The organism is Erythrobacter sp. MTPC3, from assembly GCF_042854385.1.
GTDB lineage: Bacteria > Pseudomonadota > Alphaproteobacteria > Sphingomonadales > Sphingomonadaceae > Erythrobacter.
In genome coordinates, this window is the sequence record NZ_BTGP01000005.1 from 1 (window position 1) to 113419 (window position 113419).

General features: G+C 60.0%; 116 protein-coding genes and 2 tRNA genes (1 of these 118 cut by a window edge). 66 read left to right on the forward strand and 52 right to left on the reverse strand.

Annotated elements, in window-relative coordinates:
- On the forward strand, positions 1–1033 hold a 1033-nt coding region (locus ACGHU1_RS08130; RefSeq protein ID WP_390585581.1), incomplete at its 5' end, for an alpha/beta hydrolase family protein.
- 257 nt (positions 1034–1290) lie between these two features.
- Here the strand turns inward: ACGHU1_RS08130 and ACGHU1_RS08135 are convergent.
- Positions 1291–2181 carry a hypothetical protein gene (locus ACGHU1_RS08135; RefSeq protein WP_390585583.1) on the reverse strand — a complete coding sequence of 297 codons (891 nt, stop codon included), beginning with the start codon at positions 2179–2181 and terminating at the stop codon, positions 1291–1293.
- A gap of 69 nt (positions 2182–2250) precedes the next feature.
- Positions 2251–2460 carry a hypothetical protein gene (locus ACGHU1_RS08140; RefSeq protein ID WP_390585585.1) on the reverse strand — a complete coding sequence of 70 codons (210 nt, stop codon included), beginning with the start codon at positions 2458–2460 and terminating at the stop codon, positions 2251–2253.
- A gap of 70 nt (positions 2461–2530) precedes the next feature.
- Between ACGHU1_RS08140 and ACGHU1_RS08145 the strand changes: the two genes are divergently transcribed.
- From ACGHU1_RS08145 to ACGHU1_RS08175, 7 genes are all read left to right on the forward strand, one after another.
- A complete protein-coding gene (locus ACGHU1_RS08145) occupies positions 2531–3571 on the forward strand; it encodes an AraC family transcriptional regulator (protein WP_390585588.1) in 1041 nt (346 codons plus the stop codon).
- Between the two features lie 156 nt (positions 3572–3727).
- Positions 3728–5359 carry an arylsulfatase gene (locus tag ACGHU1_RS08150; RefSeq protein WP_390585590.1) on the forward strand — a complete coding sequence of 544 codons (1632 nt, stop codon included), beginning with the start codon at positions 3728–3730 and terminating at the stop codon, positions 5357–5359.
- A gap of 12 nt (positions 5360–5371) precedes the next feature.
- The gene (locus ACGHU1_RS08155; RefSeq protein ID WP_390585591.1) at positions 5372–5515 is read left to right on the forward strand and encodes a hypothetical protein; all 144 of its coding nucleotides are present in this window, start codon (positions 5372–5374) and stop codon (positions 5513–5515) included.
- 44 nt (positions 5516–5559) lie between these two features.
- Positions 5560–5685: a hypothetical protein gene (locus ACGHU1_RS08160; RefSeq protein ID WP_390585593.1), complete on the forward strand. Its 126-nt coding sequence runs from the start codon at positions 5560–5562 to the stop codon at positions 5683–5685.
- 20 nt (positions 5686–5705) lie between these two features.
- Positions 5706–6392 carry a type 1 glutamine amidotransferase domain-containing protein gene (locus ACGHU1_RS08165; protein ID WP_390585596.1) on the forward strand — a complete coding sequence of 229 codons (687 nt, stop codon included), beginning with the start codon at positions 5706–5708 and terminating at the stop codon, positions 6390–6392.
- 29 nt (positions 6393–6421) lie between these two features.
- A complete protein-coding gene (locus tag ACGHU1_RS08170; protein ID WP_390585598.1) occupies positions 6422–6931 on the forward strand; it encodes a hypothetical protein in 510 nt (169 codons plus the stop codon).
- 13 nt (positions 6932–6944) lie between these two features.
- Positions 6945–7850 (forward strand): formylglycine-generating enzyme family protein, encoded by a 906-nt coding sequence (locus ACGHU1_RS08175; RefSeq protein ID WP_390585601.1) that lies wholly within the window; start codon positions 6945–6947, stop codon positions 7848–7850.
- Positions 7851–9182: 1332 nt separating this feature from the next.
- Here the strand turns inward: ACGHU1_RS08175 and ACGHU1_RS08180 are convergent.
- A tRNA-Ser gene (locus ACGHU1_RS08180) sits at positions 9183–9272 on the reverse strand.
- A 221-nt stretch (positions 9273–9493) separates the two neighbouring features.
- Here ACGHU1_RS08180 and hspQ point away from each other — a divergent pair.
- Positions 9494–9874, forward strand: coding sequence for a heat shock protein HspQ (gene hspQ, locus ACGHU1_RS08185; protein ID WP_390585604.1), 381 nt, complete (start codon positions 9494–9496; stop codon positions 9872–9874).
- Between the two features lie 25 nt (positions 9875–9899).
- Here the strand turns inward: hspQ and ACGHU1_RS08190 are convergent, their stop codons facing one another.
- Positions 9900–10799, reverse strand: a complete 900-nt coding sequence (locus tag ACGHU1_RS08190; protein WP_390585606.1) for an ABC transporter permease — start codon at positions 10797–10799, stop codon at positions 9900–9902.
- A 76-nt stretch (positions 10800–10875) separates the two neighbouring features.
- Here ACGHU1_RS08190 and ACGHU1_RS08195 point away from each other — a divergent pair, with 76 nt between their 5' ends.
- From ACGHU1_RS08195 to ACGHU1_RS08205, 3 genes are all read left to right on the forward strand, one after another.
- Positions 10876–11571 (forward strand): GcrA family cell cycle regulator, encoded by a 696-nt coding sequence (locus tag ACGHU1_RS08195; RefSeq protein ID WP_390585607.1) that lies wholly within the window; start codon positions 10876–10878, stop codon positions 11569–11571.
- A gap of 99 nt (positions 11572–11670) precedes the next feature.
- The gene (locus tag ACGHU1_RS08200) at positions 11671–12195 is read left to right on the forward strand and encodes a DUF1993 family protein (RefSeq protein ID WP_390585609.1); all 525 of its coding nucleotides are present in this window, start codon (positions 11671–11673) and stop codon (positions 12193–12195) included.
- A gap of 16 nt (positions 12196–12211) precedes the next feature.
- On the forward strand, positions 12212–13165 hold the full coding sequence (locus ACGHU1_RS08205) for a YdiY family protein (RefSeq protein WP_390585612.1): 954 nt from the start codon (positions 12212–12214) through the stop codon (positions 13163–13165).
- A 3-nt stretch (positions 13166–13168) separates the two neighbouring features.
- Here the strand turns inward: ACGHU1_RS08205 and ACGHU1_RS08210 are convergent, their stop codons facing one another.
- The 5 genes from ACGHU1_RS08210 to ACGHU1_RS08230 all read right to left on the reverse strand — a co-directional run bounded on the left by ACGHU1_RS08210 (position 13169) and on the right by ACGHU1_RS08230 (position 19249).
- Positions 13169–13852 carry a spermidine synthase gene (locus ACGHU1_RS08210; RefSeq protein ID WP_390585614.1) on the reverse strand — a complete coding sequence of 228 codons (684 nt, stop codon included), beginning with the start codon at positions 13850–13852 and terminating at the stop codon, positions 13169–13171.
- A 178-nt stretch (positions 13853–14030) separates the two neighbouring features.
- Positions 14031–16325 (reverse strand): polyribonucleotide nucleotidyltransferase, encoded by a 2295-nt coding sequence (pnp, locus tag ACGHU1_RS08215; RefSeq protein WP_390585616.1) that lies wholly within the window; start codon positions 16323–16325, stop codon positions 14031–14033.
- A 187-nt stretch (positions 16326–16512) separates the two neighbouring features.
- A complete protein-coding gene (rpsO, locus tag ACGHU1_RS08220) occupies positions 16513–16782 on the reverse strand; it encodes a 30S ribosomal protein S15 (protein ID WP_390585619.1) in 270 nt (89 codons plus the stop codon).
- An 11-nt stretch (positions 16783–16793) separates the two neighbouring features.
- Positions 16794–17795: a tRNA pseudouridine(55) synthase TruB gene (gene truB, locus ACGHU1_RS08225; protein WP_390585621.1), complete on the reverse strand. Its 1002-nt coding sequence runs from the start codon at positions 17793–17795 to the stop codon at positions 16794–16796.
- Positions 17792–19249, reverse strand: a complete 1458-nt coding sequence (locus ACGHU1_RS08230; protein WP_390585623.1) for an SLC5 family protein — start codon at positions 19247–19249, stop codon at positions 17792–17794. The genes truB and ACGHU1_RS08230 overlap by 4 nt, the downstream gene beginning before the upstream one ends.
- 76 nt (positions 19250–19325) lie before the next feature.
- Between ACGHU1_RS08230 and ACGHU1_RS08235 the strand changes: the two genes are divergently transcribed.
- From ACGHU1_RS08235 to galK, 4 genes are read left to right on the forward strand one after another with little or no spacing between them, the layout of a single operon-like run.
- Positions 19326–21482 (forward strand): alpha-galactosidase, encoded by a 2157-nt coding sequence (locus tag ACGHU1_RS08235; RefSeq protein WP_390585625.1) that lies wholly within the window; start codon positions 19326–19328, stop codon positions 21480–21482.
- Positions 21479–22975, forward strand: coding sequence for a glycerol-3-phosphate dehydrogenase (gene glpD, locus ACGHU1_RS08240; RefSeq protein ID WP_390585626.1), 1497 nt, complete (start codon positions 21479–21481; stop codon positions 22973–22975). Before ACGHU1_RS08235 ends, glpD begins: the two co-directional genes overlap by 4 nt.
- Positions 22972–24057 (forward strand): galactose-1-phosphate uridylyltransferase, encoded by a 1086-nt coding sequence (locus ACGHU1_RS08245; protein WP_390585628.1) that lies wholly within the window; start codon positions 22972–22974, stop codon positions 24055–24057. The genes glpD and ACGHU1_RS08245 overlap by 4 nt, the downstream gene beginning before the upstream one ends.
- Positions 24054–25097, forward strand: a complete 1044-nt coding sequence (galK, locus tag ACGHU1_RS08250) for a galactokinase (protein ID WP_390585631.1) — start codon at positions 24054–24056, stop codon at positions 25095–25097. Before ACGHU1_RS08245 ends, galK begins: the two co-directional genes overlap by 4 nt.
- Here the strand turns inward: galK and ACGHU1_RS08255 are convergent.
- A complete protein-coding gene (locus ACGHU1_RS08255) occupies positions 25094–25720 on the reverse strand; it encodes a site-2 protease family protein (protein ID WP_390585633.1) in 627 nt (208 codons plus the stop codon). The genes galK and ACGHU1_RS08255 overlap by 4 nt on opposite strands.
- Before the next feature lie 215 nt (positions 25721–25935).
- Entirely contained in the window at positions 25936–26517 is a 582-nt protein-coding gene (locus tag ACGHU1_RS08260; RefSeq protein ID WP_390585636.1) for a thymidine kinase, read from the reverse strand.
- A gap of 154 nt (positions 26518–26671) precedes the next feature.
- Between ACGHU1_RS08260 and ACGHU1_RS08265 the strand changes: the two genes are divergently transcribed.
- On the forward strand, positions 26672–28297 hold the full coding sequence (locus tag ACGHU1_RS08265; protein ID WP_390585640.1) for an AbgT family transporter: 1626 nt from the start codon (positions 26672–26674) through the stop codon (positions 28295–28297).
- A 61-nt stretch (positions 28298–28358) separates the two neighbouring features.
- Positions 28359–28943, forward strand: coding sequence for a YceI family protein (locus ACGHU1_RS08270; RefSeq protein WP_390585643.1), 585 nt, complete (start codon positions 28359–28361; stop codon positions 28941–28943).
- 29 nt (positions 28944–28972) lie between these two features.
- Here ACGHU1_RS08270 and rbfA read toward each other — a convergent pair whose 3' ends face one another.
- The 9 genes from rbfA to pspF form a co-directional block, all read right to left on the reverse strand.
- Positions 28973–29383, reverse strand: a complete 411-nt coding sequence (rbfA, locus tag ACGHU1_RS08275; protein ID WP_390585646.1) for a 30S ribosome-binding factor RbfA — start codon at positions 29381–29383, stop codon at positions 28973–28975.
- Between the two features lie 17 nt (positions 29384–29400).
- Positions 29401–29940 (reverse strand): DUF1697 domain-containing protein, encoded by a 540-nt coding sequence (locus tag ACGHU1_RS08280; RefSeq protein WP_390585649.1) that lies wholly within the window; start codon positions 29938–29940, stop codon positions 29401–29403.
- Positions 29940–30371 (reverse strand): PaaI family thioesterase, encoded by a 432-nt coding sequence (locus ACGHU1_RS08285; protein ID WP_390585651.1) that lies wholly within the window; start codon positions 30369–30371, stop codon positions 29940–29942. The genes ACGHU1_RS08280 and ACGHU1_RS08285 overlap by 1 nt, the downstream gene beginning before the upstream one ends.
- 123 nt (positions 30372–30494) lie before the next feature.
- A complete protein-coding gene (gene infB, locus ACGHU1_RS08290; protein ID WP_390585653.1) occupies positions 30495–33047 on the reverse strand; it encodes a translation initiation factor IF-2 in 2553 nt (850 codons plus the stop codon).
- 17 nt (positions 33048–33064) lie between these two features.
- The gene (locus ACGHU1_RS08295; RefSeq protein WP_390585656.1) at positions 33065–33886 is read right to left on the reverse strand and encodes a DUF448 domain-containing protein; all 822 of its coding nucleotides are present in this window, start codon (positions 33884–33886) and stop codon (positions 33065–33067) included.
- Complete coding sequence (gene nusA / locus ACGHU1_RS08300; RefSeq protein WP_390585658.1) at positions 33867–35522, reverse strand: transcription termination factor NusA; 1656 nt, start codon at positions 35520–35522, stop codon at positions 33867–33869. The genes ACGHU1_RS08295 and nusA overlap by 20 nt, the downstream gene beginning before the upstream one ends.
- Positions 35522–36103 (reverse strand): ribosome maturation protein RimP, encoded by a 582-nt coding sequence (gene rimP / locus ACGHU1_RS08305; protein WP_390585659.1) that lies wholly within the window; start codon positions 36101–36103, stop codon positions 35522–35524. The genes nusA and rimP overlap by 1 nt, the downstream gene beginning before the upstream one ends.
- Positions 36104–36306: 203 nt before the next feature.
- Positions 36307–37467, reverse strand: coding sequence for a S8 family serine peptidase (locus ACGHU1_RS08310; RefSeq protein ID WP_390585661.1), 1161 nt, complete (start codon positions 37465–37467; stop codon positions 36307–36309).
- Positions 37468–37633: 166 nt separating this feature from the next.
- A complete protein-coding gene (gene pspF, locus ACGHU1_RS08315; protein WP_390585664.1) occupies positions 37634–38683 on the reverse strand; it encodes a phage shock protein operon transcriptional activator in 1050 nt (349 codons plus the stop codon).
- Positions 38684–38869: 186 nt separating this feature from the next.
- Here pspF and ACGHU1_RS08320 point away from each other — a divergent pair, with 186 nt between their 5' ends.
- From ACGHU1_RS08320 to ACGHU1_RS08370, 11 genes are all read left to right on the forward strand, one after another.
- Entirely contained in the window at positions 38870–39052 is a 183-nt protein-coding gene (locus ACGHU1_RS08320; protein WP_390585665.1) for a hypothetical protein, read from the forward strand.
- Positions 39053–39231: 179 nt separating this feature from the next.
- A complete protein-coding gene (pspA, locus tag ACGHU1_RS08325) occupies positions 39232–40032 on the forward strand; it encodes a phage shock protein PspA (protein WP_390586135.1) in 801 nt (266 codons plus the stop codon).
- 3 nt (positions 40033–40035) lie between these two features.
- On the forward strand, positions 40036–40338 hold the full coding sequence (gene pspB / locus ACGHU1_RS08330) for an envelope stress response membrane protein PspB (RefSeq protein WP_390585666.1): 303 nt from the start codon (positions 40036–40038) through the stop codon (positions 40336–40338).
- Positions 40335–40715, forward strand: coding sequence for an envelope stress response membrane protein PspC (pspC, locus tag ACGHU1_RS08335; RefSeq protein WP_390585668.1), 381 nt, complete (start codon positions 40335–40337; stop codon positions 40713–40715). The genes pspB and pspC overlap by 4 nt, the downstream gene beginning before the upstream one ends.
- Positions 40716–40744: 29 nt before the next feature.
- Positions 40745–41059, forward strand: coding sequence for a hypothetical protein (locus ACGHU1_RS08340; protein WP_390585670.1), 315 nt, complete (start codon positions 40745–40747; stop codon positions 41057–41059).
- The gene (locus tag ACGHU1_RS08345) at positions 41059–41394 is read left to right on the forward strand and encodes a hypothetical protein (RefSeq protein ID WP_390585672.1); all 336 of its coding nucleotides are present in this window, start codon (positions 41059–41061) and stop codon (positions 41392–41394) included. Before ACGHU1_RS08340 ends, ACGHU1_RS08345 begins: the two co-directional genes overlap by 1 nt.
- On the forward strand, positions 41391–41756 hold the full coding sequence (locus ACGHU1_RS08350) for a hypothetical protein (RefSeq protein WP_390585675.1): 366 nt from the start codon (positions 41391–41393) through the stop codon (positions 41754–41756). Before ACGHU1_RS08345 ends, ACGHU1_RS08350 begins: the two co-directional genes overlap by 4 nt.
- The gene (locus ACGHU1_RS08355) at positions 41756–42013 is read left to right on the forward strand and encodes a hypothetical protein (protein ID WP_390585677.1); all 258 of its coding nucleotides are present in this window, start codon (positions 41756–41758) and stop codon (positions 42011–42013) included. Before ACGHU1_RS08350 ends, ACGHU1_RS08355 begins: the two co-directional genes overlap by 1 nt.
- Positions 42013–42354, forward strand: coding sequence for a hypothetical protein (locus ACGHU1_RS08360; RefSeq protein ID WP_390585679.1), 342 nt, complete (start codon positions 42013–42015; stop codon positions 42352–42354). Before ACGHU1_RS08355 ends, ACGHU1_RS08360 begins: the two co-directional genes overlap by 1 nt.
- Positions 42351–42608, forward strand: a complete 258-nt coding sequence (locus ACGHU1_RS08365; RefSeq protein ID WP_390585681.1) for a hypothetical protein — start codon at positions 42351–42353, stop codon at positions 42606–42608. The genes ACGHU1_RS08360 and ACGHU1_RS08365 overlap by 4 nt, the downstream gene beginning before the upstream one ends.
- 57 nt (positions 42609–42665) lie before the next feature.
- Positions 42666–43073: a SufE family protein gene (locus ACGHU1_RS08370; RefSeq protein WP_390585683.1), complete on the forward strand. Its 408-nt coding sequence runs from the start codon at positions 42666–42668 to the stop codon at positions 43071–43073.
- A 21-nt stretch (positions 43074–43094) separates the two neighbouring features.
- Here the strand turns inward: ACGHU1_RS08370 and ACGHU1_RS08375 are convergent, their stop codons facing one another.
- The 3 genes from ACGHU1_RS08375 to ACGHU1_RS08385 form a co-directional block, all read right to left on the reverse strand.
- Positions 43095–43592 (reverse strand): sterol desaturase family protein, encoded by a 498-nt coding sequence (locus ACGHU1_RS08375; protein WP_390585685.1) that lies wholly within the window; start codon positions 43590–43592, stop codon positions 43095–43097.
- On the reverse strand, positions 43589–44374 hold the full coding sequence (locus ACGHU1_RS08380; RefSeq protein WP_390585688.1) for a fatty acid desaturase: 786 nt from the start codon (positions 44372–44374) through the stop codon (positions 43589–43591). The genes ACGHU1_RS08375 and ACGHU1_RS08380 overlap by 4 nt, the downstream gene beginning before the upstream one ends.
- Before the next feature lie 86 nt (positions 44375–44460).
- A complete protein-coding gene (locus ACGHU1_RS08385; RefSeq protein WP_390585690.1) occupies positions 44461–44880 on the reverse strand; it encodes an acyl-CoA thioesterase in 420 nt (139 codons plus the stop codon).
- Positions 44881–45162: 282 nt separating this feature from the next.
- Between ACGHU1_RS08385 and leuC the strand changes: the two genes are divergently transcribed.
- From leuC to ACGHU1_RS08425, 8 genes are all read left to right on the forward strand, one after another.
- On the forward strand, positions 45163–46593 hold the full coding sequence (gene leuC / locus ACGHU1_RS08390) for a 3-isopropylmalate dehydratase large subunit (RefSeq protein ID WP_390585692.1): 1431 nt from the start codon (positions 45163–45165) through the stop codon (positions 46591–46593).
- A gap of 69 nt (positions 46594–46662) precedes the next feature.
- Positions 46663–46869, forward strand: coding sequence for an isopropylmalate isomerase (locus ACGHU1_RS08395; RefSeq protein ID WP_390585695.1), 207 nt, complete (start codon positions 46663–46665; stop codon positions 46867–46869).
- Positions 46870–46881: 12 nt separating this feature from the next.
- A complete protein-coding gene (gene leuD / locus ACGHU1_RS08400; RefSeq protein WP_390585697.1) occupies positions 46882–47481 on the forward strand; it encodes a 3-isopropylmalate dehydratase small subunit in 600 nt (199 codons plus the stop codon).
- 13 nt (positions 47482–47494) lie between these two features.
- Positions 47495–48490, forward strand: a complete 996-nt coding sequence (locus ACGHU1_RS08405) for an NADPH:quinone oxidoreductase family protein (RefSeq protein ID WP_390585699.1) — start codon at positions 47495–47497, stop codon at positions 48488–48490.
- 78 nt (positions 48491–48568) lie between these two features.
- Positions 48569–48892 carry a DUF1476 domain-containing protein gene (locus ACGHU1_RS08410; RefSeq protein ID WP_390585701.1) on the forward strand — a complete coding sequence of 108 codons (324 nt, stop codon included), beginning with the start codon at positions 48569–48571 and terminating at the stop codon, positions 48890–48892.
- 4 nt (positions 48893–48896) lie between these two features.
- The gene (locus tag ACGHU1_RS08415; protein ID WP_390585703.1) at positions 48897–49130 is read left to right on the forward strand and encodes a BolA/IbaG family iron-sulfur metabolism protein; all 234 of its coding nucleotides are present in this window, start codon (positions 48897–48899) and stop codon (positions 49128–49130) included.
- Between the two features lie 48 nt (positions 49131–49178).
- Positions 49179–49511: a Grx4 family monothiol glutaredoxin gene (gene grxD, locus ACGHU1_RS08420; protein WP_390585705.1), complete on the forward strand. Its 333-nt coding sequence runs from the start codon at positions 49179–49181 to the stop codon at positions 49509–49511.
- A 329-nt stretch (positions 49512–49840) separates the two neighbouring features.
- Positions 49841–50623 (forward strand): NUDIX domain-containing protein, encoded by a 783-nt coding sequence (locus ACGHU1_RS08425; RefSeq protein WP_390585707.1) that lies wholly within the window; start codon positions 49841–49843, stop codon positions 50621–50623.
- A gap of 59 nt (positions 50624–50682) precedes the next feature.
- Here ACGHU1_RS08425 and ACGHU1_RS08430 read toward each other — a convergent pair.
- A tRNA-Arg gene (locus ACGHU1_RS08430) sits at positions 50683–50759 on the reverse strand.
- A gap of 59 nt (positions 50760–50818) precedes the next feature.
- On the opposite strand from ACGHU1_RS08430, the gene ACGHU1_RS08435 reads away from it, so the two are divergent.
- Positions 50819–51691: a queuosine precursor transporter gene (locus ACGHU1_RS08435; protein ID WP_390585710.1), complete on the forward strand. Its 873-nt coding sequence runs from the start codon at positions 50819–50821 to the stop codon at positions 51689–51691.
- Between the two features lie 2 nt (positions 51692–51693).
- Here ACGHU1_RS08435 and ACGHU1_RS08440 read toward each other — a convergent pair whose 3' ends face one another.
- The 11 genes from ACGHU1_RS08440 to ACGHU1_RS08490 all read right to left on the reverse strand — a co-directional run bounded on the left by ACGHU1_RS08440 (position 51694) and on the right by ACGHU1_RS08490 (position 64128).
- Positions 51694–53265, reverse strand: a complete 1572-nt coding sequence (locus tag ACGHU1_RS08440; protein WP_390585712.1) for a Ppx/GppA family phosphatase — start codon at positions 53263–53265, stop codon at positions 51694–51696.
- Entirely contained in the window at positions 53262–55469 is a 2208-nt protein-coding gene (locus ACGHU1_RS08445) for an RNA degradosome polyphosphate kinase (protein ID WP_390585715.1), read from the reverse strand. Before ACGHU1_RS08445 ends, ACGHU1_RS08440 begins: the two co-directional genes overlap by 4 nt.
- 109 nt (positions 55470–55578) lie before the next feature.
- Positions 55579–56619 carry a P-type DNA transfer ATPase VirB11 gene (gene virB11, locus ACGHU1_RS08450; protein ID WP_390585718.1) on the reverse strand — a complete coding sequence of 347 codons (1041 nt, stop codon included), beginning with the start codon at positions 56617–56619 and terminating at the stop codon, positions 55579–55581.
- A 13-nt stretch (positions 56620–56632) separates the two neighbouring features.
- Positions 56633–57763: a TrbI/VirB10 family protein gene (locus tag ACGHU1_RS08455; protein ID WP_390585719.1), complete on the reverse strand. Its 1131-nt coding sequence runs from the start codon at positions 57761–57763 to the stop codon at positions 56633–56635.
- A 34-nt stretch (positions 57764–57797) separates the two neighbouring features.
- The gene (locus tag ACGHU1_RS08460; protein ID WP_390585722.1) at positions 57798–58610 is read right to left on the reverse strand and encodes a TrbG/VirB9 family P-type conjugative transfer protein; all 813 of its coding nucleotides are present in this window, start codon (positions 58608–58610) and stop codon (positions 57798–57800) included.
- Positions 58607–59803 (reverse strand): type IV secretion system protein, encoded by a 1197-nt coding sequence (locus ACGHU1_RS08465; RefSeq protein ID WP_390585724.1) that lies wholly within the window; start codon positions 59801–59803, stop codon positions 58607–58609. The genes ACGHU1_RS08460 and ACGHU1_RS08465 overlap by 4 nt, the downstream gene beginning before the upstream one ends.
- On the reverse strand, positions 59800–62241 hold the full coding sequence (locus ACGHU1_RS08470) for a VirB4 family type IV secretion/conjugal transfer ATPase (protein ID WP_390585727.1): 2442 nt from the start codon (positions 62239–62241) through the stop codon (positions 59800–59802). The genes ACGHU1_RS08465 and ACGHU1_RS08470 overlap by 4 nt, the downstream gene beginning before the upstream one ends.
- 38 nt (positions 62242–62279) lie before the next feature.
- Complete coding sequence (locus ACGHU1_RS08475; protein WP_390585730.1) at positions 62280–62564, reverse strand: type IV secretion system protein VirB3; 285 nt, start codon at positions 62562–62564, stop codon at positions 62280–62282.
- An 8-nt stretch (positions 62565–62572) separates the two neighbouring features.
- Positions 62573–62896 (reverse strand): TrbC/VirB2 family protein, encoded by a 324-nt coding sequence (locus ACGHU1_RS08480; RefSeq protein WP_390585732.1) that lies wholly within the window; start codon positions 62894–62896, stop codon positions 62573–62575.
- 37 nt (positions 62897–62933) lie between these two features.
- On the reverse strand, positions 62934–63551 hold the full coding sequence (locus tag ACGHU1_RS08485) for a lytic transglycosylase domain-containing protein (RefSeq protein WP_390585733.1): 618 nt from the start codon (positions 63549–63551) through the stop codon (positions 62934–62936).
- Positions 63552–63729: 178 nt separating this feature from the next.
- Complete coding sequence (locus tag ACGHU1_RS08490) at positions 63730–64128, reverse strand: tetratricopeptide repeat protein (RefSeq protein WP_390585734.1); 399 nt, start codon at positions 64126–64128, stop codon at positions 63730–63732.
- A 325-nt stretch (positions 64129–64453) separates the two neighbouring features.
- Here ACGHU1_RS08490 and ACGHU1_RS08495 point away from each other — a divergent pair, with 325 nt between their 5' ends.
- Both ACGHU1_RS08495 and ACGHU1_RS08500 read left to right on the forward strand, forming a co-directional pair.
- Positions 64454–65995, forward strand: a complete 1542-nt coding sequence (locus tag ACGHU1_RS08495; RefSeq protein WP_390585736.1) for a hypothetical protein — start codon at positions 64454–64456, stop codon at positions 65993–65995.
- Between the two features lie 122 nt (positions 65996–66117).
- On the forward strand, positions 66118–68814 hold the full coding sequence (locus ACGHU1_RS08500) for a TonB-dependent receptor domain-containing protein (protein WP_390585739.1): 2697 nt from the start codon (positions 66118–66120) through the stop codon (positions 68812–68814).
- Positions 68815–68881: 67 nt separating this feature from the next.
- Here the strand turns inward: ACGHU1_RS08500 and ACGHU1_RS08505 are convergent, their stop codons facing one another.
- The 8 genes from ACGHU1_RS08505 to ACGHU1_RS08540 all read right to left on the reverse strand — a co-directional run bounded on the left by ACGHU1_RS08505 (position 68882) and on the right by ACGHU1_RS08540 (position 76405).
- Positions 68882–69901 carry an aldo/keto reductase gene (locus ACGHU1_RS08505; RefSeq protein ID WP_390585741.1) on the reverse strand — a complete coding sequence of 340 codons (1020 nt, stop codon included), beginning with the start codon at positions 69899–69901 and terminating at the stop codon, positions 68882–68884.
- 242 nt (positions 69902–70143) lie between these two features.
- Entirely contained in the window at positions 70144–70884 is a 741-nt protein-coding gene (locus tag ACGHU1_RS08510; protein WP_390585744.1) for an SDR family NAD(P)-dependent oxidoreductase, read from the reverse strand.
- A 12-nt stretch (positions 70885–70896) separates the two neighbouring features.
- Positions 70897–72039, reverse strand: coding sequence for an acyl-CoA dehydrogenase family protein (locus ACGHU1_RS08515; protein WP_390585747.1), 1143 nt, complete (start codon positions 72037–72039; stop codon positions 70897–70899).
- Between the two features lie 95 nt (positions 72040–72134).
- A complete protein-coding gene (locus ACGHU1_RS08520; protein WP_390585750.1) occupies positions 72135–72500 on the reverse strand; it encodes a hypothetical protein in 366 nt (121 codons plus the stop codon).
- Positions 72501–72589: 89 nt separating this feature from the next.
- Positions 72590–73405, reverse strand: coding sequence for a ferredoxin--NADP reductase (locus ACGHU1_RS08525; RefSeq protein WP_390585753.1), 816 nt, complete (start codon positions 73403–73405; stop codon positions 72590–72592).
- Positions 73406–73535: 130 nt separating this feature from the next.
- Positions 73536–74252, reverse strand: coding sequence for a hypothetical protein (locus tag ACGHU1_RS08530; RefSeq protein ID WP_390585756.1), 717 nt, complete (start codon positions 74250–74252; stop codon positions 73536–73538).
- The gene (locus ACGHU1_RS08535) at positions 74252–75292 is read right to left on the reverse strand and encodes a Fe(3+) ABC transporter substrate-binding protein (protein ID WP_390585759.1); all 1041 of its coding nucleotides are present in this window, start codon (positions 75290–75292) and stop codon (positions 74252–74254) included. The genes ACGHU1_RS08530 and ACGHU1_RS08535 overlap by 1 nt, the downstream gene beginning before the upstream one ends.
- A 57-nt stretch (positions 75293–75349) precedes the next feature.
- Positions 75350–76405 (reverse strand): ABC transporter ATP-binding protein, encoded by a 1056-nt coding sequence (locus tag ACGHU1_RS08540; RefSeq protein ID WP_390585761.1) that lies wholly within the window; start codon positions 76403–76405, stop codon positions 75350–75352.
- 32 nt (positions 76406–76437) lie between these two features.
- Between ACGHU1_RS08540 and ACGHU1_RS08545 the strand changes: the two genes are divergently transcribed.
- The 5 genes from ACGHU1_RS08545 (at position 76438) to ACGHU1_RS08565 (ending at position 82039) form a co-directional block, all read left to right on the forward strand.
- Entirely contained in the window at positions 76438–78120 is a 1683-nt protein-coding gene (locus ACGHU1_RS08545) for an ABC transporter permease (protein ID WP_390585764.1), read from the forward strand.
- An 81-nt stretch (positions 78121–78201) separates the two neighbouring features.
- Positions 78202–79203: a magnesium chelatase ATPase subunit I gene (gene bchI / locus ACGHU1_RS08550; protein WP_390585767.1), complete on the forward strand. Its 1002-nt coding sequence runs from the start codon at positions 78202–78204 to the stop codon at positions 79201–79203.
- Positions 79200–80891, forward strand: coding sequence for a magnesium chelatase subunit D (locus ACGHU1_RS08555; protein WP_390585770.1), 1692 nt, complete (start codon positions 79200–79202; stop codon positions 80889–80891). The genes bchI and ACGHU1_RS08555 overlap by 4 nt, the downstream gene beginning before the upstream one ends.
- 8 nt (positions 80892–80899) lie before the next feature.
- Entirely contained in the window at positions 80900–81784 is an 885-nt protein-coding gene (bchO, locus tag ACGHU1_RS08560; protein ID WP_390585773.1) for an alpha/beta fold hydrolase BchO, read from the forward strand.
- Between the two features lie 27 nt (positions 81785–81811).
- The gene (locus ACGHU1_RS08565; RefSeq protein ID WP_390585775.1) at positions 81812–82039 is read left to right on the forward strand and encodes a hypothetical protein; all 228 of its coding nucleotides are present in this window, start codon (positions 81812–81814) and stop codon (positions 82037–82039) included.
- Between the two features lie 6 nt (positions 82040–82045).
- Here ACGHU1_RS08565 and ACGHU1_RS08570 read toward each other — a convergent pair whose 3' ends face one another.
- Complete coding sequence (locus tag ACGHU1_RS08570; protein ID WP_390585778.1) at positions 82046–82870, reverse strand: hydroxyneurosporene dehydrogenase; 825 nt, start codon at positions 82868–82870, stop codon at positions 82046–82048.
- Between the two features lie 14 nt (positions 82871–82884).
- Positions 82885–84456 carry a 1-hydroxycarotenoid 3,4-desaturase CrtD gene (gene crtD, locus ACGHU1_RS08575; RefSeq protein ID WP_390585780.1) on the reverse strand — a complete coding sequence of 524 codons (1572 nt, stop codon included), beginning with the start codon at positions 84454–84456 and terminating at the stop codon, positions 82885–82887.
- A gap of 103 nt (positions 84457–84559) precedes the next feature.
- Here crtD and ACGHU1_RS08580 point away from each other — a divergent pair, with 103 nt between their 5' ends.
- The 9 genes from ACGHU1_RS08580 to pufM all read left to right on the forward strand — a co-directional run bounded on the left by ACGHU1_RS08580 (position 84560) and on the right by pufM (position 93232).
- A complete protein-coding gene (locus ACGHU1_RS08580) occupies positions 84560–85702 on the forward strand; it encodes a methyltransferase (protein ID WP_390585783.1) in 1143 nt (380 codons plus the stop codon).
- 137 nt (positions 85703–85839) lie between these two features.
- A complete protein-coding gene (bchC, locus tag ACGHU1_RS08585) occupies positions 85840–86775 on the forward strand; it encodes a chlorophyll synthesis pathway protein BchC (protein ID WP_390585786.1) in 936 nt (311 codons plus the stop codon).
- Entirely contained in the window at positions 86772–87761 is a 990-nt protein-coding gene (locus ACGHU1_RS08590; RefSeq protein ID WP_390585789.1) for a chlorophyllide a reductase iron protein subunit X, read from the forward strand. The genes bchC and ACGHU1_RS08590 overlap by 4 nt, the downstream gene beginning before the upstream one ends.
- Entirely contained in the window at positions 87761–89311 is a 1551-nt protein-coding gene (gene bchY / locus ACGHU1_RS08595; RefSeq protein ID WP_390585791.1) for a chlorophyllide a reductase subunit Y, read from the forward strand. The genes ACGHU1_RS08590 and bchY overlap by 1 nt, the downstream gene beginning before the upstream one ends.
- Positions 89308–90780, forward strand: a complete 1473-nt coding sequence (bchZ, locus tag ACGHU1_RS08600) for a chlorophyllide a reductase subunit Z (protein WP_390585793.1) — start codon at positions 89308–89310, stop codon at positions 90778–90780. The genes bchY and bchZ overlap by 4 nt, the downstream gene beginning before the upstream one ends.
- Positions 90781–90925: 145 nt before the next feature.
- Positions 90926–91087 carry a light-harvesting antenna LH1, beta subunit gene (gene pufB, locus ACGHU1_RS08605; RefSeq protein ID WP_390585795.1) on the forward strand — a complete coding sequence of 54 codons (162 nt, stop codon included), beginning with the start codon at positions 90926–90928 and terminating at the stop codon, positions 91085–91087.
- A gap of 89 nt (positions 91088–91176) precedes the next feature.
- The gene (gene pufA / locus ACGHU1_RS08610; RefSeq protein ID WP_390585798.1) at positions 91177–91371 is read left to right on the forward strand and encodes a light-harvesting antenna LH1, alpha subunit; all 195 of its coding nucleotides are present in this window, start codon (positions 91177–91179) and stop codon (positions 91369–91371) included.
- Positions 91372–91471: 100 nt separating this feature from the next.
- Positions 91472–92308, forward strand: coding sequence for a photosynthetic reaction center subunit L (pufL, locus tag ACGHU1_RS08615; RefSeq protein ID WP_390585801.1), 837 nt, complete (start codon positions 91472–91474; stop codon positions 92306–92308).
- The gene (gene pufM / locus ACGHU1_RS08620) at positions 92309–93232 is read left to right on the forward strand and encodes a photosynthetic reaction center subunit M (protein ID WP_390585803.1); all 924 of its coding nucleotides are present in this window, start codon (positions 92309–92311) and stop codon (positions 93230–93232) included.
- A 133-nt stretch (positions 93233–93365) separates the two neighbouring features.
- On the opposite strand, the gene ACGHU1_RS08625 is transcribed toward pufM, so the two are convergent.
- From ACGHU1_RS08625 to ACGHU1_RS08655, 7 genes are all read right to left on the reverse strand, one after another.
- On the reverse strand, positions 93366–93629 hold the full coding sequence (locus tag ACGHU1_RS08625) for a hypothetical protein (protein ID WP_390585806.1): 264 nt from the start codon (positions 93627–93629) through the stop codon (positions 93366–93368).
- 73 nt (positions 93630–93702) lie between these two features.
- Positions 93703–94185: a TspO/MBR family protein gene (locus ACGHU1_RS08630; RefSeq protein ID WP_390585808.1), complete on the reverse strand. Its 483-nt coding sequence runs from the start codon at positions 94183–94185 to the stop codon at positions 93703–93705.
- 10 nt (positions 94186–94195) lie between these two features.
- A complete protein-coding gene (locus tag ACGHU1_RS08635) occupies positions 94196–95392 on the reverse strand; it encodes a geranylgeranyl diphosphate reductase (RefSeq protein ID WP_390585810.1) in 1197 nt (398 codons plus the stop codon).
- Entirely contained in the window at positions 95389–96777 is a 1389-nt protein-coding gene (locus tag ACGHU1_RS08640; protein WP_390585812.1) for a BCD family MFS transporter, read from the reverse strand. The genes ACGHU1_RS08635 and ACGHU1_RS08640 overlap by 4 nt, the downstream gene beginning before the upstream one ends.
- A complete protein-coding gene (gene chlG, locus ACGHU1_RS08645) occupies positions 96774–97676 on the reverse strand; it encodes a chlorophyll synthase ChlG (protein WP_390585814.1) in 903 nt (300 codons plus the stop codon). Before chlG ends, ACGHU1_RS08640 begins: the two co-directional genes overlap by 4 nt.
- Positions 97677–97888: 212 nt before the next feature.
- Positions 97889–99316, reverse strand: a complete 1428-nt coding sequence (gene ppsR, locus ACGHU1_RS08650) for a transcriptional regulator PpsR (protein WP_390585816.1) — start codon at positions 99314–99316, stop codon at positions 97889–97891.
- Positions 99317–99329: 13 nt separating this feature from the next.
- The gene (locus ACGHU1_RS08655; RefSeq protein WP_390585819.1) at positions 99330–100253 is read right to left on the reverse strand and encodes a B12-binding domain-containing protein; all 924 of its coding nucleotides are present in this window, start codon (positions 100251–100253) and stop codon (positions 99330–99332) included.
- 249 nt (positions 100254–100502) lie between these two features.
- Between ACGHU1_RS08655 and bchF the strand changes: the two genes are divergently transcribed.
- The 12 genes in view from bchF to acsF are tightly spaced (at most 47 nt apart) and all read left to right on the forward strand, a layout consistent with a single transcriptional unit that may run on beyond the window.
- Entirely contained in the window at positions 100503–101060 is a 558-nt protein-coding gene (gene bchF / locus ACGHU1_RS08660) for a 2-vinyl bacteriochlorophyllide hydratase (RefSeq protein ID WP_390585822.1), read from the forward strand.
- Complete coding sequence (locus ACGHU1_RS08665) at positions 101057–102349, forward strand: ferredoxin:protochlorophyllide reductase (ATP-dependent) subunit N (protein WP_390585824.1); 1293 nt, start codon at positions 101057–101059, stop codon at positions 102347–102349. The genes bchF and ACGHU1_RS08665 overlap by 4 nt, the downstream gene beginning before the upstream one ends.
- A gap of 3 nt (positions 102350–102352) precedes the next feature.
- Positions 102353–103915 (forward strand): ferredoxin:protochlorophyllide reductase (ATP-dependent) subunit B, encoded by a 1563-nt coding sequence (gene bchB / locus ACGHU1_RS08670; RefSeq protein WP_390585827.1) that lies wholly within the window; start codon positions 102353–102355, stop codon positions 103913–103915.
- Entirely contained in the window at positions 103905–107543 is a 3639-nt protein-coding gene (locus ACGHU1_RS08675) for a magnesium chelatase subunit H (RefSeq protein ID WP_390585830.1), read from the forward strand. Before bchB ends, ACGHU1_RS08675 begins: the two co-directional genes overlap by 11 nt.
- A gap of 24 nt (positions 107544–107567) precedes the next feature.
- Entirely contained in the window at positions 107568–108464 is an 897-nt protein-coding gene (gene bchL / locus ACGHU1_RS08680) for a ferredoxin:protochlorophyllide reductase (ATP-dependent) iron-sulfur ATP-binding protein (protein WP_390585833.1), read from the forward strand.
- On the forward strand, positions 108464–109183 hold the full coding sequence (gene bchM / locus ACGHU1_RS08685) for a magnesium protoporphyrin IX methyltransferase (RefSeq protein WP_390586138.1): 720 nt from the start codon (positions 108464–108466) through the stop codon (positions 109181–109183). The genes bchL and bchM overlap by 1 nt, the downstream gene beginning before the upstream one ends.
- Positions 109180–110628 (forward strand): BCD family MFS transporter, encoded by a 1449-nt coding sequence (locus ACGHU1_RS08690; protein WP_390585835.1) that lies wholly within the window; start codon positions 109180–109182, stop codon positions 110626–110628. Before bchM ends, ACGHU1_RS08690 begins: the two co-directional genes overlap by 4 nt.
- 47 nt (positions 110629–110675) lie before the next feature.
- Entirely contained in the window at positions 110676–111509 is an 834-nt protein-coding gene (puhA, locus tag ACGHU1_RS08695; protein ID WP_390585837.1) for a photosynthetic reaction center subunit H, read from the forward strand.
- Positions 111500–112207 (forward strand): photosynthetic complex putative assembly protein PuhB, encoded by a 708-nt coding sequence (gene puhB / locus ACGHU1_RS08700; RefSeq protein ID WP_390585838.1) that lies wholly within the window; start codon positions 111500–111502, stop codon positions 112205–112207. The genes puhA and puhB overlap by 10 nt, the downstream gene beginning before the upstream one ends.
- Positions 112204–112686 (forward strand): photosynthetic complex assembly protein PuhC, encoded by a 483-nt coding sequence (gene puhC / locus ACGHU1_RS08705; protein ID WP_390585841.1) that lies wholly within the window; start codon positions 112204–112206, stop codon positions 112684–112686. Before puhB ends, puhC begins: the two co-directional genes overlap by 4 nt.
- Complete coding sequence (locus ACGHU1_RS08710) at positions 112686–113000, forward strand: hypothetical protein (protein ID WP_390586141.1); 315 nt, start codon at positions 112686–112688, stop codon at positions 112998–113000. The genes puhC and ACGHU1_RS08710 overlap by 1 nt, the downstream gene beginning before the upstream one ends.
- Positions 112997–113419 carry the 5' portion of a magnesium-protoporphyrin IX monomethyl ester (oxidative) cyclase gene (gene acsF, locus ACGHU1_RS08715; protein ID WP_390585843.1) on the forward strand. It continues 639 nt past the right edge of the window, so 423 of the gene's 1062 nt are visible here — the first part of the coding sequence; its start codon is at positions 112997–112999; its stop codon lies beyond the right edge, outside the window. Before ACGHU1_RS08710 ends, acsF begins: the two co-directional genes overlap by 4 nt.

Sequence of the window (113419 nt, forward strand, 5' to 3'; positions counted from 1 at the left end):
TGTCGGCGATAACGGTCGGCGAATCCATCTCAAGCGATCTCCTGCCCCACCTAGACCGCTCACTCAGTCGACCTCGACGAGTTTCCGATCAAGTGATGGGACTCTGATTTCTGGTACTATCACTTTGCCGCAGTTCGGCGGACAAACAGCTGGAATTGTCATGGTTCGCGGGCGCGGTTGTGCGGTAGGGCTCAATGGAAAAGCGCGCTTCTTTGCGCAATACGGCATCGCAGTTCTCACTTATGACAAACGCGGCGCGGGCAACTCTGAAGGCAATTGCGAGACTTTCACTTTTGGACAACTTACTGACGATGCGATCGCGGCTCATGCCCATCTCGCATCACAGTCCAAAGTGGACAATCAGCGGGTCGGGTTCATGGGCGAATCCGCTGGGGCTTGGACGATTCAGGCGGCCACCGAAAAACTAAAGTTAGATCCTAATGCCTCGCAAGCTGCCTTTCTTGTTACGTGGATCGGGCCTTCGACCTCGATTATTCAGCAACAAATCAGTTCTGCTGCGACGTATGGCGAGTCTATTGGATTTCCTAAAGAACGACAGAGAATCCTTGCTGAAGTATCGGAGATTATTACCGACTCCTCACTCTCGGACGATGAGGCATTTGCGAAACTCGATGCCATCAGAAGACTTGCCGAGGCCGAGGGATGGCTAGATGAAGGGTTTGGCCCGGACGATATTCCTCGCGCGAGGGAAGAATTGTCGACCCTATGGCTGCGGCGTTTCGAGTATGATCCAGCAGACTTTCTGAGGAACCTCGGTTCCCTGCCGTACCTCATGGTGTTCGGTGCAAAAGACCCCATAGTCCCACTGGCGGAAAACATTGAAGCGCTTCGAGACACAGGCACAGACGTAGAAATCGTCGTGCTCGAAGAAAGCGGTCACGGATATGATTTTGACGAGAGTGAGCTGGAGCTACCAAGCGGCCGGGCTTTCTGGTTGTTCGAGGGACCAGATACCGGATTCGCAACAAGCACGCTCGAGTTCTTGAGAGCGAGGGGTTTCGTTTCGCAGTAGCATCATCCGAAGACAGAGGACCTAGGGTGCTAGAAAACTGAGAGCCGCGGCAAGATCGTGTGACGCTGAACGCTACCACACCCGTTCGCTCCCACTCCCAATAACCGACGCTCATCTAGCCTATCGCTAAGCATATTTGCCGAACGTCAGCTATTGTGCCGTTGCGGCGATGAAGCGGCCTTTCGGCTTGCGAAGCGATTGGTGCTATTCTCGCTTTGTCCTCTCGGAGCTAACAGCGATCGAATTGCACGGCTTTGCTAATGTCGAACCAAGATTGAGGTGTCGGGATTGAGGTCATTATTGGGATCGGTCAGAATTCCTGCAGGAAACGTAACCGATATCGGCTTATCCTGTGTGTCCAGACACAGCACGTGATTATTGTCCCCGTCGCCCAGATCGGCAAGGGCTACCGGCACAACCTCGCGACGCTCTCCTTCTGCATTCTGTACAGTCAATTTGTAAAGTTTGCGTTCCTTGTCGCCGGGTTCATCACCGTTCTCCAGAGTTACGCCCCCCGCCCAGACAACCCGCACTTTTTGGCCGATTCCTTGTGCGGGGCATACGCTTCCCTTGGTGCGTGGCAGGCCCAGCCCCATGTCTTCTTCATCATCCGAAACGATTTGAGCCAGGACAAGCGTTGGACCCGGCTCAAGAGGCGTTACTTCGATGCTTGCCCCCTTTAAGTCGAGTTTACCGTTAATCGACTCCAGATGACCAATAATCTCGACGCTTGCGGGAGGATCATCATTCGCGTTCCCGAACTCACCCACAAGGAGCACGGTGCGCAGTTCTCCTGCATGGGTTGCGGGAAGCAACGAGACGCAGTGAACCACACCTGTTTTGCCTGAACGGGTCGTAACCTTGAAATCTCCCGCCTGCATCGTTGTGTGGTCGATCTCGGTCGAAAAGATGACCGGCATGCCGTCTTTGCCAGGAGCGCCTGTGCATATGAGATTGGCAAGCGGAGGGAGAGTGTTATCGAGCCCGAAAAACGCTGAAAGAAGTTCAGCGCGCTGGCCTTCGGCCTCGCGCGGGAGTTTCCTGTCTGCGGTAGTGTCGGTCTGCTCGTCATTGGTGACCCCGGACGCGCATCCGGTGAGCGCGGCGAATGCGGCAACAATTCCAAAGAGCCTTTCGCGAGAAATCATCCAGTTGGTCCTTGTAGTCGCAATGCAGAGCGAATTATGATCTGCGAGCCCCAGAGCGGCCCAATCAATTCAAAATGCAGCCGGTCCGTCGGACAGTTTTTCCAATACAGTTTCGCTGGCGCCGCTGAAACTCTGAAGTGCCGTTTCGGCCAAAATCCATTCAATTTTGACCTGATTGCGGCTATAAGCATGATGAAGGCACATCGTTGATCCTATGCCGGGTCTAACTGTCTTTGATGGTGGTGGGCCTGCCCGGTTTTTCGGGTGCGGGATGGTCATGCACATGGTCTTTGCCCGCGCTTGGCGTTCGGACGAGGCGGCGCAATCCGAGAAAGGGCGAAGGCGCGCTATGAAACACAGGACGTTCACGCCCGAAAACCGAGCCCTCCCGATGCATTATCCCGGCTTCATCTTTCGCACATTGTGTGAAGATGGGTATTCTGCCAGCGCACTGCTTGCCGGAACCGGTCTTACGAAGGCTAGTCTTACCGATCCGGATTTCCGGTGCGGCTTGGCCAGTTTGCAGAAGTTTTATAGAAACGTGATCAGTCTGAGCGGTGATCCTCATATCGGATTAAGGCTCGCTTTGCGGTTCGAGCCGACAACTGCAGGTTTACCGCTCTTGGCGGCTATGAATGCGGCATCTCTAGGCGAAGCATTGCGTGTCTTTAGCCGTTACGCCTTTCTCACTTACCCTGTGGTCGAGTTCACCCTGCTTGATCGTCTGCACAGCAAGGATCCGACGGAATCCGCGCTGTGTATCCGTATGCGGATACCGCTTGGGGACATATCCTATTTCTCGGCAGGCAGTGCGCTTTTGGCCAGCGACGTGTTAATGCGGGCGATCGTGCGCCGAGAGCAGGTGTCCCATCGAGCAAAGATTGCGGTCGAGGCTCCCCCGGATTGGCACAGGATCGCTGAAGAAATACCTTTTCCGATGCAGTTCGGCGCGGGTGAGAATCGGCTGATCTTCCCCGCAAAACTGCTCGATGCGCCGCTGCCCGGCAGCGATCCGCTCAACCATCGCCACCTTGTATCGCTCTGCGAAAGCATGGCGCAGCAAGCGAGCTACAACAACACGCTGGCGCATATCGTTTCGCAATTCCTCGAGGGCGAGGGCAATCTTGGCGCCACGCTTGCCGAAACAGCGAACGCACTTGGTGTATCGCAACGAAGCCTCCGCCGCCAGCTTGAACAGACCGGGACATCCTTTCGCAAGCTGGTGAGAGACAGGCGTGAGCGCCATGCGCGCAAGCAACTCGCGCAAGGCAAGAAGCCAATCCAGACGATCGCATTCGAACTCGGCTTTGACACAGCATCCAATTTTTCGCGCAGCTTCAAGCAATGGACTGGTGTTTCGCCCAGCGCGTTCAGGGCACGTCAGACCTAACGCAACCCGGCCGGTCAAAATTGAATACTTTTTGGCCAGAACTGAACTTCAACTTCTTCGCAGTTGCAGCATTTTGTACGCGATCAGGCGAAAAGTCGCGCCCCTCACGAATCGCTTCCGGCGCGGCCAAACCGTCACTTACACAGGGACGCTGCGTTGAAGACCCTCTCATATTTTGCCGTAAGCTTGGCTGCAGTCGCGCTTTGGACGGGATCGGCAGACGCCCAAGAGGCTACTGAAACCAGGAACGCGCGGCCCAACATCTTGCTGATCCTGTTCGATGATGTCGGCTTCATGGATTTCGGCGTCTATGGCAGTAATTCGCGTACACCCAACATCGACCGGGTCGCTGCCAACGGCACCATGCTCTCGCGCTATTACACCTCGCCTTTCTGCGGGCCGAGCCGTGCCATGCTCATGACCGGGATGGACAATCACCAGGTCGGCATGGGGACGCTGGTCGAGACCCTGAGCCCGGAAATGGAGGGCCTGCCGGGCTACTCGATGTCCTGGAGTGCGAACCAGCAGACGATGGGCACGCTGTTTTCGGCCGCAGGCTATCAGACATATGTGACCGGCAAGTGGGGCATTGGCGAGGTCGGAGCCAATCTGCCCCATGCCTTCGGCTTTGATCGTTCGTTCGTCATGGATGCCACCGGTGGCAGCAATTACGACAAGTCATCCTACCTGCCAGCGCACGAAAAGAGCGCATGGTTCGAAGATGGGAAACCTACCGAACTGCCTGACGATTACTATTCGTCGCGCTCGCTCGTCGACAAGATGATCGAGTATATTGACGCTGGTGACAGCGAGAAGCCGTTCCTTGGCTTTCTTTCGCTGCAGGCGGTTCACATCCCAGTTCAGGCTCCGGTGTCTTACATCGACGGTTATAACGGGACTTTCGACGCCGGATGGGACGTGATGCGCGAGCAAGGTTACCGGCGCGCTCTTGAACTGGGGATCGTTCCGCCAAGCACCAAACTTCAGGCAGCCCCTGACGGGCACCGCGCTTGGGACGTTCTTACTGCCGAAGAAAAGGCAATCGCCTCGCGCGAGATGCAGGTCAATGCGGGCATGATGGAAGCGGCGGACTTCCACATCGGCCGCCTGATGAAACACCTTGATGATGCAGGCAAACTTGAGAACACCATCGTCGTCATAACGTCAGACAATGGTCCGGAATCCGGAGTGACCCGGTTCGAGGGTCTGACCGGCTATGCAGTCGACCTCGTCAACTGGATGGAGGGGCGCAACACCGCGCCTGAGAACATGGGGCAGCCGGGCAGCCTGACGGCAATCGGTCCTGAATGGGCTTCTGTCTCAGCAGCCCCGTTCAACCTGTACAAGTTCTACGCCAGCGAAGGCGGCCTGCGCGTTCCGCTGGTGGTTGCCGGGCCGGGAATCGGCGAGCAGGGAATTGTGGACGCGCCGGTCCACGTCGCTGATCTAGTGCCGACGCTACTGGAGGCTGCTGATGTCGAATATGATCCGACCAGCTTCTACGGAAAGAGCGCGTTCCCAATGCTCTCGGGCGAAACCGACGAGACTTACGGAGATGATGAGAGTTTCGGCATCGAAGTCAGTGGCAATGCAGCCCTTTATCGCGGGAACTGGAAAATCACCCGCAATTTCCCACCGCGCGGCGATGGCGAGTGGCGGCTGTTCGATATCTCGGTCGATCCGGGCGAAACGACGGACCTCTCCGCGGAAAATGCCGACCTGTTTGAAAGCATGAAGGCCGAATATGCCGCCTATTCGCAAGAGGTTGGCGTGGTCGAACTCGATTAGAGCGACTCAGCCATGAAGCAACTTACGAACAAGCTGGTTTCCGGCGTTATTGAGAAATACTGGCCCCTCTTGCTCGGCCTTGTTTTGGGCTTTGCTGGGCTTCTCTACCTCGCGTTCCGCGTCCTTCGAAAAGCCTTCTCGAGGCAGACCGCCTAACACCCGACAATCCCAGCCGAATCCATTTTTCTACGGAGTGAATCATGACCGGGCTCATCATCGCTTTAACCATTGTTTTCCTTTTGGTCGCGATTGCGATTGTCAATCTCCCTGCGATTCTCAGGGTCATGGGCTACACCGCCACTACCAAATTCCCGAATTCGATCTGAACGGGAAGCGGGCTCTGGTCGTGTGCACAAGTCACGACAAACTCGATCCGACCGGCAAAGACACCGGCGCCTTCGGTTCGGAATTCACCGTGCCCTATTATGCCTTCATCAATGCCGGACTGGATGTCGACATGGCCTCGATCAAGGGCGGCGAGATCCCGATCCAGCCCCGCTCTTGGTCATGGCCGGTCGCGTCTCACGACGACAAACGCTTCATGTCCGACCCGGACGCGATGGGTAAGCTGAAGAACTCGATCCCCATCGCCGACATCAATCCTGACGACTATGACGTGATCTTCATGGCGGGCGGCTGGGGCGCGGCCTATGACCTGATGCAAAGCGATGTGCTGGCCGATATCGTCACCCGCGCCAACGCTCAGGGCAAGATCCTTGGCTCGGTGTGTCACGGCGCGCTCGGCCTGTGCAGCGCGAAAGGGATCGACGGCGAATTGCTGGTGAAGGGGCGGCGCGTCACTGGCGTTACGAATGGCCAGATCAACACGTTTGGCATCGCCGTGACCCCCAAGCACCCGGAAGAGGAGCTGCGTAAGGCGGGCGCGATCTATGAATGCCAGCACGCTTTTCGTGATCCCTTCGCCACGCACACGACGATCGACGGCAATTTGATCACGGGGCAGAACCAGAACAGCGGATACGAAACCTCGCACCGCATTCTGGAGAAACTTGCGACCGCACATAACCGGTAATCCTGTAGCAAGGGCCCTTTTTGAACCCCATGCTGGCAAAGTTCCACCATCCGCACCTAGAATGGCGACCGCTGGAAAGGGTTGCATTCGGGCTGATCTATGGCGCTATCCTGGTGCTCAGCTTGCTGATGGCGGCTGGCGAGAGCACGGACATGACGTTCAAGACGGCGTTGGTCCTGTTCGGTTCCGTACTGGCGGTCGCGCTGGCGAAGGGGTTTGCCGAGCTGGTGGCGCACGCGATTGAAACGGGCGAACGAATGCTGACGAAGCGCGCACTGTGCTCCGCGTGGAACGGCAGCCACCCAACGCTGGCCGTCGTCGTGCTGCCAACTGCGCTGTTCCTTGCTGCCGGTCTTGGGCTCTGCTCCTCAGGGATCGCGACTGTGCTCTCGCAAGCATACTGCCTCGCCATTCTTGTGCTGTTCGGGGCCCGCGTGGGCTGGGTCATCGGCCATGGCCCTTGGCTCAGCATCTCAGGCGCCCTGTTCGCAGGCGGCATTGGCAGCGCGCTTGCCGCCATGAAATACGTTCTTCATTAGTGGATCGGTGGCGATGAATTATCCTCTAGGTATTGCGGTGTTTGCTGTCGCGTGCGGCGGTGCCATCATACTGGCCGATTCCTTCGTAAAGACGCAGCCTGAAAGCGTTTCTTGCGCATTGGAGAAGGACGATCTGGGTGCGTTTGTCGATATCCCGGGCGGTGGTTTCGTACAGGGAGACAGCGCGCGTTACCCCGAAGAAGGGCCGGCAAGAAAGGTATTCGTCTCTCCGTTCCGCATAGTGGCGCACGAGATCACGAACAGCCAATTCGCTGCGTTCGTCGCCGAAACCGGATATGTCACCGATGCCGAACGCGGCGAAGGCTCGGCCCGTTTCGAAGCAAGCGACACGCCCGAGGTGCCTATGTCATGGTGGTCGCTCGACCCCGGTTCGACCTGGCGCACTCCCAACGGCAAAGGCTCCGATCTCATTGGACGGGAATTGCATCCTGTAATCCATGTCACGCTTAACGATGCCCGCGCCTATGCCCGATGGGCGGGCGGACGCATTCCTACCGAAGTGGAATGGGAATACGCGGCAAGTTTGGGGCTGTTCGATTCCAACAATCCCGAATCCGGAATGCGCAGCCCCGATGGCGAAGCTCGCGCAAATGTCTGGAACGGCCCGTTCCCCGCGCTTGACCTCGGTAAAGACGGGTTCAGCGGTTTGGCACCCGTCGGCTGTTACGAGCCGGGGCTGACGGGCGCCTACGACATGATCGGAAATGTCTGGGAATGGACTGAAAGTCCGTTCGGCTCGTCCGAGCCTCGCTTCACGATCAAGGGCGGCTCTTTCCTTTGCAGCGACAGCTATTGCCGCAGATACCGCGCCGCCGCGCGGCAGGGCATGGAAGGCGATTTTAGTTCGTCTCATGTCGGTTTTCGAATTGTCAAAAGCGCTGACACCCCCGCCGAGTGAATAGCGGGCGATTTCAAATATCCCATGAGGCTTGCGGGGCTGGGATGTTAGTCGCCCCAGACCATTCTCTTTGGCCCCAATGTCCGTTTTCGGGACCTAAGATCTCGGATGGCTATCTCTGGGACTGGGGCGCTTTTCAGACATTCACCCTCTTACTGTCCACCATTTGGGCCAAGCCACTTTTTGAGGCGTGCGGGTGCAGTTCCGAACCTCACGTTGCTCATCCCCGGTGAGTTGGCGATTTCCTAGCCTCGCGAGCGCAGCTTGAACTACCCATGGATTGATTTCCCATCGAACCCTCTGTTCATCCATCCGGTATTTCTTGATGGCCATGCCGAGCCTTCGAAGCACGCACTCAATCTGCATCGGAACCAGCACGATGCTTGAAGCAACGCTATCCTGCGCATCCGAGGTCTTTGCCCGTGCAGCTTCGATGGCTGTAAGCGAAGAACGCGCGGCCGCGCTGTCACCGGCAAGCCCTTTCTGTGTGAGTTGAAGAAGAAACGCTTCGGCCGCAGTCAGGCGAACTGGCAGACGACCTCGTCCAGCATCTTGATGAAGGTGAACGGATCATCCATTCATCAGGCAATATCTGCCAGATTAAACTGTCCGTCAGATTGCCTCTCCGAGGCGGACAGCGTCTAATCATCGCCAGCGGCAAGCCTGATATTCGGCCAGATCTCACATTGATCAGCGAGCTTCGCCGCACGCATTCGATGCTGGAGCGCGATCGCAATGGAATGCCTCTGATCCAGACCGCGCCATCTTCGCCTTATATCCGGAAATTGCTGAGGCTCGCTTTTCTTGCGCCGGACATCCAGCGTGATATTCTCGAAGGCTGCCAGCCTGGCACACTCAACCTCCAGCAGCTCATCAAAATGCACATCCCGCTCTGCTGGAATGAGCAACGCGAAGTGCTATTTTGGCCCGTCGCAAACTAGCCTGTTTCGGCAAAGAACAGAGCCTGTACTGGCGATAAAGGCCCCTGTTATGCGTGAAAAAATACCCTGTTATGTCGAATAACAGGAAAACCCCCTTTTCGAGCGCGTAACCCGCGGTAATCACGATATATTATTTGGACCGGACTTAGCATCTTGTGCCGGAACCACCTGTTTTGAGGCCAAAACGAACATTTTTCCCTGTTTTCTCCCTGTTAAACAAGGAGACCGAACCGATTGCGATCGGCGCAGAGACTGACCGCGCAAATCCCGCCTGAAACGAACAGAGACCGCGCTCATGGATTGGGCAAAGGACGGTTTGACCTGTTGAAGCCCGCTCAACCCGCGGCTTTGCGCGTGCGCCCTGCAAGCAGAGACTGGTGCTGGGGGTGAATGGCGGAGAGACAGGGATTCGAACCCTGGGTACCCGTAAGGGCACAGTAGTTTTCGAGACTACCCCGTTCGACCACTCCGGCATCTCTCCGCATTCAAGGCCGCCGGTCCGCGTGGACTTGGCGAGGCTTTGGTCCCTTGACCACCAGAAAGCCGGTCGATGGCTGATGTCACTGGCTCGGGAAGAGCGCCCGTTAGCGCAGCGCACCACGCTTGCCAAGACCCGATGCGGCACAAAAGTGGGGCATATCTGCAGGGTCCACCACATGCAGCGCTTGTTTTGCGAGTGCGAAGGTCCATATTCTTCGGACTATGGAACGATCAGAGTTCTTTTCAACACAGGCAGGGCGGCTGATAAACGCCCCTCGGCAGACCCGCACCCGCTTTGGCATCGGTGATGTGGTCCGGCACCGGCTGTTCGATTTCCGCGGCGTTGTTTTCGATATCGACCCGGTCTTCGCCAATAGCGAGGAGTGGTATCAGTCCATTCCAGAAGACATCCGCCCTATGCGCGACCAGCCGTTCTATCATCTCCTCGCGGAGAATGAGGATGAAAGCTATGTCGCCTATGTCAGTCAGGGCAATTTGCTGTCCGATGCGGAAAGCGGCCCCGTCGATCATCCGACCGTTTCGCAGCTGTTCGGCCAGTTTAAAGATGGCCGCTACCGGATGCGCCGTTCGCTGACGCATTGATTGCGGAGCGCCGCTTTCGGTCGCGCTAGCTTTTGAGCTTCCATCCCGATTTCAGCACGAAATACACGGCCAGCGCGATAGCAATGTTGAATACGCCCAGCCCTATAGCGGCATAGGCCACATCATTTGCCCCGCCGATATCGCTCTCACCCAGAAAGCCATAGCGGAAGCCCGAAATTACATAGAAAAACGGGTTTGCCCGGCTGATCGTCTGGAATGCAGGCGCCAGATTGTCGATAACGTAAAACGTTCCCGACAACAGTGATAGCGGCGCGATAATGAAATTGGTAATCGCAGCGTTGTGATCGAATTTTTCTGACCAGATGGACGTCGCAAGCCCCAAGAGCGCCAGCATCACCGCCCCCATCAGCCCAAACCAGACGACTGCCCATACGTGCTCGACACGCAGCGATACGTCGGGCCACAGCGCCATTGCCAGCGCGACCGCACAGCCGACGGCAATCGCCCGCGTTACGGCAGCCATCACAATTCCGCTCATGAGCTCGCCCGGCGACAGTGGCGGCATCAGCAGATCGATAATGGTGCCCTGGATTTTGCCGGAGAGCAGCGAGAATGAGGAATTGGCAAACGCATTCTGCATCATGCCCATCACGATCAGCCCCGGAGCGACGAAGCTGGCAAAAGGCACGCCCAGCACTTCGCGCCCTCCCCGGCCCAATGCGACCGTGAAAATCACGAGAAACAGCAGGGTCGTGACCGCAGGAGCCCAAATCGTTTGCGTCTGCACCTTGAGAAACCGCCGCACCTCCTTCATATAGAGGGCGAACAGGCCGATACGGTTGATCCCGGTAATAACCGGTTCACCGCGCGGCGGAAACCGGTGCCTCCCGCCGGTTGCAGTTTCATCGGGAGCGGTGTCCGAAACGGAGCCTGCCACAGGATCGGGAGAAACTTGCTTTTGCATGGTTTCGCCGACTAGGGCTTGCTTTGGAAACTGACAAGCCGGACATGCGCAGAGAATTTAGAACGGAAAGACATCTATGAGTTGGACTGACGAGCGTATCGGAACGCTCAAGAAGATGTGGGAGGGCGGATCGACCGCCAGCCAGATCGCCGAAGAACTGGGCGGTGTGAGCCGCAATGCCGTGATTGGCAAGGCGCACCGGCTTGGCCTGAAATCACGCCCCTCTCCGGTGAAAGCCAACGAGAAAAAGAAAGCGGCGAAAAAAGCCTCGGCCAAACCGGCAGCATCTGCGAAAAAGCCGGCAGCATCCGCGCCGAAACCGGCGGCGAAGGCTGCTGCGCCCGCGAAAGCTGCTCCGGCTGCACCAACGGCAGACGCTCCGGCAAAGGCCGATGGGTCGCCGTCTCAGCCAGTTCCCAATCCGACACCAAACCTGCCAAAAATTGTCTCGGTCGGGCCGGGCGGATTCCTGCGTCAGGGTCCGGGCGATCAACAGCCTCCGATTCCGCCTGCGCCGCCTCGCCGGCTTGTCCCTGCCAAGCCAAGCCCGGAAATTGCCGATAAAACCAGTCTGCTTGATCTGTCGGACAAGGTTTGCCGTTGGCCGATGGGCCATCCGGGCGAGCCGGACTTTCATTTCTGCGGAGAAACGGTGAACCCCGGTTTCCCTTATTGCGTTGAACATTGCGGCCGCGCCTATCAGGCACAGCTTCCGCGCGGCGCCCGCCGACCCCCTCCCCCGCTTCCGTTTGGCGGCCCGCGGGTCCGCTGAACCAAATTCGGTTTACATCGCAAGGCCTGCCGGTTTTCATCGGCAGGCCTTTTGCGTAGTGCATATATGAAACTAACCACATCCTGAAAGACCCAGCCCATGCCGCTATCGCTTCACGCCGCTTACATCCCGAGTGCCCTGCAGATGCTCGGCACGGCCGATCACCTGATGAACAAGGCGGAGCAGTGGTGCACCGATCATGAGAAAAACCCGTCCGAGATCATCGGCGCGCGCCTGATCGAAGACATGCTGCCCTTCACATACCAGATCAAAAGCGTGGCGGAACACACCGCCGGATCACTGGAAGCGGTAAGAGAAGGCATCTACAGCCCCGATCTTAACCCGCCGCCCGCCACGTTTGCAGAACTGCGCACGAAAATTGCCGATGCCCGCACCTTGCTGAAAACCATCGGTGAAGACGAGATGGAAAGCTGGATCGGGCGTGACATGCGTTTTGAATTTAAAGAGCGCGGGATGGATTTCACGGTTGAGGATTTCCTCCTAAGTTTCAGCCAGCCGAATCTCTATTTTCACGCCAGCGCCGCCTACTCCATCCTTAGGATGCTGGGTGTGCCGATTGGCAAGATGGATTTCATGGGCGCAGTCCGGATTAAGGGGCGCTGATATAATGGGAGGGACCATGCAAATACGCACCGCCCTCGCCGCGGTCGCCGCCTTGCTTGCGATCGCGCCAACAGCCGCCATGGCCGATATACCCGGGCCTGTGCGCGCCATGATCGATGCCGCGCTTGAGACAGGCGACGAAGCAAAGGTTCGCACCGTGCTGGACCTGGCGCGCCAAACCAATCCCGATGATGCGCAAGAGATCGATGCGATCCTTGAGCAGTTCGAGACCGACCTCGCGGTGAAGGCCGAAGCTGCAGCAGAGGCCAGACAGCTTGAGATCAAAAACGCCGGAATATTTGAAAACTGGGGCGGCAAAGGCGAGCTGGGCGCGTTCCGCGCAACCGGCAATTCATCGAATACCGGCGCCACGGCCAGCATCTCTCTCAACCGTGAAGGCATCAATTGGACGCACAAGATCCGCGGACGAGCCGATTACCAGCGCAACAACGGCGTGACCTCGCGCGAGCAATATTCGCTCTCATACGAGCCAAATATCAGCGTCTCCGATCGCCTGTTCCTTTACGGGCTTGCTCAATACGAACGCGACCGTTTTCAGGGGTTTTCCGGCAGGTATTCGTTTTCGGGCGGGGTTGGCTACCAGATTGTCGACCGACCCGACCTGAAACTGTCAGCGAAAATCGGCCCCGCCTATCGCATCACGGAATTCGTAGCAGGCGGCAGCGAAGCGCGCATCGCGGGGCTGCTCGGCGTCGATTTCGACTGGGATATAACCGACCGGCTGACGCTTACGCAGGACACCAATGCGGTCGCGGAAACAGGGGGTTCTGCCACGCTGATCGTGGATGCGAACAACACCAGCCTCAACCTTGTCACAGGCCTGAACGCCAAGATTAGCGATAGCCTGACGACCCGCTTTTCCTATGCGGTCGAGTATGACAGCAATCCGCCTGACGGAGCGGTTGGCACGGATACGCTCAGCCGGGTGACGCTGATTTACGGTTTTTGATTTTCAGGACTTGCGCGCAAACCAGATCGTATGGCGCGGGCCTTTATTATTGGGCCGGGCGCGGACCTCTCGCACCTCCACATCGAACCCTGCATCCATCAGCCTGCGCGTAAATCTGTGATCGGGCGCTGCGGACCAAATCGATAATAGCCCGCGATCGTTCAGCGCCTCACGCGCCTTTGCCAAACCTGTGCGAGTATAAAGCCGGTCATTGGGATCGCGCACGACGCCATCTGGACCGTTATCGACATCAAGTAGAATCGCATCGTATTTCGCGCAGGTCCCGTCATTGGCATCGTCGATCAGGGCACCGACATCGCATAAAACGATATCGCCGCGCGGGTCGGTCATGCTTTCGCCGGTCAAATGCGCAAGCGGCCCCTGCGCCCATTCCAGAATTTCCGGCACAATTTCGGCGACGCGCACCTCTGCCCTAGCAGGCAGTGCGGCAAGAGCGGCTCGATAGGTGAAGCCCATGCCATAGCCGCCAATGAGGATACGGGGCGTTTTCGCGTCGAGCTCTGCGATGGTTAGATCGGCAAGCTGCTCTTCCGAAAACTGCATCCGCGTGCCCATCAATTCGTCCCGGCCCAGCATGATGACGAAATCCCTGCCGTGGCTGACGAGGGTGAGTTCTTTTTCGCCGCCGGGGATCGAGGCACTGGCGATTTGAATACGCTGCAACATGCAGCCCCTTTGCCGGAACATGCGGGATTTGCCCAGCATCATGTCCGCACCATCAGCCCATTAATGGCCGGCTGAACGATTTAGTGGTTCGACAACCGCAAGGTTCGAAATGGGGAGCTCCAAAAGAAAGGGCCGCCCGGATTGCTCCGAGCGGCCCTGATCTTTTGGGTTTGAAAGATTAATCCTTCAGGAAGTCCGGCATGGATGCTGGGCCGTCATTGCCGCCCCCATCATTGCCGCCTTTATCGCCGCCGCCGCGCGGACCGCGACCACGGCCGCCGCCGCCGCCGCGACGATCACCGCCCCGGCCACCGCGATCACCGCGAGGTTTGTTTTCACGAGGTGGACGTGTGTCTTCCAGCTCTTCGCCGGTTTCCTGATCAACCACCCGCATCGACAGACGGACTTTGCCGCGCTGGTCGATTTCGAGAACCTTGACCTTCACTTCCTGACCTTCAGAAACGACGTCCGTCGGCTTTTCTACGCGCTCGTTCTTCATTTCGGACACGTGGACGAGGCCGTCCTTGCCGCCCATGAAGTTCACGAATGCACCGAAATCGACGATGTTGACGACCTTGCCTTCGTAGATCTTGCCGACTTCGGCTTCTTCGACGATGCCTTCGATCCATGCCTTCGCCGCTGCAATTTCATCAGCGTTGGAGGACGAAATCTTGATGGTGCCTTCGTCGTCGATATCGACCTTGGCGCCGGTTTCAGCGACGATTTCACGAATGACCTTGCCGCCAGTGCCGATGATGTCACGGATCTTCGACTTGTCGATCTGCATCGTTTCGATACGCGGAGCGTGCTTGGAAACTTCACCGCGTGAGCTGCTGAGAGCTTCAGTCATTTTGCCGAGGATATGCGCGCGGCCGGCTTTCGCTTGCTCAAGCGCCTTGGTCATGATTTCCTGCGTGATGCCGGCAACCTTAATATCCATCTGGAGCGACGTGATGCCGTTTTCCGAACCAGCCACCTTGAAGTCCATGTCGCCAAGGTGATCTTCATCACCAAGGATGTCAGACAGGACGGTGAAATCGTCACCTTCAAGGATGAGGCCCATGGCAATACCCGAAACCGGACGCTTCAGCGGAACGCCTGCATCCATCATCGAGAGGCTGCCGCCGCAAACCGTCGCCATCGATGACGAGCCGTTGGACTCGGTGATGTCGGACAGAACGCGGATCGTATACGGGAATTCTTCCGTATCAGGCAGAACCGGACGCAGCGCACGGAATGCGAGCTTGCCGTGGCCGGTTTCGCGGCGGCTGGTAAAGCCGAACCGGCCCACTTCGCCAACCGAATACGGCGGGAAGTTATAGTGCAGCATGAAATTGCTGTACGAAAGGCCTTCCAGACCGTCGATCATCTGCTCTGCATCTTTCGTGCCGAGCGTGGTGGTGCAGATCGCCTGTGTTTCACCGCGGGTGAACAGCGCCGAACCGTGCGTACGCGGAAGCAGGCCAACCATCGCCTCAATCGGGCGAACTTCGTCGGTCTTGCGACCATCGATGCGCTGCCCATCCTTGAGGATCGCCTTGCGAACGATGTCGCTTTCCAGCTTCTTCACAAGCTTGAGGCGGCCCATATACTCCGCCGGATCGCTCTCTGCGAGGCCGGCGTAGTGATCGCGTGCCTTTTCACGGGCAGCGTTCACAGCGTCCTGACGGGCCGATTTATCTGTGATCTTGTAGGCTGCAGCCAGATCGTCGCCGATAACGCCGCGCAGCTCTTCGAGAGTGGCGGATTTGTCTTCGACCGGTGCCAGTTCCCACGGATCTTTCGCAGCCTGTTCAGCCAGATCGATGATCGCGCCGATAACCTTGCGGCTTTCTTCGTGAGCGAACATCACTGCACCGAGCATCTGCTCTTCGGTGAGTTCTTTCGCTTCGGATTCGACCATCATCACAGCGTCTTGCGTCGCAGCGACCACCAGATCGAGGTTGCCGTCTTCACCCAGTGCGTCGGAGACTGTCGGGTTGAGGATATATTCGCCGTCATTATCGAAACCGACACGCGCTGCGCCAATCGGGCCCATGAACGGGAGACCGGAAATAGTCAGCGCCGCAGAAGCTGCGATCATCGCAACAATATCAGGCTCGCTCTCGCCATCGTAGGAGAGAACCTGACAGATGACGTTGATTTCGTTGTAGAAGCCTTCTGGGAACAGCGGGCGGCACGGACGGTCGATGAGACGCGATGTCAGCGTCTCTTTTTCGGTCGCGCGGCCTTCACGCTTGAAGAAGCCACCCGGAATGCGGCCAGCTGCGGAGAATTTTTCCTGATAGTGAACGGTGAGCGGGAAGAAATCCTGCCCTTCCTTCACGGATTTGGCGGCGGTGACTGCGCACAGCACCACGGTTTCGCCATAGGTGGCCAGAACGGCGCCGTCTGCCTGACGGGCGATCTGACCGGTTTCGAGGGTGAGGGTCTTTCCGCCCCACTCCAGCGATACGGTTTTCTTGTCGAACATGTATTTTCCTTTTGAACCCGCCCGGCCTTATTGCGCGCGCGGGGCCTACTTGTTCCGGGTGTGCCGGCCCGGTCCGGTGCGGGGCATCTGTCGGCCCCCAGAACACGCAGACCGGATGTCTGCGCGCCTAATGCGAAAAAGGCGGCCCGCCCATTTCAAGAGGGGGGAGCCGCCTTTCACGAAACTCTTATTTACGCAGACCCAGTTTCTGGATCAGTGCGTTGTAACGCTCGACATCTTTCTTTTTTAGATAGGCGAGCAGGTTACGGCGCTTGTTGACCATCATCAGAAGGCCGCGGCGTGAATGGTTGTCTTTATGATTGCCTTTGAAATGGCCGGTCAGGTTTTTGATACGCTCTGTAAGGATCGCAACCTGGACTTCGGGGCTGCCCGTATCGCCATCGGCCTGGGCATTGTCTTTGATAATTTCTTGCTTACGCTCGGGTGAAACCGACATACATTTCTCTCTTACTCAGCGACATCGGGAAGGTTGAAACCTCGCACGACTTTCGAAGTGCCATCCGTAACTTGAACCAGCGCCACCGGCACATTGTCCAGCATCGCACAGTATAGCCCGGATGGTTGGGGCAGTTCAGACAGGACCCGGCCCTGACGGACCGCCTGCGCGCTTGTCTGATTGAGGTGAAGGGCCGGGATGTCGTCCAGCCCCGCCTCTAACGGCAGGAGGAGATCTTCAAGGCTCGCGCCCTTACCGATTCCGTTGAGATTGTCCAGCGAAATCGCCTGTTCCTGGTGGAATGGGCCAGCCTTTATCCGTCTTAAATAGGTAACGTGGCCGCATGTTCCAAGTGCGCGGGCGATGTCCCGTGCAAGAGAGCGGATGTAAGTGCCCTTTGACACATGGGCTACCAGCGTCACGCTTTGCGCCATAACGAGCGGTGCGCTGGGATCATATGGATCAGGCCGGCCAGCGGTTTCTGAGAAGGCCGAGCGCAGTTCATCATCACTTTCATAACCGGAGGCGAGGGTCAGCGAATGGATCGTGACGCTGCGCGTTTCGAGTTCGACGTCCTCACCCGCCCTGGCAAGGTCATAGGCGCGCTTGCCATCCACTTTCAGCGCGGAATAGGCGGGCGGCACCTGATCGATCGGTCCAGTGAAGTGGCTGAGGATCGCTGCCACCGCGGCAAGCGGCGGCGTATGGCTGGATCGTTCAATCACCGCGCCTTCTGTATCCAGCGTGTCGGTTTCCTCGCCTAACGCAATCGTGAACTCGTAGATTTTACTGGCATCCAGCATGCGTCCGGCCAGCTTGGTCGCCTCGCCCAGCGCAATCGGCAGCACACCTTCGGCGAGTGGATCGAGAGTGCCGCCATGCCCAACCTTTGTCTTGGCATAGCCGCCCTCGCGCAGGTTGCGTTTTACCGCTGCAACCGCCTGCGTAGAGCCCAGCCCACGCGGTTTATCGAGGATGATCCAACCATGCGGGGGCGGTTTGCGTTCAGTCATGCCGCTGAAGATTGGGGAGCGCGGGTTCCGATCGCAAGCTCTGCCCGCTTTCCGTATACGATCAGGTTCGCGAGCAGAGATGTAGCGACCGCTAGCACCAGCGTGACCGCCATGCCGTGAATGTAATGCGCAGGCTCCCACCACATGCTCCAGAACGCATAGAACGCCACCCCGGCAACCACTCCGATCATCGCCGCACCTGCCTCCACATTGCGGAAGGCGAGGCCGACCACGAACGCAGAAAGAATTGGCATGGATAGTAGGCCGTAAAGCTGCTGGACGGTGTCGATGAGGCTTTCCTGCGTCGCGAAGAACGGAACCAGCGCCAGTGCAAGGACGCTCATGACAACCGACACGATAGCGCCGAGGCGTCCGATCCGTTTCTCGCCTTTCACATAAGCTTCATGAATGTCGCAGACATACAGCGCCGCGGAGGCGTTCAGGATCGAATTGAAGCTGGTGAGGATCGCAGCGACGATTGCCGCAGCAAAAGCGCCCGAAAGCCATACGGGCATCACCTCGGCGACGATCATTCCGTACGCGCCGTCGGATGGGACATCGCCGAACAGCTTGTACGACACGATGCCCGGCACGACTACGATCAGCGGCACGATTAGCAGACGGATACCAGCCGCAGCGAGCACCCCCTTCTGCGCCTCGCGGATCGTGGGCGATGCCATGGCGCGCTGTGTAATTGTCTGGTTGGTCGACCAGTAAAATGTCTGGATGAAAATCATGCCCGTTAGCAGCGTGTGCCACGGGATGCTGGAATCATCATCGCCTATCAGCGTCAGCCGCTCTGCCGGGATGCCTGACAGATCGAAATCAATCGCAGCAAGCGCCAGATAAACCACCAGGGTAGCCAGACCCAGCACCAGCACGCCCGAATATGTGTCGGACACCGCCACCGCCCTTAGGCCGCCGAAAATCGCGTAAGCCGCACCGATGCTCGCCAAAATAACCGACGAGATCATGAGGTTTTCTATGCCGCCATCATAGCCGAGCATCGACAGGAAGAAACGCGATCCGCCATACAGGATTGCAGGCAGAAAAATGAACAAATTGCCCGCAAGAAACAGCACGGAAATCAGCGCGCGGATGTTCTTGTCGCCGAACTTTTTCTGAAGCAGCTCGGTCGTGGTCGTGCAATTGTTGCGGTAGTAAACCGGCAAGAACACGAACGCCAAGATGAACAAACCGGCGACGGCGGCGAATTCCCACCACGCGACGAGCAGCATCTGGTTGCCATTCATGCTGACAAGCTGATCGGTCGACAGATTGGTCAGCGTAATCGACCCTGCGACAAAATACCAATTGAGCGATCCTCCGGCGAGGAAGTATTCGCGCTCATCCTGCGGCCCCGTTCCGCGCGTCCCGCGAACATGCATGTAAGTGGCAAAGGCGATCAGCGCCGTAATGATTGCAAACACGGCGACCTGAATTGTGCTCAACATCTCACTCCCCTCACGCCCGCCTCTTACGGCGATTTTTCGTTGTCCTAGGGCAAGGAGTGCCGCATGGCGACAGGCGATGGACACGCCCGCAACCGCCCTCCCCCGCTATTTCGCCCTGCGAGGAGGCGGGACGCTGATCGCGGTGGAAGCCGCGCAGGGCGGGCGGCCTGCGATCATCTATGCCGGATGCGATATTCCGGGCGTAGAGGTCAGTGAACTCGCCCTACTCGCGGTCCGTCAGCACGCAGCAGGTGGACCGGCAGCGCCGCTGCGCGCTTCGCTGCTCAATGAAATTGGCACTGGCCTTGGCAGCGCGGCCGGCCTGTTGGCGCATAGGCGCGGCGCCGACTGGGCAATCGATCTTAGAACTGTCGATGCAGGTTTTGACGGGACGTCCAAACTTACCCTGACGCTCAAAGATGAAGCCGCCGGTATTGCCGCGCAGCATCATCTGGCGGTCCATCAAACTACGGGAATGCTGACCGCCAGCACCGTGATCGAGAACACGGGAGAGGCTGGCTTAAGCGTTGATTGGTGCGCTGCGCTGTGCCTGCCCTTTGATCCGCGACTTACGACATTCATGAACTTTACCGGCAAATGGGCGCATGAATTCGCGATTGAAGAAGTCGATTGCTTTCATGGCGGCATCCTGCGCGAAAACGCCTCTGGCAGGACCAGCCACAGCAGCTTCCCCGGCGGTATATTGAAAGCGCCCGAAACCACCGAAACGGCGGGGCCAGCGGCAGGCTTTCACCTTGCCTGGAGCGGCAATCATCGCCTGCGCATCGACCGCGCTGGCGAGGGGCAGCTGCAGCTACTCGCCGGAGAGTTGCTTTTGTCCGGAGAGATCCTCCTGGCGGCAGGGGAACAATACGCCACCCCCGATCTGATCGCCTGCTTTACCGAAAGCGGTCTAAATGCGGTTTCAAATACGTTTCACCGTCATTTGACGGAAGAAGTGATGCAACAGCGCAGCTTCGCAAAACCTCGCCCGATCCATTACAACACCTGGGAGGCGGTGTATTTCGCCCATGACGAGGCGGTGCTGACCGATCTGGCCCAGCGCGCGGCGGATGTCGGGGCTGAACGGTTTGTGCTGGACGATGGCTGGTTCGGCGCGCGCCGTAATGACCGCGCCGGGCTTGGCGATTGGTTTGTTTCAAGCGCCGCCTATCCCAACGGTCTTGGCCCGCTGGTCCAGAAGGTGAAAAGTCTGGGCATGGAATTCGGGCTTTGGTTTGAACCTGAAATGGTCAATCCCGACAGCGAACTATACCGCAGCCACCCTGACTGGGCGCTGGAAACCGGGGGCGCGGAACCTGTTGCATCCCGCAATCAATTGACGCTCAACCTCACGAAACCTGAAGTTTGCGAATATCTGTTCGACCGGATGACGGCGCTGATTTGCGAGCTCGAAATCGATTACATCAAATTGGATATGAACCGCGACACGCATTTCCCTGAAAGCGGGGGCAGAGCTGTGATGAGCGCGCAGACCCGCGCGGTCTATGCGCTCATCGATAGGCTGCGCGATGCACATCCCGCGCTGGAAATCGAAAGCTGTTCGTCCGGCGGTGCGCGGGCCGATTTCGGCGTTATGCGCCGTGCTGACAGGATCTGGACTTCGGATAACAATGATGCGCGCCAGCGGCACCGGATCATGCGCGGGGCGAGCCATTTCTTTCCGCTGCGGGTGCTCGGCAATCATGTCGGGCCAGAACGGTGTCATATTACGGGGCGCCGTTTCGACATGGCGTTCCGCGTGGGCAGCGCAATGCTTGGCCATATGGGCATGGAACTGGACCTGCGGGCGGAGACACAAACCGACCTGAAAACGCTCAAAGCCGGTCTAGACCTGCACAAACGCCACCGAAGCCTGATCCACGGGGGAGAATTCCTGCGCCTCACATCATCCGGCCCCACCAACCTTGTCGGCTGTGTCGATGCGTCCAGATCGGAGGCGCTGTTTTCCTACGCCATGCTCGACACGCAGCTGGACACCTTGCCTTCCCGCATCGTTTTTGGCGGGCTGGACCCGTCATCGCATTACCGGGTCAAACTTGTCTGGCCGCAGCACAATCCCTCGCTCAGCTTCCCCTCAATCATTGATGCCGCCCAGCTTATCGGGGATGGCCAAGTATTTTCAGGTGCGGCCCTGATGCGCCATGGTATGCAGCCGCCGCTGACCTATCCTGACACCTGCCTGATCTATCATTTGAAAGCCGAGACATGACCCCGACTTACGATCTGCTGGTAATCGGCGGCGGCATCAACGGCGCGGGCATTGCGCGCGATGCGGCGGGCCGGGGGCTGAGCGTGTTGCTGGTCGAGAAAGACGATCTGGCCAGCCACACCTCCAGCGCATCGACAAAACTTGTGCATGGCGGCCTGCGTTATCTAGAGCACATGGAATTTCGGCTTGTGCGCGAAAGTCTGATCGAGCGGGAAAGGCTGCTCAATATCGCTCCCCATATCATCTGGCCGCTGCGGTTTGTCCTGCCGCACGACAAGGGACTGCGCCCCAAATGGATGCTTAGGCTAGGATTGTTTCTGTATGACAATCTGGGCGGGCGAAAACTGCTTCCCCCCACCCGCACTGTCGATCTGCGCGCGCCGCCTCATGCAAACGTGCTGGAGGATCGTCTGACATCGGGGTTTGAATATTCGGATTGCTGGGTGGAGGATTCGCGGCTGGTCGTGCTGAACTGTCTGGACGCAAAGGAGCGCGGCGCCGACATTCGCACCCGCACCGAATGCGTGGCTCTGGATCGGCGCAAGGATGAATGGATCGCCGATCTGCGCACGTCCGATGGCAAGGTTGAACGTGTCAGCGCCCGGCGCGTGGTCAATGCCGCGGGTCCGTGGGTCGATGCGGTTCTAGGCCGAGCGATCCCCGGCGAAGGGCACGCCAACTTACGGCTTGTAAAGGGGAGCCACCTGATCTTCCCGCGCCTGTTCCAGGGCGATCATTGCTACATCTTCCAGAACAAGGATGACCGGATCATCTTCGCCATCCCCTACGAGCACGATTTTACGCTGGTTGGAACAACCGATCAGGGGTTTGAAGGCGACCCGTCCGACATCGATATTTCCGCCGAAGAAGCGCGGTATATCTGCGACGCAGCGAATGAATATCTACGCGCTGATATTACGCCGGATCAGGCCGTGTCGAGCTATGCTGGTGTGCGCCCGCTCTATGATGACAAATCCGCCGACAATTCAACCGTGACGCGTGATTACGTGTTTGAGCTCGATAATGGCAGCGGCGAAAGCGCGCCGCCGATCCTTTCGATATTTGGCGGCAAGATCACAACCTATCGCAAGCTGGCGGAACATGCCGCTGAAAATCTGGAACTGCCCGGAGAGGCATGGACCGCTAACAGCGCCCTTCCCGGAGGCGATTTTCCGGTCGAAGAATTCGAAGCGCGGCTCGCGCAGCTAATCCGGCAGTTTGACTGGTTTCCCGCCTATGGGATGCGCCGCCTGTTCCGCGCCTATGGAACGCGCGTGCCTGCGCTGATCGGCGATGCGCGCGGCCTGAATGATCTGGGTCAGCATATGGGCGGTGACCTATACGAGCGCGAGCTGGAATATCTGGCAACCCACGAATTTGCCCGAACCGCGAAAGACGTGCTGTGGCGGCGCAGCAAACTGGAACTGCATCTGGATCAAGAGGCAAAAGCGCGCGTGGACCGGTGGTTCAACGCGCGGCAGGCGGCGGCGTGACTTCCCCAATCTCGCTCCCGCGCTCTTTCGGCGGAAAGCCGACATTTCGCCGCGACTTTCGCAAGGCCGATGGCCGGATGCTGCATCTGTATGGCCGCACGCCGCATGACCTTTCGCCGCAGCAGGAGGAGGTGAATGAAATCGCACAGGGCGGCGAGATTCGCCGCCATCCCCTGCGCGCGGAATGGAATGTTTACGCCGCCCACCGGCAGAACCGCACGTTCAAACCGTCTACGGCCCAAGATCCGCTTTCCCCGACCCTGCCGGATGGTCCCGCAACAGAGATACCGTTTGCAGATTTCGAGCTTGCGATTTTCGAGAACAAATTTGCCGCATTTCACGCAGGCGCATCCGATTGCGCAGACCTGTCAGGCATTGCCGTTGAACCGGCAAAGGGCGCCTGCGATGTTGTCGTCTATGGCCCGCAGGCAAGCGGCAATCTGCATTCCATCGGCGCAGACCGCAGGCAGGTACTGATTGCCGCGTTGATCGACCGGTATGACACGCTGTTTTCGGCTGGCTGCCAATATGTCCTGCCATTTGAAAACCGCGGAGACGAAGTCGGCGTCACGCTGCATCACCCACACGGCCAGATTTACGGATTCAACCGCATTCCGCAGATCCAGCAAACCGCGATTGATGCGTTTGCCGACGGGTATGACCTTGCCAGCGAAATCGGCGCCGCAATGCCCGATTACGGTATTGGCGAGACGGGCGGCGTCGCCGCTTTCGTGCCGCGCTTTGCCCGGTTTCCCTACGAAGTCTGGTTAGCCCCGCGCATCCGGCGCGAGGGGCCGTGGGATTGCCGGGATGAAGAGCTGGAGGCGCTAGCAAACTGGATGGGCGAAATCACGCGCCGTTATGACCAACTGTTTCAGCAACCCGCCGCCACCATGATGGCATTTCACGCAGCTCCGGCTGGGGGGAGCGCGAACTACCATTTCACGGTCCAATTCTACCCGCTTTTGCGCGCGCCGGGCCGGATGAAATACCTTGCCTCTGTCGAACAGCACAGCGGCACTTTCACCGTCGATGTGATGCCGGAAACTGCGGCTGCCGCGATCAGGGATGCCGCGCAGTGAACGATGTGGTCAGCGCATCGGCACCGGGACGCGTCAACCTGATCGGGGAGCACACCGATTACAATGGCGGGATGGTCCTGCCCGCCGCGCTGAATATTGGGCTGGAGGTTTCGCTGATACCGCGCAGCGACAGCGCCGTCGCGGTCAGCTCTGACGGGTATGACGCGCCCGCCATCCGCGATGTGGCCGACGATGCCGTGGGCGGATGGTCAGACCCGTGTGTCGGCGCGATACGGGAGGCAAACAGGCTTGGCCTGCTGGATGCAGGGGTGACGCTGGATCTGGTTTCGTCCATTCCGGCAGGTTCGGGGCTGTCATCGTCTGCCGCGCTGATCGTGGCCATATTAAAAGCGGCGCGGACATATGCAGGCGCTGATCTGACGGACATAGACATCGCGATTGCCGCGCGCCGGGTCGAGAACGATTACATGGGCGTGCCATGCGGGATCATGGACCAGATGACAGTCGCCCTCGCCTCCCCCGGCAGCGCAATGGCGCTGGATACCAAAAGGATGGAATACGCGCTGATCCCGCTGCCTGCCTCGCATGACATGGTCGTCCTGCATTCGGGCATCACCCGCAAACTGACAGATGGTCGGTATGCCGCGCGCAAACAGGAATGCGACGCGGCGAAACGGTTTTTCGGGACGGAAGACCTATGCCTGATCGAAGAGGAGACAGTGCGCGGGTCTGATCTGGCCGACGTTCCCAAACGGCGCGCGCTTCACTGTGTCTCAGAAAATGCGCGCGTCCACAGCGCCATTGCTGCGCTGGATGCAGGCGACATCGGCGAGTTCGGGGCGGTGATGAACGAAAGCCATGCCTCGATGCGGGACCTGTTTGAAATGTCGCTGCCCGCCATTGACGCTCTGGTAAATGATGCCGTCCAGATCGGCGCGGTCGGCGCGCGGCTGACGGGCGGCGGATTTGGCGGCTGCATTGTCGCCTGCATTGCTAAGGAAGAGCGTGAGGGCTGGCTTGGCGAAGTGCTTTCGCGGCATCCCGATGCGCGGTTTATCGACGCGGTTAGCGGCGCTTAAAAACCGCCGACCCACTGGGCGATGTCGAGATAGTGGCCCATCATCCATTCCACTGGCGGCATTACGATCTGCGCGATCCAGCCGGTGCCGAATGCCCAGCTTCCGGCAATCACCGCTATCAGCAGGAACATACCGACCTGCTGCAATTTGCGCCATTGCGCACGCAGCGCCTTTGGCAGCAATCCGCCGACAATATGCGACCCATCAAACGGCGGGATCGGCGGCAGGTTGAACAGGCCGAGGAAAATATTGATGAGGATCGAAAAGAACAGCATCGTCGACAACGGCCTGACATCGCCGCCACTATCGGTCAGCAACATGGTCTCACCCGTGCCAAAGCTAAGGTCGGCAGGCGCGATGAGGCCATACAAGACCACCGCAAACAGCGCGATGACGAAATTGATCCCCGGACCAGCCGCCGCGACTGCCATCATCCCATAGCGCGGATTGTTGAGGCGCAGCTGATTGACCGGCACCGGCTTTGCCCAGCCGAAGATCGGTCCGCCAAACAGCGCCATCGCGCCCGGCACTAGCAAGGTGCCGATGGGATCGACATGCGGGATGGGATTGAGCGTCAGCCGCCCGCGTGCGCTGGCCGTATCATCGCCAAGCCATTTCGCCATTTAGCCATGCGCTACCTCGTGAAAGACAATAGCAATGACCAGGCAAGGGATCAGGATCAGCGCGAATGTGAGAGTTTCCATCATGTGCCTAGATAGGGAGCAAGCAGGCCGCCAACCAGTGCGCGCGCATCACCGATGCCCGAATATTCGCAGCGTCCGCTCCTGTTGCGCCAGTGTCAGCCGCCCGTGTCAGCCGCCCCTGTCAGCCGCACCTGTCAGCCGCCCTCGCCCAGCGCCTCGCTGAAATGTTTGCGGCACAGCGCGAGATAGCGGTCATTGCCGCCGATTTCCGTCTGCGCCCCCTCGGCAACCGGTTTGCCGTCCGCATCGACGCGCAAATTCATCGATGCCTTGCGCCCGCAATGGCACACCGCCTTTAGCTCGACGAGAGCATCTGCGATGCCGAGCAGCGCGGCAGAACCGGGGAACAGCTCGCCCTGAAAATCGGTGCGGATGCCATAGCAAAGGATCGGGATGCCCGCCGTATCCGCCAGCCGGGCGAGCTGCCACACCTGCTCTTTGGTCAGAAATTGCGCTTCGTCGAGGAGCACGCAATCGAGCGGGGCTTCGGCATGAGCTGCACTGATGGCGGACCAAAGGTCGGTGTTCGGGGAATACAGGTGAGCCTGCGCCTCAAGCCCGATCCGGCTGCGCACCATCCCCTGTGATCGGGTGTCCAGTTCAGCCGTCCACAGCATGGTGCGCATCCCGCGCTCACGGTAGTTGAAATCGGCCTGCAGCATCGTGGTCGATTTGCCGGCATTCATGCTCGAATAATAGAAATACAGCTTGGCCATGCACGGCAGACTTACACCGCGCACCTGCGGCGGCAAGCTCCGCGCGGCGCGTGTCCACGAACCATCAACACCTCGCATCATTCAGAAGGCAGACAGCCTGCCCGCGCAATGCTAGCCACCGCTAAACGCAAGAAAAGACTACGGGGATCAATTCATGGCAAGCGCGGCTGCGGCTGATAGCGAACGACAGGGCATGTCCGGCATTCTGGGCTGGATTGAGCGAAGCGGCAATAAACTGCCCGACCCCGTATTCCTGTTTTTCGGCCTGATCTTTGCCCTGATACTCATCTCCGTCATCGCCAGCCTGGCAGGCGTGTCGGCGCTGCATCCAACGCAGGTCGATCCCGATACCGGCGCAGCGGCGGTTATCACAGCGGCCAGCCTGCTAAATGCCGAGAACATTGCGCGGCTGTGGGTCGATATGCCGACCACATTCACGCACTTTCACCCGCTTGGCTATGTGCTTGTCGTCATGCTCGGCGCGGGCGTGGCGGAGCGGTCCGGCCTGTTCGGTACCGCGATGCGGGCCGGTGTGCGCGATGCTCCGAAATTCCTTCTGACCCCGATTGTCGTGCTGGTCGGAATGCTGGGCAATCTGGCGGCGGATGCGGCCTATGTGGTGTTGATCCCGCTGGCGGGGATAATCTTCCACGCCGCCGGACGCCATCCGATCGCGGGCATCGCTGCCGCGTTTGCCGGTGTTTCGGGCGGCTTTTCCGCTAACCTGCTGCCCGGCCAACTCGATGCGCTGCTGTTCGGCATTACCGAGGCAAGCGTGGGCACCGTCTTTGCCGGCTACACCGCGAATATCGTCGGCAACTGGTATTTCATCATGGCGATGACGTTCGTTTTTCTGCCGGTGATCTGGTTCGTGACAGACAAGATGATCGAGCCGCGTCTCGGCAGCTTCGTCGCGGCGCGCGCATCGAATGTGGATGATGAGGACACGGACCGCCCGCTAACCGCACCGGAGAAACAAGGGCTGCTCTACGCCCTGTTCGCCATGCTGTTTGTGGTCGTGTTGTGGGTGGGCTTTACCTTTGGCCCCGGCACTCCGCTTATCGATGAAACGGCCAGCGCCGAGGCGCAGATGAACCCGTTTTACAAAAGCCTGGTGGCTGCGTTCTTCCTGCTTTTCCTGCTTGCCGGGTGGGCTTACGGCAAGGGCGCAGGCACGATTGAAAATCACCGCGATCTTGTGAAGATGATGACGGGCGCGATGGAGGATTTGGCCTATTACCTCGTCCTTGCATTCGCCGCAGCGCACTTTGTTGCGATGTTTGCATGGTCCAATCTCGGCCTGATCCTCGCCGTGCATGGAGCAGACTTCCTCGGCAGCACCGATATGCCGCCGTGGCTGCTGCTGACCTCGATCATTCTGGTTTCAGGCCTGCTAAACCTGTTTGTCGGGTCTGCCAGCGCGAAATGGGCGCTGATTTCGCCGGTCATGGTCCCGATGCTCATCTTGCTCGGCATCTCGCCTGAGATGGCGACTGCCGCCTACCGCGTAGGCGATGGTGCGACCAACATCATCACTCCGTTGATGGTGTATTTCCCGCTGATTCTGATCTTCTGCCAACGCTGGGACAAGGAATTCGGGCTGGGTTCACTTGCGGCGGTTATGCTGCCGTTTTCCATCGGCCTGCTTCTGTCGGGCCTTGCGCTTACCATTGGCTGGGTCGTGCTCGACCTGCCGCTTGGTCCGGGCGCAAGCGTCTGTATCGAAGTGCCCGATGCAAGCACGGTGATAGAGGGATCGTTCCCCTCACGCGACTGCTGATAGCGCCCGCGAAACCAATCAGGGTGCCGGGACGTAGTCATAGGATAGAAGGAACCGTTTTATGCTGCCCCGTCCCCTGACCCTCGCGCCAGTTCTGGCCCCTGTATTTGCCGCATTGCTGCTCGCAAACGTTGGCGCACCGCGCAATTACGCGCTCGATGCCGGGGCAAGCGAGGTTACCGCGAAGGTGCCATTCTTCGGATTGTCGAGCAAATCGATGAAATTTCCCGAAATGTCGGGAAAGGTCAGGATCGTGCCGGGTTCACCGGAGGCTGCGACAATCGACGTGACTTTCGATGCGACAGCCCTTGAGGCACCGGATGAAACAACGCTGCGCCGATTGCGCGGGGACAAGTTTTTCTGGGTCGAGAAATATCCGACCGTCCGGTTCGTGGGAAAATCGCTGAAGCTGAAATCGCCGACGCGCGGAACGCTTGCAGGCGATTTGACAGCGCGCGGCGTCACGAAACCGCAAACGCTCGACGTCAGCTTTGATGTCGATCCTGTGAAATCGTCTCCGGGACGAGCGGTCCGTTTCACCGCGACGACGACTATCGACCGGCGCGAATACGGGATGAAAAGCTATCAGATGATCGTGGGAAACAAGGTCGATATCACCATGCGGGCGCGGATGGTCCCGAACTGAAGATTGGACCGAAGCGTCCTCGCACCGGTCTATTCCTGCGCGTCATCGTCTTCCAGATCGCGCGCGACTTTCGGGTCGCGTAGCAATTCCTCGATACGGTCGGCCTCGGCAAAGCTTTCGTCCTTGCGGAATTTGAGCTTGGGCGCGAACTTCAGGTCGAGCCGCTTGGCTACCTCACGTTGGAGGAAAGCCGTGTTCTGCCGCAGCGCGTGGACGATATCGTCTTCGCCTGCTCCCAGCAGCGGTTTGACATAGGCGGTCGCGTTGCGAAGGTCGGGCGTCATACGAACTTCCGTCACCGCGATATTGGCGGCGCTTACCACATCGTCGTGCACTTCCTGCCGGGCGAGCAGCTCGGACAGGATATGCCGCACACGCTCGCCCACTTTCAGGACGCGAACCGATTGCTGTTCGGCGGTAAAAGGATCTTTGCGGGCCATCGGGTTTCTCTTTTAACCTAATTCATTTTCGAAAGAATATTTTTCAGCGAATTCATATTGCGCGCCGTGCCTTTGCAGCCAAGCTTACGCTCAAGCAATCGATTGGTCAGCTTTGAAGTGCCCACGCCGTCCACATAATCGAGGAAGAGCATCCGGTCACCCAATGCCAGCCTTTCCGGCCCATCATGATCGCTGATAAGATCATGAAATGCGTCCCTGTCCGCCGGCTGGCTAAGGAACACGGTGTGGACCATTTTATCCGAGCCATGCCGCGCCTCTGTCCCGTGAAATGGATTTCCGTCTATCGCGGTTCGGACTTCATCGGCTGTTCGGATCATCGTGCAGGACTGGAACTCAAACCGCTGTTCAATGATGCTTTCAAACTGGATTTCCAGCAAAGCCGGGTCGCGCTCATCGCTGAAAACAACGTTACCGCTGGCAGCAATGGTGGTGATGTCCTGAAAGCCTGCATCTGCCAGCGCCGCTTTCAGATCGGCCATCTTGATCCGGTTGCTCCTGACATTGATGCTTCCCAGCAGCGCCAGATAGCGCGCCATCAGCCCATACCTGTGGTGTCTGGCGAAGGCCGGGGCGTAGGCAGCGCGGTAGAGGTCGCGCGGGCCATGACCGTCCCGTCTTCGGCCAGCAATTCCCCTTCAAGAAAAACCACGCGGCGACCGGATTTGACCACCCGCCCCTTGCCGATCAGCGGGCCTTCGGGGATCAGCCGCAGCAGCGTCATCGAAATTTCCAGATTGAGCGGGGCCATCTCGCCATCCGTCGCAAGGACAAAGGCATAGCCCATAACATCATCGAGATAACCCGCGACCAGACCGCCCTGAACCCCACCGCGCCATGTCGTCATTTCACGTTTGACCGTAAAACGCATGGTCGCAGTTTGCGTCGCCTCATCGAAACTGACGAACCGCGAACCGAGCAGATCAGCGTGCGGTGAACCGGCAGCATCGGCTGAGAATGGATCTTCCATGACCGCTTCCCCCTTCGCGCTAAAGCAGGTTTCGGCCCGTAAAGCTGCACACATTGGCCGCGCGGCGGATAATGCCGCGCGGGCTAATGTGTATGGTGCGTGTCAGACCGAATGCCGCCCCCACTAGTATTCCAGCGTGCGTTCGCGTTCCTCGACTTCGAAGACTTCGAGCTGGTCACCCGGCTTGATGTCGTTCGTGTCTTCGAGAACCACGCCGCATTCGAGGCCCGAGCGGACCTCATCCACGTCGTCCTTGAACCGCCGCAGCGATGCGATGGTGGTCGCCGACACGATAACGTCTTCGCGGGTAAGACGGGCAAACAGCCCTTTGCGGATAACACCGTCCTCGACGAGGAGGCCAGCGGCCTTGTCCCTCTTGCCGGACTTGAAGACCTCCTTGACCTGCGCGCGGCCAACGACGGTTTCGATCCGCTCTGGGCCAAGCTCGCCGGCCATCTCCTTGGCGACTTCTTCGGTGAGGTGATAGATCACATCGTAATACATCATCCGCACGCCATCGCGCTTCACCAGCTCGCGTGCTTTCGCATTCGGGCGAACGTTGAAGCCAATGATCGGCGCGTTCGATGCAGCGGCCAGCGTTACATCGCTTTCTGTGATCGCACCGACGCCTGCGTGCAGGACGCGGACCTTGATGTCATCGGTTGAGATGTTGTGCAGTGCGCTGACAATCGCCTCGACAGAACCCTGCACGTCGCCTTTGACCAGAACCGGCCACTCGATGACATCCGATGCCAGATTGTTGAACATCGTGTCGAAATTGGTCGGAGCAAGCGCGGTGCGTTTCTCGGTCGCTTTTTCTTGACGATACTGCGCGACTTCGCGGGCGCGCTGTTCGTTTTCAACCACGGTCAGCTGATCGCCGGCCGACGGCACGCCGCCAAGGCCCAAGACCTCGACCGGCATGGACGGACCGGCCTCCTTGATCTGCTTGCCCGCATCATTGACAACCGCGCGGACGCGGCCACTTTCGGTGCCGACAACAAATGTGTCCCCGCGCCGCAATGTGCCGCGTGTGACGATTACAGTCGCGACAGGACCGCGGCCCTTGTCGAGCTGCGCTTCGATCACGGTTGCTTCGGCATCGCGATCAGGGCGCGCTTTCAGTTCAAGCAATTCGGCCTGCAGCTGGATTTTCTCGATCAGTTCATCGAGGCCCGTGCCCTTGACTGCCGAAATCTCGACATCCTGCACATCGCCCGACATCGCCTCGACGATGACTTCGTGTTCGAGCAGACGGCTGCGGATGTTGTTCGGATCGGCTTCGGGCTTGTCCATCTTGTTGATCGCGACGATCATCGGGACGCCCGCAGCCTTCGTGTGATTGATGGCCTCAATCGTCTGCGGCATGATGCCGTCATCCGCTGCCACGACAAGCACCACGATATCGGTCACATTCGCACCGCGCTGGCGCATTTCGGAAAATGCAGCGTGGCCCGGCGTGTCGAGAAACGTGATCTTCGCCTTGTCCTTGGTCGTGATCTGATAGCTGCCGATGTGCTGGGTGATGCCGCCGGCCTCGCCTTTGGTCACATTGGCGCCGCGCAGGGCGTCCAGCAGGCTGGTCTTGCCGTGATCGACATGGCCCATGATGGTGACGACCGGTGGACGCGGTTTCAGCGTTTCTTCCGGATCGACATCCTTTTCACTGACAATATCGACGTCGGCTTCTGACACCTTCTCGATATTGTGGCCGAATTGTTCGACCAGCAGCTCTGCGGTTTCCTGATCGATGGTCTGGTTGACGGTGACCATCATGTCCAGATTGAACAGTTCTTTAACGAGATCCGCGCCTTTTTCGCCCATCCGCTTGGCGAGTTCGCCCACGGTAATGGCTTCTGGCACGATGACGTCGCGAACCTGCTTTTCACGTGGTTTGGACGGGCCGCCCTGGGCACGGCGTTCTTTTTCGCGGGCGCGTTTCAGCGCGGCGAGCGAACGGGCACGGCGGCCTTCGTCTTCATTGAGAGCCTTGGTAACGGTCAGCTTGCCACCGCGGCGTTTGTCTTTGCCGCCGCCCGCATCCTTGGCGGGACGCTTGTCGTCTTTCTTTTTCTTTTCGGGACGCTTCGGCTCTGGCCGCGCGACCGGAGTGAATTTGCGCGCGGCAGGTGCAGACGCGCTTTTCGGCTCGGCGCTGGCGTCCGCTTTCGCTGTTTCAGCCTCTGCCTCGGCGGTTTCGGCGGCCTGTGTTTCTTCGGCAGATTGTTTTTCGGCCTGCTCTTCAGCCTTGCGGTTGTCTTCGCGCTGGCGAGCCTCTTCCTCGCCCCGTTTGCGTGCCTGTTCCTCTTCGCGCTTGCGATCCGAGGCAAGCTGGGAAAGGCGCTGCTCTTCTGCTTCGAGCTGGAGGCGCTTTACGCGTTCCTGCGCGGTTTCGCCTGCCGGAGCTTTCTTCGCAGGTTTGGCAGGGGCAGCTTTCTTGGCTGCGGGAGCGGGCGCGGGCGCTGTTGCTGGCGCAGGTTCGGGGGCCGGCGCCGGTGCGGGCGCAGCCTCGGGCGGCGGTGTTTCGCCGGGTTTCAGGAGCTTGCGGCGGCGCTTCACCTCGACCGCAACCTTGTTGGTGCGGCCGTGGCTAAAGGTCTGCTTGACCTCGCCAGCATCGACCGCCCTTTTAAGGCCTAGCGGTTTGCGGGTGCGTTTTTCTGGTTCGTCGCTCATTCTAGCTCGTTAATCCTTCACGTATCAATTCTGTCGTCGCCGTTCGTATCGGCGGGCTGGTTACCCGCTTCGCGATCGACCGGCTGGTCACAAGAGGCTGAAATGCCACTCACAAAACTTGTAAGGCGATTTACCGCCTGCGCGACGCGGAATGCCGCGCGCGTCTGGTTTGCCGCGCTGGCATCGCCGGGTCGCCCCGAAACACCCAGGTGGACGACATTGTCGCGGCCCAATGCCACAGACAGCACGCTGCGGTCCAGTGGTAAGACCTCGCCGCGCGCGCCCGATCCTTCGATCTCGCCCCCGACGCGCCACGCCTGATCCAGCTTTTTGCGTCCATCATCGCTGCTGTCGCTGGCGTGGAGCAACAGGCCAAGCCTGGCCTGACGCGCCTGCTCCTCGATCCGGCTGGACCCTAAAACGATGTTTCCGCCCCTCAGCTCAAGGCCGAGGCGGTCGGTGAGATTGCGCGTCAGAGCCATTTCGATCTGCTGCGGCAAATCGTCCGAGTAGGAAAGCGTCGTGCGTTTTCCGTCCTCATCCGCCGGCCCGCCCTTGTACGCGCGCATCAGTGCCCGTTTGAAATGGCCATCGGCGATGCTCTGTTCAAGTGCGGCGCGGTTTGGCGCTATCCATGCCCCGCGCCCGGGCGCCTTTGCCGCGGGATCGGGCAAAACCACTCCATCGGGCGAGATCGCCAGACGCACCAATGTCTCTCGCGGGAATGTTTCACCTGAAAGGATGCAGCGCCGTTCGCTCCCGGAAGCCTTGGCGGCTTTCGGGAAACGGGGCTCTTCAGCGTTGTCTGAACTTACGCGCTCATTGTGTGGAGTCCGCATCGGCGGCCTCCTGAGTTTCGGGTTCGGAAGCCGAAGCGCTGTCGTCTTCGTCTTCGAACCAGTGCGCGCGGGCAGCCATGATGATTTCGTTGCCTTGCTCTTCGGTCAGGCCGTATTCGCCCAGAACACCGCCCTTGTCCTGGTCACGCTGCGGACGGCGCATCGGCGGTCCATCAGCGTTGTTGCGGCGACGCGGTGCTTCACGCTTTTTCGCGATCAGTTCGTCGGTCGCAAGGTCGGCCAGATCATCAAGCGTCTTGATGCCGCCCTTGCCCAGCGTGACGAGCATCGCCTCGGACAGATGCGGGATTTCGGCCAGAGCATCTTCGACGCCCAATTCGCGCCGAGCGGTGCGGTGCACCTCTTCTTGACGTTCGAGAGCTTCGATTGCGCGGCTTTGCAGCTCCTCTGCCAGCTCTTCGTCGAAACCTTCGATGGCAGCGAGTTCAGCTTTGTCCACGTAGGCGACTTCTTCGAGCATCGCGAAACCTTCCGCGACGAGCAGCTGTGACAGCGTTTCGTCGACGTCCAGCTCTTCTTCAAACATTTTTGAACGTTCGGCGAATTCCTTGGAACGCTTCTCCGAAGCCTCTTCCTCAGTCATGATGTCGATCTGGTGGCCTGTCAGCTGGCTGGCGAGACGCACGTTCTGACCGCGCCGACCGATGGCCAGCGAAAGCTGATCGTCAGGCACGACGACTTCGATGCGGCCATCTTCCTCGTCGAGAACGACGCGGGCGACGGTCGCAGGCTGAAGGCCGTTGACGACGAATGTCGCGGTGTCTTCCGACCACGGGATGATGTCGATCTTTTCGCCCTGCAATTCCTGCACGACGGCCTGAACGCGGCTGCCTTTCATACCAACGCAGGCGCCGACCGGATCGATGCTGCTGTCGTGGCTGATGACACCAATCTTCGCGCGCGAACCCGGATCGCGGGCAGCGGCTTTAATCTCGATGATGCCATCATAAATTTCGGGCACTTCCTGTGCGAACAGCTTGCGCATGAAATCGGGCGCAGCGCGGCTAAGGAAGATTTGCGGACCGCGATTGTTGCGCTCCACCTTCGTGATGAGCGCGCGGACACGCTCGCCGACACGCGCAGCTTCGCGCGGGATTTGCTGGTCGCGGCGGATCACACCTTCGGCGCGGCCGAGGTTGACGATCACGTGGCCGAACTCGACCGATTTGATCACGCCGGTGATGACTTCGCCTGCGCGGTCCTTGAACTCTTCAAACTGACGTTCCCGTTCGGCATCGCGGACCTTTTGAAAGATCACCTGCTTTGCGCTCTGCGCGTCGATACGGCCCAGATCGACCGGCGGCAGCGGATCGACGATGAAGTCACCAATGGCTGCGCCATCCTGCAGTTTCTGCGCCTGTTTCAGATCGACCTGTTTAAAATAATCCTCGACCTCTTCGACAACCTCGACAACGCGCCACAGCGTCAAATCGCCGGTCTGCGGGTCAAGTTTTGCACGAATGTCGTTTTCAGCACCGTAACGGTTACGGGCCGATTTCTGAATCGCTTCTTCCATCGCTTCGATAACGATCGACTTGTCGATCATCTTTTCGGAAGCAACCGCGTTTGCAATCGCGAGGAGTTCTGCCTTGTTGGCGGAAATGGCACTGGCCATCAGTTGTCTGCCTTTTCTTCTGAGTCGTCTTCGACAATATCTTCGGCACCGCTCGTATCAAGCGGCTGGGTGGCGGCGATCAGCTCGTCGGTGAGGACGAGTTTTGCCGAGTGAATATCTGCGCGGGGAAGGAAATGCGTCACCCCGTTCTTGTCCGTAAGGTGGACGAAATCGGTGCCCTTTTCGGCCTTCATCCCTTCCAGAATACCCTTGTAATTGCGCTGGCCTTCATACCCTTTGACCATCGAAATCTTGGCCTCATGTCCGGCCCAGTTTTCAAAATCTTTTTCGCGGGTCAGCGGGCGGTCGATGCCTGGCGATGACACTTCGAGGTGGTATGCACCATCGATCAGCACGTCGCCTGCCTCTTCGCGGGCATCGATCATTTCGGATACACGGCGTGACAGCTGCGCGCATTGTTCGATCACAAGCTGACCCGTCGCAGGGTCTTCTGCCATGATCTGCAACGCTTCGCCGCCATCTCCTGCCTCCGATGGCATCATCTTCACGCGCACCAGATCAAATCCCAACGCTTTCGCTTCGGGTTCTATCAGGTCGGTAAGGCGCTTAATGTCAGTCATCGAGGTCCGTTTAGCATTTCTATATGACAATGGCGGTTCGGGCCGGCCCCTTGCGGCGCCAGCATCCAAACTTTGATCGACAATGTCGGGATGTGTCGCAGTTAGGCCCGCGCACCCGGATTGGCAAGGGTCAAGACGGTTCTACACACAAAAAAGGGGCCCGCATCGCTGCGAGCCCCGTTCTTTTCATTGGCGAATGCGCATCACTGGACGATGCGGATTACGTCCGGGTTGCTGTCGCGATCGCCGCTGACGGTGCCGTCATTGGTCGATGCACCCTGCAGCAGAATGCCTGCAAAGTGCGGAGCAGCCATCGAGGTACCGGAAATGGTGTTGTAGCCACCGCTTTTCCAAGTCGATGTCACCGCCACGCCGGGCGAAGCGTAATCCACCGGCGGATTGCCGAAGTTGGAGAAGCTTGCAAACGTATCACCCTGTGAAAATGCCGAGATCGTGTAAATGTTGTTGCCATTCACGCGCGCTGGCGAGCTGAGGTTTGCATCGCGGCTTTCGTTGCCGGCCGCCAGAACGAACCGAACCCCGCTGGATGCAGCAGCGTTAGCCACAGCCTGATCAAGCGCGGTGCTGATCCCGCCGCCAAGGCTCATATTTGCGACATCGCCCGAGCTGCCGTTTGCGGCAACATAGTCCACTCCGGCGATTACGCCCGACGTGGAGCCCGAACCGCGGCGGTCGAGAACACGAACCGACACCACCGGAGCGCCAGGGGCAACACCGATCACGCCGATTGTGTTGTCGATTGCGGCCACTGTGCCTGCGACGTGCGTGCCGTGACCGTTCTCGTCATCGGCGTTGCGACCGACAGCAAAGAAAGAACGGGACGTATCTACATTGAGGTCAGGGTGATCGAGGTCGATGCCGCTGTCGATGATCCATGCGGTTGCAAAGTTGCCAGCCGCGCCGCCATTGACGCGGGTGATACCCCACGGCGTTGCCTGCGTCGAAACTCCGTCACCGCCGCCAGTGTCATCTTTCGGTTTTTTGCCTCCGCCACGGCCCTGCTGGGTGGTGACGACCTGATCCTGTTCACAAAACGCGATGTTCGGCGATACGCGCTGCATCTGTTCGGCTGCAACCGCGCTCATATTGGTGGAAAATCCGCGGATCGCGTTGGTGTAAACGCGTTTCAGTTGGCCGCCATTGGCGTTGGCCAGCCGCGCAGCCTCTGAACGGGCATTGCCGCGCGATACGTCCTGCTTGTTAAACACGCAGATATAGCTGTTGGCGATTTTATCGCCGGCTTTCGGGCTGTTTCCCTGAGCGTGTGCCGGTGTTGAAAGTGCAATTCCCATGCCCCCGAGTGCGACCCCAAGTGCAAGCAGTTTTTTGGTATTCAGTCCCAAGACTTGTCTCCTCCATATCGGAGGGCAATCGCCAATCCCCCGGCTATGCCCCCTCGGCACAAAATCGCCGTATGCCAAGGTCTAAGGTCACGAGAAAAAAGCACAAGTGGGATGGGTAAAGATTGCCCGTATTCCGATCAAAAGACACTCCGCTGCGATAATCGGGTCAGGTATCTGTCTCTTCCATCAGGCCGTGTTTCTTGATGCAGTGGCGCAGCTGATCATAACTTAGGCCCAGCGCTTTTGCGGTCTGACGCTGGTTCCAGCGATGCTTGCCCAGCGCGTGCTGCACGATTGCCCGTTCATGCTCGTCCACTGCGGAGCGCAGATCATCAACATGCTCGAAATCGACACCCACGGGGACGCTGCCCGGAGCTGGCAAAGCAGCCGCTGGTTGCTGATCGGGCACGGACGATTGACGATGAGAGGGCGCCGCCGGTTTCCACGGACTGTCGAAAGGATCGAATTGGACATGCGCGATTGCGGTTTCGGGATCATCCCAGCGGTAAACCGCCCGCTCCACGACATTGCGAAGCTCGCGGACGTTGCCGGGCCATGCATAATCCTCAAGCCCCTGCATCACATGCGGCGCAAACCCCGGCCATTTATGCCAGTCCAGTTCCGCCGCCATGCGCCGCGCGAAATATTCGGCCAGCACGCCTACATCCCCTTCGCGCACACGCAGCGGCGGCAGGGTGATCACTTCGAAACTTAACCGGTCAAGCAAATCAGCCCGGAACTCACCGCTTTCGGCAAGTGCGGGCAGATCATCGTTCGTCGCAGCCACAATCCGCACGTCAACGCGGATCGGGCGCGATGCGCCGATACGCGTTACCTCGCCATATTCAACCGCCCTCAGCAGCCGTTCTTGCGCGCCCATCGACAGCGTGCCCAGTTCGTCGAGAAATAACGTGCCCTTGTCGGCTTCTTCGAACCTTCCTGCCCTCGCTTTGGTAGCACCGGTAAAAGCACCCGCTTCGTGCCCGAAAAGCTCGGCCTCGATCAGGGTTTCGGGAAGCGCCGCGCAGTTCATTGTGACAAGCGGTTCGTCCCAGCGGGTGGAAAGCCGGTGAAGCCGCTCGGCGATCAATTCCTTGCCCGTGCCGCGCTCACCAATGACGAGCACGGGGCGGCTCATCGGGGCGGCACGCGATGCCCGCTCCACCGCATCTAGGAATGCCCCGGATTGCCCGATAAACTGATTATCCCGCTCCATGGCCAATCTATAGTGAAATTTCCCAATGCTTGGCAATAGAAACCAACACAGGTTGGATTGGAATCTCCAAAATTGGCGGTTTTCTGCGCCTTTTCAGGTTTGGCACGCCGGTTGCAAATACTTTGGCAACAACAGCGAGCTGCCGGGTTCAACCCCGCCTCACTGGGACAGAAAGGAACTGAAGAGATGTATAAGAGCCTGTTTTTCGCCAAAAGCTTTTGGACAAGCAAACTCGGCCAGGCCGCTCTCGCCAGCATCGCAGCGATGACTGCGATGGTGATTTTCACCAGCCATTTCGATGGCGGTGAGGCGCACGCAGCCACTTTCGCACAGCCCCATGCGGCTATCATGATTGCCGAGCTTGGTTGAGCCAATCGGTGAGCAATAACGAAACCAATAACCTTGGGCCGGAGCGGAAAAAGTCCCCCGCAAAGCCTGCTGCCCGCGCTGCATCCCCCGCTCGCGCTGATCGCAGCAGCACCGTTTCGGCCCGCCCTTCTTCCGGCGCGGTTGCACGCCAGGGAAATCTCTCGCGCCTCGATGCCGAAATCGAAGCCTTGCGCAGGAGCCCTACCCCGACGCAATCTCGTGACAACAGTCGCGATGCCGATTCGAAGAAGAGCGCGACAAACCCTTTTCTTGATGGAGTAGCCTTCATGGGTATTTTTAGCCGCACCCGCGATATTGTCGCGGCCAATTTCAACGACATGCTCGACAAGGCGGATGATCCGACAAAGATGATCCGCATGATCATCCTCGAAATGGAGGAAACACTGGTCGAAGTTCGGGCGAGTGCGGCGCGCACGATTGCCGATCAGAAAGAAATGCACCGCCACGTCGTGAAACTTGACCGGTTGCAGGCCGATTGGAGCGACAAGGCCCAGCTCGCGCTTAGCAAGGACCGCGAAGATCTGGCGCGTGCCGCGTTGGTCGAGAAGAAAAAAGCGGTCAGCATGGCCGACCAGCTAAAGGCGGAAATCGCCGTGCTGGACGATGCACTGCGCGCTTACGAAGACGACATTCAGAAATTGCAGCACCGACTGCGCGAAGCGCGCAGCCGTCAGACCGCCATCGCGGCACGGCTGGAAAGCGCGGAAAACCGTGTGAAGCTGCGCACTCTGATGAGCACCGAGCGGACCGACGAGGCGCTGTCGCGTTTCGACCAGCTCGAACGCCGCGTCGATTACGCTGAAGGCCGCGCCGATGCGCTGTCAATCGCAGAAGACGGCGGCACACCATCGCTTTCGGATGAGATCGCCGCGCTGGAAGGCGCCGATGCGATCGACGACGAACTGGCTGAAATGAAAAAGGCGCTCGGCAAACCCGATGACGCCAAAAAAGGGGAATAGATCATGGACGGCGAATTCATAATTGTCGCAGCAGTGTTGATCGCAATCCCGTGGATCATCCTGCATTATGTTACCAAGTGGAAGACCGCAGCGACCATCACGAATGATGACGAGGTGCTTCTCGAAGAGCTCTACAACCTCGCCAAACGTCTTGATGAACGCATGGACACAGTCGAGCGCCTCGTCGCTTCCGACGATCCCTCATTCTCCCCGGTCAAACGCCTGATGGCCGACCAGGACACCGATAATCAGCAGCTGCGTGAACTCGAACAGCTGATCGCCGAAAAGAAAGGAACCAAGGCATGAATAGCCCCCGCACCACCCTTTACCGCGACAAGGTCAATGGCAAGCTGATGGGCGTTTGCGCCGGGATTGCCGATTACACCGGTGTCGAAGCCATCTGGGTCCGTCTTGGCCTCATCGTGCTCACTCTTTCTGGTCTCGGAGCAGTCACTGTCCCCGCCTATTTCATCGCAGGTCTCCTTCTGAACAAGAAGCCGCCGCATCTGTACCGCGATGTACAGGAACAAAAATACTGGCAGCGCGTGCGGCAAAGCCCGCGCCGCACAGCCCGCGAAATCCGCTCAAACTTTCGCGACATCGACCGCCGGCTTGCCGCGGTGGAAACCCACTATGTCAGCAGCAATCCGCGCCTGACCGCCGAAATCGAGCGCCTGCGGTAATCTGAAGCAATCAAGACAGGGAGGCGCATATGCCTGGGGAACTGATACCGATACTTGCGATCATTTTTGGCTGCTCGATCCCGATGGTCGCAATCTGGGCCAAGCATAAGCAGAAGATCGCCGAAATGCAGGTCGATACGACGGCGCAGGCAACCGCTGAAAAAGCGGCACAGTATACAGGCCAAATCGCCAAGCTCGAAGACCAAGTGCAAGTGCTGGAACGCATTGTCACGGATCGCGGATACGACATCGCCACCCAGATTGAGGCGCTGCGTGACACCGTAGAAGTGGAGCAAGGCAGCAGCGGTGTCCCGCTGGAAATCAACAAGCAGGAGCGTGTGTAATGGACTGGGTGGTTGCAATCGTCGTCGTCTCGACACTTGGCTGGCTCGCCAACAACTGGATCCGCGCCAAGCACGGATACGAGCTGGAAGATGAGTGGGGCGGCAAGACCGCGAAAAAGACCGACACTGCCGAAACCAATCGGCTCAAATCCGAAAACCGCGAGCTGAATGAAAAGCTGGACGCCATGCAGGACCGCATGATCGTGCTCGAAAAAATCGTCACGGACCGCGGATACTCGCTGGCCGACGAGATCGAAGCCCTGCGCGATGTTCCGCAAAACTCTGCAACCGGCAGCGGCGTCCCTCTCAACATCGACACGAAAGCAAAAGCATGAGCATCGACGCAGCAACCATGATCGTCCCTCACCTTCCCTGGATCATCGGCGGCGGCCTCGTGCTGGGTGCCGCAGGCGTTGCAGGCTGGATCCATACAACCCGGCTTAAGATCAAGCACGGCTACCCTCTCGAAGGGATGTGGGGCCAGTCCTTGCGCCCCAGCAGCGATAACGAGGCAAAGCAGCGCGTCACCCTGCTCACGCAGGAGAATGCCGAGCTGCGGGCGGAACTGGGTGCGGTCAAAGACCGGCTGGTCAATGTAGAGCGGATCGTGACCGATAGCGGCTATCAACTCGGCAGCGAAATCGACCGGCTGCGGGAACGTTCGCTGGAGCACCGTTCGGACGAAGGGAGCGCATAATGTTTGGCGCGGACACCCCTCTTGTGATGGACGCCCTGCAAATTGCGGCATTGGCTGCCGCGCTGGGCGGCGGTGCCATCTACCTGCTGGTGCGCCGTGGGCGGCAGGCCGCGACAGACGATACCGTGTCTTCTCGCCCGGCGGATCTGGAAGAGCGCGTGCAGGTGCTGGAACGCATTGCAACCGACCAATCATTAGTGTTGGCCGATGAAATCGAGGCTCTGCGCACTTCTGCAAAGGCGGAGAATGCGGGCTAATGAATTGGCTAACCATCGCCTTGATCGTGTTCATCTGTCTGTGGGTTTACGAACGCGGACGGCTCACCCGGCTGCGCAAGCATAACCGGCAGTTAGAGGATCGGCTGAGCAATCTGGAGGGCGCCGGCCAACCAGCCGCCGGCGATGACCGCGATCAAAGCGATATCGACACGGCAGAATTGAACGAGCTGCGCGAACGGGTCCAGGTGCTCGAACGCATTGCGACCGATGAAAACAGTTCCGAAGCGCGCAAGGCGCAGCGGATTGCACGAGAGATCGAGAGCCTGCGCGGCGATATCGCGCGGCGCTCTTCGAGGACGACGGAGGATATAGAAGAGTGATGGATCCCGTTTTCGTAATCGCCGCCACATGTCTGGTCGGTATCGGTGTAGTCGCCCTCGCCCTGTTAAAGGCATGGCAAGGCTGGCTTGAGTTAAAGCGACAGGAACTTGATCGCACTGGAAGCGCCCTGACGGCGGGCCGGGGCGAGGAGATCGAAGGCGGCGCAGGCGTTGGTGCCGCGCGCATCGAGATGGCCGACCTGAAAGAGCGGATCAAAAAGCTCGAAGCGATCGCCAGCGGCGTCGAATTGTAATCGCGCTGCGAGTTCTAACCGGTGGACTTCGCGCCGCCCGCCTCTAAATAGCGCGTCATGCGCACATTATCCGACATTCACGAAGAATATGATTTCCTCGAAGGCGATGAACGCTATCGCCTGCTGATCGAGCTTGGCCGCGAGCTTGATGACATGCCCGACGCGCTGAAAACCGACGCCACGCTGGTGCGCGGATGTTCGGCTTCGGTGTGGGTCTATCCGACCGAGCAGACCGACACCTTGCACTTCCTTGCCGACAGCAATGCCGCGATCACCAAAGGTATCGTCGCGCTGGTCATCTCAGCGGTTCAGGACAAACCTGCCGAAGAAGTTGCAGAGATGGACGTGGTGGCCGCGCTCGAACCGTTCGATCTTAAAAACCAGCTGTCTTCGAACCGCACTCAAGGTGTGCCGAACATGATCGCATTGGTGAAAGAGCACGCAGCGCGCATTGCTGCGGCGTAACGCCTTGATTGCCGGGGCGCGTTAAACCTGCGCGTCGCGAACAACAGCCGTGCCGGCCTCGCGCTGGGCTTTCAAATCGGCTTTCAGCTTTTGCGGATCGCGGGCGAACACAAACCCGAAACTGACACCGCCTTCTTTGCCGATGGTGGCATGGTGCAGCTTGTGCGCCTGCACCAGCCGCTTCGCATATCCCTTTTTCGGGACCCAACGGAAAAACCTTTGGTGCACCAGTCCGTCATGGATGAAGGCATAGATCACGCCGTAAAGGTTCACGCCCAGCGCAGCCCACCACAGCGCATCCCAATACAGCGCGCCGAAAATATACATGGCGGCATTGATGGTGCCGAATACGACCGCAAACAGGTCATTCTTCTCAAACATGTTGTCATGCGGTTCGTGATGGTCGCGGTGCCAGCCCCATCCCCAGCCGTGCATGATATATTTGTGCGCATACCAGGCGAAGAGCTCCATCCCGATCAGCGCGGCCAATGTGACGCCAATGGCTTCGAGCCAGGTCATGCGGTGAACTCCTTAGTCGCTTTCGCTTTGCCAATCCCGGCGCGCTTTGCACCGGGCAGCGCCCACCACGGCACATCCGGCCTACGGTGGTGTTCCAGATGATAGCCGAAATGAAAACAGGTTGCGAGACTGGTCAGGACGCCAAATTCATCGCTGCGGGTGTTGTGCGTATCGGCAAAGCCGGGTGCGTTCTCTGCGGCATGATGCCGGTGCGGGCGAAAGGTGCCGAAATAGAAAAGCTGCAATGACGAAGCAAGTGCGGGCAGTCCGTACAACAGCACGATCTGCACCATCGGAATGCCGATCACGAGCCAATAAATGCCGACGACCGTGTGCACGTATAACAGCGACTGCCAGCCGAAATATCGTTCGAAGAATGTCCCGTACCACTTGAAAAAGCTGGCCGGATTATTCTCATCGAAATCAGGATCGCCTTCGCGCCCGGACATCTTGTGATGGGTGAAATGGGCATCGCGCAGATTGCGCCAGCCAAACCCTGCATAAAGGAACAGCAGCACCGTGCCGATGGCCGAGTTGGCGCGCGGGCTGCCCGGAACAAGGCTGCCGTGCATCGCGTCGTGGCACACGATGAACACGCCAACAGACAGCCAGCATTGCACCGCCGCCATCGCGAGTGCGAAAGGCAGGTTCGCCCATGTCAGCTCAAACACGAACATCGCATAGGCATGAATGCCAAGCCACGATCCCGCAATCAGCGCGGCAAGCGCCAAGCCGATAGCGCCCTGCGCTTGGCGGCCAGGTAGGGAAAAACGCTGTTCCATTCTAAGGTGATACGCGCGCGCGGCTCATTCGGCTTCGCATAAAGCGATAATCCGGCTCTGCAAATTGCGAAGTGCCGAAGCCGTGTTCAGCTGGGATCATCATCCGCAAAGAAAAATTCGCGCATGTGATCACCGATGCGCGCAGGGCGCAGCGTTTCGGAATCGATGCAGCACCAGCTCGACTTCACCTCGGCCAGCACGTCTTCGCCGCGCTGGATTACCGTGTGATAGAAAGCGCGCGCGCCCTTGAAATGTTCAAGCACCGTGTTCGCCGTCACATCGTCTTCGAGAAAAGCGGGTTTGCGGTAGGTAATCTCATGCTTGAGAGCGACCCACGCTTTCGACGCGACTTCCTCTGCCGGGGCAAGTTTGTTCCAGTGCGCGAGCACCGCATCCTGAACCCAATTGAGATAACGCGCGTTGTTCACATGCCCCATGAAATCAATATCCTCGGGAAGGACTTTGATTGGAAAGGCGAAGGGCGATGCGGGAGTGGTTGCTGACATGAGTGTTAGTTAGTCGCCAAATGCTTTCAATACCATGACAATCTGCGAACTCTCGGTCGGTTTGGGCATCGCGGCTCAATGAAACGGGCGAATAGTGACAATAATCCGGCAGCAATCGCTCCAATCGCGGTGACTGGTCAGCCTGAATTCGCGGATCAATTCGCTAAAAGTGGATATCCGCCGTCAGGCGACCGATGGAAACCGCCGCCGTCGCTGATCCGGACAAGGCAAACATCTGTTTGATCTCTTGTCAGCAGGGGTCGGTCAGCCTAGCTGTTTTGCATGGCCAGCCGACCCCGCACTTTGTACGAAAAGATCTGGGACGATCACGTGGTGGAAACCCGCGATGATGGAACCGCGATCATCTATATCGACCGTCATCTAGTTCATGAGGTGACAAGTCCGCAAGCCTTTGAGGCGCTGCGAATTTCCGGGCGGCCCGTGCGGCGGCCCGAACTCACCCTTGCAGTGCCGGACCATAACCTTCCCACAACTCCGCGGCGCGATGCGAATGGTGCCAAAGTGCCCATTGCCGACCCGCAAAGCGCAGCCCAGTTGGAGGCGCTTGAGAAAAACGCACCCGATTTCGGCATCCGTTATATCGGAGATGCGGATTTGCAGCAGGGCATTGTTCACGTCGTCGGCCCGGAGCAGGGATTTTCGCTGCCCGGCACGACTATTGTCTGTGGAGATTCGCATACTGCAAGCCACGGCGGGCTGGGTGCGCTGGCATTCGGTATCGGGACGAGCGAGGTCGAACATGTGCTCGCCACCCAAACGCTGTTGTTGCAGCAATCCAAATCCATGGAAGTTCGCGTCGATGGCGTACTGCCGGACGGGGTGACGGCCAAGGATTTGATCATGCATATCATCGGTGTGATCGGCGCGGCTGGCGGTTCGGGCTATGTCATCGAATATCGCGGCGCCGTGTTCGAGGGCATGAGCGTCGAGCAACGCCTGACTGTGTGCAATATGAGTATTGAGGCTGGAGCGCGTGCAGGCTTGATCGCGCCGGACCAGACCGTGTTCGATTATCTTGAGGGCAAACCGATGGCGCCCAAGGGGGCGGATTGGGACGATGCGGTCAGTTACTGGCGCACCTTGCATACTGATCCGGATGCAAAATTCGATAAATCGGTGGTGATCGACGCGGCAAATGTGCAGCCGACCGTGACATGGGGCACCAGCCCCGAAGACGTCGTTGCAATCGGAGGTACCGTCCCCTCTCCGACAAGTTTTGCCGACGAAAGCAAGCGGGCCGCAGCACAGAAAAGCCTCGATTACATGGGCCTGACACCAGGTATGAAGATGACCGATGTGCCGGTCGAAAACATCTTCATCGGATCATGCACCAACAGCAGGATCGAGGACCTGCGCGCTGCTGCCAGCGTTCTGAAAGGTCGCAAAAAGGCAGAAAATGTGCGCTGGGCAATCGTCGTTCCCGGCTCCGGCCTAGTCAAACAGCAGGCCGAGAGCGAGGGGCTGGACAAGATTTTTGTAGACGCCGGATTTGAATGGCGTGAACCGGGATGCTCCGCGTGTCTTGGCATGAACCCGGATAAGGTTCCGCCGGGTGAACGCTGCGCCTCGACATCAAACCGCAATTTCGTAGGACGGCAAGGTCCGGGCGCGCGCACCCATCTTGTTTCGCCCGCAATGGCGGCAGCGGCGGCGGTCGCCGGGCGGCTTGCCGATGTGCGTGACTTCGACTGAACAAATGTGCCGGCCTGACGGGCCGTCTTCTGCTTGCCCCGTCATGCCGCGCCAGCCATAAAGATCATCATGACAGAAAAATCCCCCCCAGATTCTTCAAAGAACAACTCGGCCCGCAATGCCGCCATCGGCGCGGCAGCCACCATCGGCTCGGCTGCGGTCGCCGCCGCGCTGCTTTATGCTGGCAAAAGGTTCCGCAAAAAACCCGAAGACAGCGCCATCGGCGCGGGTCAATCGGGCAAGACTCCCTCTGGCGAGCCACCTGAAACCGATTGAGGGAGCTGGCACATGGATGCGTTATCGCGGATCGAAGGCCGGGCCATCCCGTTCGGCGCCAAGAATGTCGACACCGACATCATCATTCCGGCCAAATGGCTGAAAACCATCACACGTGAAGGTCTGGGCGCAGGCGCATTCGAAAGCATCCGCGCACAGCCGGGCAATCTGTTCGACGATCCAGCCAATGCCGGTGCTCCGATCCTGATCGCGGGCGACAATTTTGGCTGCGGGTCCAGCCGCGAACATGCCGCCTGGGCGATCCTGGACCTGGGCATCCGCGCGGTAATCGCGCCGAGTTATTCCGACATATTTTCGGGCAATGCAGTCAAGAACGGCATCCTGCCGGTGGTTTTGCCGCAGGACGCGATTGACCGCCTGATGGACGTCGCGAAAGACGGGCACGAAATCACAGTCGATCTGGAAACGCAGACCGTAACCACACCGTTTCAGGACCGTTTCGAATTCGACATCGACCCGTTTCGCAAACACTGCCTGCTTCACGGGCTGGACGAGGTGGCACTGACACTGGAACGTCAGGCGGTCATCGGACAATACGAGAGCAAACGCGCCGGAGCGCGCGACTGGCTCATCAAAGGCACAGGGATCTAGGGAGAGAATTCCAATGAAAGCACTTCGCAGCCATGAAACCGGCGGCCCCGAGACACTAAAGCTCGACGAGATCGAAACGCCCACGCCCGGCAAAGGCGAGGTGCTGGTCGCAGTAAAAGCCTGCGCGATCAATTATCCCGACACTCTGATCATCCGCGATCTGTATCAGTTCAAGCCAGAGCGCCCCTTCGCGCCGGGCGGCGAACTCGCCGGAGTGGTCGAGGCAGTTGGCGAAGGCGTCGACAATTTCTCCGTCGGTGACCGAGTAATGGCCGGGATTGGCAATGGCGGACTTGCGGAAAAAGTGATCGTGCCGGCGGGCCGAATGTTCCCTGTCCCTGATGGCGTTCCCTTTGAAAAAGCGGCCTCGCTGCTCATGACTTACGGCACGACTATTCACGGCCTGAAAGATCGCGGCCACATCAAAGAAGGTGACACCGTTCTGATCCTGGGCGCGGCTGGCGGTGTCGGCCTGTCGGCTGTTGAGCTCGCCAAGGCATTCGGTGCGCGCGTCGTCGCCGCTGTTTCGAGCGAAGCAAAGGGTGAAGTGGCAAAGCAGGCCGGCGCTGACGAGGTCGTGATTTACCCGCGCGAAGAGATGGACAAGGCCGCTTCGAAAGAACTGGCCAACGCTTTTAAAGCGGCCTGCGGTCCCGAAGGCGCGAATATCGTCTATGATATCGTCGGCGGCCAGTATTCCGAGCCCGCGCTGCGATCCATTGCGTGGGAGGGGCGTTTTCTGGTCGTCGGTTTCCCCGCAGGGATCGCCAAAATGCCGCTCAATCTGACGCTGCTCAAATCCTGCGACATTTGCGGAGTGTTCTGGGGCGCATTCACCGCCCGCGAACCGGTGAAGTTCATGGAGCAGGTGAAAGAGCTGTTTGCGCTTATGAAAGCAGGCAAGATCGACCCGCTCGTCTCCGAGACATTCCCGCTGGAAAGGGCCGGCGATGCGATCGCCAAACTTGAAAACCGCGAGGCTGTCGGGAAACTGGTCGTCACCATTTGATCAGGCGTTTACGCTCACGCTTGTGAGGCGCGGGCCTGACCCCTATTTTAGCTGTTACCGAACACCGGAGGGTATCCCATGACTGATTTCAAAGATCGCGAACGCGCCGAAGAAGCGAAATTCGCAATGGACGAAGAAACCGCGTTCAAACTGGCCGCACGCCGCAATCGCCTTTTGGGCGAATGGGCCGCTGGCAAGATGAACCTCACCGCCGAAGAAACCGATTCTTACAAGAAAGCGGTCATGCAGGCCGATTTTGAAGAAGCCGGCGACGAAGATGTCATTCGCAAACTGCTGGGCGACCTGACCGCGGCAGACACCAACATCAGCGAAGCCGATATCCGCGTGAAACTCGAAGAGATGACCATCGAGGCAAAGCGTCAATTGATGGGCGGTAGCTGAACCGATGCCCATGCCCGGACCAGCCATCGAAGCGGCAATCGTAGCCGCCCTTCCCGGCGCGAGCGTAGAGTTGACCGATCTTGCCGGAGATGACGATCATTGGGCTGTGAAAGTCATCGCGCCGCAATTCGCTGGCAAGAACCGCGTGCAGCAGCACAAGCTGGTCTACGAGGCGCTTGGCGGCAGGATGGGGGGCGAACTGCACGCCTTGCAAGTCACGACGGTTGTCCCCACGTAACGTTCACGCAAACGCGCATCAGAAACATAAATCAGAGGCCGCAAAATCATGGCTGATACAAACACCCGCATCTCTTCGCTCGTCGGCGAAAACGACGTCGTCCTGTTCATGAAGGGCACGCCCCTATTCCCGCAATGCGGCTTTTCCAGCCGCGCTGTCGCGATCCTTGACCATTGCGGCGTCGCTTATGAAAGCGTCGACGTGCTTCAGGACATGGAAGTCCGGCAGGGCATCAAATCGTTTTCCGACTGGCCGACCATTCCGCAGCTTTACGTCAAAGGTGAATTTCTTGGCGGTAGCGATATCATGATGGAAATGTTCGAAGCTGGCGAGTTGCAGCAAATGATGGACGAAAAAGGCGTTGCCAAAGCGGAAAGCTGATCCGCCACTCGCGCGTCATCGATCTGGCACAAAAAGAAACCGCCCTGCTGACCAAAGCAGAGCGGTTCTTTTTTTAATTCGGGGAGATCTGACCTAGAGACCAGAAAAGGTCGACCTCGTTTTCGAAGACCACTTGGGCTGCCCCTTCCTTTGCACCGGGCGTGCCAAAATCGCGGAAGCCAGCAAAACAGCGCGGTGTGATAGTAAACAAATTTTTACCAGCGGGCCATTTGTAAAGTTTCCCGACTCCGCTGCTCCCTTCATTTTGGATCAAGTACTTTTGCCCCGTCCCTCTTGGCAATCGGTCGCCAAAGCGGCATCACTTGCACATGTCCGAAACCCAGACCGCCGAAGCCATTCCCGCCGCAACAATCGTTATATTCCGCAAGGCCGCCGGCGGCGGCGCGCCCGAACTGCTGATGACGGTGCGTTCACGCAATATGGCGTTCGCTGGCGGCATGGCTGTATTTCCGGGCGGGCGAGTAGATCAGGCCGATTTCGACTTGGCGCAGGCTGTATCGGCGGGAAACGGTCTTGCGATAGACGAAGCCGCGCACCAGATCGCTGCGATCCGCGAAACGCTGGAGGAAACAGGCCTCGCACTGGGGCTGTCGGGCGATCTTTCGGGCGAAAAGGCGGCGGCGGCCCGCACGATGCTGGAACAGGACGGCGCGCTCGCTGGCATTTTGAAGGCGTTCGACTGGACGCTCGATTTCGACCAGATCGTGCCTTTCGCGCGCTGGTATCCCAAGAACGAGAACCTCAGCCGCGTGTACGACACCCGGTTTTACCTCGCCGACTTAGGCACGGGCGCGGTCGATGTTTCTATCGACAATTCGGAAAACACCCGGCTGTTCTGGGTCAGCGCACAGGGCGCGCTGGACGCGGCGGAGCGCGGCGAGATCAAGCTGATCTTCCCCACCCGCAGGAACCTGGAACGCCTCGCCCTGTTTGACAGCTTTGCAGCAGCGCGTGCGCAGGCAGAGGATATTCCGGTCAAGACAATCATCCCCAAAGTGGACACGAGCACCGGCACGCCCATGCTCACCATCCTTGAAAATGCCGGTTACCCCGTCACCTCCGAATTGCTCGAAAGCGTCGCCCGCGGATAGACGGGCGCACCTGGCGCTCCGCATCCATCGTCCACCAAACTGATTTCCAAGGGAAAGTATGGCGCGCCCTGCAGGAGTCGAACCTGCGACCTCAGGATTAGAAGTCCCGCGCTCTATCCAGCTGAGCTAAGGGCGCGCACGAGGCCCCAATAGCGCGGTTTGCCACGCTTTCAAATCACGCTAGACGATGGGGATATGGATAACACCGACCCAGCGGCCATTTTTGATCGCGATCCGGCCGACGGGATCGCTGCGACGAGCAAGGCCCCCGTCACGTTCCGGCATTACGATCTGGTCATGGCGGCCTTTGTCGCGATCCTGTTGCTGTCCAATATTATCGGGGCGGCAAAGCTGACTTTCCTCGAAGTCGGCTGGTGGCCGGACGGCTGGTGGCCTGCTGCCGACGGAGTTTTCATATACGGCGCGGGCATCCTGTTCTTCCCGCTCGGCTATGTCATCGGCGACATCCTGACAGAAATATACGGATTCGCGCGCGCGCGCCGGGTTATCTGGACCGGCTTTGCCGCCATGATCTTTCTCGCCTTCATGAGCTTTGTGGTGGTCAGCCTGCCTGCCTTTGATCAATGGACCTGCGCTGCATCCGGCACGCTTTCGATGAACGATAATCCAGCCAGCGTGCCCGGTTCGATCTGCCAGCAAACCTATGAAAGCGTGTTTGGCAGCACGTGGCGAATTGTCGCTGCCTCCATCCTCGCATTCTGGGCGGGCGAGTTCGTCAATTCATACGTCATGGCCAAGATGAAGGTCTGGACAAAGGGTAAGGCGCTGTGGACGCGGACTATCGGATCGACGGTTGTGGGTCAGGGCGTGGACAGCCTGATCTTCTACCCGATCGCATTCTGGGGCATCTGGACGACCGAAGCTGTTGTGACGGTCATGATCACCAACTGGCTGCTGAAAGTTTTGTGGGAGGCAGCGCTTACACCCCTCACATATGCTGTGGTGGGCCGTCTGAAAAAGGCAGAAGGGGTCGATCTGTTCGACATGGATACCGATTTCTCGCCGTTCTCAAGCAAGGAGCATAGGAAACCCGGCGCCGCCGCCTAGGGCTATTTACCCTCGATAAATGCTGCGTCATCGGCGCGGGTATGAAGCTCTCCGTCAGCGACGATTTCGACGCTGGAATCCATCCCCAACCTTCCGCTGAGCAGTTTGAGGTCTTTTTCGGTTGGGATGCCGAACAGCGCCGCGTGGCTCTGCTCCAGCCGCAGGACAAGTTCGCCTTCGCGCACGATCAGGCGGCTGACCTGCAACGACCGGCGAGATCCCGCGCCCAGTCTGCGCGCCAACCGCGTGGCGAGGCCCCAGCAAATCGCCTCCTCCAGCGCTTCATCATTCGCAAGATCGGTAACCATCGAGGGAAGATCGAGGTTATTGCCATTGGCAGCAATCGCCGCCGCCAGCATCGCGCGTTCCTGTGTCGAAACCGCGATCCAGCGTTTGTGCAAAGCCCATTCCACCGCCTGAGGGTGGCGAATATTCGGCTCGATCTGCATTGATGCGAGCGACAACATCGTGGCAGCCAGCCGCAAACGTTCGCTGCCAAATTCTTTCGACGGCGCGGCATCCACTGTCCACCCAGCGATCTGCGCAGCCAGCGTGGCGGGCGCACCGCGCAGCGCCGCAAACACTCCGATCCCTGCGAGCAGCGGATCCTGCTTTTTCCCGTGCGCGGGAAGTTTGTCATAAATCAGCCCTTCGCGAATGCCCCAGGATGAAAAGACAAGGCCGCTCGGTTCGATCTGCGACATCAGCGCCTGCAACAGCACCGCTGCGTCGGGCAATTTTTCTGCGCGCATGGACGATATGCGGTCCCGTTCTTTCAGTTTATCCGGGTTTTCTTCCGCCAGCGTTTTGGCCAGCGCCAGCGCATCCTTGGCGGTCAATTCAAACCCGTGCGGATCGGACAGCGGGTGCCCCGCTTCCTGCATCGCGTAAACTGCCATGCAGCGCCAGGTTCCGCCCACCAGATAAAGCGGCTGACCTTTGCCGATCGAGCTGCCAAATTCGCCTGCGCCTTTCTTCACCGCCTTTTCTAGCGATTTGCGCATCGCGGTATCGGATGAAGCGTCCGCGCGGTAATCAATCAGCCGCAGCGTGCCCAGCGGCAGGGAGACTGCTAGCCCCGGCTCACCCTGATCGACGCCGACCAGTTCCAGACTGCCCCCGCCGAGATCGGCGACTGTTCCGGTTGCACCCGGGAATGCGCCGGCCACCCCGCAGGCGCTGAGGCATGCCTCTTCCTCGCCAGACAAGACGCGCGGTTCAAAGCCGAGTTTGCGCAAGCTCTCGACAAATTCTTTCCCATTGCTGGCATCGCGCACGGCAGCGGTGGCGACCATCTCCACGTCTTCCACACCCAGATCGTCAAGCAAGAGCGCAAACCGCTCCAGCCCGCGCATGGCCAGCTTCACCGCCTCGTCCGCCAGTTTGCCTTCACTGGCGATATCGCGGCCCAGCTTTGCCGTGACCTTCTCATTCAGCAGCACTGTGGGCGCGCGCATCGTGCCGCCATAAACCACAAGGCGAACCGTGTTCGATCCGATATCAAGGATCGCGCGCTGCGGAATGCTTCCCGAAAACGTGCCATCACGATTTGCGCGCTTGGTGCGGAAACTCAACGCGAGCGTCCCTTGCGCAGCGAAAGTTTCGGGACAGCACCCGATTCAAGCGCGCCGCCGCGTCCTGATAGCGACGGATTGGTCATGAAATAGCGGTGGCAATTGAACGGTTTTCCGTCCGTTTCCACGCGCGAATAGGAACCATCGGAATTCAGCCACCAGCTTTGATCGGTGTCCAGCATGTTGGCGAGCAGCACCTGCTGCAAGATCTGGTCATGCACAGTCCGGTTCAGGATCGGGATCAGGCTTTCCACCCGGCGATCAAGGTTGCGGCCCATAAGGTCGGCAGAGGATATGAAAAGCGCGGCATTCGGCCCCGGCATCGGCGTGCCATTGGCAAAGGCATAGATGCGGCTGTGTTCAAGAAACCGGCCAATGATCGATTTGACGCGAATGTTCTCGCTCATCCCGACAACGCCGGGGCGCAAGCAGCAAATGCCGCGCACAACCAGTTCGACCTGCACGCCTGCATCGCTGGCGGCATACAGCCGGTCGATCACGCCTTGATCGGTAATCTGGTTGCATTTCATCCAGATCCCGGCGGGCTTTCCAGCCACCGCATTGGAAATTTCGGCGTCGATCCGGCGATACAATTCCTCACGCAGGTCCAGCGGCGCGATGGAGATCAGCTCCAGCGCATTCGGTTCGACATAGCCGGTCACGAAATTCATCATCTTGGCCGCATCCCGGCACAATTTCGGGTCGGCGGTGAAGAACGAAAGGTCAGTGTAAACCTTCGCGGTGACCGGGTGGTAATTACCGGTCCCGAAATGGCAATAGGTCCGAAATCCATCATCCTCGCGGCGCACCACCATCGCGATTTTGGCGTGGGTTTTCCAGTCGGTGAAACCATAGATGACTTGCACCCCGGCGCGTTCCAGCTTGGCCGCCCAGGTCAGGTTCTGTTCTTCGTCAAAGCGCGCTTTCAGCTCGACCACGGCGGTCACCGATTTGCCCTGTTCGGCCGCATCGATCAGCGCGTTGATGACCGCTGATTGCGATCCTGCGCGGTATAGCGTTTGTTTGATCGCGACGACATCGGGGTCTTCGGCGGCCTGCCGGATGAAATCGACCACCACTTCAAAACTTTCGTAAGGGTGATGGATGATGATGTCTTTTTCACGGATGGCAGAAAAGGCATCGCCATCATGCTCGCGAATACGCTCTGGATAGCGCGGCGAATAGGCATCGAATTTAAGGTCGGGCCGGTCTTCGGACACAATTTCCGACAGACCGTCGATCCCGATCATTCCGTCGGTTTTGATCACAGCCGCCTGATGCACGCCTAATTGGTCGAGCAAGATAGCTTCGCCCTTAGGATCGAAATCTTCTTCGAGTTCCAGCTGGATGACCTGCCCACGCCGCCTGCGCTGAATTGCGCTGCGGAACGTGCGAACGAGGTCTTCGGCCTCTTCCTCGATCTCGATATCGCTATCGCGCAGAACCCGGAACAGACCGTCGCCCTCGATAGTGAAACCGGGGAACAGGTTATGCGCGTATCGCTGAATCAGGCTGGCGATGGAGATATACAGCGCCTCGCCCTCTACCACGTGCGCCGCCGGAACGCGCACAAATCGCGGCAGCGCGCTCGGAATCAGGATCATCTCGATGATCTGTTCCTGATCGGCATCGCGGGTTAGCGTGAACAGCAGGCCCATCCCCTCGTTCTGGACAAAGGGGAAAGGATGCGCCGGGTCCAGCGCCTGCGGGGTGATGACGGGCAGGATCTCGTCAAGAAAGAACGACTTGAGCCATTCATGCGCTTCGGGATTGACGCGGTGTTCGTCGGCCACGTGGATGCCAGCCTCGCCCAGGCTGTCATGCAGGTCGCGCCAGATATTTTGCTGCCAGCTGGAAAGCACAGCCAGCTTTTCGCGGATGGCTTTTAACTGCTGGGTAGGAGAGCGTCCGTCGATCGCCTGCTTGTCGATGCCGCGCTGCGCCTGACCCACCAGCCCGGCGACGCGGATCATCATAAATTCGTCGAGATTGCTTCCCGAAATCGAGAGAAACCGTAACCTCTCGAGCAAAGGGTATCGGACATTATCCGCCTCGGCGAGGACCCGTTCGTTGAAGGACAGCCATGAAAGCTCGCGGTTGAAATAGGCGACATCGTCGGCACTGCTGGCATCAGGCTGCGTCGATCCGCTGCCCTGTCCGGCTCGCATTTCAGCGCGTTCTTCAGTGATCGGCGTACTGCTCATCGCTACGGCCTTGAATCCTATCCGCTGTTGACTGCAATCTGGTTAGCCCTGCCATGAAGCGCAAGTGCCCAAAATCGCAAGCAAGCGCAGCTTCGTCGTTCAGCCGTTGTTACAGCAAAGAACCGCTGTCGGATATCTGGGTGATGCCGCGCTTTCCGTTTGCATCTCGGCCCAGCTGGACGATCACATCGATAACGCTCGCGGAATAGGCGATCGTATCCGACCGGGTCAGCCCGATTCCTGTCTGCATGACCATGAGCGACAATTGCTCGAGCGCGCCGCGCAGCGAGTTGGCGTGGATCGTGGAAAAGCTGCCCGGGTGTCCGGTGTTGATAGCGCGCAAGAAAGACACGCTTTCCGCGCCGCGCAGTTCGCCCAGAACGATGCGATCGGGACGCAGGCGGAGTGCGGCCTGAAGCAATTCGTTTGCGGTCACCTTCGCCTCGCCTAACTCGCCCTTCACCGCGACCAAGCCAACCGAGTTTTCGCCCGGGAATTTGAGCTCCGGTGTATCCTCGACCAGCACAACGCGTTCCTGCTGCGGTATTTCGCCCAGCATTGCGTTCAGGAATGTCGTTTTGCCGGTGCTGGTGCCGCCGGAAATGAGGATGGTGCGGCGATTGCGGATGGCTTTGCGCAGATAGGCGATCGGCTCCATCTGGGCATCCGGCATGATGACTTCGGCCTCACTTGAAAGCGGGCCGTTGTCATATGCGTCGAGTGGCAGGTCAAGCCGACGGTGGCGGCGGATCGCCATCACCCAATGCTTTCGGCTGGCAGGCGGCCCGCAAAACTGGATACGCGCGCCGTCAGGCAGCGTCGCGCCCAGCAACGGATGCTCGCGGTTGATCCCCTGGTGGGAAACGCGTGCGACCTGTTCTGCGAGGCGCTGAACCAACCGGTCATCGATTTCGGGCGTCACAATCCGCTTGATGCCGGGATCGGAGGCATCCTCGACCCACACCTCGCCGGGCTGGTTGACCATGATCTCTGTCACGGTGTCCCGGTCAAGCCAGCGCCGGAACGGCTCCAGATACGCGTCGAGATAGACGCTGCGTTCCGTGGCTGTGATCGGCGCGATTTCTGGCGCAGCATCTGCGGCGGCGCCTGAACCCGTGCCCGATGACAAAGGGTGGATATCGGCGCTCATCTGCGCTGCGCCATCACTGCGAGACGGTCGTAAAATCGAGGTCGCGTGCGGCAAAAACGCGGATCGGCTCCCCCGGACGCACCCGGATGGTTGGACCGATCTGGCCGTCTTGCTGCAAGGCGGTGCTGGCCGCGCTGGACCCGCCGCCGACAACCAGCGACGCACCGCCCGATGCAACCGCAGCGATGCCGTCAATTGCAGACAGCAGCAGCGCCGAACCGAACCGCTGGAAGAACCGGCTATCGACCTCCCCTTCCAGCCCGGTGGTCCCGTCAAACGCGACCGCTGGCGATGCAATATTGACTGAGGCGCCGTCCGGCCGGATCAGGCGCTGCCACACGACATAAGCGCGTTTCTGGCCGTTCTCGACCCCGGCCTGATATTGTCCGATCAGCCGCGAAGAGCGCGGGACAAGCACACGCGTGCCGTCAAAACTGCGCACATCCTGGCTGACAACAGCGCGGACATAGCCGGGCACATCGGTGTTGATCGCAGTTTCAAGGATGGCGGGGATCAGCGTCCCTTGTGTTACCGTGGTTGACGGGTTTGTCATTGCGCGGGCCTGCGCCGGTGCGCCGCCTACTCCGCCAATGCGGCTGGCGAAGGCGGCAGCAGCGCCCTGCCCGCTTGCATCGCCCGTGCTTGGCCCGGTTGCAGCTTCGCCTGCGGGCGCTTCGGCCAGCCGATTACCGCGCGCCGCTGTCGTCGCATCATAGACCATGGTCGGGCTGGCATACGGATTGGTCGCAGGCGCGTTTCCGACGCCGGGATTGGCCGCGAGAATCGGTGCGGGTGCGGGATCGGGACGCGGCGTTACCTCTTGCGGCGGAGCGACCGGTTCGGCGACCGGGACTGGCGCCGCGACCTGCGCGGGGGGCGGAAGATTGGGATTGCCGATTGGCTCCGGCTCATTGACCTGCGCGGAATTCATCGCCCAGAACGTGACCGCGCCCAACAGTCCGACAATCGCAACCCCTGCGGCGAGGCCAAGCCCGTCAGATTTCGCTTTCCGATCAGTGACCGCTGGGAAGCCGTTGCGACTTGCCAGATCGATGATCTCTGCAGATTCGCTCTCACGCGGATCGCCTTCGCCGGCGGGCGTGTCCGCGCCTTTTTTAGGCGGAAGTCGCATAGCCAAACGCATCACTTCATCTCCATCGTGTGCAGTGCGCCGCGCATCATGGCGCAGGTGCCGAGTTGCCGGAACCGTTCGCCGATGTGCGCACCGGTCCGGTGTTGGTCAGGGTCGCGCTTTCGCCGCCAGCGCGCAGAATTATCTGCGCAGGCACTGTGTCGATCACCACGGTTTCGCCCCGAACGGTAAAATTGACCGGCCCTTCATCGCCGTCATCATTCGTGACAAGGATTGCCGGGATCGGGGTGCCCGCAGGCCACGTCAGAAATACCGCGTCACCATCATCATATGCTTCGGATGGGTGAAGATTGCTTTCACCCGCTGCCGCCCATTCGTAATTGAGGTTGGCCGGGTCCAGCACCGCATAAGGATCGCTGGCCATTGCCATTTCCGATGCGGATGCAGTCTCGCGTTCGGCCTCTCTGGCCAGCGCCAGCCGCGCCTCTTCTTCGGCCCGTTCCAGCTCAGGATAGCGGAATTTGAGGATATACAGCGGGGAATTGCGTGGGCTGGCGACCAGATCGAACAGATAGGTCCGTTTGTTCGTCACGACGGTCATATTGGTGGCGGCGTTCGCTGCCAGCGGCTTTACGAACAGCAGCGATTGCGCCTTGTTCGGCTGCACCTGCCATGCCTGGCTATCGCCGATGGCGACGTTTTCAATCGCTTCATCGGGGGCGAACTGGATGGTCGTCTGAACCTTTGCCTTGCCGCTGATCTTTACGACCGCAGCATCGTCATACACCAACGTTTGCAGGCGTGGATCCTGCGCTGCCGCTGGGCTCGCCAAGGCAAGGATTGCGGCCGGTATCAGGCCGGAAAACAAAGAGGGCCGAAAGGTGCCGGCGCGGGTCATTGTGGTTTCTCCGAAGGGGAACGGTTCGATTGGTTGAGCGCGCGCGGCGCAGCTGACCGGAAACGGTTGCCGATGCCGCGCGTGCGCGAATTGGATGGATTAAGCGGGGTAGCCTGACCGCCGCCTGAAGATGTCGCGAACACTCTGGTTTCCCGCACACTGGTGGTTCCGCCGGCTCCGGTGTCGTTTGCAGCTATCACAGCGGCCTGCGGAGCAATATTGGTCCGCGCCCGAGCTGTGCCGGTGACAGGTGCAGCCTGGGCGGCCTGCTGGCCAGGGCTCGCAGCCGCAGCTGCGGGAGGCGCTGCGCGAAGCATTTCGTCAGAGCGGCGCTCTTGGCTGGACGGGACAAGGCCAAAGACCTGCCAGCCGGAAACCATCGTTCCCGCGACTTTCAACGTCATGGCCATGAGCGCGACATGGACCGCGCCTACCAGGAAAAATGCCATTGCAGCCTGTTGATCGATCTGGCCCGGAACCGCCACCAGCGCGGCAAGAATTGGCACAGCCATCTCTAGCATGATCGAACCACCCAGCACCGCAAACAGCGGCGCAATCGCAAGCATCGTCACACCTTTGAGCCAGCCTGTGAATAGGCCGCGCGTCCCGTTGAACAGCGCAAGAACTACGAAGATAGGCCCAATCGCGAGCAGCAGCGCAAGTCCGATCCGCGCTGTCACCAGCAATCCAACCGTGCCCAGCAGCAGCAACATCGCGCCGAACCACATCATCCCCTGCGGCGAGAACATGCTGATATCGGTGGTGTCTCCGCCGGCCTCTTGCACGGCGAGGAACACGATATCGAGCTTGGTCGCAAAAGTAGCCGTGGCCGACCCCTCGGTCCCGGTCAGGATGCGCGCAATCTGGTCAGGTCCGCCGATGAAAATGTTATAGAAAATGGACGAGAACGCCGCGAAACTCGTCGCAAAAGTCAGCACCAGCCCAAGCGTCATCAAACGCGGGACAAGCGCGCGCACCGACAGGTTCGACCGGCCAAGCATCAGGCTGATGCCGAAAAACGCAACGTAAAGGATCAGCAGCAGCGTCAAAGCAAAGGCAAGCTGACCGTCCGTGCCGAACAGCCGGCCAAACGCCTGCTCGCTAACCTGCGAGGCAATGCAATCGACCGCAGCCAGCGCCGCTGCGACGCCCGTGCCCATCTCCTGAGCGACAAGATCGCACGAAGTCGTCATTCGGCGGCCTGCCAGATCGGATTGCCCTCTGCATCCATTTCGCCCGTGCCATCGGGCCATGCGTGTCCAGTCAGCGCCGGATACCATTGCGCCGGATCATCGCCTACCGCTTCCCGCAGCAGATCGAGCCTGCGGACAGCGGATTCGCGGCCTGAAAGCACGGTGAGCACTTCCGGGGCGCCTGACAGGTCCAGACGCACCACGACGCTCGCATCGGGTTGGCGAACGAGGAAGCATCGCGAATGCGCCGGGAGGGAACGGATCAGCTCAAATTCGTGATCGGTCAGGCCAAAGCCGTCGCAGTAATCTTCGGGCCGCGCACGGCTGTTGGGCATGAACACCATGGTCGCGGTCTGCTCTACCAGCGCGGTCGAGATGCGGCTGTCGAGCGCATCGCGCGCGGATTGCGTCGCGAAGCCGACCAGCGCGTTGCGTTTCCGCAAGGTTTTCAGCCAATCGCGGATGCGCGCGGCGAACACCTCGTCGTCCAGCGCCTTCCACCCCTCATCGATCAGGATCATGGTCGGTTGCCCGTCAAGCCGTTCATCAATGCGGTGGAACAGATACATCATGACAGGGGTGCGAAGGCGCGGGTTTTCCAGCAGCGCCGTCATATCGAAACCGAGCACGCGCTTGTCCAGATCAAGAGCGTCGGTTTCATTGTCGAACAGCCACGCATGTTCACCGCCATCACCGGCAACCGATCCGATCCACGCGCCCAGCCGGTCTGCCAAATCGCCCGGTTCAGGACGCCGCGCCCCGGCCAGCAATTCCTTGAAATGCCGCAATCGGCGCAGGCTCGCATCGTTCTGATACGCGGCATCGACTGCCGAGCTGATCAGCGCTAATTCCTGAGGCCCGTCCGCTTTCAGCAGGACCGATAGCCAGTCGCGCAAAAACGCCTTGTTCGATGGCGTGTCCGGCAGCGCCAGCGGGTTGAAACCGGTCGGCTCGCCCGGATTGATGCGGTCATAACGTCCACCAATTCCGCGCACGAACAGCTCCGCCCCGCGATCCTTGTCGAACAGGATCGTGCGTGGACTGAATTTCTGCGCCTGCGCGGCAAGGAAGTTCATAACCACGGTTTTACCCGAGCCAGATGGCCCGATGACCGAGAAATTGCCCAGATCGCCGTGGTGAAAATTGAAGAAGAACGGCGTGGCGCTGGTTGTTTCCAGCAGCGTCACCGCTTCGCCCCAATGGTTGCCGTTCGCCTGTCCCAGAGCAAATCCGTGGAAGCTGCCGAAACTCGCCATGTTGGCAGAGGAAATCAATGCGCGGCGCACGATGTAATCCTCGTTACCCGGGAACTGCGCCCAGAACGACGGCTCAAGATTGGTGTCCTCACGCGCGGCAATAGCGCCGGTATCAGCCAATGCCGCAGCGCAGGCCGCAGTGGCATCATCGAGCCGGTCCAGCGTGCTTTCGCGCACCATCACGGTGAGGTGGTGATCGCCAAAGCCCACACCGCCATTGCCCAGCGCATCGCGCGCAGCCATCATGTCGGCGCGCTCTGCAGCGGCCTCTTCATCGACCGAACGCGAACGGCGCAGCGCCAGATCGATCCGTTCGCGCGCCGTCGTGCGCTCATTGGGCGCATAGCTCTCCGTGACGATCATCTCGTAAGGGAGCCGCAGCAGCGGATCGAGCAGGCCGGGCGATGTCGCCTCCGGGTAATCTTTAAGGCCAAGGATCGACGCAAATTCTGGGTTGCCAGACCCGCGCAGCTCCATTGCATCCAGACCAAAACTCGCGCGGCGATACGGCAGCATCTGGCCGATATCCGTGTCGTCATTGGGCCGCCGCACAGGGCGCATCTCGCCGTTGTAAATGGCCGAGAGCAATTCGAGCATTTCGGAATTGGTGCCGCCATCCACGCCTGAATAATTGCCCAGCACGCTCGCGCCGTAGGCGGAAAGCGATGCGACCAGCCCCGTCGCGGCCGCTTTCAGGCTGCGCAAATCCTTGGGATCGGCCTGCAATTCCTCTTTGCCGCGGCGCTGCCAGAATTTGCCAAAGCGTTCGGGAAGGCCCGTCTTGCCGCGTGCGGGACGGCGGATTAGGGTTACGAACTGGTCGTTGATAAACAGCGATCCGCCAGCCAGCCGCTCTTTCCAGCGATCATCGATATGCCGCGAAAGCGCGTCATCGAACTCGGCATCCAGCTCCACCTCTACCCGGCGGCGGATTACGTGATGATAAAGCACGAACCGCGCATCCAGCGTCGAACGCAGCATCACCTCGCGCGTGGCGGCGTGGGAATTGAGTGCGCCGGAATCCTCGGTCTCGAACAACAGGCCCGGCACCTGGATCGCCGTCATCACGGACCCATCGCGCAGCAGCACGGTGCTTTCATCAACCAGCCGTTCGTACGGCAGGCGATCGCCAGCGCGCGCTTCTTTCGCGCTCCACGACGCGGCTCCGATCCATTTTAACATAGCGAACGGCCCTCCTTCAGATGGCCATCAATTCCAGTTTACGGCGTGTAGCTGTTGCAGCCCCACCGTTTGTAATTCGGTACGCGCGGGCATTTCGAAACCTTGGTAATCCAGAGGTCGAAGATACGCGGTTCGCGCAGCGATGCAAAATATCCGATCACGTGCATCACTGCGGGCACGGGAATGATCCAGAAACTTTTCAGGACCAGGAAAGCGATTGTCGTCACCATCAGGTTGATGATGAAAAAATTCATCGTCACGCCCAGAAACATCTGCGGACGGGTGAGTGCGCGGTGCACCGGGTGACGGGTCAGATCGTTCATACCGCGCCCTACCCTGCCGCTGCCTGAATGCCTGCAACGATGGTCGTCGCGCCAAACAGGATGAACACGCCGATGATGACCGTAGCGCCAAACCGCCAGTTCATCCGGCCTGTCAGCATCATAAAGCCAATCGCGGCGACGGCCATTACAGCCACCGTTGTCGCAACAGTGCCCAGCAACGTGCCTTGCAGCCAAAGCAGGGCATTGTTGATCGGGCCAGAGCCAGCCGGATCCGTGCCTTGCGCAAAGGCGGCGCCGGGCGTCAGGATCATCGCAAGAAAGGCGGTCAAGCGGGCGGGAATACTAAACAGCGACACAATTTTGTTTTTCATAAATCTCGATACTTTTTCGGGTTCTGTCTTTTTCGCGTCACTGATCGGCGGGACGCGAATGGTTGGCCAACCGCCCCATAATGGCAGCAACATATTGCTTCGTCTCGTAAATATTGGGGATACCCCCGGCGCGGATAACGCGGCCTGGCCCGGCATTGTAGGCGGCCAGCGCCTTTTCCAGATCACCGTCGAACCGGTCCAGTTGTTCGCGAAGATAGCGCGCGCCGCCTTCGAGGTTTTGCAGCGGATCGTCGGGATCAACGCCAAGTTCCGCCGCAGTTCCGGGCATCAATTGGGCAAGCCCGCGCGCGCCTGCATGGGAAACCGCGTTCTCGCGCCAGCGGCTTTCTTGCCAGACAACCGCCTCCAGCAGGCTGGGAGACAGGTCGAAACGTTCGGCCAGCGTGTGGACAGCGCCTTTATATATATCGGGTATGGCGGCGGAGTTGCGCGCGGCAGATGCCAGCGCCTCGCCCGGCACCAAAGATGATGCAGGCTCAGCCTCCAGATCAGCCGCTACGGCAAGCACAGCAAAATTGCCGGCAACCCAGCGGGCGCCGTTTGCGTCGATCTCAAGTACATCGGCCTGTGCTTGCACCGCAATCAGCGCAAACGAGGCGGCGATGCAATATTTGCTCGCCCGTGCGAGAATCATGTCTAGCCCTCCAGCCACAGCCTCTTTTGTCTATCGTAAATGACAGGCAGGTGACAAATATGAAGCCGTCGGTGAGTGCAGCATGAGCGCCTTGGACGAAATAGGGCCCTCCACCCGGCATGGTGAAGAGCCCCATTGATCTAACTCGGAGACGTCCCTGTGGACGCTGACGCGCTGCCTATTGGCGCAGCGCAGTCCGGCTGGCGATGCGCAGATCGCCTGATTCCAGCATTTTGAGAGCCTTGCGGGCGAGGCGCCTCGAATCGGTAAGGCTGCCATTGGCCGTTTCCAGCTCAAGCGGCTCAGGGCTGGTCAGCGCAGCGTTGAAGAACGCCCGCGCTTTAACGTCATCCCCGCGATGCGCATGGGCGATGCCCAGATTGATAAGCACAGCCGGATCACGCGGATTCTCTGCAAGCTGGTCTTCGAGCACGCGAATCGCTTCGACCCCGCGTCCTTCGGCTAGCGGCGCTGCGCCCAGTTTTGCGTCAGGTTCTGCGGCGAGTTGCGATGTAATCGGCGCGCCCTGAACTGGGCTGGCTGCGGCGATGGCAATTGCGATGGCTGTAAGTGTCATATCGATGCTTCCTCTGTGTATGACATTTATATGAAACACTTTTCATAAAAATGCAACACGATTGAAACATTGTCTTTTTTGAGTCTTCTTCACTATGAAAGCATTGAATTTTCAGCTTAATTTAGCGCACCTTCGCAGCCTCTCCCCAAATATGGATGACTTTATTTTGTCATTTGTGACGCTCGTTCGTCATAAAAAGCGGGAAGTTTTCCACATTGCCACATTGCCGTCATGCTGAAAGAATTCTGTCACGAGCCAGCCGTAGCGGTCTCCTCGCGAACTCAATCGCAACATCCGATTCTTGGTTTTCAGGGGACCGCAAGCTGTGAAAAATCTTCAACGTACACTCATTCTCGGTGTCAGCATCGTAGCTCTCGCAGGTTGCGGCGCAGACGAAATCGTCTCGCCGGGAACAAGCGGCGACATCATCATCAATAATCCGACGCCAAGCCCGACACCGACGCCAACCGGCGGCCCGACGGTGACCGCTGCGGCTGGTTGTCCCACAATCGCGTCGACCGGCGGCCTTACAGATGCAGGCACGATCGATAACACCCCGACCGGCAGTTACCGCGTTTGCCAGCTGCCTACGACGTTCAATGTCGATGACACCCTGCCTTACATAGCTGGTCTGCTTTACGAGATCCGGGACCGCGTAAACGTCGGCACCGATCAGGGCTTCAACAGCACCGGCACAGACGTCACCCTGACAATTGAACCGGGCGCGATCCTGTTCGCACAGGGCGAATCGTTCTTCGTGGTGAACCGCGGCAACGAAATTCAGGCAAACGGCACCGCAACCCGTCCAATCATCTGGACCAGCCGTGACAACGTACTCGGCGTTGCAAGCGATTCAAGCCAGGCACAGTGGGGCGGCGTCGTTCTTCTCGGCCGTGCACCGGTGTCGGATTGCTCGGACCAGACATTCAACACTGCGGCTGCGCCAAACGCCAACCCGCAGTGCGAACAGCAGCTTGAAGGTACAACCGTTGCGACGCCATTCGGCGGCACCGACAGCGCCGACAGCTCCGGTTCGTTCACCTACAACCAGATCCGTTTCTCCGGTTTTGAGCTTCAGCAGTCGAACGAGCTTCAGTCGCTGACCACAGGCGGCACCGGTTCGGGCACGGTTATCGAGAACCTGCTTTCGTTCAACAGCTCGGATGACGGCGTCGAATTCTTCGGCGGTTCGGTCAATGTCCGTGACCTCGCGGTTATCGGCGCATCGGACGATTCGCTGGACGTTGACTCGGGCGCTCAGGCCAATGTTGAAAACGTGCTGGTCGTTCAGCGCAGCGGCACTGGTGACAGCCTTATCGAATTCGACTCGCCAGACGATCTGGCCGACGGGACACCTGGCAACGCCCTTCCGCAGAGCCAGCTTCAGGTGAACGGTTTTACCTTCATCCAGCGTTCGTCCTCGTCTTCGCAGGTCGTCCGCGCTCGCGGTGGTCCAGCTCTTGCTCTGACCAACGGCGTTATCGATCTTGATAGCGCGGATGATGTTTGCATCCGTATCGACGAACAGATCACTCTGAACGCGATCATCGGGTTCGACTCGGTTCTCTGCGACGGCGTAAATCGCCCAGTTCGCGGTTCGTCGGGCGTGACCGATGCAGAGGTTCAAGCGGTCGTCGATGCGGGCACCAACAACAACCTCGTGGGCACTCTGACGCTGACGGACACGTTCATCAACGGTTCCAACGAAACCGCAGTGGCCACGTTTGATGCGACTGCATTGTCGAGCTTCTTCACGGCGCGCACCGCAATCGGCGTGACCGATGTGTTCGGCGATTGGACCTGCAACTCTTCGATCATCGACTTCGGCAGTGCGACCGGTGATTGTACCTCGCTGCCGGTCTACTGATCCGGGCTTTCGATTAGTCGGGAGGCGCTGCAATTTCGCGGCGCCCCCCGACCCGCATCAATTATCGCAGGCCGCATCATTCTCGGCCGCACCAAGACCTAGCGATGAAGGGGTCTCTCACTATGTCGACCGGCACGCGCCTCGCAGCCATCCTCCTCCTGAGCACATCGCTCACCTTTCCAACCGCGCTTTACGCCCAATCCGCCGAACAGCCGCCTGCTGAGGAAGCAGGGGATGATCCGGAGATCGAAGGCGAGCAAACCGAAGAGGAACTGGAACAGCCAGAAGTCTCCGTCCCGGGTGGCGGCATCATCGTCACTGGTCGGCGCAACCGCGACCCCGAACGCAATTCGACACAGGTTCTCAGCGTCCTCTCCGAGGCAGACATTGCCCGCACCGGCGAAAGCGACATTGCAGGCGCGCTGGGCCGTGTGACCGGCCTTTCGGTCGTCGGCGATGGCCGCGTGTTCGTGCGCGGTCTGGGCGACCGGTATTCGCTGGCGCTTCTCAACGGCCTGCCGCTTCCCAGCCCCGAACCGCTGAGCCGCGTTGTTCCGCTCGATATCTTTCCGACCAACGTCATCGCCTCCTCGCTGGTGCAGAAGACTTATTCTGCAAACTTTCCCGGCGAATTCGGCGGCGGCGTAATCAACCTCACCACAAAAGCGGTACCAGTCGAAGACTTCCTTTCGATCAGCGTTTCGGCGAGCGGCGATACCGAGACGACGTTCTCTAACGGCCTCACCTATTTCGGTTCCGACCTCGATTTCGCAGGCTTCGATGATGGTGCCCGCGACATCCCGCCGAACCTGCAGGCTTTCCTCGACAGCGGAGAACGCATCGGCAGTGTCCCGCTCAACATCAGCGAAGGCATCGCGTCAGAGCTGTTCCCGGTCAATTTCGTGACCCTGCAAAAGGTCGGCTCGCAGCGCCCCAATTTCTCCGGGTCGCTTACCGGCGGCGCTTCTTTTGAATTGGGCGATGACACCTATCTGGGTGTGATCGCAACTGCGTCGCTGAAGAACAGCCTGCGCAATCGCACCGTGATCAGCCAGGGCGGCAGCTCGGATTTGTCCGAACTTTTCCAGGATTTCCGCACCAACATCACCGATGAAAACGCGCTGTTCAACGCGCTTGTCTCGTTCGGTCTGGATACCGGCCCGCACACCATCCGCTGGACCAACCTGTATATCCGCGACACATTGAAGACCGCCCGGCTTGAAGAAGGCACTGATATCCTTCCCGGTTTTGACGGTTTCGACTTCATCAACCAGCAGACCGCATGGTTCGAACGTCAGCTGATCGATACCCAGCTGGTTGCCGAGCTGGACTTCGACCGGATCGATGTCGACCTTCGCGGCGGATATGCCCGCACCGATCGTGAAGCGCCTTACAACACCTCGTTCAGCTACACCCGGACCAACATCCCCGGCGATCCTTTCGGCGAGGAATTCGTCGCCTATTTCAACCAGCTTTCCGATGCCGGTATCAGCACTGCCTCTTTCGATGACCTGAAAGAGGAATTGTGGTTCGGCGGGGCCGACCTGTCCTACGAACTGACCGACACTTTCCAGGTCACCGTCGGCGGCGCGTATTCCGACACCACGCGCCGCTCTTCGAGCCGCGAATTTCGTCCTTTCATCACCGGTGACCTGCTGGGCGACGAGATCGTTCCGGCTCTGGGCCTCAATCTGCCCGGCAATATCATCACCGACCTGACGCTGGAGGCTTTCAACGTCACACTGACCGAGGCGACGCCGTTCCCGGTGTTCGATGCCGGGATCGAAATCGCGGCGGGTTATGGCCTGTTCCGCTGGCTGCCCACCGATACCCTCACGTTTGAGGCCGGTGTGCGGTATGAGGACGCATCGCAGTTCGTCGCGCTTGACCAGTCGATCTTCAACACTCCAATTGCTGGTGCCACGCCGACCAACAACGATGAAGACTACTTCCTGCCGGGTGCAACGATCACCTGGTCGCCAATCGACGATCTGCAGCTGCGACTGTCCGCATCGAAGACCATCGCCCGCCCGCAATTCCGCGAGCTGGTCGAACAGACCTATTTCGATCCCGAATCGAACCGCCGTTACCGCGGCAACCCGCTGCTCACAGACAGCGAGCTGATCAATGCAGAGGCCCGCGCCGAATACTACCTCGGCGGACCGAACCGGATCAGCCTTGCCGGGTTCTACAAAGAGATCGACAACCCGATCGAGAACACCCTGATCTCAGCCTCGGGTCAGGTTCTCACCAGCTTTGCCAACGCTCCGGCGGCAGAGCTGTACGGTGCGGAACTGGATTTCGTCTACGGCATCGACCTCTACAGCCTTGGCGGGTCGTTCTGGGAAACGAAGCAGGTCCTGCTGCTGGCAAACTACACCTTCACGCAGTCCGAACTTTCTATCGGCCCGGACGATATCTCGCCCACCACGTCGAACCCGAACCAGCTTTCCAGCCTCATTTTCGACGATGGCGCGCCGCTGGTGGGTCAATCCGATCACGTTGCCAACGTATCCCTCGGGATCGAGGATACCGAGAAGACCCAGCAGCTCACCGTCTTGGTCAATTACGCCAGTGAACGTGTGACCCTGCGCGGCGGCGCCCTGCCCGATGTGGTCGAAGATCCCGGCGTCACCGTCGATTTGGTCGCCCGGTCAGAGGTCGGTGCATTCGGCGTTCCACTGGAGCTGTCATTCGAGGTTCGCAATATCTTTGGCCGCGATAATTTCGAATTCCAGCAGCTTGGCGAAAACCGGATCGAGATCAACACTTACGACGTGGGCACCTCGTTCTCGTTCGGATTGAAAGCCGAATTCTGATCGTCCGACAAACTTCCTCTCCCTCTACGGGCCGCTCTGTAATGGAGCGGCCCTCTTTGTATCCGCCTCACTCCCTCACTGTGACCTGATCCATGGCCGGCATCGGCATACTCATCCCGGTGGGCCATTTGGGCTGATACGGCTGCTCCAGCGCGTCCAGTTCATCCTGTGACAGGCTGATATCCAGCGCGGCGACGGCATCCGCGATATGGTGCGGCTTGGTCGCTCCAATAATCGGCGCCGCGACTGCGGGCCGCGTAAAATGCCATGCGAGCGCGAGGCTCGCCATTTTCTCACCGCGCTGATCCGCAATCCTGGAAAGCGCATTGATCACCGCACGGTCGGCATCGCCCTGACGGTAAAGCATCTTGCCCACGCCATCGGTCGTGCTGCGCACCGTCTCCTCACCAAAAGGGCGGGTCAGGCGGCCACGGGCCAGCGGGCTCCACGGAATAACCCCCACACCCTCCGCCTCGCACAGGGGGAGCATTTCGCGCTCCTCTTCGCGGTAAAGCAGGTTGAGCTGGTTCTGCATCGAGATAAAGCGGGTCCAGCCATTTGCCCGCGCCGTCTCCTGCGCTTTGGCAAATTGCCACGCATACATCGACGATGCGCCGATATACCGCGCTTTGCCCGCTTTCACGATGTCATGCAGCGCCTCCATCGTTTCCTCAATCGGGGTCGCATCATCCCAGCGGTGGATCTGGAACAGGTCGACATAATCCATACCAAGCCGGGTCAGGCTGTCATCGACCGCCTGAAACAGGCTTTTGCGCGAAAGCCCGCCCGCATTGGGCGCATTGCGCCACACGCCGAATGCCTTGGTCGCGACCACGATCTCGTCGCGCTGCGCCATTTCATTCAGCAGCTTGCCTGTAATCTCCTCCGATGTGCCGCCCGAATAGATATTGGCGGTGTCGAAGAAATTTATCCCCGCCTCCAGCGCGGCGCGGAAAAACGGGCGGCTGTTATGCTCGCCCAGCAGCCAGTCGCCGTGCCACCCCTTTGTGGTGTCGCCATAACTCATGCAGCCGAGGCACAGCTGCGAAACCATCAGTCCAGACGGGCCCAAACGGGTGAATTTCATTGCAATCTCCTGCGTTCTATTCGGCTAAAATAATGGGTCGGCGCTGCCCAAAAATTTCCAACTCCGCATGACACATTTGGCGAAATGTCATGCGCGTCCTACGGCTCAAATGCATGATTATATTGGATAAGTGCCTGTAGGACACGGATGACAACTCTCCAACATTCTTTCGGGCCTGTCAGCCGGGCAATATCTGTTTGCGTTGGCACGAAACAGGCCGTGTAGGAAAGGCTGGCCGCGTCCTAGGAAAGCGTCAGCCCGCCGTCCACGACCAGCGTTTGCCCCGTCATGTATGACGCCAGCGGCGATGCGAGGAACAGCGCCGCACCTGCCATATCGGCGGGCGTTCCAAACCGGCGCAGAGGTATCGAAGCAAGTGCGCCGTCGCGCCGGTCGGGATGCTCGGTCGTCACCGTGGTCAGCTTTGTCGGGACAAGGCCGGGAGCGATGCCGTTCACGCGTACGCCGTCCCGCGCCCATGCCTCGCCCAGCGATTTAACGAGGCTCGCCGCGCCCGCTTTCGATGCGCCATAGGCCGGATTGCCGAGCGTGGCGGTGAAGGATGCAACCGATGACACCACGACCATCGATCCGCCGCGTTCGGTGAGGCCATCGTGAAAAGCGCGGGCGCAATCCATTACGGAGTTGAGGTTGACATCGATCACCTCGTCCCAGCCTTCGCGCGCAAATTCGCGCTTGCCGTATCGCACGATGCCCTGGCTCTGGATCAGCACATCGACCGCGCCGATCTGCTGCGCCAGCGCCTCCACCGCATCGCGGCCCGTCACGTTCAATTGCGCGTAGTCGATCCCGCTGAAATCGCTGTCCTCCGCTTCGAGGTAATCGCCTGCATCGGGCCGCGTGCCGGTGACGATGACTTCCGCGCCGCGCTCGCGAAAACCCTGCGCGATGCCGTTGCCGATCCCGCTCGACCCGCCGATCACGAGCACGCTTTTGCCGGTAAAATCGAGCGGATCGGGCATTATTGCGCCTCCTTAAATCGAGCGGCTGATCACTTCTTTCATGATCTCGCTGGTGCCGCCATAGATGCGCTGGACGCGCGCATCGCGCCACAGGCGTGCGATGGCGTATTCATTCATATAGCCCGCGCCGCCGTGCAATTGCAGCGCCGCATCAACGCATTCCCACTGCATTTCGGTGTGCCACAGCTTTGCCGCGCTTGCCTCATCCGTGGTCAGCTCGCCGCGCAGATGCCGCGCGATGGCCCAGTCGAGATGCGCCCAGCCGACCTGCAATTTCGCTTTCAGATCGGCGAGCGTGAATTTGGTGTTCTGAAACTCGAACACGGTGCTGCCGAATGCCTTGCGGTCTTTCGTAAACTTCACCGCCTCGTCAAACGCGCGCTGCGCACCGCCCTGCGCGGACACCGCAATGCTGAGCCGTTCCTGCGGCAGTTCTTCCATCAGGTGGACAAAGCCGCGCCCTTCCCCGCCGAGGATGTTGGTCTTTGGCACGCGCACGTCCTGAAAAAACAGTTCAGACGTGTCGGCGCTATGCTGACCGATCTTGTCGAGGTTGCGGCCCTTTTCAAACCCTTCGGTGCCCGCGTCGACCAGCACCAGAGACGTGCCCTTGGCCCCCGCAGCCGGATCGGTCTTCGCCACGACGATGACTACGTCCGCGTTCTGGCCGTTGGTGATGTAGGTTTTGGAGCCGTTGATGACGAGGTGATTGCCGTCTTCGATCGCGGTGGTGCGAATGCCCTGCAGATCGCTGCCCGTGCCCGGTTCGGTCATCGCGATGGCGGTGATGATATCGCCGGACACCATGCCGGGTAGGTATTTCGCCTTCTGCTCTTCGCTGCCGAGCCGCTCGAAATAATTTACGGTGATGTCGTTTTGCAGCGTGAAGCCCGCTGACGTGCCGAGGTAGGCGAGCTCCTCAGCCAGCACGCAATTGAACCCGAAATCGAGGCCCAGCCCGCCGTTCTCTTCCTTCACCGTTGGGCAAAGCATCCCCGCCTCACCCAGCGCCTTCCACGCCTTTTTGGGGACAACGCCCTCTTCCTCATGCTGGTCGAGATAGGGTTCCATATGCTCTGACAGCACTTTGCGAACAGTGTCGCGAAACGCCTCATGATCTTCGTTATAGGCGGTGCGATATGCGGTATCGAGCATTGCTGGCGTCTCTCTCGTATGGATCAGGTTGCAAGTGGCAACTGACCCGAGAGAGCGACGCATGTAAAGTGCAAATGCCTCAAAAAGCGCCGCGTTCAGACCCGATAGCAGAGCACCAACACGCGCATAGCTTTGCCATCGGCGCTGAAAACGGGAGTTGCATGACCTGTCGGCAGATCCGCGAGAATTTCCTGAAGCTCGCCCGGTAGGCTGGATGCACGGACGAAGCGATTGCGTTTAACATCCGCATCAAGCGACTTCGCCAGGTCAATCGCATCGCGGCAGGACTGGACCGCCGCTGTCTTCGTTTCAAATTCTGCCGGGGATGTGCTGGCGGCTGAGACAGACAACTGCATCAGGTGATAACGGGGGACCGGTGAAGATCGCTCATTCTGGGCCGAAATCGGGGCAGAGGCCATCGCGGTTACCAGAACGGCGGCGGCACTTAGAATCTTGAACATATCTCGCTCCTCCAATACTGAAGTAGCTTCGATTGGAGCGCATTAACTTACTGTGAATATCCTACCGAACCGCGGCGCCGCTGCCCGGATCACCCCACGAACGCGCGCTCGATCACAAACTGGCCCGGCTTGTTATTCGCACCCTCGGTAAAGCCGCGCTGTTCCAGATCGGCGGCGTGATCCTTGATCATGGCCATCGAGCCGCACAGCATCACACGGTCTTCTTCGGGTACGAATTTCTGCGGGCCCTTGCTGTCTTTGAACAGGTCGCCGCTGTCGATCAGCGTCTGGATGCGGCCGGTCGTGCGGAATTCCTCGCGGGTGACGGTCGGCACATAAATAAAACGTTCGCGGTCTTCGTCTTCGAGCAGCGGGTCGCCTTCCAGCTTGCTTTCGAGCAGATCGCGGTAGGCCAGTTCATCCTTGTGACGGACGGAATGCACGACGATCACCTCGTCATACATCGAATACACCTCTGGATCGCGCACCAGGCTCATGAACGGGGCGAGGCCGGTGCCGGTGGACAGCATGAACAGCCGCTTGCCCGGAAGCAGCGCATCGGTGACGAGCGTGCCGGTCGGCTTTTTGCCGAGATAGACCGGATCGCCTTCCTTGACGTATTGAAGACGGGAGGTCAGCGGGCCGTCCTGAACCTTGATCGAGAGGAATTCGATTTCCTCGGCATAGCAGGGCGATGCCATCGAATAGGCGCGCAGCAGCGGTTTGCCGTTATCGCCGGGCAGGCCGATCATAACGAATTCACCGGAGCGGAAACGGAAGCTCGGCGGCCGTGTCATCTTCAGGGTGAAGAGCGAATCCGTCCAGTGATGAACATAGGTAATTGTCTCAACAGAAAGCGCGCCGCTTTCCTGGAATTGTTCGCGGTCGGTGATCGGCTGGTTCAAGACTTGGACCTCAATAATTCAAAATGGCCGCCCCAGTGCAGCCCTGATTGCAGGCGCAAATGGACGTTTCGCGCCCGCGCATCAAGGTAGTTTAGTGTTAAGGGGTGAAAGTGCGGCTTGACCTCGCGCCTCACGCACGCCGCATCGACAGGGCCAGCAACACTGCCTCGACTTGCGAATTGACCGCTTCGGGTGATGCGGGGGTATCCGGGGGAACGGGCGCGCCTTCTGGCCACAGCGCGATCAATGCCTCTATTTCCCGGCCCACCGATGCGCTGTTCGGCGTGGCAGGATTGTCCGCCAATTGGCGCGCAACGCGGGCAAATCCCCATGCGTCCTGATATTCGCCAGCGTCAGTGACCGCGCCGCCATCAACCGCAATCGCGTATTCCTCGCGGATGAGGTCCATGAGATATGAGATGAGGCTTTCCGGCTCACCTCCAGCCGCTTCGCGCATTTCGGCAAGGTTGGCTGCGACTGCGGCCAGTTGCGGCTCGATCTCGGCAGCCGGACGGCCTTGTTCAAGCGCCTCGGACACCGCCTCGAACGGAGCGGGATCGAACCCGATTCCATCCAGCCCTTCACGCTCATCTGCGTAACTTTCCGAAACCGGATGAAGCAGATGCGGCCCGCCTGCCCTGCTTTCGCCTGCCCGGTAAAGTGCAATGCCGGCCTCGACATGTCCGGCCATGAAAGCCAGCCGTTTAGCAAGCTCTTCCGTTTGCCCTTCCGGCGTTTCGGCCTGCGCGGCGGTGCCTTCCTCCTCGATCGCCGCATCAGGTGCGCAGCCGGACGCGGCCAGAACCGCACCGGCCATAAGCGCGAGAATTGCGCCGCCGCGCCGCATCAGTTCCAGCCTGCTCGGTCGAAAATTTGCACCGCTTCGGCCTGATTGCTCCCGATTTCGACAGCGTTGAGAGTATCGGGCTTGAAATCACCCAGCATTTCCACCGCAGAATTCGCCTCAAGGCCGCTGACCGCAGGGTATTCGTTATTCCCGTCGGCAAAGTAACGCTGCGCGCTTTCTGATGTCAGGTATTCGAGGAAACGGACCGCATTTTCGCGGTTTGGCGCGGTCTTGATCACGCCAGCGCCGCTCACATTGATGTGCGAGCCGTTGCCGTCCTGATCGGGGAAGATAACGCCCAGCCTGTCAAACAGCGCTTTTTGTTCGTCATCGCCGCCAGCAAAGCGCGCAAGATAATAGGTGTTCACCACCGCGATGCGGCATTCGCCCGCCGCCACGCTTTCGATTTGCGCGGTGTCATTGCCCTGCGGTTCGCGCGCGAAATTGGCGACGACACCTCTTGCCCATTCTTCCGCTGCCTCTTCGCCTTGGTTGGCGATGATGCTGGATAGCAGCGAGATATTGTAAATGTTGGAGGAGGAGCGGATGCAGATATCGCCGCGATAGGCCGGATCGGCGAGGTCGGCATAGGTTTCCAGCCCCTCTGGTTCGCCCGCTTCCTTGTTATAAATGATAACACGCGCACGGGTCGATAGGCCGAACCATAGCCCCTCTGGATGGCGCAGATAGATCGGCAGACGTTCATTCAGCACCTCGCTTTCAACCGGTGAGAGAACGCCCGCTTCCTCTGCGCGCCATAGCCGTCCGGCATCGACGGTAATCAGCACATCCGCCGGTGAGAGTTCGCCTTCGCTCTGGATGCGTTCGATCAGGGCATCGGCCTCAGCTTCGATCAGGTTGACGGTAATTCCGGTCTGCTCGGTAAAATCTTCATACAGCGCCAGATCGGTGTCGTAATGGCGCGAGGAATACAGGTTCACCACGCCAGGATCCGCCCCTGCGCCTTCGTCCGCCTCTTCAGACGGCGCACAGGCGCTGACCGCAAATGCAAGAAGTCCGCCGAGAAAAAACTTGTTCATACCGATTCCTTATCAATTCTTGCGAGTGATTATCATTAGAAGGAATTGGTGCAAGTCTTATTTCGCGGCAAATGCCCTCACCGATCCGGCCCGGGGCGCGGCGCGGTATCCGTCTGCTGCGGCGGCTGCGGCGCTAAACTCGCCGGCGACCTCGCCAGTCACCTCAGCCGTGATTTCGGCACCGTCCTGCCCGGACAGGAGCACTTTTGCGCCCTGCCCCTGCAATTGCACATCGCGCACTTTCAGAAGCGGGCCGTCCGAATGAAGGTCGATCGCGGTGGAGGAAACCAGCAGGTCGAGCCGCGCTGCATCCGGGACCTCGCCTGCGACGCATTCCAGCGGCCAATCGCCGAATGCGGTGTGCAGCACAGCGCCATCGCGCGTGGCGGATACGGTCTGCGCTCCGCTGAAAATCGCACCGACCGATGCCGTCGCGGGTGTTTCGTGAAGTTGCTGCGGCGTGCCGAATTGCACGATGCGCCCGGCCTCCATCACGGCAATCCGGTCTGCCACATCCAGCGCCTCTGCCGGGTCGTGAGTTACAAGGATGGTCGTCGTGCCCTGTTCTCGCAGCAGAATGCGGCAATCGCGGCGCAGGCGGCGGCGCAGCACGATATCGACGCTGGCAAAGGGTTCATCCATCAGCAACACCTGCGGCCCCGGTGCCATTGCACGGGCCAATGCTGCACGCTGTTGCTGGCCGCCAGATAGCTCGTGCGGGAAACGTTCACCCAGACCGCCCAGCCCGACCCGGTCCAGCCAGCCATCAACGCCGCTGCCAGTCGATTTCGCCGCACCAAACCCGATATTGCGGGCGAGCGTCATATGCGGGAACAGCGCGCCGTCCTGAAACACCAGCCCGACGGGGCGTTTTTCCGGCGGCGGATTATACGACGGTGCGGCCAGCACCTCTGTGCCGAGCGTAATTTCCCCCTGCTGCACTTTCAGCAAACCCGCCGCGAGGTTCAGCAAGGTTGACTTTCCGCAGCCTGACGATCCAAGCAGGCACGTGATCTCGCCTGTCGGCGCGGTAAAGCTGATATCCTCCAGCGCCCGCATCCGATCGGTCCCTTGGCCGTAAACATGGGCAATATGACGAAATTCAAGGCTCAACGATGGCTTCCGGACGCGAAAGGATTGCAGGTGTGACACGCCGCCTTAGTCAGATTGACGCGCCCCGCGCAAGCACGGCGGTGCGCGCCGGGGGAACGTCTGCGCTCAGCGGCTGGCTGGTTGCAGCCCTGCTGATTGCGGCGCTGGCTGGTTTGCCGATCATCGCAATCCTGGTCTCCGCGCCCAGCGGCGGGATGGAGGCAATCGCTCACCTCGCGCAGACTGTGCTGGGCCGGTACATCGCAAACACCGCGCTGCTGATGATCATGGCAGGCGGACTGGCCGCGATCATTGGCACAGGATGCGCGTGGCTGGTCAGCGCGGCGGAATTTCCCGGCAGGCGGATGCTCGCCTGGGCACTGGTCCTGCCGCTTGCGGTGCCTGCTTATATCGCGGCGTATATCTATGCCGATATTCTCGACTTCACCGGGCCTGTGCAGACGGGCTTGCGAGCCGCAAGCGGGTGGCAGGCAGGTGAATACTGGTTCCCGCAAATCCGGTCATTAACCGGCGGAGCGTTCGTGCTGGGCATTGTGCTTTACCCCTATGTCTACCTGCTCGCCCGCGCCGCATTTGCCGCGCAAAGCCGCAGTCAGTTTCGCGCCGCGCGGAGCCTGGGCGCTGGCCCTGCGCGTGCATTCTGGAAAGTGGCTTTACCCGCCGCGCGCCCCGCCATCGCAGGCGGGCTGGCGCTGGTATTGATGGAGGTTCTGGCCGATTTCGGCGTCGCGCAATATTTTGCCATTCCAACGTTCAGCACCGGCATTTTTCGCAGCTGGCTTTCGATGGGGGACAAACAGGCCGCGCTGAAACTGGCCGCTTTCATGCTGATCTTTGTAATCGTGCTGATCGCCATGGAAAGCGCCACGCGAAAAGGGCGCAGCGACAGCCGCGACGGTATTGGCGCAGATGGGGCAGACCGGCTGATCGAACTTACCGGAGCGCAGAAACTGGGCGCGGCGGTGTTTTGCGCGGTGCCGGTCCTGCTCGGCTTTGCAGTGCCGGCGGCGCATCTGGGCTGGCTGGCGATGAGCGAAACGGCGGTTTCAGCGGCGGGGCAATTGGGCACTTATGCTGCGGGCAGTTTCTGGCTGGGCCTTGCCACGTCGGTCACCTGCCTGATCGCGGCATTGCTGCTCGCTTTTGCCAAGGCGCGATCGGGCAGCGTTGCTGCAAAAGGCGCGATCCGCGTTGCAACGCTGGGCTATGCGCTGCCGGGCGCGCTGCTGGCTGTGGGCCTGCTCGCCCCGCTGGGCGCCTTCGACCTTACGATCAGCCGGTTTGCGCGGGACAGTTTCGGATATGGCGGGGGGCTGATTTTGACAGGCTCCAGCGTGATCTTGATCTATGCGCTGTCGGTGCGGTTCATGACCGTGGCGTACAATTCGGTCGATGGCGGTCTTTCCAAGATACCGCCCTCCTATGACGCCGCTGCCCGGTCACTCGGCGCCAGCCCCGCCCGCGTTTTGCGAGAGGTTTACGCGCCGCTCCTGCGCCCCAGCCTGATTGCGGCGGCGGCGCTGGTGTTCATCGACACGGTGCGCGAATTGCCCGCCACGCTGATCCTGCGCCCGTTCAACTTGGAAACACTGGCGACCCGCACATACCGGCTGGCAAGCGATGAACGCCTGGTGGAGGCGTCGATCCCCGCACTCATATTGCTGGCGGCAGGAATGCTGCCGGTGATCCTGCTCAATCGCATCACCCAAAGGTAATATTGGCACGGCGCGAAAGTGTCAGGAAGAACTGTCGCTAATACTTGTCCAAACGGGCGCGACCGTTCACAAGGCTGGGCGATGGTAAAGTTTCCTTTTTCCGCAATCGTCGGTCAGGACGAGATGAAGCAGGCGCTGCTGATTGCAGCGGTCGATCCGAGTGTCGGCGGGGTCATGGTGTTTGGCGACAGAGGCACCGGCAAATCCACCGCTGCACGCGCTCTCTCTGCGCTATTACCGCCGATTTCCGCGGTTGAGGAATGCCGGTATGGCTGCACCGGCGATCAGCAGGGAAGCTGCCCTGATCCGTGCACATCGGGCCGCGTGCGAAAGCGGCCCGTGCCGTTTGTGGACATGCCGCTGGGCGCGACAGAGGACCGGGTGATCGGATCGCTCGATCTTGAACGCGCGCTGCGCGCGGGAGAGAAAGCGTTCGAGCCGGGATTGCTGGCAAAGGCGCATCGCGGGTTCCTGTATATCGACGAGATCAACCTGCTCGAAGATCATCTGGTCGACCTGCTGCTGGACGTCGCGGCGTCGGGCGAGAACGTGGTCGAACGCGAAGGGCTTTCGGTTCGCCACCGCGCCAAATTCGTGCTGATCGGCAGCGGCAATCCCGAAGAGGGCGAATTGCGCCCGCAATTGCTCGACCGGTTCGGTCTATCGGTCGATGTGCGCACGCCGACCGATATCGAAACGCGGGTGGAGATCATGCGGCTGGTCGCCGCGAATGAGCGCGATCCCGAAGCCTTTGCCCAGCGGTGGGCAGCCGAGGATGACAAGATCCTGAAACAGATCGCGCGCGGCAAGGCAAAGCTGGAGAAGCTTGAAGCCGGCGATGACGTGCTGACCGATGCCGCTGAGCTGTGCCTTGCGGTGGGCGCGGACGGCCTGCGGGGCGAGCTGACGCTGATGCGGGCCGCACGCGCGCTTGCCGCGTTGAAAGGCGCGCGCTCTGTTAAACGGGAACACCTGATCGCGGTCGCGCCGCTCGCCCTGCGCCACCGGCTGCGCCGCGATGTGCTTGACGAAACCGGATCGACTGTTCGCATCACGCGGGCGATTGACGAATTGTTCGGATGACACCGGCGGACGCGCCTGATCCTTTCGATGATGCCGTGCTTGCGGCGCGGTTGTTCACCCTTTCCCCGCTGAGTTTTGGCGGCATGGTGCTGCGCGGTGCATGTCCTGCGCGCGATGCCCTTACCGCCGCGATTGGCACACATATGCAGGTGCGCAAACTGCCCGGGCATATTGATGACGAACGCCTGCTCGGCGGGGTCGATATCGCCTCCAGCCTCGCCGCAGGACGCAGGATCAATCAGACAGGCCTGCTTGAAGAAGCGCGCGGCGGCGCGGTCGTGATCCCGATGGCAGAGCGGCTGGACGATTCGATTGCAGGCAGGCTTGCCCAGGCGCTAGATCATGCCGATCTGGCCGCGATCCTGCTTGATGACGGGCTGGAGCCTGACGATGCGCCGCCTGCCAGTCTGCTGGAAAGGTGCGCGTTCCACTGCGACCTCACCGGATCGCGCGCGCACGAAACACCCGATCTCGCCGGCGATTCAGCGATCCTTCCTGGCGATGTCGTGCCGCTCGATGATAAGGGGCTGGAGGCGCTGGCCGCGACAGCAGCGGCGCTCGGCGTGCAGTCCATCAGGCCGCTGATTTTTGCAAGCGAGATCGCGCGCGTCCATGCGGCTTTTCAAGGGCGCAACCAGCCGGATGAGAGCGACCTAAGCGTCGCCGCTCGCCTCGCCCTTGCGCCGCGCGCGACGCAGCTACCTCCGCCGCCTGAAACCGAGCCGGATGACGGGCAAAGCGAGCCTCCGCCTGAAAGCGCGGACAATGCCAGCGATCCGCAATCCCGCCCGCAGGACCAGCCGCTTGAAGAAATGATGGTGGAGGCTGCCGCCGCCGCGATTCCCGCTGACCTTTTGGCGCAGCTGGCCAAGGGAAATGCGCCGCGCCGCACATCAGGCAGCGGATCGGGGCAGCGGCGCAAATCGGGCCTGCGCGGTAAGCCTCTCAGCGCGAAACCGGGAATGCCGCGCGGCGGTGCGCGGCTGGCGTTGATCGATACATTGCGCGCAGCCGTGCCGTGGCAGCAGGTCCGCCGGCGCGAGAACCCTGAGAGCAGAGGTTCCGCGATCCTGACGCGCAAGGATGATTTGCGCGTGCGCCGGTTTGAGGAAAAAGCCGCCCGCGTCACCATCTTTGCAGTCGATGCCTCCGGCTCTGCCGCAGCCGCCCGCCTTGCCGAGGCGAAAGGCGCGGTCGAACTGATGCTGGCGCAGGCATACGTCACCCGCAGCGAGGTCGCGCTGATCGCGTTTCGCGGCGACACCGCCGAAGTGCTGCTGCCGCCGACGCGCTCGCTCACCCGCGCCCGCCGCGCGCTGGCCGAATTGCCCGGCGGCGGAGGAACACCGCTGGCGATGGGGCTGGACGCTGCCCGCGAAGCCGCGCGCGCTGTCACCGCAAGAGGCCGCACCGCCAGCCTCGTGATCCTGACCGATGGCCGCGCCAATATCGCCGCCGACGGATCGCCGGGCCGTAAACAAGCTGGCGAGGATGCCGAAAACGCCGCGCGGGCCATCGCACGCGATGGGCTGGATGCGCTGGTCGTGGATATCTCCGCCCGGCCCGGACCGGAGGCACCGGCGCTTGCCGATATGATGCAGGCCCGCTTTCTCGCCCTGCCCCGCGCCGATGCGAAAAGCCTGCACAAGGCGATCGAGGCTGCGCGCCCCGCACAGGTCGCAGCATGAGCCGGCCAATGAACTGGGCCCGGGAGGGAAAGATCTGGCCGCACCGCGATGCCAGCGAATTCGTGCGATCAGGGCCGGCCACATGGCACGTCCAGCAAATGGGCGATCCTGAAAAGCCTGCGCTGCTGCTACTCCACGGGACGGGGGCATCGGTGCATTCGTGGCGCGGATTGATGCCGCTGCTCGCTGAAACGCACCGCGTCATCGCGCCCGATCTGCCGCGCCACGCCTTTACCGCTGGCCATTCGCCAGACGATATGTCGCTGCCGCGAATGGCGCGAACGATTGCGCGGCTGCTGGACACACTGGATGTGCGTCCCGCCGCTATCATCGGTCATTCGGCAGGCGCGGCGCTGGCGCTCCAACTGGCGCTCGATCACGAATATCGCGGACCGGTTATCGGGTTAAGCTCGGCTTTGCGCCCGTTTCCCGGCCTTGCAGCGCAGCTGTTTCCGGCGGTGGCAAAGCTGTTGTTCGTCAACCCGCTGGTCCCGCGCCTGTTTTCCGGCGCGGCGGCGCTATCAGGCGATAGCGACAGGTTCATCTACCGCGCCACGCATTCGCATATCGATGCCAAGGGGCTGGCCTGTTACGAGGCGCTGTTGTCCAATCCGCGCCACACGAAAGGCGCACTGGCGATGATGGCGAACTGGGATTTGCCGACCCTGCGTACCCGGATGGGCGAAATCGGCAATCCGGTGCTGATGATCCACGGAGACAAGGACGCGGCCATCCCGCTGGACTGGGCCGTCGAAGCGCAAGGCTGGCTACAAAACGCGCAGCTTGAAGTGATGGAAGGCCTGGGCCATCTTGCGCACGAGGAAGCGCCCGATGCGGCAGCCGCGCACATCTCCAAATTCCTGTCCGATCATGCTATAGCGCCAGCTGGTTAGAACGCGGCAAACAGGAGCGCGCGGCGCATGGGCGATAACTATGGCTGGCTGGAAATCGTGTTCTTCTACGGTTTCGCCCTAAGCTTTGCATTGTGGCAATATTGGTCGGTAAGCCGCGATCTCAAGCGCACGAAAGAGGAGCGCGCACGGGCGGAAGCGGAAGCCGCAGACGCCCCGGCAGACACCGCAGCAGGCACCGCTGCAACCGGGGCAGAGACCACGGATCAAGCCAGCAATGAAAAGAACGCCGCGTAAGCGAGCCTACCGTTTTGCGCGCGGCATTCGATATGGCAGCATGAATTGCACCACGGGCGATGCAAATCGCCGCATGTCGAGGCTTTCCTGAATAGAAACGACATCCTCGCCATACAGCCGCGATGCGAGTTCTGAACGGGCGTAAAACGGCGTATCCTCCCATGTGCGGCTGACCTCGGCAAAGCCGACTTCGGACCGGGTACGCCGTTTGATCCCCCATGCGCTGCTTTCCAGCCGGGCAGATGGCGGCAGGTCCGCTTCTTCGGGTATGCCGTCCTTGCCGAACCGGATCGCGCTGGCGAAAACAGAACCGTCGCCGCGCTCCCCCTCGTAACAGACCACCGCGCCACTTTTCATGTGCGCGCGCGACCAGTGCCACATGCGAAACCCGTCTTCCAAAGGCTCCGACCCGCGATTGTGGTCGAAATAGCCTGAGCCTTTCCACGAGACACCGGGTTCCTCCATCGCAACTTCGATACGGGCGCGCGGGGCCATGCAATGCCAGATGTGGTTTTCTGCCGGATCAAGCGCAAAACTGGTCGGGTTGAGAGATTCGGGAATGACGCGAACCTTGCCGCGAACCTTGCGGCGCAGCGGATTGAACAATCGCTTGTCGCGTTCCTCGATGGTGATTTCCAGCGCGTCACCTTTCCATTCGACATGGCTCGGGCCGATCTGGAGGTTGTTGACATCGCGTTTGAGAGATGCCGATGGCCGTTCCGTCATCGCCCAGCGCGCGCCGGGACCGTACAGCGCCACATTCAGGCTGGAATGGTTGAGCGGGTCGCCCCTCCCGCTGCGTTTGTAATAGGGTGAGAACACGCTTCCCACGAACGCGATGATCGTCAGCCCATGCTGCCCGTCTTCGCTGATGGCATCGATGTACCACCAGGTGTAGCCGCCCGGTGGAACCGCCGCATCGAACCTAGGTCCCGTTCGATCGTTCGCGCTGCCAGCAGTCCTGACAAGGCTGCCATCGGGACCCCGGCCGCTGGGTGCGTCGCCCCGCCCGCGCAATACAGGCCCGGAATGCGCGTCTTCGGCCCCTGCCGCAGGAAAGAGGCCGCCCAGCCGTGCGACGCTCTGCCATAAAGGGCGCCGCCGGTCGCCGGAAACAGCCCCTCCCACGTCTGCGGCGTTGCCAGCTGGCTCGGCATGTCCTGTTCCAGCGTGAGGCCGCACCTTTGAAGCGTGCTTCTCATGATGTGAGTGCATTTCTCGGTCTCCTCGGCAGTGTAGGTGTGGGTGTCGCCGTTGGCGGGCGCGTTGACGATGATCTGGATGCGTTCACGCATGCCATCGGCAATTGCGGGCGCATCGTGCAGGCTGGCGCTGCGGTCCTGCGCGCAAACGTATACGGTGGGATCGGATGGCGGCCGGCCAGCGGCAATATCCTGAAATTCGCGCGCGTAATCGGGCGAGAAAAAGACGTTGTGATGGCTAAGGTTGAACCCGGATGTTTCGGCATGGGCAAACCACACCAGCGCCGATAGCGATCGTTTTGATGGCGGCATCTCGGGCACAGCCTTGCGCGCAATCTCGCCGAACTTTCCGCTGGTCAGCGCCGCTGGGTCGGCGTTCGACACGACTATATCTGCACGCACCGTGTCGCCGTTGTCCAGCCGGACACCGCTGACGCGCCGCCCCTCGGTCAGAATCTGCGCAGCGCCAGAGCCGGTGATGAAGCTGACGCCCTTTGCCTCTGCCAACGCCTTCAGCGCATTGGCGAGCGCGTTGATCCCGCCATCGATCAGCCACACGCCGCGTGCCTCGGTATGCGCGATCAGCATCAGCGTTGCGGGAGAGCGAAACGGATCGGACCCGCAATAGGTCGCATACCTGCCAAACAATTGCTGGAGGCGCGGATCGCTGAAATGCTGGCCCAGCGCCTTCCACAGATTGTCAAACGGCCGCATCGCCATTGCATCGCCGATGCGGGAGAGGCCAATGCGCCACATCATCGGGAACGGGGTGTAGGATTTGTCGCCGCGCAGGAAAGGCTCGTCCAGCACCTCGTAAATGCGCCGCGCTTCTTCGCGGAAGGCGCGGAAATCCGACGCCGCACCCGCTCCGGCAAAATCACCGATTGCCTCTTCACTGCGAACAGGATCAGCAAACAGGTCAAGCTGTTCGCGATCGTCCCACGCATGGCGGGCAATCACCTCTGCGCGGCGGACATTGATGTAATCGTCGAGCCGCGCACCGCAGGCCTGAAATATCCGATCGAACACATCGCGCATCGTAAAGACGGTCGGGCCGGCTGCGATATCGCGGCCATCGACGCGGACGGTGCGCGCCTTGCCGCCGACCCAGTCCTCTTTTTCGATGACGGTCACGTCATGGCCGCGCGCAGCCAGCATGGCCGCGCTGGAAAGCCCGCCCATTCCTGCTCCGATGATCGCGATCTTTTCGCTCACGGTCTCCCCTTCGTCATGCCGACTCGCTTGGTTTGTATAAGCGGCCCGCAGACATAATCATTGACCTTACACTATCATCTGTCCAATCATTTGGACATATGGGATGTCAATTCGTTTGGGAATGATGGAAAAGCCTTCGCTAAAGGTCCGCTGGATCGCGCGTCGCAACGCAATTTTTGCAAGCTCGCGCTTTCATTACTGGGCGGCGCGCATCCCGTTCATCAAATCGGTCGCTCGGAAACGCGCGACGCAGATGTTCGATCATCTCGTCGGCTTTTCCTATTCGCAGGTGCTGCGCGCTTCGGTTGAAAGCGGGCTGCTTGATTTGCTGGCCAAAGGTCCGGTCAGCGCGGATCAGGTGGCAAGCGAAATTGATCTGAGCCGCGATGCAGCCCTGCGATTGTTAAGGGCGGCGCGCGCGCTCGACCTCGCGGAAGAAGGCGCGCCCGATGGCTGGATGCTGGGCCAACAGGGCGCGGTGTTACAGGCTGATCCGGGAACGCAGGCGATGATTCGGCATCACCGGCTGCTGTATGCCGACCTGAACGACCCGCTCGACCTGCTTCGCCGCGACCGCGCAGAGCCCACCGAACTTTCGCGCTATTGGTCATATGCTGGCGCGCTTCACGGGGCGGCAACACGCGGGGCGGAGACGGAGGAATATTCCGAGCTGATGGCTGCATCACAGCGATTCGTCGCGGACGAGGTGATCGGCGCATTCCGGTTTCCCAAACAGGGAAAGCTGCTGGATGTGGGCGGCGGACATGGCGCGTTTTTGCGGCGCGTCGGCGCGGTCTATCCCGAGCTTCATTTGGGCCTGTTCGACCTGCCGGAGGTTGTGGAAACCGCTCGCGCTCATTTGGCGCGCGATGTCGGCAGCGAACGATTGACCTGCCATCCCGGCAACTTTTTCGAAGAAGCGGTGCCTACTGGTTATGACCTCGTTTCACTGGTGCGCATCCTGCACGATCACGACGATGGTCCCGCGCTTGCACTACTCAAGAATATCCGCGCCAGCCTGGGGCCACGCGGACGGCTGCTAATCGCGGAGCCGATGGCCGAAATCCCCGGCGCGGAGCCGATGGGGGATGCGTTTTTCGGGCTTTACCTGTGGGCAATGGGATCGGGCCGGCCCCGGTCACCCAGAGAAATCAAGGCAATGCTGAAAGAAGCCGGCTTTTCCCGAACGCGCCTTGTCGCCACCGCACAACCGGTCATCGCAAGCTGCATTGTCGCAGAAACTTGACGACAGATGTGTCTGCTTTGTTTGACACCTTGCGATGTAAGGCGTAGCACACAGTTGGAGAAGGTCGCTTTTCCTTTGCACGAGTCGCCTTACAGGCGGACCGGCAGGGAAAGCCCCAAGAGGGAAGAATACGGATCATGAATGCATTGGCTGTCATACTTGAAGGACCGGAGCGCCTCGCGCTGCGGGAGCTTGAGTTGACGCCTGCAGGCCCAGGTGATGTCGTGATCGACATTGCATGGAGCGGCATCAGTTCCGGCACCGAAAAACTGCTGTGGGACGGGCGAATGCCAGACTTCCCCGGCATGGGTTATCCTCTTGTCCCCGGTTACGAATCAATCGGCCGAATCGTCGATGCGGGCAGCGATGTTCGCGGACGGATCGGCGACTGGGTGTTTGTGCCCGGCGCAAATTGTTATCAGGACGCACGCGGCCTGTTTGGCGGCACGGCCAGCCGGTTGATCGTGCCATCGGCGCGCGCCCTGCCAGTGCCAGAACGGCTCGGCCAATCTGGCGTGCTTTGCGCACTCGCCGCAACAGCGCTTCACGCAATCAATGGCGGCACCGCGCCTGACCTGATCATCGGTCACGGCGTGCTGGGACGACTGCTCGCCCGGCTCACCTCGGCATTGGGATCGCCCGCGCCGACCGTGTGGGAAACCAGCGAGGCGCGCCGCGATGGCGCAGCCGGATACACGGTTATCACGCCGGGTGACGATGATCGGCGCGATTACACATCCATCTACGATGCCAGCGGCGATGCCGCGATCATCGATGCCGCGACCCCGCATCTTGCCAAGGGCGGCGAAATCACACTTGCCGGGTTTTACGCAGAGCGGGTCAATTTCGCATTCCCCGCAGCCTTCATGAAAGAGGCGCGGCTGCGCATTGCCGCTGAATGGCAGCCGGGCGATCTGGCGCAGACATTATCGCTGATCGAAAGCGGAAAGCTCGATCTCACAGGTCTCATCACCGATGCGCGCCCGGCCCATGCGGCTGGCGAAGCATATCCGCAGGCCTTCAACGATCCGGCCTGCCTCAAAATGGTTCTCGATTGGAGCGAAGCTGCATGACTATGTTGGACGCACAGACGGAAAGTCTCCGCGACGAAGCCTCGCAGGAACCCGATCCGGTCCATACCGGCGAAGTGACCAGCGAAACGCAGGTCATCGCAATTTATGGCAAGGGCGGTTCTGGCAAGAGTTTTGCCCTTTCCAACCTCAGCTACATGATGGCCCAGCAGGGCAAACGAGTGCTGCTGATCGGCTGCGATCCGAAATCGGACACGACCAGCCTGCTGTTCGGCGGCAAAAGCTGCCCGACCATCATCGAAACATCCTCGAAAAAGAAACTCGCCGGCGAAGAAGTCACCATCGAAGATGTGTGCTTCCAGCGTGACGGCGTGTTCGCAATGGAATTGGGCGGACCAGAGGTTGGCCGCGGCTGCGGCGGACGCGGCATCATTCACGGGTTCGAATTGCTCGAAAAACTGGGCTTCCACGAATGGGGCTTTGACTACGTCCTGCTCGATTTCCTCGGCGATGTGGTGTGCGGCGGGTTCGGCCTGCCGATTGCGCGCGACATGTGCCAGAAAGTGATCGTGGTCGGATCGAACGATCTCCAATCGCTCTATGTCGCCAACAATGTCTGCCACGCGGTCGAATATTTCCGCAAGATGGGCGGCAATGTAGGCGTTGCCGGCATGATCGTGAACAAGGACGATGGCACCGGCGAAGCGCACGCTTTTGCAGAATCTGTCGGCATCCCGGTCCTCACCGCCATCCCTGCCAACGACGATATTCGCCGTAAATCGGCAAATTACCAGATCGTCGGCGTACCCGGCGGCGAATGGGCCGGTTTGTTTGAAACGCTCGCGGTGAATGTCGCCGAAGCGCCCCCGCTACAGCCAACCCCGCTGGATCAGGACGGATTGCTGAACCTGTTCAGCGCCGATCAGACCGGCGGCAACATCGAACTCGTGCCGGCCACCCAGGCCGACATGCGCGGCGGAACATTTGAAGAAAAACCAAGCCTTGAGGTTGTTTACGACGAGATCTGATGACTGACCTGCACTCCTCCGAAGCGGCCCATGAACCGGATCGCACTCCTGACACGCTCGATCTGAGCGGATCAAAAGACGTGGTTGAAGGCGGCTGCTCCAGCACCGGCACCATGAAGGAAGCGGCGCGCGCTGCAGGCAAAAACGAAATTCTTGACCAATACGAAGCCGATTATCCGGTTGGTCCCCATGACCAGCCACAAAGCATGTGCCCAGCCTTCGGATCGCTCCGCGTGGGACTGCGGATGAAACGCACTGCAACCGTGCTCTCCGGCTCGGCCTGCTGTGTGTACGGCCTGACCTTCACCTCGCACTTTTACGGTGCGCGGCGGACGGTAGGATATGTGCCGTTTTCCTCCGAAACGCTCGTCACAGGCAAGCTGTTCGAGGATATCAAGGAAGCGGTCGAGGACCTCGCCGATCCCGAAAATTACGACGCAATCGTCGTCACAAATCTGTGCGTGCCAACCGCCAGCGGCGTTCCCCTGCGACTGCTTAAGAAACAGATCAACGGCGTGCGCATCATCGGCATCGACGTGCCCGGTTTCGGCATCCCTACCCATGCAGAGGCGAAAGATGTCCTTGCAGGGGCGATGCTGAATTATGCCCGCACCGAAGTCGAAGAAGGTCCCGTCGCCGCTCCCAAAGAGCGGTCAGACAGGCCGACGGTCGCGCTGCTTGGCGAAATGTTCCCTGCAGACCCTGTCGTGATCGGGCAAATGCTCGAACCGATGGGCCTTGCCGCAGGGCCGGTCGTCCCGACCCGCGAATGGCGCGAGCTTTATTCCGCGCTCGATTGTTCGCTCGCCGCGGCGATCCACCCGTTTTACACCGCCAGCGTCCGCGAATTCCGCGCCGCGGGCCGCCCGGTCATCGGATCGGCCCCGGTCGGCGTCGATGGCACGACCGCCTGGCTTCAGTCAGTGCGCGACGAACTCGGTATTCCGCAGGCGCAGGCTGACAGCGTGAAGAACGCAATGTCGGCAGCGATCAAGGGCGCGCTTGCTGCCAATCCGATCAAGGGCCGCATCACCGTTTCAGGTTATGAAGGGTCCGAACTGCTGGTGGCGCGCCTGCTGATCGAAAGCGGCGCTGACGTAAGGTATGTCGGCAGTGCCTGCCCTGCGACACCGTGGTCCGAACGCGACCGCGAATGGCTCGAAAATGTCGGCGTGCATGTCAATTTCCGCGCCAGCCTCGAAGAGGATATTGCCGCGGTCGAGGAATACCGCCCCGATCTCGCGATCGGAACCACCCCGGTTGTCCAGCATGCCAAGGCGAAAGCCATCCCGGCGCTCTATTTCACCAACCTGATTTCCGCGCGGCCTCTGATGGGGCCAGCCGGTGCAGGCAGCCTCGCGCAGGTCATCAATGGTGCGATTGGCAACAAGGAACGCTTCGACAAGATGCGCGACTTCTTCGAAGGGGTCGGCACCGCACATGCATCCGGCGTCTGGGAAGATACACCCATCGACCGGCCCAAATTCCGCAAGAAATATGCGGCTCTCAACGAAGCGGCACGCAAAGCGGCCGAGGCGGTGGGCACATGACACTCGTTCTCGATCATGACCGCGCCGGTGGATATTGGGGCGCAACTTACGTCTTTACGGCGGTAAAAGGCCTGCAAGTCATCATTGATGGCCCGGTCGGGTGCGAAAACCTGCCCGTCACATCGGTGCTGCATTACACGGACGCCCTGCCCCCGCATGAATTGCCGATTGTCGTCACCGGCCTCGGTGAAGAAGAGCTGGGTAAAACCGGCACCGAAGGCGCGATGAAACGCGCCTGGCAGGCGCTCGACCCGGAACTGCCCGCTGTGGTGGTCACCGGCTCCATCGCCGAGATGATCGGCGGCGGCGTGACGCCCCAAGGCACCAATATTAAACGGTTCCTGCCGCGCACCATCGACGAAGATCAATGGGAAAGCGCCGACCGCGCGCTGACATGGCTCTGGACGGAATTCGGCCCGAAAAAAACGCCTAAGCCAAAGGCGCGCAAAGAGGGCGAAAAGCCGGTCGTCAACATTATCGGCCCGTCTTACGGCATGTTCAACATGCCGTCCGACCTCGCGGAAATCCGCCGTCTGGTCGAAGGGATCGGCGCAGAGGTCGGCATCGTCTTCCCGCTCGGCTGCCATCTGGCCGATATCCGCCAGCTTGGCACATCGGACGCAAATGTCTGCATGTACCGCGAATTTGGCCGCAACCTTTGCGAAACGCTGGAGCGGCCGTATTTTCAAGCGCCGATGGGGCTTTCGAGCACAACCAAGTTCCTGCGCGCGCTGGGCGAAGAACTCGGGCTGGACCCCGAACCGTTTATCGAGCGCGAAAAGCACACCACAATCAAACCCCTTTGGGATCTGTGGCGCTCGGTCACTCAGGATTTCTTTGGCACCGCCAGTTTCGGGATCGTCGCGAACGATACCTATGCGCGCGGCATCACCCACTTCCTGCAGGAAGACATGGGCCTGCCCTGCACGCTCAGCGTGTCGCGCTGCGCCGGGGTAAAACCGGCCAACGAAGACGTGCGCGCCTCAATCCATTCGAACCCGCCGTTGGTGATGTTCGGCAGTTATAATGAACGCATGTATCTGGCCGAGGCCGCGTCTGGCGGGCCTGCGGGCGCACATGGGCCCAGCACTCAGTTCATTCCGGCCAGCTTCCCCGGAGCTGCCATTCGCCGCCACACCGGCACGCCTTTCATGGGCTATTCCGGTGCGACCTATATCGTGCAGGAAGTGTGCAATGCGCTGTTCGATGCGCTGTTCCACATTCTGCCGCTGGGTACCGACATGGACCGCGCAGACCCAACGCCGACACGCCGCGAACCAGAACTGAGCTGGGACGAAGCGGCCAAGACAAAACTGGATGCGCTGGTCGAGACACAGCCCGTTCTGGTCCGCATTTCAGCGGCAAAACGGCTGCGCGACAGCGCCGAACACACCGCCCGCAAGCGCGGAAATACAACAGTTACCCCAGATTGCCTCGCCGAGGCGCTGCTTGAAGGAGAGACCGCATGACACTGCGCGCATTCTCCTCGCACAAAACGGCACACTGGCATCAGTTTGCCCTGTTACAGGGCTCATCAAATCCACGTGGGGGATCACGCGGGGATGCCGACGGAGGCTTTGCCTCTACTCCAACCAACTATACGGAGACTGACTAATGGTTGATCCGACACCTGGTGAGCGCATTGGCACTCATCTGACGCCTGAAGAGGCCAAAGAAATCCACAAGGGTTTCATGGGTACTTTTGCACTTTACGTGGGCATCGCAATCGTGGCGCACGCGCTTGTCTGGTATGACAAGCCCTGGTTCCCGATCTGATCCACGCAGAATGACTTGCCGATGCCCGCAGTGCAACTGCGCGTGATCGGCTGAACTCTGCTAATTACAAATCTCAAAGGAGTTTCACTATGTGGAACATTTGGATGATATTTGACGTCCGCCGCGTTCTCGTGGCGCTGCACGTCGGCCTGGCTGTTCTGGCCTTTTCGATTCACTTCATCCTGCTCAGCACGGATCGCTACAACTGGCTCGATGACTCGACCACTGGCAATCCTACTGTGACTGCAGTGGTAGAAGCGTCGGAAGCTCCAGCAGCAACCTGACGGCCAGTTAAAGATGCAAGGGGGCAGGTTCGCCTGCCTGCCTCCTACTTCTTTTCGATAACAGTTTAACACCCGCCGATAAGGCGGGAAGGATGGACCTATGGCGCTCCTTAGTTTCGAGCGGAAATACCGCGTGCGCGGTGGAACATTGATCGGCGGCGACCTATTCGATTTTTGGGTCGGCCCGTTTTATGTCGGATTCTTTGGGGTCATGGTGGCAATCAGCGCAGCATTGGGAACGATGCTGATCTTTGCCGCGGCCGCTGAAGGTCCGACCTTGAACCCGTGGCTGATCGACATCAAACCGCCGGCCATTGAAAACGGCCTTGCCTTTGCGCCCCTTTCAGAGGGCGGATACTGGCAGGTCATCACCGCCTGCGCGATTGTCGCGTTTTCGTCCTGGGTTCTCAGGCAAGCGGAAATCTCGCGCAAGCTTGGTATGAGCTATCACATTCCCATCGCATTCAGTGTTGCGGTGTTCGCCTATGTCACTCTGGTCGTTATCCGGCCGGTGTTGATGGGCGCCTGGGGACATGGTTTCCCCTATGGCATCTGGTCGCACCTCGATTGGGTGTCGAACACCGGGTATATGTATGCAAACTTCCACTACAACCCGGTTCACATGCTGGCGATCGCGTTCTTCTTCACGAACTGCCTCGCTCTCGCATTGCACGGCGGGCTGGTGCTTTCGGCGGTGAACCCGTCGGGCGGCACCGATGTGAAAACGCCTGAATACGAAGACACCTACTTCCGTGACTTCATCGGGTATTCGGTCGGTACACTGGGCATCCACCGTGTCGGGCTGGCGCTGGCGCTAAATGCCGGTTTCTGGAGCGCGATCTGCATCGTGATTTCAGGCCCGCTTTACGTTGGCAGCTGGCCGGAGTTCTGGGATTTCTGGAGAAAGATCCCGATCTGGGAAGGAGGGCCGATCTAAATGGCTACCTATCAAAACATCTTCACGCAGATCCAGGTGAAAGGCCCGCCCGAAATGGGCGTGGACCTGCCACCGGGCGAAGACATCCGCTGGCCCTACACCGGTTACAATTACTGGATGGGCAAAATCGGTCAGGCCCAGTTCGGCCCGGTCTATCTCGGCACGCTGGGCGTAATATCGCTGACCTTCGGGTTTGCCGCATTCATGATCATCGGCCTCAACTTCTGGGCCGAGGCCGGGTGGAGCCCGCAGACATTCATGCGCGAGCTGTTCTGGCTTTCGCTTGATCCTCCGGGCCCGGAATACGGGTTTAGCCCGTTCGTTCCATTGAATGAGGGCGGCTGGTTCATCCTGACCGGCGCTTTCCTGAGCATTTCGGTGCTCGCATGGTGGGCGCGCACCTATCGCCGGGCAAGGGCGCTGGGCATGGGGATGCATATCCCCTGGGCGTTTGCGAGTGCGATCTGGCTGTTTGCGGTGCTGGGCTTTATCCGCCCGCTATTGCTGGGCAGCTGGGCCGAGGCGGTGCCATACGGCATCTTCTCGCACCTCGACTGGACCAACAACTTCTCGCTCATCCACGGCAATCTGTTCTACAACCCGTTCCACGCGCTTTCGATTGTGTTCCTTTACGGTTCGGCAGTTCTCTTCGCGATGCACGGTGCGACGATCCTTGCGGTTGGCCGTTATGGCGGTGAGCGCGAGATCGAGCAGATCACCGACCGCGGCACGGCATCTGAACGGGCTGGCCTGTTCTGGCGCTGGACCATGGGCTTTAACGCGTCGATGGAATCGATCCACCGCTGGGCTTGGTGGTTCGCGGTGCTGACAACCTTCACTGGCGGAATTGGCATCCTGCTATCGGGCACAGTCGTCGATAACTGGTATGTATGGGCGCAGGAGCATTACTACGCTCCGAAATAAGCCGCCCGTTGCAGGGTAGAGCCTTAGCCCAGCGCGCGCTCTACCCGTCGGCAAAGAGAAAGCCCGGCACTCGCATAACGCGGTGCCGGGCTTTCTCGTATCTGGTGTATTTCAGGGCAGCCTGCCGAACCGGTCAGTCCGCGGCTTTGGACCGGAACCGGGCGCGCAAATCGACAAGGTGCAGCGGCAGGGACAGCGCGAGCGGCGCGGCGATCCAGTACCACGCCTCCCCCGTTAAAGCTGCGCGCAGGCCCAGCACGATCAAAGCCGCCGGGCCAAGTAAGCCTGCAATCTCGCCCCAATGCCAGCCGCGCACACGCAGCCACACGCCCTCAAGCGCGAGAACAGCAAGGATGAAATCGGCGGCATGGCCTGAGGAAAAGAACGTAGCGATCATTGCGCTGCGTATCGGGAGTGATCGGCGCTGTCCCGACCAGCGCGGCAACACGCGGCCAGACTGCGCCTCGCAATCAACCGAACGGACCGTTCAGCTGGATCACCGACCAGTTCAATGCGCCGGCAATCGACACCCAGACGAGGTATGGCACCAGCAGCAGGCCAGCCAGTTTGGAAAAGCGTCCGCAAAACACGATCAGCACCGCAATGGACAGCCACAGAAATCCCAGCTCCACCATGGCCCAGTCAGGCCGCTGGAGGCGGAAAAACAGCAGGCTCCACGTAATGTTGAGAAATGCGTTGAGCGCGAAAAGACTGATCACCCACTGCGCCAGGCGCGAATCCGGCGCAGCCCTCCACGCCGTTATCGCGGACACAGTGATAAGAGCGTAAACCAGCGTCCAGACAATCGGATACAGCTGGTCAGGCGGGTTCCAGTCCGGTTTCGCAAGGTATTGATACCACGGCCCGAGGTCGGTAATCGTCGCACCCAGCGAAGCGACTATAATCGCTGCGAAGGTCGCAATTGTTACCGGTATGATCCAGCTTTTTCCCATGACAGGGGGTCTAGCGCGTTGCGGCCCTCATTCCCAAGAGGTGTGCGCAATCTTTCAAGAAGATTTTTACATGCGCCATCGGCTTTTTGCGCACGAGCTTTTTGTTCATGTAAGCCTGCCAGGTGAGCTGCTGCACATCCTTGTCATCGCACATGGTCACAAACCGCTCGCGCCGCTTGTCGCTGGAATACCAGAAATACTGCATCAGGCCGAGAATCCAGAAAACTTTGCCATGCTCTTTCATAAAGCGGCTGCGGGCGGTTTTCAGCGCCTTGACCTCGCCTGTTTTCAGAAACGCGCTGGCCGCATCGGCGACAAAGCGCCCGCCTGTCATCGCGTAATAAATCCCCTCACCCGAAGCAGGCGCGACGATCCCGGCCGCATCGCCCGTTACGATCACGTCCTTGCCATTGTCCCAGCGTTTTAACGGTTTGAGCGGGATTGGAGCGCCTTCGCGCCGCACGGTTTCGCAGCGCGTCAGGTCCAGATCGGTGCGCATCTGCGAGACGGCACCGCGCAGGGAGAACCCTTTATTCGCGCTGCCGACACCAATGCTGGCAGTCTCCCCATGCGGGAAAACCCAGGCATAGAAATCGGGCGAGAGGCGGCCCTGATAGAATACGTCGCAGCGCGCGGCATCGAAATCATCGGTGTCGTTATCGGGCGATTTGATGATTTCGTGATAGGCGAAAACACATTTCACCCGTTCCGCGCCCGGCAGGCTTTGCTTTGCCACGGCAGAGCGCGCGCCGTCTGCGCCAATGATGCAGCGTGCGCGGATCCGTTCAATTGGTGCACCGCGACCGCGGCGGAACGTTACGATGGGGTGCTCTTCCTCATCACGCTCGATCTTCTCGAAGACAGCGGTCATGCGCTCTGCGCCAGACATGCGGGCGCGTTCACGCAGCCATTCATCGAATTCATCGCGGTCGACCATGCCGACATAGCCGATTTCGCCGACCGGCATATCGACGGCCCTGCCTGAAGGAGAGATCATGCGCGCGCACCGGGCACGGGCGACCAACAGATCCTGCGGGATGTCGAAATCTTCGAGCATTCGCGGAGGGACCGCGCCGCCGCATGGCTTGATCCGCCCGCCTCGCTCCATCAGCAGGACAGAATGCCCGGCCAGTGCAAGATCGGTGGCGGTTGTCGCGCCTGCGGGTCCGCCGCCAATGACGACAGCATCGTAAAGTGTCTCTGTCATGCGAATACCTCTCGTTCCCTCGTTTTTTCCGTCAGCCGCGCAGACAATACTGCGGGCTGTAAATCGGCGCTTGTCGCGCGCACTGCCAGCACTGCGGCCAACACGAATAGCGCCGCTTCAATGCCGAAAATCACCTGAAATGCCGCGCCGTCGCTGATGAGAATGCGGCGCGCCGCATCGACGCCGAGAGCGCCAACCAATCCGCCCAGCCCGAATGCGATGGCCTGCGCTGCGCCCCACACGCCCATGCGCACGCCTTCACGGGTTTTCTCGCCCGATCCGGCAAGGCCCATCATCGCGCCAATCGCGGCAACCGCGAACAATCCGTTGCAAAATCCGAGCGCGAATACATTCGCAGCCAGCGGCCATCCCGGACCGGCCACGGCGGCAAGCGCCAGGCTGGCGAGCGCCAGTGCAGAGCCTGTGCAGCCGAATACGATCCAGTGGCGCAGTTCCACCGGCAGTCGGCCAGAAAAAGCGCTCCCGCCGATGCCTGCGACAATCATCCCGATGAGCACGCCGCCGCTTTGCATACCGCCCAGACTGGTGGACTCTCCTGGGGTCATGCCGAACACAAGACCTGCGAACGGCTCCAGGATCAGGTCCTGCATATTGAAAGCCATCATCGAGACAAAGATGAACAGCGTGAAGCGCCGCGCAGCTTTCTCGCGCAGTATTTCGAGCAGTGCCTCACGGAAATCGGGAGCCGGTTCCGCTTTCGCCGTGGCGGCAAATGCCTGCGACGCGATCCCGCCGCGCGGCTCGATCCGATAGACAGCAAGGCCGGTTACGGTGATGCAGACCAGCAGCAAACCGGATGCGACCGCCAGCAGCCGCTCTGGCGTGAAGGGATCGAGCAGCGCGCCGACAATGATAGCCGATACGACTATGCCCGCCACCATCATGATCCACGTTACCGCAGCGGCAGGAGCGCGCCGGTCAGGTGCAACTCCGGATGCAAGGAGCGCGAGCGCCGAAGTGCCGCTTGCTCCGACGCCTATACCAACCAGTGTGTAGGCCGCGACGCCAATTGTCATTGCGAGCGCGAAACTGCCGCTCATCATAATCGTGCTTTGCACCGCGAGGATCGCTCCAAACGCCAGCACCACAATCCCGCCGAATATCCAGACCGATCGGCTGATGCCTTTGCCCGATGCCTTGTCGGACCCGTGGCCCCATAACGGACGGCACAGCTGCACGGCATAATGCCATCCGACCAGCCCTGCAGGGATGCCCGCGATTAACGCGTATTCGACCACCATCAACCGGTTGAGGACGGTCGTGGTCAGCATCACTATTGCCGCGATAGATGCCTGCACCAATCCGATGCGCACAACTGCGAGCCAGCCAAGTCCGGTGAATTGAGGCACGGCGGGTTGGCTCATAGATAGCCCCCCAGCCCGAACGCGGCCGCGAGCATACCGAGCACATACAGCGTCACACCGACCGCGTTATACCACGGCGCATATTGCTTGGGATTATTCAAGAGGCGCGGCATCGCTGCAAATTGCGCAGCAAGGACGACACCGACGAGCGCGGCGGAAATGTAATGGCCCCAGATCGACAGCAGCACGATGACGGCGACCTGCGCCAGCGCCATAATCGCGCAGGCATAACGGGCCGCGCCGCTAACGCCCAATGTTACCGGCAGTGACTTCAAGCCGGTTTCGCGGTCGCCCTCAACCGCCTTGAAATCGTTGAGGGTCATGATCCCGTGCGCGCCGATGCTGTAGAGGGAGAGCACGATCAGCACCTGCGCCGATGGCAACGCACCCAGCATGACAGCCGCGCCGGTGAACCAGCTCAGCCCTTCGTAAGTAAATCCGACCACAGCCGGTCCTGTCCAACCGCTCGTCTTGAAACGGAAAGGCGGCGCGCTGTATGCCCAGGCGAGCGCCAGCCCAACCAGTCCAGCAATAAACACCCATAAGCCAAGCATCCACGCGACCGCCGCCGAAACCAGCGTGCCGATAATCGCTATATAAAGCCCCCAGCGTCCGGCGATCCGGCCTGATGGGATCGGGCGGTCTGGTTCATTGATCGCATCGACATGGCGGTCAAACCAGTCATTCACCGCCTGGCTGGTCCCGCAAACGAGCGGTCCGGCCAGCAGGATGCCTCCGACAACGAACAGCCAGCGGCCATCAATCGCCGCGCCTGACGAAATCGCGCCGCACATGAACGCCCACATGGGCGGAAACCAGGTAATCGGTTTGAGAAGCTGGACGACATCGCGCAGCGCCGGAAACGGCACGAGGCGAGTCGGTTGCGCGGAACGTTCCATGAGGAGAAGTTATGTCTGACAGAGCAAAGCGTCAAATAAATTTGACACTCTTGTGCCTGACATGTGCAAAAACAGGGCAAAATTGGCCTGCAATGCCGATTACCGGAGGAAAAAGCTTACAGTCGAGTGTCTCGGCAAACTGACCCTTGGCCGGAAACGCGTGATAATTTGAGTGATTTATGCGCCGATCCGCGAACCGATTGGCTGCGAAACTAGTCCGCGTCGGGATCGGATGGCAGGTTGCCGAGACCGTGACGGTGAAGTTTTGAATAGAGGCTTTGGCGTGAAAGCCCCAATATCTCGGCAGCCGATGCGCGGTTGTCCGAGGTGTAGGTGAGCGCCGCTTCGATACAGAGCCGTTCAATCAGATCGGTCGATTCCCGCACGATGTCTTTCAGCGACATGCGCCCCACCAAATCGGTCAACTGCTCGACCGAACGCGGCAGATCCTCCGAACCGGGCGGCAGATCGCGCAAACGCCTGCCGATCGGGCGGATCACAAATCCATAGAGCGAGTCCTCACCGCTGCTGCGGACCGCCGATAATTCGACCGGTTCGCCTTCCATGTCGCCGCCGACCTGCAACACCGTGCTGACATTGCGCGCCGCGCCGTGCTGGTCGATTTGCCCTTCAATAAGGTCGAGATCGATGCCCGGTCGCCCGATGGTTTCGGACAGGTGCCGTCCGCGCAGCTGATCGACGCTGGCCGCATGAACCAGTTCGACAAAAGCATGGTTTGCGCTGACAATCTCAAGATTGGCATCGGCCATGACAAAAGCGTCCGGCATCCGGTCAATCAGATCGAACAGCGGGGCTGGCGCCTCGGGCTGCGCATCGCCCAGTGGCACCAGGCGCAAAAGCAGAAACTGCCCGCGATCCTGTGTGAACCCGGTGATCGATGCAGTGACCGCGCGGCTGCCCTTGGCGAGTTTCAACTCGATTGGCGCGGTGCCTTCTGATGCAATCGCAGATCCGGCGAGCGCGTGGAGCGCATCGCGTGAGTTCTTGTCTATGACACTTGGCAATTTCTTGCCCTGCAGCGTGCCCATGCGGCTGCCGGTCATGGTGTGCGCCGCCGGGTTGGCCTCGCGGATGCGAAGCGTCGATGCCTCAACCACCAGCACCGCTTCGGACGAGGAATCGAACAGCATCCGGTACCGCGCCTCAAGCTGGCGCATGCGCAGATAATCGCGTTCCAGTGATTGCTGTACTTGCAACAAACGCTGTTGCAATTTGCCCGCTTCGCGCAGGTCACGGCCAAACGCGATGCGGTGCTCCCCGCCATTGACGCTGAGCACGGAATACCGGATCGGTACGTCACCTTTGTGCGTGGGATGGTTGACCTGCCGCCAGTGCTGCACCTCTGCACGGCGGGCGGCGGCCAGCATTTCCATGACTTTCGGGCGGCTTTCCTCAGTGACCGTTTCGATCCAGTTGGTGCCGACCCAATCGCCAAATTCAGGGAAGTCGGACGGGTCGAATGCCGCATCCAGAATGGTGCCGGTATCGTCCAGAACCAGTGTGACATCGCCCGCCACCATTGCCAGCTTCATAGCGGCATCGGCGTCGAGAGTATCGAACAATTCGGCGGCTTTCCCGAACGGGTTTTTACCTTCGATACTGTGCTTACGTGTCAGCATTTATGGTCCCGGTTCAACGCATTGATTGCGCCCGCACTGGCGATGATCGGACCAGTCTTCTGGCCTCCTCTAGCGCAGCACGTGCGTCGGCGCCGGTCCCATCGGCTCCCACTTGTGAGACGATCGACTGGTCTTGGTTGACCAGCCTTCCGCCGATTAAAATCACCAAATTTTCGTTGGCTGAAACGCTGCGCATCGCCGTAATCAGGCTGGAGATCGCGGCGCTAGGGCAATCGCGAGATATGGTCAATCCTGCCACATCGAAGTGACTCTTGGCCAATCTGTCGAGCAATTCCCGGCGCTCCGGCTTTACAATGGCTTCGCTATACCAGCCGGCTTGCGAGAAAACTTCGTCAATCATCAGCGCGCCGAAACTGTGCTGATCACCCGGCATAGATGCAAAAATCGCACGTCTTGCGTTACTTGCATCGGACAGGCGGCCAACCGGAGCGCGCGACGATATCTCCCGCATGACCTCCTGAAGCCGCCACAATCCCATCGTCACATCGATGAAATCGCACTCGTCAGCTTCCCACATTTCGCCAAGTTTTCGCGCTGCCGGAGCGAGCAAATCGATGTAGATTGCATCGACACTGACGCCTGCGTTGATGAAGTTATCCACTTCTTCGACCAGATTCGCCGCCTCGAGTCGCAATGGCAACGCGGCAAAGGCGTTGGCATCGGATGGGGCGATACCAATGCCGTGCGATTTGGTCTCTGCGGGTCCGCTGGCGGCGTGCGCCATCAGCAACCGCGGAATGATTTCGCCTTCGATAATTGAGTTAATGGAATCGTCGGAAAGAGGGGACGCGTGATCATTATCTGCGGTCGAGGCGGCCGCCTCATCATGGCTTAGCCGAGCGAGCGGATTGGCAATGACTCTACGCAGCGCAGCCTGACCAGCCTCAATCACGCCCTGCCCCTTGTTGCTAGCCATCTGACCCTCCCAACTTCCCGGTCCGCAATGCCGGGAACGGCGCAGATTGCGTCGCTGCTGACTGATGCGAAGATATTCCGCCAATTTGCAGCCAGCGACTCTGCCTTACGCCTTTTCGTCTGAATGAGCAACGAAACAAGCTTTTGCGGACAAAGATGTCAAGTTTGCTATACGTCCAATTTATTTGACACCTGTCTAAAGGTAGGCGTATCAATGCGACTCATAGAGAGAAAGGTAGGTCTCGACGGGATGACTCGGCAGGATCATGTATCCGCAGTCGCCTCCTCAGCTGAGACGCTGCAGGCGGACGATAATAAAGCGACAGAAGGCGGGCTGTATTCAGCTGCCGAACGTCAGCGCCGGGACGAATCGGTCTGGACTGTTGTTCAGGGCGTGCTCGCGCCGCTGCAATTCCTCGTATTCACCGCCAGCCTTGTTCTGGTTATCCGTTACCTGATGACCGGCGAAGGCGCGTTTGCTGCCGACAGTTCGATCGTTCTCAAAACACTCGTGCTTTACACCATCATGATTACCGGCTCGATCTGGGAAAAGGTCGTGTTTGGAAAGTGGTTGTTCGCCCCGGCCTTCTTTTGGGAAGACGTGTTTTCAATGCTCGTCCTTGCGCTGCACACGCTTTATCTGGCGATGCTGTTCGGCGGGTTTGGTACAACGGACCAGCGGATGATCGTCGCGCTCGCCGCCTATGCAGCCTATGTCATTAATGCGGTCCAGTTCATCCTGAAACTGCGGGCCGCACGGCTCCAGATGGCGCAGCAGCCCATGCAGTCCGCCGCGGTGGCCGCATGAACGCCGTCACGCCTCTTCCCGGTTGCTCCAGCAAGCCTACGCAATCCGAACGTCCGATCCTGCGCGAGCGCGGACAGCGTGAGGTTTTCTGCGGACTGACCGGCATCGTCTGGCTACACCGCAAGATGCAGGATGCGTTCTTCCTCGTCGTCGGATCGCGCACCTGCGCCCACCTGCTGCAATCCGCCGCCGGAGTGATGATCTTTGCTGAGCCGCGTTTCGCAACCGCGATCATGGAAGAGCGTGATCTGGCCGGAATGGTCAATTGCCAGGACGAGCTTGACCGCGTGGTCGGCCGCCTGCTGGAACGCCGCCCGGATATCAAAACGCTGTTCCTTGTCGGTTCGTGTCCTTCGGAAGTTATCAAGCTGGACCTTGCCAAAGCGGCTGAACGGCTTGGCGCGCAGCATATGCCTGCGGTGCGCATCCTCAATTATTCCGGCAGCGGGATCGAGACGACCTTTACCCAAGGCGAAGATGCCTGCCTGACATCGCTTGTGCCAGAAATGCCGGCGAGCGCCGCCGATGCGCCGCAGGAATTGCTGATTGTCGGATCGCTTCCCGATATCGTCGAAGACCAGTTCATGCGCATCTTTGCAGAGCTGGGCATTGAACGCGTCGGCGCGCTGCCGGCCCGCAATGCGCGTGACCTGCCATCGGTCGGTCCGAATACGCGGTATTTGCTCGCACAGCCCTTCCTCGCTGAAACGGCGATGGCGCTGGAAGGGCGCGGGGCCAAGCGGCTCGACGCGCTGTTCCCATTCGGGGCGGAGGGCACGACCAGCTGGCTTCAGGCGGCTGCCAACGCATTCGGCATCGATGAAATGCATTTCAACCGCGTCATCGCGCCGGGCCGCGAACGGGCGAAGCGCGCAATCTCCCATGCCAAGGCGCAGCTAGAGGGCAAGCGCATCAGCTTCCTGCCTGATTCGCAGCTCGAAGTGCCGCTGGCCCGTTTCCTCGCGACTGAACTCGATATGATACCGGTCGAGGTGGGCACACCTTATCTGCACCGCGCACACTGCGCGCAGGAACTCGACTTGATCCCGCCATCCGCCCGCATAAGCGAAGGGCAGGACGTCGATCTCCAGCTCGACCGCGTGCGCGCTGACCGCCCCGACCTTACCGTATGCGGCCTCGGCCTTGCCAACCCGCTGGAAGCCGAAGGGCTTTCAACGAAGTGGGCGATCGAACTCGTGTTCTCACCGATCCACGGTTTCGACCAGGCCGGCGATCTTGCCGAACTTTTTGCACGGCCGCTGCGGCGCCGTGACATGCTGGAGGTATAGGCGATGCAATTATCCGTCTGGACCTATGAAGGCCCGCCGCATGTCGGTGCAATGCGCGTCGCGACTGCGATGGACAAGCTGCATTATGTGCTGCACGCGCCGCAGGGCGATACCTACGCCGACCTGCTCTTCACCATGATCGAGCGGCGCGGCAAACGTCCGCCCGTCACCTACACCACATTCGAAGCGCGCGATCTGGGCAAGGATACAGCCCAGCTGTTCCAAAACGCCGCGCGCGATGCAGCCGAACGGTTCAAACCGCAGGCGATGATCGTTGGCGCGTCCTGCACCGCAGAACTCATTCAGGATGATCCATGCGGCCTGAGCGAGGCGATGGACCTGCCATGCCCCGCAATCCCGCTGGAGCTGCCAAGTTACCAGCGCAAGGAAAACTGGGGCGCTGCCGAAACGTTTTACCAGATCGTCCGCAATCTGGCGGACAAGACCATCGTGCGCCCGGACCGCGAAGGCCGCGCGGCGCGCGCCAACATCCTTGGCCCGTGCGCGCTGGGTTTTCGCCACCGCGACGACCTCGTCGAAATCCGCAAGATTCTGGACACGCTGGGCGTAGAAGTAAATCTGGTGGCGCCGCTCGGCGCAACGCCGGCGGACATCACGCGGATCGGCGCGGCCGATTTCAATATCGTTTTATATCCCGAGATTGCTGACGAAGCGGCTCGCTGGCTCGAAAAGACATTCGACCAGCCGACCGTGCGCAGCATCCCTATCGGTGTGGGGGCCACACGTGCTTTCATTACCGACGTCGCCGAGTTGGCAGGTGCAGATCCCACGCCTGCCCTCGGCGACACCCATTCAAGAATGCCCTGGTGGAGCCGTTCGGTCGATTCGACCTATCTGACCGGCAAACGGGTATTCATTTTCGGCGACGCCACCCATGCTGTCGCGGCTGCGCGGATCGCGCGTGATGAGCTGGGCTTCGAGGTTTGCGGGCTCGGTTGTTACAACCGCGAATTTGCCCGCGGAATCCGCGCCGCTGCAAAAGAGCACGGTGTCGAGCCGCTGATCACCGATGACCATCTCGAAGTTGAAGACGCGATTATCGAAGCCGCGCCCGAAATGGTGCTGGGCACGCAGATGGAACGCCACATTGCCAAACGGCTGGGGATGCCGTGCGCGGTGATCTCCGCACCCGTCCACGTTCAGGATTTCCCGGCACGCCACTCACCCCAGATGGGTTTTGAAGGCGCCAACGTGATCTTCGACACGTGGGTCCACCCGCTTGTCATGGGTCTTGAAGAGCACTTGCTCACCATGTTCCGCGAGGATTTTGAGTTTTCCGACGAAGCAGGCGCGTCGCACCACGCCGCCCATTCGCCGCGCGCTCACAGCACCGCAGCCACACCGCAAGAGCCAGTGCAAGAACTCGCCGTTCCCGCCAATGACGGCACCGCATGGACGAGCGAGGCCGAGCGCGAACTCAAGAAAATTCCGTTCTTCGTCCGCGGCAAGGCGCGCCGCAATACAGAGGCATTCGCAGCGGATCAGGGCCGCGCCGAGATCGACCTCGAAACGCTTTACGATGCGAAGGCTCACTATGCCCGCTGAAACACCCGCCTCGATCCTTGCGCATCGGACCACGCCGGTCCGGGCTGTCATCATCACGCTCGACAACCATCTGAAAGGTGCAGTCGAACGCGCTAGCAAGCAGCTGGGCGAGGAAAAAATCGAACTGACCCTGCACGCAGCGTCCGATTGGGACCGCGATGCAGCCTCGCTTGATGCGGCCAAGCAGGCCATCGAAGAAGCCGACATCGTGATCGCCTCCATGCTGTTTCTCGACGATCACTGCCGCGCGATCATGCCGACACTCGAGGCGCGGCGCGAAGATTGCGATGCGATGGTGTGCCTGATGTCGGCGGGCGAAGTTGTGAAGCTGACCCGGATGGGCGGCTACCGCATGGATGCCCCTGCCAAGGGGCCGCTCGCGCTGCTTAAAAAACTGCGCGGCCAAAGCGGAAAAGGCGGCAAACAAGGCGCAAGTTCTGGTGCTGGCCAGATGAAGATGCTGCGCCGCCTGCCGAAAATCCTCAAATTCATCCCCGGCACCGCCCAGGATGTGCGCGCCTATTTCCTGACGATGCAATATTGGCTGTCAGGCTCAGACGAAAACGTGATTGCCATGGTGCGCGCGCTGATTGACCGGTACGCCGCTGGTGAACGGGCCGGTCGGCGCGGCATTACCAAGGCTGATGCACCGCTGGAATACCCTGAAACCGGGGTTTACCACCCGCGCACCAAACAGCGCATTTCCGAAAGCCTGCGCCTGCTGCCGCGTGACAAAGCGCCTAATGGCACGGTCGGGTTGATCCTGTTGCGATCGTACCTTCTTGGCCATGATAGCGGCCATTACGACGCTGCGATTGCTGCGTTTGAAAATGCTGGCATGAAAGTTGTGCCGGTGTTTGCCAGCGGTCTGGATGCGCGGCCCGCTATCGAAAAATTCTTTCTGGACGATAAAGGCGCACCAGTCGTCGATGCGATCGTCAATCTCACCGGATTTTCACTCGTCGGCGGACCGGCATACAATGATGCCGAGGCCGCGCGCGAAATTCTGGGCCAGCTGGACGTGCCGTATCTGGCCGCCCATGCCATCGAATTCCAGTCGATCGAGGAATGGCGTGCACGCCCGCAGGGCCTGCTTCCGCTGGAAGCCACAATGATGGTCGCTCTGCCCGAACTAGACGGGTCCACCGTGCCTAGCGTTTTCGGAGGCCGCGCCGGTGATGGTCCCGTCTGCAATGGCTGCGAACGAAAATGCGAGCGGCCCGCTTCCGACAATCTTCGCCCGATGCAGGGCTGTCCCGAACGCGCAGAGGCTTTATCCGCGCGCGTTGCCAAGCTGATCCAGCTGCGCCGTAGCGAGCGGGCGACACGCAAACTGGCTGTTGTGCTGTTCAACTTCCCGCCGAATGCCGGTGCCACCGGAACAGCGGCGTTTCTGGCCGTATACGAATCGCTCCACGCAACGCTCCTCCGGCTCAAGGCTGAGGGATACAGCGTCGATGTTCCAGAGACCGTCGATGCGCTGCGCGAACAAATTCTCACAGGCAATGCCGAACGCCACGGCGCGGATGCCAATGTCGCGGCACGCATTCCGGCGGACGAGCATGTGCGTCGCGAAAAACACCTCGCCGAAATCGAAGCGCAATGGGGCCCTGCTCCCGGCAAACAGCAAAGCGACGGCGGCCATATCCAGGTGCTTGGCGCACAGTTCGGCAACATCTTCGTCGGCATTCAGCCCGCTTTCGGCTTTGAAGGCGATCCGATGCGCCTGCTGTTCGAGGGCAATTTTGCACCGACCCACGCATTTAGCGCATTCTACCGCTGGATCCGCGAAGATTTCGGCGCGCAAAGCGTCCTTCATTTCGGCACGCATGGCGCGCTTGAATTCATGCCGGGCAAACAGGTCGGCATGACAGGAGATTGCTGGCCGGAACGTCTGATCGGCGACCTGCCCAACCACTACCTCTATGCAGCCAACAACCCGTCTGAGGGTATGCTGGCAAAACGCCGGTCTGCTGCGACGCTGGTCAGCTATATGACGCCGCCGCTCGCGCAGGCGGGCCTGTACAAGGGGCTGACCGAACTGAAAGCTAGCGTCGAACGCTGGCGGCTGACGCCTGACGATGCGAGCGGCGCCGCCGAGCGCGCCGATCTGGCCGGCATCATCCATGACCAGTGCGACGCGCTCGACATCGAATGCGGCGATATCGGTGATCTGACAGTGCGGCTTTACGAACTGGAAGAAACACTGATCCCGCACGGACTGCACGTGCTTGGACGCAATCCGTCAGGGGCGCAGCGCGAAGACATGCTGGACGCCATCATGGAGGCCGCCACCGAAGATACCGGCGACCGCGCGGCTTTGGGCGAAAAGCTTGATGCCAGCGATGAACTGGGCGCGCTGATCCATGCGCTGGACGGCGGATATGTCCAGCCAGCGCCCGGCGGCGATATCGTTGCGAACCCTGATGTGCTGCCCACGGGGCGCAACATCCACGGCTTCGACCCTTTCCGCATCCCCAGCGCCTATGCCTGCAAACAGGGCATGGAACAGTCCGAGCGTCTGATTGCGCGCCATGTCGAAGGCGGCAAACCCTTCCCCGAAAGCATCGCAATGGTGCTCTGGGGCACAGACAACATGAAATCCGAAGGCATCCAGATCGCGCAGGCGATGACGCTGCTGGGTGCGCGTCCGCGGCGCGACAGCTATGGCCGGCTTTGCGGTGCGGAACTGATCCCGCTGGAGGAACTGGGCCGCCCGCGCATCGACGTTGTCATGACGCTATCGGGTATTTTCCGTGACCTGCTGCCGCTGCAAACACGCATGCTGGCAGAGGCGGCGCTGCTCGCCAGTAAGGCGGACGAACCGCTAGAGGCAAATTTCGTGCGCAAACACACGCTCGCCCATCAGGCCGCACATAATTGCGATCTGGAAATGGCGGCGCTGCGCGTCTTCTCCAATGCAGAGGGCGCCTATGGCGCCAACGTCAACCAGATGATCGATGGCGGTGTGTGGGCCGATCCCGATGAACTGGCCAATGCGTTCGAGATCAACAAAGGCTTTGCCTACGGTGTTAACGGCGCGCCGGTCCAGCAGCGCGAATTGCTGCAAAGCGCGCTGAAAGATGTGGAATTTTCCTATCAGAACCTCGAAAGCGTCGAAGTCGGCATCACCGATCTTGACCAGTATGTAGACGGTCTTGGCGGTGTCAGCCGATCAATTTCCCGGGCCAAGGGTGAGGACGCGCCCGTCTATATCCTCGACGCGACACGCGGCAGCACCAAGGTGCGCACGCTGGCCGAACAGATCGACCTTGAAACGCGCACCCGCACGCTCAACCCGAAATGGTTCGAAGGCATGCTGGACCACGGGTTCGAAGGGGTGCGCCACATCGAAATTCACGTGACCAACACGCTGGGCTGGTCGGCCACGACCGGGCAGGTGCAGCCGTGGGTTTACCAGAAAATCAGCGAGACTTTCGTCCTCGACGACGAAATGCGCCGCCGCCTTGCCCAGCTCAATCCGAAAAGCTCCGCCCGCGTGGCGAACCGGCTGCTGGAGGCATGTGACCGCCAGCTGTGGGAGCCAGATGATGAAACACTCGCCGCCTTGCGCGAAGCCAATGACGAGCTCGAAGACCGCCTCGAAGGCGTCTTCGCAGCAGAATGAAATTAGACAGAGGGATCTGACGCCATGAACTTGCAAACACCCAATTCGGCATTTACTCCGCCCGACGGAGAAGGATCAGTTCAGGTCCAGCTCGATCCGAGCGACAAGATCAAGGGCGCAAAGGTTTTTGCCGTCTATGGCAAGGGCGGGATCGGCAAATCCACGACCTCGTCCAACCTGTCCGCCGCGTTTTCCAAACTTGGCCACAGGGTGCTCCAGATCGGCTGCGACCCCAAGCATGACAGCACGTTCACGCTCACCAAAAAGCTGATGCCGACCGTGATCGACGTCCTTGAAACGGTCGAATTTCACTCCGAGGAATTGCGGCCCGACGATTACATGTTCGAAGGGTATAACGGCGTCATGTGTGTCGAGGCCGGCGGACCGCCTGCTGGCACTGGCTGCGGCGGGTATGTCGTGGGTCAGACCGTCAAGCTGCTGAAACAGCACCACCTGCTCGAAGACACCGATGTCGTGATTTTCGACGTTCTGGGCGACGTTGTATGCGGCGGCTTTGCAGCGCCGCTGCAACATGCCGAGCGCGCACTGGTGGTTGCCGCCAACGATTTCGACAGCATCTTTGCCATGAACCGCATCGTCGCGGCCATAGCTGCGAAGTCCAAGAATTACGACGTGCGGCTCGCCGGAGTGGTGGCCAATCGCAGCCGCGAAACCGACGAGATCGACCGGTTCTGTGACGAGATCGGGATGCAGCGCCTCGCGCATTTCCGCGATGTCGATGCGATCCGCCGTTCGCGCCTCAAGAAATGCACCCTGTTTGAAATGGGCGACGATCCCGAAGTGGTCGCCGCGCAGGACGAATATCTGCGTCTCGCCGCGATGCTCTGGGCCGGGGTCGATCCATCGACCGCGCAGCCGATGAAGGACCGCGATATCTTCGATTTTCTGGGATTTGAATGATGGCAACACGCTCACCTTCCCCATACGAAGCCGGTCCTTATGCGGAGCGCCGGGAGGCGCTTGCGACCTATTTCGACAGCACTGCGCGTCAGGCGTGGATTGACCTGACATCGAACGCGAAAGTCAGCGGCATCCGTGCAACCGTGCGCGCCGGCCGTGATGAAATGCGCGCGACTTTGCTTGATTGGCTCCCCGCTGACCTGCGCCGGACAAAGGTTCTGGATGCAGGCTGCGGCACAGGCGCACTGGCGATATCAGCTGCGTGCCGCGGAGCCGAAGTTACCGGCATCGACGTTGCAGGCGGATTGGTTGAAGTGGCCAAAGAGCGCACGCCCAGCTTCATCGGGCATGGCCGGATCGACTGGATGGCGGGCGACATGCTCGACCCATCGCTTGGCACGTTTTCGCACACAGTCGCGATGGATTCGCTGATCCATTACGCGCCAGAGGATTTGGTCGATGCAGTCGGCGAGCTGGGTGAGCGGACGACGCGCTCGATTCTCTTCACCTTTGCACCGCTCACCAGATTGCTTGGTGCAATGCACACGGTCGGAAAAGTGTTTCCCAAGAACAACCGTTCGCCCGCCATCGTGCCTGTATCCGAAACAGAGCTGCGCGCGCGGCTGGGCCAATTGGCCGACTGGAAAATCGGCCGCACACGGCGCGTCTCCAGCGGGTTTTACACCAGCCAGGCGCTTGAACTGGTAAGGCGTGGATGAGCACCTCGCCCCGCCCTTCCCCCAAAGGACCGGCGTCTTTTGCCGGGCTTGCGATGGCCATGCTGCCATTCGCAGACGCGGCGAGCGCCGACCTGCCTTTGGGCAGGTTGCTGCGGCTGGCGCTGTTCCAGTTCAGCGTAGGGATGGCGACCGTTTTGCTAAACGGCACACTCAACCGGGTGATGATCGTGGAGCTGGGTGCCCCTGCGTGGATCGTCGCGACTTTGATTGCGGTGCCGCTGCTGGTTGCGCCGTTTCGCGCATTGATCGGGCACCGTTCCGACACGCACAAATCCGCGCTGGGATGGCGCCGGGTGCCCTACATCTGGTTTGGCACCATGCTGCAATTTGGCGGGCTGGCGATCATGCCGTTTGCGCTTTTGCTGTTTGACGAGGCGGATACGTTTAACCTCGGCATCGTCGCTGCTGCGGCGTCTTTCCTGATGACGGGCGCCGGTTTCCACGTGACCCAAACCGCCGGCCTCGCGCTCGCCACGGACCTCGCGCCCGAAGACAAGCGGCCCCGCGCGGTCGCACTGCTTTATGTCATGCTGCTGATCGGCATGATGTTCTCCGCTTTTGTCATTGGCGGCCTGCTGATCGAATTCAGCCCGACCCGCCTTGTGCAGGTCATTCAGGGTGCAGCTGTGCTGACCATGGTGCTGAATGTGACCGCGCTCTGGAAGCAGGAAGCCCGCAATGTCGAGGCGACCGCGCCGAGCAGGCAAACGCCTGACTTCCGCGAGCTGTGGAACGCTTTTGTAAAGGACGGCCGCAACGCCCGCTTGCTTACGGCCATCGGCATCGGTGCCGCTGGGTTTGCGATGCAGGACGCGCTGCTTGAACCATATGGCGGCGAAGTGCTGGGCCTGTCCGTTGGCGCGACGACCAGTCTGACCGGAGCATGGGCGCTCGGCGCGCTCGCCGGGTTCATGCTTTCAGGCCGGATGCTTTCGCGTGCAGGCGATCCGCTGCGGATTGCCGCGCTGGGCCTGGTGATCGGAGTGATGGCGTTCATCGTGATTCTCTTCGCACCGGCATTTGCTTCTCCCGCGATGCTGTTTGCCGGATCGGCGCTTATCGGACTGGGCCTTGGATTGTTTTCGGTCGGCACTCTGATCGAGGCGATGAACTTGGCCGCAAACGCAACCGCTGGCCTCGCGCTGGGTGCATGGGGCGCGGTGCAGGCAAGCTGCGCTGGATTGGGCATCGCGCTGGGCGGTGCGATCCGCGACACGGTCTCCGCCATCGTGATGAGCGGCGATCAAACCGCCGCCGTAGCCACACGGGCAACCGGGTACACCACCGTCTACATACTTGAAATCCTGCTGCTTCTGGCAGGACTCGCCGCGATTGGGCCGCTTGTCGGCAGTGGTCGCAGATCAGCCACCAATTCCGGGGAAAGCAATGGCCAGCCGTTCGGCCTGCGCGAATTCCCGACCTGAATGCGGCCTGCCGTTTCGGCCGCATCTGACACCGAAAGGAACGTGAAATGAACAACACTTACATAGTCGGGACGTTCGACGTCGCCGAACTCGCTTTCCTTAGTTTCTTCGTTTTTTTCGTCGGTCTGGTGATATACCTGAACCGCGAAAGCCGCCGCGAAGGCTATCCACTCGAAGATGAACTGACGGGCCGCATCGAGCCCGGCACGCCGCTTACCGATGCGGGCAAGAAAGTCTTCAAGCTGCCGCATGGCCGCGGCGTTTACATTCCAGAAGACGTGCCGCGCGATCCGGCGAATATCGCTGCCGAACGCACGTTCCACGCAGGCGGCGCGCCCTATGTGCCACCTGGCAATCCGCTGACATCCAACATGGGTCCGGCGGCCTATGCCAATCGCGAAGATTATCCCGATCTGACCTTTGACGGCCAACTCCGCATCGTCCCCATTGCCGATAGCCACGATATCGTGATCGCCCCCAACGATCCCAGCATCATGGGTTGGCCGGTTGTCGCTGCGGACAAGAAAGTCGTCGGCAAGGTCACCGATATCTGGGTCGATCAGTCGGAGCACATCATCCGCTATCTCGAAGTGACCACCAATACCGGCAACAAGGTGCTGGCGCCGATGTTTGTCTCTTTCGTCCAGCGCAGAGGCCCGCTTCAAGGTGTCTTTGCTAACAATGAATCCCTCATCAGCGGGATCCTGCCGGAGAAAGAACCGCTGGTTGAGATCGACGCGATCACTTCCGAGCAATTCGAAAGTGTACCGAAAATTGCCACCGCAGGCCAGATCACCCGTCTCGAAGAAGACAAGATCATGGCCTATTTTGGCGGCGGCTACATGTATGCGACTGCAGAGCGAGGCGAACCGTGGCTGTAAACCTCTCAAACCAGCAGGCACCGGAGCCAAGTGCGGACGGCGATCCCATGGGAACGCCAACCGAACAGGAAACGGTGCTATGGCAGGGTAAGCCGGATACGGCGATCCTTGCCCGCAAAGCCTTCCACACGCGCAAGGTTTCGCTGTATTTCGCAGTGCTGATTGCGGCCTCGCTCGCCTTTGGCAATGTGCAGGCGGCGATTGTCTGCACCGTGCTTGGCCTGACCGCGCTGCTGATCCTTCAGGGGCTGGCATGGCTCAGCGTGCGCACCACGCTGTATATCCTTACCGATATGCGTCTGATCATTCGCAAGGGCATGGCCATCGAAACGCGGATCAACATCCCGCTGAAACAGGTTTCTGCCGCGCATCTGCACATGCAGGGCAAGGACCGCGGTGATATCGCAATGGAACTGCACGGGGACCGCCTGCTTGGCATCATGCTGCTTTGGCCGCATGTCCGCCCGTGGAAAATCAACCGGCCCCAGCCAATGCTGCGCGCCGTGCCTGATGCGCAGAACGTGGCCCGGATGCTTTCGGATGCCTGCGCCGCAATCAATCCGATTGAGCAGAATTTGACCGCGATCAATGAACCATCTGTTCAAAGCGGCCAAAAGAAAAATGTCCCCCCTGCGCGCCCTGAAAAAGGGTCTGTCCAGCGAGGACCGGATCGCGGTTTTGAAGGAGCGCCTGCATGATCGTTCGCGAGTACGAAGAAGACGAAATCACCGTCCACAAACTGCCCCTCTATATGATGGGCGCGGTGGCCGTGTTCTGCGTCGCGCTGACATCTGCTGTCAGTCTTGGCTTCGTTGATCGTACTGCGATTGCGCATGATGTGCGCGCCGCCGAAGGTGTGACCTCGGTTTCGCAGCGCAGCCTCAAATTCTACGACGAAGCGGACGGCTCTGTTCGCGTAGAAGACGCCTCGACCCGCGATGAAGTTGCACGCTTTGGCGTCGGCTATGGCGGTTTTGTACGCTCGACCTTGCGATCCCTGGTGCATGAACGGCGCATCAGGGGCATCGGCGCGGCAACACCTTTCGACCTCATCGAATGGAGCGACGGTTCGCTGTCTTTGCAAGACAGCACCACCAATGAAAGTATCGAGCTGGGCTCTTTTGGCCCGGATAACCGCGCGGTTTTTGCCGCCATGTTGAAAGAGGAGACGCGTTGATGGGATCCAGCGCCGCTATTTCACCAATGGACGCAAGGCGTTTTTCAACGCCCTGCACCATTTCCGTCGAGCAAAGCTCGGAGCATTTTCATGCGCATGTCGAACTGGAGGGCAACGTCCAATTGCACCCCGGCGATAAAGTGCGCGTGCACGGTGATCCGATCACCGTGCCGTTCGGCCACAGCGCCGTGTTTGAACGCGCCGCGACCGTGACGCGCGCCGGTCCGCTGGGACGCGCCATCACGCGGCTCGCTGCCTATTTCGATCTGAAAGAACTTTACGAAGTCAGCTTTAACCCGGGGAGGATCAAATGAACGCGCACGCACCAATCACCAGCGAAGACGCAATGGAGATCGCCACTCAGGACACGATCCTGACACCGCGGTTTTACACCACCGATTTCGACGCGCTTGACGCGATCGACGTATCGCTCGTCCGCGAAGAATGGGACCAGCTTATCGCCGACATGGTCGGCGATCCGAACAAGAAGCATTTCAAGCACGATGGCAGCTTCACCGGGGTCATCGAAAACCTCGAACCAGAACTTCGCGCCGAATTCACCGATTTCCTCGTCAGCTCGATGACCTCGGAATTCTCAGGCTGCATCCTGTATGCCGAAATCGCCAAGCGGACGAAGAACCCGGATGTAAAGCAGCTGTTCAAACTGCTCGCCCGCGATGAAAGCCGGCACGCAGGGTTCATCAATGAATCGCTGAAAGATGCAGGGATCGGT

Coding starts and splice junctions, on each gene's coding strand:
- ACGHU1_RS08135 (WP_390585583.1), bottom strand. CDS start 2,181: ATGATTTCTCGCGAAAGGCTCTTTGGAATTGTTGCCGCATTCGCCGCG.
- ACGHU1_RS08140 (WP_390585585.1), bottom strand. CDS start 2,460: ATGACCATCCCGCACCCGAAAAACCGGGCAGGCCCACCACCATCAAAG.
- ACGHU1_RS08145 (WP_390585588.1), top strand. CDS start 2,531: ATGAAACACAGGACGTTCACGCCCGAAAACCGAGCCCTCCCGATGCAT.
- ACGHU1_RS08155 (WP_390585591.1), top strand. CDS start 5,372: ATGAAGCAACTTACGAACAAGCTGGTTTCCGGCGTTATTGAGAAATAC.
- ACGHU1_RS08160 (WP_390585593.1), top strand. CDS start 5,560: ATGACCGGGCTCATCATCGCTTTAACCATTGTTTTCCTTTTGGTCGCG.
- ACGHU1_RS08170 (WP_390585598.1), top strand. CDS start 6,422: ATGCTGGCAAAGTTCCACCATCCGCACCTAGAATGGCGACCGCTGGAA.
- ACGHU1_RS08175 (WP_390585601.1), top strand. CDS start 6,945: ATGAATTATCCTCTAGGTATTGCGGTGTTTGCTGTCGCGTGCGGCGGT.
- hspQ (WP_390585604.1), top strand. CDS start 9,494: ATGGAACGATCAGAGTTCTTTTCAACACAGGCAGGGCGGCTGATAAAC.
- ACGHU1_RS08190 (WP_390585606.1), bottom strand. CDS start 10,799: ATGCAAAAGCAAGTTTCTCCCGATCCTGTGGCAGGCTCCGTTTCGGAC.
- ACGHU1_RS08195 (WP_390585607.1), top strand. CDS start 10,876: ATGAGTTGGACTGACGAGCGTATCGGAACGCTCAAGAAGATGTGGGAG.
- ACGHU1_RS08200 (WP_390585609.1), top strand. CDS start 11,671: ATGCCGCTATCGCTTCACGCCGCTTACATCCCGAGTGCCCTGCAGATG.
- ACGHU1_RS08205 (WP_390585612.1), top strand. CDS start 12,212: ATGCAAATACGCACCGCCCTCGCCGCGGTCGCCGCCTTGCTTGCGATC.
- ACGHU1_RS08210 (WP_390585614.1), bottom strand. CDS start 13,852: ATGTTGCAGCGTATTCAAATCGCCAGTGCCTCGATCCCCGGCGGCGAA.
- pnp (WP_390585616.1), bottom strand. CDS start 16,325: ATGTTCGACAAGAAAACCGTATCGCTGGAGTGGGGCGGAAAGACCCTC.
- rpsO (WP_390585619.1), bottom strand. CDS start 16,782: ATGTCGGTTTCACCCGAGCGTAAGCAAGAAATTATCAAAGACAATGCC.
- truB (WP_390585621.1), bottom strand. CDS start 17,795: ATGACTGAACGCAAACCGCCCCCGCATGGTTGGATCATCCTCGATAAA.
- ACGHU1_RS08230 (WP_390585623.1), bottom strand. CDS start 19,249: ATGTTGAGCACAATTCAGGTCGCCGTGTTTGCAATCATTACGGCGCTG.
- ACGHU1_RS08235 (WP_390585625.1), top strand. CDS start 19,326: ATGGACACGCCCGCAACCGCCCTCCCCCGCTATTTCGCCCTGCGAGGA.
- glpD (WP_390585626.1), top strand. CDS start 21,479: ATGACCCCGACTTACGATCTGCTGGTAATCGGCGGCGGCATCAACGGC.
- ACGHU1_RS08255 (WP_390585633.1), bottom strand. CDS start 25,720: ATGGCGAAATGGCTTGGCGATGATACGGCCAGCGCACGCGGGCGGCTG.
- ACGHU1_RS08260 (WP_390585636.1), bottom strand. CDS start 26,517: ATGGCCAAGCTGTATTTCTATTATTCGAGCATGAATGCCGGCAAATCG.
- ACGHU1_RS08265 (WP_390585640.1), top strand. CDS start 26,672: ATGGCAAGCGCGGCTGCGGCTGATAGCGAACGACAGGGCATGTCCGGC.
- ACGHU1_RS08270 (WP_390585643.1), top strand. CDS start 28,359: ATGCTGCCCCGTCCCCTGACCCTCGCGCCAGTTCTGGCCCCTGTATTT.
- rbfA (WP_390585646.1), bottom strand. CDS start 29,383: ATGGCCCGCAAAGATCCTTTTACCGCCGAACAGCAATCGGTTCGCGTC.
- ACGHU1_RS08280 (WP_390585649.1), bottom strand. CDS start 29,940: ATGGCGCGCTATCTGGCGCTGCTGGGAAGCATCAATGTCAGGAGCAAC.
- ACGHU1_RS08285 (WP_390585651.1), bottom strand. CDS start 30,371: ATGGAAGATCCATTCTCAGCCGATGCTGCCGGTTCACCGCACGCTGAT.
- infB (WP_390585653.1), bottom strand. CDS start 33,047: ATGAGCGACGAACCAGAAAAACGCACCCGCAAACCGCTAGGCCTTAAA.
- ACGHU1_RS08295 (WP_390585656.1), bottom strand. CDS start 33,886: ATGCGGACTCCACACAATGAGCGCGTAAGTTCAGACAACGCTGAAGAG.
- nusA (WP_390585658.1), bottom strand. CDS start 35,522: ATGGCCAGTGCCATTTCCGCCAACAAGGCAGAACTCCTCGCGATTGCA.
- rimP (WP_390585659.1), bottom strand. CDS start 36,103: ATGACTGACATTAAGCGCCTTACCGACCTGATAGAACCCGAAGCGAAA.
- pspF (WP_390585664.1), bottom strand. CDS start 38,683: ATGGAGCGGGATAATCAGTTTATCGGGCAATCCGGGGCATTCCTAGAT.
- ACGHU1_RS08320 (WP_390585665.1), top strand. CDS start 38,870: ATGTATAAGAGCCTGTTTTTCGCCAAAAGCTTTTGGACAAGCAAACTC.
- pspB (WP_390585666.1), top strand. CDS start 40,036: ATGGACGGCGAATTCATAATTGTCGCAGCAGTGTTGATCGCAATCCCG.
- pspC (WP_390585668.1), top strand. CDS start 40,335: ATGAATAGCCCCCGCACCACCCTTTACCGCGACAAGGTCAATGGCAAG.
- ACGHU1_RS08340 (WP_390585670.1), top strand. CDS start 40,745: ATGCCTGGGGAACTGATACCGATACTTGCGATCATTTTTGGCTGCTCG.
- ACGHU1_RS08345 (WP_390585672.1), top strand. CDS start 41,059: ATGGACTGGGTGGTTGCAATCGTCGTCGTCTCGACACTTGGCTGGCTC.
- ACGHU1_RS08350 (WP_390585675.1), top strand. CDS start 41,391: ATGAGCATCGACGCAGCAACCATGATCGTCCCTCACCTTCCCTGGATC.
- ACGHU1_RS08355 (WP_390585677.1), top strand. CDS start 41,756: ATGTTTGGCGCGGACACCCCTCTTGTGATGGACGCCCTGCAAATTGCG.
- ACGHU1_RS08360 (WP_390585679.1), top strand. CDS start 42,013: ATGAATTGGCTAACCATCGCCTTGATCGTGTTCATCTGTCTGTGGGTT.
- ACGHU1_RS08370 (WP_390585683.1), top strand. CDS start 42,666: ATGCGCACATTATCCGACATTCACGAAGAATATGATTTCCTCGAAGGC.
- ACGHU1_RS08375 (WP_390585685.1), bottom strand. CDS start 43,592: ATGACCTGGCTCGAAGCCATTGGCGTCACATTGGCCGCGCTGATCGGG.
- ACGHU1_RS08380 (WP_390585688.1), bottom strand. CDS start 44,374: ATGGAACAGCGTTTTTCCCTACCTGGCCGCCAAGCGCAGGGCGCTATC.
- ACGHU1_RS08385 (WP_390585690.1), bottom strand. CDS start 44,880: ATGTCAGCAACCACTCCCGCATCGCCCTTCGCCTTTCCAATCAAAGTC.
- leuC (WP_390585692.1), top strand. CDS start 45,163: ATGGCCAGCCGACCCCGCACTTTGTACGAAAAGATCTGGGACGATCAC.
- ACGHU1_RS08395 (WP_390585695.1), top strand. CDS start 46,663: ATGACAGAAAAATCCCCCCCAGATTCTTCAAAGAACAACTCGGCCCGC.
- leuD (WP_390585697.1), top strand. CDS start 46,882: ATGGATGCGTTATCGCGGATCGAAGGCCGGGCCATCCCGTTCGGCGCC.
- ACGHU1_RS08405 (WP_390585699.1), top strand. CDS start 47,495: ATGAAAGCACTTCGCAGCCATGAAACCGGCGGCCCCGAGACACTAAAG.
- ACGHU1_RS08410 (WP_390585701.1), top strand. CDS start 48,569: ATGACTGATTTCAAAGATCGCGAACGCGCCGAAGAAGCGAAATTCGCA.
- ACGHU1_RS08415 (WP_390585703.1), top strand. CDS start 48,897: ATGCCCATGCCCGGACCAGCCATCGAAGCGGCAATCGTAGCCGCCCTT.
- grxD (WP_390585705.1), top strand. CDS start 49,179: ATGGCTGATACAAACACCCGCATCTCTTCGCTCGTCGGCGAAAACGAC.
- ACGHU1_RS08425 (WP_390585707.1), top strand. CDS start 49,841: ATGTCCGAAACCCAGACCGCCGAAGCCATTCCCGCCGCAACAATCGTT.
- ACGHU1_RS08435 (WP_390585710.1), top strand. CDS start 50,819: ATGGATAACACCGACCCAGCGGCCATTTTTGATCGCGATCCGGCCGAC.
- ACGHU1_RS08445 (WP_390585715.1), bottom strand. CDS start 55,469: ATGAGCAGTACGCCGATCACTGAAGAACGCGCTGAAATGCGAGCCGGA.
- virB11 (WP_390585718.1), bottom strand. CDS start 56,619: ATGAGCGCCGATATCCACCCTTTGTCATCGGGCACGGGTTCAGGCGCC.
- ACGHU1_RS08455 (WP_390585719.1), bottom strand. CDS start 57,763: ATGCGTTTGGCTATGCGACTTCCGCCTAAAAAAGGCGCGGACACGCCC.
- ACGHU1_RS08460 (WP_390585722.1), bottom strand. CDS start 58,610: ATGACCCGCGCCGGCACCTTTCGGCCCTCTTTGTTTTCCGGCCTGATA.
- ACGHU1_RS08465 (WP_390585724.1), bottom strand. CDS start 59,803: ATGACGACTTCGTGCGATCTTGTCGCTCAGGAGATGGGCACGGGCGTC.
- ACGHU1_RS08470 (WP_390585727.1), bottom strand. CDS start 62,241: ATGTTAAAATGGATCGGAGCCGCGTCGTGGAGCGCGAAAGAAGCGCGC.
- ACGHU1_RS08475 (WP_390585730.1), bottom strand. CDS start 62,564: ATGAACGATCTGACCCGTCACCCGGTGCACCGCGCACTCACCCGTCCG.
- ACGHU1_RS08480 (WP_390585732.1), bottom strand. CDS start 62,896: ATGAAAAACAAAATTGTGTCGCTGTTTAGTATTCCCGCCCGCTTGACC.
- ACGHU1_RS08485 (WP_390585733.1), bottom strand. CDS start 63,551: ATGATTCTCGCACGGGCGAGCAAATATTGCATCGCCGCCTCGTTTGCG.
- ACGHU1_RS08490 (WP_390585734.1), bottom strand. CDS start 64,128: ATGACACTTACAGCCATCGCAATTGCCATCGCCGCAGCCAGCCCAGTT.
- ACGHU1_RS08500 (WP_390585739.1), top strand. CDS start 66,118: ATGTCGACCGGCACGCGCCTCGCAGCCATCCTCCTCCTGAGCACATCG.
- ACGHU1_RS08505 (WP_390585741.1), bottom strand. CDS start 69,901: ATGAAATTCACCCGTTTGGGCCCGTCTGGACTGATGGTTTCGCAGCTG.
- ACGHU1_RS08510 (WP_390585744.1), bottom strand. CDS start 70,884: ATGCCCGATCCGCTCGATTTTACCGGCAAAAGCGTGCTCGTGATCGGC.
- ACGHU1_RS08515 (WP_390585747.1), bottom strand. CDS start 72,039: ATGCTCGATACCGCATATCGCACCGCCTATAACGAAGATCATGAGGCG.
- ACGHU1_RS08520 (WP_390585750.1), bottom strand. CDS start 72,500: ATGTTCAAGATTCTAAGTGCCGCCGCCGTTCTGGTAACCGCGATGGCC.
- ACGHU1_RS08530 (WP_390585756.1), bottom strand. CDS start 74,252: ATGCGGCGCGGCGGCGCAATTCTCGCGCTTATGGCCGGTGCGGTTCTG.
- ACGHU1_RS08535 (WP_390585759.1), bottom strand. CDS start 75,292: ATGAACAAGTTTTTTCTCGGCGGACTTCTTGCATTTGCGGTCAGCGCC.
- bchI (WP_390585767.1), top strand. CDS start 78,202: ATGGTAAAGTTTCCTTTTTCCGCAATCGTCGGTCAGGACGAGATGAAG.
- ACGHU1_RS08555 (WP_390585770.1), top strand. CDS start 79,200: ATGACACCGGCGGACGCGCCTGATCCTTTCGATGATGCCGTGCTTGCG.
- bchO (WP_390585773.1), top strand. CDS start 80,900: ATGAACTGGGCCCGGGAGGGAAAGATCTGGCCGCACCGCGATGCCAGC.
- ACGHU1_RS08565 (WP_390585775.1), top strand. CDS start 81,812: ATGGGCGATAACTATGGCTGGCTGGAAATCGTGTTCTTCTACGGTTTC.
- ACGHU1_RS08580 (WP_390585783.1), top strand. CDS start 84,560: ATGTCAATTCGTTTGGGAATGATGGAAAAGCCTTCGCTAAAGGTCCGC.
- bchC (WP_390585786.1), top strand. CDS start 85,840: ATGAATGCATTGGCTGTCATACTTGAAGGACCGGAGCGCCTCGCGCTG.
- ACGHU1_RS08590 (WP_390585789.1), top strand. CDS start 86,772: ATGACTATGTTGGACGCACAGACGGAAAGTCTCCGCGACGAAGCCTCG.
- bchY (WP_390585791.1), top strand. CDS start 87,761: ATGACTGACCTGCACTCCTCCGAAGCGGCCCATGAACCGGATCGCACT.
- bchZ (WP_390585793.1), top strand. CDS start 89,308: ATGACACTCGTTCTCGATCATGACCGCGCCGGTGGATATTGGGGCGCA.
- pufB (WP_390585795.1), top strand. CDS start 90,926: ATGGTTGATCCGACACCTGGTGAGCGCATTGGCACTCATCTGACGCCT.
- pufA (WP_390585798.1), top strand. CDS start 91,177: ATGTGGAACATTTGGATGATATTTGACGTCCGCCGCGTTCTCGTGGCG.
- pufL (WP_390585801.1), top strand. CDS start 91,472: ATGGCGCTCCTTAGTTTCGAGCGGAAATACCGCGTGCGCGGTGGAACA.
- pufM (WP_390585803.1), top strand. CDS start 92,309: ATGGCTACCTATCAAAACATCTTCACGCAGATCCAGGTGAAAGGCCCG.
- ACGHU1_RS08625 (WP_390585806.1), bottom strand. CDS start 93,629: ATGATCGCTACGTTCTTTTCCTCAGGCCATGCCGCCGATTTCATCCTT.
- ACGHU1_RS08630 (WP_390585808.1), bottom strand. CDS start 94,185: ATGGGAAAAAGCTGGATCATACCGGTAACAATTGCGACCTTCGCAGCG.
- ACGHU1_RS08635 (WP_390585810.1), bottom strand. CDS start 95,392: ATGACAGAGACACTTTACGATGCTGTCGTCATTGGCGGCGGACCCGCA.
- ACGHU1_RS08640 (WP_390585812.1), bottom strand. CDS start 96,777: ATGAGCCAACCCGCCGTGCCTCAATTCACCGGACTTGGCTGGCTCGCA.
- chlG (WP_390585814.1), bottom strand. CDS start 97,676: ATGGAACGTTCCGCGCAACCGACTCGCCTCGTGCCGTTTCCGGCGCTG.
- ppsR (WP_390585816.1), bottom strand. CDS start 99,316: ATGCTGACACGTAAGCACAGTATCGAAGGTAAAAACCCGTTCGGGAAA.
- ACGHU1_RS08655 (WP_390585819.1), bottom strand. CDS start 100,253: ATGGCTAGCAACAAGGGGCAGGGCGTGATTGAGGCTGGTCAGGCTGCG.
- bchF (WP_390585822.1), top strand. CDS start 100,503: ATGACTCGGCAGGATCATGTATCCGCAGTCGCCTCCTCAGCTGAGACG.
- ACGHU1_RS08665 (WP_390585824.1), top strand. CDS start 101,057: ATGAACGCCGTCACGCCTCTTCCCGGTTGCTCCAGCAAGCCTACGCAA.
- bchB (WP_390585827.1), top strand. CDS start 102,353: ATGCAATTATCCGTCTGGACCTATGAAGGCCCGCCGCATGTCGGTGCA.
- ACGHU1_RS08675 (WP_390585830.1), top strand. CDS start 103,905: ATGCCCGCTGAAACACCCGCCTCGATCCTTGCGCATCGGACCACGCCG.
- bchL (WP_390585833.1), top strand. CDS start 107,568: ATGAACTTGCAAACACCCAATTCGGCATTTACTCCGCCCGACGGAGAA.
- bchM (WP_390586138.1), top strand. CDS start 108,464: ATGGCAACACGCTCACCTTCCCCATACGAAGCCGGTCCTTATGCGGAG.
- ACGHU1_RS08690 (WP_390585835.1), top strand. CDS start 109,180: ATGAGCACCTCGCCCCGCCCTTCCCCCAAAGGACCGGCGTCTTTTGCC.
- puhA (WP_390585837.1), top strand. CDS start 110,676: ATGAACAACACTTACATAGTCGGGACGTTCGACGTCGCCGAACTCGCT.
- puhC (WP_390585841.1), top strand. CDS start 112,204: ATGATCGTTCGCGAGTACGAAGAAGACGAAATCACCGTCCACAAACTG.
- ACGHU1_RS08710 (WP_390586141.1), top strand. CDS start 112,686: ATGGGATCCAGCGCCGCTATTTCACCAATGGACGCAAGGCGTTTTTCA.